96 protein-coding genes and 1 pseudogene are annotated in these 114,322 nt (G+C 72.9%); 55 read left to right on the top strand and 42 right to left on the bottom strand.

The window, feature by feature from the left end:
- Positions 1-1,299 (bottom strand): SWIM zinc finger family protein, encoded by a 1,299-nt coding sequence (locus tag ACIO5E_RS25680; RefSeq protein ID WP_400671946.1) that lies wholly within the window; start codon positions 1,297-1,299, stop codon positions 1-3.
- Between the two features lie 201 nt (positions 1,300-1,500).
- On the opposite strand from ACIO5E_RS25680, the gene ACIO5E_RS25675 reads away from it, so the two are divergent.
- From ACIO5E_RS25675 to sucD, 5 genes are all read left to right on the top strand, one after another.
- Positions 1,501-2,583, top strand: a complete 1,083-nt coding sequence (locus ACIO5E_RS25675) for an AAA family ATPase (protein ID WP_400671943.1) — start codon at positions 1,501-1,503, stop codon at positions 2,581-2,583.
- Between the two features lie 49 nt (positions 2,584-2,632).
- A complete protein-coding gene (locus tag ACIO5E_RS25670; RefSeq protein WP_400671940.1) occupies positions 2,633-5,041 on the top strand; it encodes a DUF5682 family protein in 2,409 nt (802 codons plus the stop codon).
- Between the two features lie 101 nt (positions 5,042-5,142).
- On the top strand, positions 5,143-6,306 hold the full coding sequence (locus tag ACIO5E_RS25665) for a VWA domain-containing protein (protein WP_400671939.1): 1,164 nt from the start codon (positions 5,143-5,145) through the stop codon (positions 6,304-6,306).
- Between the two features lie 305 nt (positions 6,307-6,611).
- Positions 6,612-7,784 carry an ADP-forming succinate--CoA ligase subunit beta gene (gene sucC, locus ACIO5E_RS25660; RefSeq protein ID WP_280675021.1) on the top strand — a complete coding sequence of 391 codons (1,173 nt, stop codon included), beginning with the start codon at positions 6,612-6,614 and terminating at the stop codon, positions 7,782-7,784.
- Between the two features lie 19 nt (positions 7,785-7,803).
- Positions 7,804-8,688 (top strand): succinate--CoA ligase subunit alpha, encoded by an 885-nt coding sequence (sucD, locus tag ACIO5E_RS25655; protein ID WP_400671936.1) that lies wholly within the window; start codon positions 7,804-7,806, stop codon positions 8,686-8,688.
- Positions 8,689-8,758: 70 nt separating this feature from the next.
- Here sucD and ACIO5E_RS25650 read toward each other — a convergent pair whose 3' ends face one another.
- Positions 8,759-10,321: a hypothetical protein gene (locus tag ACIO5E_RS25650; protein ID WP_400671934.1), complete on the bottom strand. Its 1,563-nt coding sequence runs from the start codon at positions 10,319-10,321 to the stop codon at positions 8,759-8,761.
- Between the two features lie 132 nt (positions 10,322-10,453).
- Between ACIO5E_RS25650 and ACIO5E_RS25645 the strand changes: the two genes are divergently transcribed.
- The gene (locus tag ACIO5E_RS25645; RefSeq protein WP_400671931.1) at positions 10,454-11,959 is read left to right on the top strand and encodes a DUF6350 family protein; all 1,506 of its coding nucleotides are present in this window, start codon (positions 10,454-10,456) and stop codon (positions 11,957-11,959) included.
- Positions 11,960-12,078: 119 nt separating this feature from the next.
- Positions 12,079-13,629: a ricin-type beta-trefoil lectin domain protein gene (locus ACIO5E_RS25640; RefSeq protein WP_400671928.1), complete on the top strand. Its 1,551-nt coding sequence runs from the start codon at positions 12,079-12,081 to the stop codon at positions 13,627-13,629.
- Between the two features lie 180 nt (positions 13,630-13,809).
- On the opposite strand, the gene ACIO5E_RS25635 is transcribed toward ACIO5E_RS25640, so the two are convergent.
- Positions 13,810-14,445, bottom strand: coding sequence for a hypothetical protein (locus tag ACIO5E_RS25635; protein WP_400671926.1), 636 nt, complete (start codon positions 14,443-14,445; stop codon positions 13,810-13,812).
- 367 nt (positions 14,446-14,812) lie between these two features.
- On the opposite strand from ACIO5E_RS25635, the gene purN reads away from it, so the two are divergent.
- Both purN and purH read left to right on the top strand, forming a co-directional pair.
- A complete protein-coding gene (purN, locus tag ACIO5E_RS25630) occupies positions 14,813-15,478 on the top strand; it encodes a phosphoribosylglycinamide formyltransferase (RefSeq protein WP_400671923.1) in 666 nt (221 codons plus the stop codon).
- A 69-nt stretch (positions 15,479-15,547) separates the two neighbouring features.
- Entirely contained in the window at positions 15,548-17,125 is a 1,578-nt protein-coding gene (gene purH, locus ACIO5E_RS25625; RefSeq protein ID WP_400671920.1) for a bifunctional phosphoribosylaminoimidazolecarboxamide formyltransferase/IMP cyclohydrolase, read from the top strand.
- Positions 17,126-17,256: 131 nt separating this feature from the next.
- Here purH and ACIO5E_RS25620 read toward each other — a convergent pair whose 3' ends face one another.
- The gene (locus tag ACIO5E_RS25620; protein ID WP_400671917.1) at positions 17,257-17,880 is read right to left on the bottom strand and encodes a hypothetical protein; all 624 of its coding nucleotides are present in this window, start codon (positions 17,878-17,880) and stop codon (positions 17,257-17,259) included.
- Between the two features lie 494 nt (positions 17,881-18,374).
- On the opposite strand from ACIO5E_RS25620, the gene ACIO5E_RS25615 reads away from it, so the two are divergent.
- The 6 genes from ACIO5E_RS25615 (at position 18,375) to ACIO5E_RS25590 (ending at position 23,942) form a co-directional block, all read left to right on the top strand.
- Positions 18,375-19,229: a bifunctional methylenetetrahydrofolate dehydrogenase/methenyltetrahydrofolate cyclohydrolase gene (locus ACIO5E_RS25615; protein WP_280675004.1), complete on the top strand. Its 855-nt coding sequence runs from the start codon at positions 18,375-18,377 to the stop codon at positions 19,227-19,229.
- Positions 19,230-19,264: 35 nt separating this feature from the next.
- Positions 19,265-19,690, top strand: a complete 426-nt coding sequence (locus tag ACIO5E_RS25610; protein WP_400671913.1) for a DUF3017 domain-containing protein — start codon at positions 19,265-19,267, stop codon at positions 19,688-19,690.
- A 204-nt stretch (positions 19,691-19,894) separates the two neighbouring features.
- A complete protein-coding gene (locus ACIO5E_RS25605) occupies positions 19,895-20,887 on the top strand; it encodes a malate dehydrogenase (protein ID WP_400671910.1) in 993 nt (330 codons plus the stop codon).
- A 107-nt stretch (positions 20,888-20,994) separates the two neighbouring features.
- Entirely contained in the window at positions 20,995-22,320 is a 1,326-nt protein-coding gene (locus ACIO5E_RS25600) for a hemolysin family protein (protein ID WP_400671908.1), read from the top strand.
- Positions 22,321-22,395: 75 nt separating this feature from the next.
- The gene (trpS, locus tag ACIO5E_RS25595) at positions 22,396-23,391 is read left to right on the top strand and encodes a tryptophan--tRNA ligase (protein WP_280675756.1); all 996 of its coding nucleotides are present in this window, start codon (positions 22,396-22,398) and stop codon (positions 23,389-23,391) included.
- A gap of 62 nt (positions 23,392-23,453) precedes the next feature.
- On the top strand, positions 23,454-23,942 hold the full coding sequence (locus ACIO5E_RS25590) for a 2'-5' RNA ligase family protein (RefSeq protein WP_400671907.1): 489 nt from the start codon (positions 23,454-23,456) through the stop codon (positions 23,940-23,942).
- Between the two features lie 18 nt (positions 23,943-23,960).
- Here ACIO5E_RS25590 and ACIO5E_RS25585 read toward each other — a convergent pair whose 3' ends face one another.
- On the bottom strand, positions 23,961-26,465 hold the full coding sequence (locus tag ACIO5E_RS25585; RefSeq protein WP_400671905.1) for a CDP-glycerol glycerophosphotransferase family protein: 2,505 nt from the start codon (positions 26,463-26,465) through the stop codon (positions 23,961-23,963).
- Positions 26,466-26,756: 291 nt separating this feature from the next.
- Positions 26,757-30,329, bottom strand: a complete 3,573-nt coding sequence (locus ACIO5E_RS25580) for a CDP-glycerol glycerophosphotransferase family protein (protein ID WP_400671903.1) — start codon at positions 30,327-30,329, stop codon at positions 26,757-26,759.
- 133 nt (positions 30,330-30,462) lie between these two features.
- On the opposite strand from ACIO5E_RS25580, the gene ACIO5E_RS25575 reads away from it, so the two are divergent.
- Positions 30,463-31,461, top strand: coding sequence for a glycosyltransferase family 2 protein (locus ACIO5E_RS25575; RefSeq protein ID WP_400671900.1), 999 nt, complete (start codon positions 30,463-30,465; stop codon positions 31,459-31,461).
- Positions 31,462-31,550: 89 nt separating this feature from the next.
- Positions 31,551-32,498: a YihY/virulence factor BrkB family protein gene (locus tag ACIO5E_RS25570; RefSeq protein WP_400671897.1), complete on the top strand. Its 948-nt coding sequence runs from the start codon at positions 31,551-31,553 to the stop codon at positions 32,496-32,498.
- Positions 32,499-32,523: 25 nt separating this feature from the next.
- Here the strand turns inward: ACIO5E_RS25570 and ACIO5E_RS25565 are convergent, their stop codons facing one another.
- Positions 32,524-33,729, bottom strand: a complete 1,206-nt coding sequence (locus tag ACIO5E_RS25565; RefSeq protein ID WP_400671894.1) for a D-alanyl-D-alanine carboxypeptidase family protein — start codon at positions 33,727-33,729, stop codon at positions 32,524-32,526.
- Positions 33,730-33,869: 140 nt separating this feature from the next.
- On the opposite strand from ACIO5E_RS25565, the gene ACIO5E_RS25560 reads away from it, so the two are divergent.
- Positions 33,870-34,127 (top strand): SCO4848 family membrane protein, encoded by a 258-nt coding sequence (locus ACIO5E_RS25560; protein ID WP_400671891.1) that lies wholly within the window; start codon positions 33,870-33,872, stop codon positions 34,125-34,127.
- Positions 34,128-34,224: 97 nt separating this feature from the next.
- Positions 34,225-35,868: a hypothetical protein gene (locus ACIO5E_RS25555; protein WP_400671888.1), complete on the top strand. Its 1,644-nt coding sequence runs from the start codon at positions 34,225-34,227 to the stop codon at positions 35,866-35,868.
- A gap of 66 nt (positions 35,869-35,934) precedes the next feature.
- Here ACIO5E_RS25555 and ACIO5E_RS25550 read toward each other — a convergent pair whose 3' ends face one another.
- From ACIO5E_RS25550 to sdhC, 4 genes are read right to left on the bottom strand one after another with little or no spacing between them, the layout of a single operon-like run.
- Entirely contained in the window at positions 35,935-36,708 is a 774-nt protein-coding gene (locus ACIO5E_RS25550; protein WP_400671886.1) for a succinate dehydrogenase iron-sulfur subunit, read from the bottom strand.
- The gene (gene sdhA, locus ACIO5E_RS25545) at positions 36,708-38,450 is read right to left on the bottom strand and encodes a succinate dehydrogenase flavoprotein subunit (protein ID WP_280674981.1); all 1,743 of its coding nucleotides are present in this window, start codon (positions 38,448-38,450) and stop codon (positions 36,708-36,710) included. The genes ACIO5E_RS25550 and sdhA overlap by 1 nt, the downstream gene beginning before the upstream one ends.
- 54 nt (positions 38,451-38,504) lie before the next feature.
- Positions 38,505-38,996: a succinate dehydrogenase, hydrophobic membrane anchor protein gene (sdhD, locus tag ACIO5E_RS25540; protein WP_280674980.1), complete on the bottom strand. Its 492-nt coding sequence runs from the start codon at positions 38,994-38,996 to the stop codon at positions 38,505-38,507.
- A gap of 8 nt (positions 38,997-39,004) precedes the next feature.
- Complete coding sequence (gene sdhC, locus ACIO5E_RS25535; protein WP_280674979.1) at positions 39,005-39,385, bottom strand: succinate dehydrogenase, cytochrome b556 subunit; 381 nt, start codon at positions 39,383-39,385, stop codon at positions 39,005-39,007.
- 191 nt (positions 39,386-39,576) lie between these two features.
- Between sdhC and ACIO5E_RS25530 the strand changes: the two genes are divergently transcribed.
- Entirely contained in the window at positions 39,577-40,413 is an 837-nt protein-coding gene (locus ACIO5E_RS25530) for a hypothetical protein (RefSeq protein WP_400671883.1), read from the top strand.
- Positions 40,414-40,429: 16 nt separating this feature from the next.
- Here the strand turns inward: ACIO5E_RS25530 and ACIO5E_RS25525 are convergent, their stop codons facing one another.
- From ACIO5E_RS25525 to ACIO5E_RS25515, 3 genes are all read right to left on the bottom strand, one after another.
- Positions 40,430-40,975 (bottom strand): 2-oxo-4-hydroxy-4-carboxy-5-ureidoimidazoline decarboxylase, encoded by a 546-nt coding sequence (locus ACIO5E_RS25525; RefSeq protein WP_400672320.1) that lies wholly within the window; start codon positions 40,973-40,975, stop codon positions 40,430-40,432.
- A gap of 239 nt (positions 40,976-41,214) precedes the next feature.
- A complete protein-coding gene (locus tag ACIO5E_RS25520) occupies positions 41,215-42,870 on the bottom strand; it encodes an alpha/beta hydrolase (RefSeq protein ID WP_400671881.1) in 1,656 nt (551 codons plus the stop codon).
- A gap of 67 nt (positions 42,871-42,937) precedes the next feature.
- Positions 42,938-43,693, bottom strand: a complete 756-nt coding sequence (locus ACIO5E_RS25515) for an SDR family oxidoreductase (RefSeq protein WP_400671879.1) — start codon at positions 43,691-43,693, stop codon at positions 42,938-42,940.
- A gap of 145 nt (positions 43,694-43,838) precedes the next feature.
- On the opposite strand from ACIO5E_RS25515, the gene ACIO5E_RS25510 reads away from it, so the two are divergent.
- From ACIO5E_RS25510 to ACIO5E_RS25475, 8 genes are all read left to right on the top strand, one after another.
- Positions 43,839-45,446 carry a methylmalonyl-CoA mutase gene (locus tag ACIO5E_RS25510; RefSeq protein WP_400671876.1) on the top strand — a complete coding sequence of 536 codons (1,608 nt, stop codon included), beginning with the start codon at positions 43,839-43,841 and terminating at the stop codon, positions 45,444-45,446.
- A gap of 184 nt (positions 45,447-45,630) precedes the next feature.
- Complete coding sequence (locus tag ACIO5E_RS25505) at positions 45,631-46,974, top strand: amidohydrolase (protein WP_400671874.1); 1,344 nt, start codon at positions 45,631-45,633, stop codon at positions 46,972-46,974.
- Positions 46,975-47,282: 308 nt separating this feature from the next.
- Positions 47,283-48,341, top strand: coding sequence for a BMP family protein (locus ACIO5E_RS25500; RefSeq protein ID WP_400671872.1), 1,059 nt, complete (start codon positions 47,283-47,285; stop codon positions 48,339-48,341).
- 292 nt (positions 48,342-48,633) lie between these two features.
- Complete coding sequence (locus tag ACIO5E_RS25495; RefSeq protein WP_400671870.1) at positions 48,634-50,214, top strand: ABC transporter ATP-binding protein; 1,581 nt, start codon at positions 48,634-48,636, stop codon at positions 50,212-50,214.
- Positions 50,215-50,219: 5 nt separating this feature from the next.
- Complete coding sequence (locus ACIO5E_RS25490) at positions 50,220-51,380, top strand: ABC transporter permease (protein ID WP_280674963.1); 1,161 nt, start codon at positions 50,220-50,222, stop codon at positions 51,378-51,380.
- On the top strand, positions 51,377-52,642 hold the full coding sequence (locus ACIO5E_RS25485; RefSeq protein WP_400671867.1) for an ABC transporter permease: 1,266 nt from the start codon (positions 51,377-51,379) through the stop codon (positions 52,640-52,642). Before ACIO5E_RS25490 ends, ACIO5E_RS25485 begins: the two co-directional genes overlap by 4 nt.
- Complete coding sequence (locus ACIO5E_RS25480; RefSeq protein ID WP_400671864.1) at positions 52,639-53,043, top strand: cytidine deaminase; 405 nt, start codon at positions 52,639-52,641, stop codon at positions 53,041-53,043. Before ACIO5E_RS25485 ends, ACIO5E_RS25480 begins: the two co-directional genes overlap by 4 nt.
- A 96-nt stretch (positions 53,044-53,139) precedes the next feature.
- Entirely contained in the window at positions 53,140-54,417 is a 1,278-nt protein-coding gene (locus ACIO5E_RS25475; protein ID WP_400671862.1) for a thymidine phosphorylase, read from the top strand.
- Positions 54,418-54,444: 27 nt separating this feature from the next.
- On the opposite strand, the gene ACIO5E_RS25470 is transcribed toward ACIO5E_RS25475, so the two are convergent.
- Together ACIO5E_RS25470 and ACIO5E_RS25465 are read right to left on the bottom strand one after the other, a co-directional pair.
- Positions 54,445-54,999, bottom strand: coding sequence for a Uma2 family endonuclease (locus ACIO5E_RS25470; protein WP_400671860.1), 555 nt, complete (start codon positions 54,997-54,999; stop codon positions 54,445-54,447).
- Positions 55,000-55,025: 26 nt separating this feature from the next.
- Positions 55,026-56,303, bottom strand: coding sequence for an MFS transporter (locus tag ACIO5E_RS25465; protein WP_400671858.1), 1,278 nt, complete (start codon positions 56,301-56,303; stop codon positions 55,026-55,028).
- A gap of 92 nt (positions 56,304-56,395) precedes the next feature.
- On the opposite strand from ACIO5E_RS25465, the gene ACIO5E_RS25460 reads away from it, so the two are divergent.
- The 3 genes from ACIO5E_RS25460 to ACIO5E_RS25450 all read left to right on the top strand — a co-directional run bounded on the left by ACIO5E_RS25460 (position 56,396) and on the right by ACIO5E_RS25450 (position 59,211).
- On the top strand, positions 56,396-57,373 hold the full coding sequence (locus ACIO5E_RS25460; RefSeq protein WP_400671857.1) for a LysR family transcriptional regulator: 978 nt from the start codon (positions 56,396-56,398) through the stop codon (positions 57,371-57,373).
- A 108-nt stretch (positions 57,374-57,481) separates the two neighbouring features.
- Positions 57,482-58,639, top strand: coding sequence for an adenosine deaminase (locus tag ACIO5E_RS25455; protein ID WP_400671855.1), 1,158 nt, complete (start codon positions 57,482-57,484; stop codon positions 58,637-58,639).
- 215 nt (positions 58,640-58,854) lie between these two features.
- Positions 58,855-59,211, top strand: coding sequence for an ATP-binding protein (locus tag ACIO5E_RS25450; protein ID WP_400671854.1), 357 nt, complete (start codon positions 58,855-58,857; stop codon positions 59,209-59,211).
- A 123-nt stretch (positions 59,212-59,334) separates the two neighbouring features.
- On the opposite strand, the gene ACIO5E_RS25445 is transcribed toward ACIO5E_RS25450, so the two are convergent.
- Entirely contained in the window at positions 59,335-59,520 is a 186-nt protein-coding gene (locus tag ACIO5E_RS25445; protein WP_063349060.1) for a PspC domain-containing protein, read from the bottom strand.
- 549 nt (positions 59,521-60,069) lie between these two features.
- On the opposite strand from ACIO5E_RS25445, the gene aspS reads away from it, so the two are divergent.
- Positions 60,070-61,347 (top strand): aspartate--tRNA(Asn) ligase, encoded by a 1,278-nt coding sequence (aspS, locus tag ACIO5E_RS25440; protein WP_400671851.1) that lies wholly within the window; start codon positions 60,070-60,072, stop codon positions 61,345-61,347.
- A 207-nt stretch (positions 61,348-61,554) separates the two neighbouring features.
- Positions 61,555-62,241 carry a PhzF family phenazine biosynthesis protein gene (locus ACIO5E_RS25435; protein WP_400671848.1) on the top strand — a complete coding sequence of 229 codons (687 nt, stop codon included), beginning with the start codon at positions 61,555-61,557 and terminating at the stop codon, positions 62,239-62,241.
- Here the strand turns inward: ACIO5E_RS25435 and ACIO5E_RS25430 are convergent.
- From ACIO5E_RS25430 to ACIO5E_RS25415, 4 genes are all read right to left on the bottom strand, one after another.
- Entirely contained in the window at positions 62,211-62,822 is a 612-nt protein-coding gene (locus ACIO5E_RS25430; RefSeq protein ID WP_400671846.1) for a VanZ family protein, read from the bottom strand. The genes ACIO5E_RS25435 and ACIO5E_RS25430 overlap by 31 nt on opposite strands.
- A gap of 93 nt (positions 62,823-62,915) precedes the next feature.
- A complete protein-coding gene (locus ACIO5E_RS25425) occupies positions 62,916-63,245 on the bottom strand; it encodes a hypothetical protein (protein ID WP_400671844.1) in 330 nt (109 codons plus the stop codon).
- A complete protein-coding gene (locus tag ACIO5E_RS25420) occupies positions 63,242-64,786 on the bottom strand; it encodes an ATP-binding protein (protein WP_400671841.1) in 1,545 nt (514 codons plus the stop codon). The genes ACIO5E_RS25425 and ACIO5E_RS25420 overlap by 4 nt, the downstream gene beginning before the upstream one ends.
- A 46-nt stretch (positions 64,787-64,832) precedes the next feature.
- Positions 64,833-65,510, bottom strand: a complete 678-nt coding sequence (locus ACIO5E_RS25415) for a response regulator transcription factor (RefSeq protein WP_030257458.1) — start codon at positions 65,508-65,510, stop codon at positions 64,833-64,835.
- Positions 65,511-66,092: 582 nt separating this feature from the next.
- Between ACIO5E_RS25415 and ACIO5E_RS25410 the strand changes: the two genes are divergently transcribed.
- Complete coding sequence (locus tag ACIO5E_RS25410) at positions 66,093-66,755, top strand: SigE family RNA polymerase sigma factor (RefSeq protein ID WP_400672318.1); 663 nt, start codon at positions 66,093-66,095, stop codon at positions 66,753-66,755.
- A gap of 213 nt (positions 66,756-66,968) precedes the next feature.
- On the opposite strand, the gene ACIO5E_RS25405 is transcribed toward ACIO5E_RS25410, so the two are convergent.
- From ACIO5E_RS25405 to deoC, 4 genes are all read right to left on the bottom strand, one after another.
- Positions 66,969-67,607, bottom strand: coding sequence for an ATP-binding protein (locus ACIO5E_RS25405; RefSeq protein WP_400671838.1), 639 nt, complete (start codon positions 67,605-67,607; stop codon positions 66,969-66,971).
- 265 nt (positions 67,608-67,872) lie between these two features.
- On the bottom strand, positions 67,873-68,778 hold the full coding sequence (locus ACIO5E_RS25400; RefSeq protein ID WP_400671836.1) for an aldehyde dehydrogenase family protein: 906 nt from the start codon (positions 68,776-68,778) through the stop codon (positions 67,873-67,875).
- Positions 68,771-70,252 carry an aldehyde dehydrogenase family protein gene (locus ACIO5E_RS25395; RefSeq protein WP_400671834.1) on the bottom strand — a complete coding sequence of 494 codons (1,482 nt, stop codon included), beginning with the start codon at positions 70,250-70,252 and terminating at the stop codon, positions 68,771-68,773. The genes ACIO5E_RS25400 and ACIO5E_RS25395 overlap by 8 nt, the downstream gene beginning before the upstream one ends.
- A 5-nt stretch (positions 70,253-70,257) precedes the next feature.
- Positions 70,258-71,244: a deoxyribose-phosphate aldolase gene (deoC, locus tag ACIO5E_RS25390; RefSeq protein ID WP_400671831.1), complete on the bottom strand. Its 987-nt coding sequence runs from the start codon at positions 71,242-71,244 to the stop codon at positions 70,258-70,260.
- A gap of 207 nt (positions 71,245-71,451) precedes the next feature.
- Here deoC and ACIO5E_RS25385 point away from each other — a divergent pair, with 207 nt between their 5' ends.
- Positions 71,452-72,126: a PH domain-containing protein gene (locus ACIO5E_RS25385; protein WP_400671829.1), complete on the top strand. Its 675-nt coding sequence runs from the start codon at positions 71,452-71,454 to the stop codon at positions 72,124-72,126.
- 93 nt (positions 72,127-72,219) lie between these two features.
- Here ACIO5E_RS25385 and ACIO5E_RS25380 read toward each other — a convergent pair whose 3' ends face one another.
- The 3 genes from ACIO5E_RS25380 to ACIO5E_RS25370 all read right to left on the bottom strand — a co-directional run bounded on the left by ACIO5E_RS25380 (position 72,220) and on the right by ACIO5E_RS25370 (position 75,525).
- Entirely contained in the window at positions 72,220-73,947 is a 1,728-nt protein-coding gene (locus tag ACIO5E_RS25380; RefSeq protein ID WP_400671828.1) for a phospho-sugar mutase, read from the bottom strand.
- A gap of 171 nt (positions 73,948-74,118) precedes the next feature.
- Positions 74,119-74,940 (bottom strand): purine-nucleoside phosphorylase, encoded by an 822-nt coding sequence (locus tag ACIO5E_RS25375; RefSeq protein WP_400671826.1) that lies wholly within the window; start codon positions 74,938-74,940, stop codon positions 74,119-74,121.
- 147 nt (positions 74,941-75,087) lie between these two features.
- On the bottom strand, positions 75,088-75,525 hold the full coding sequence (locus tag ACIO5E_RS25370; RefSeq protein WP_280674912.1) for a gamma-glutamylcyclotransferase: 438 nt from the start codon (positions 75,523-75,525) through the stop codon (positions 75,088-75,090).
- A gap of 99 nt (positions 75,526-75,624) precedes the next feature.
- Here ACIO5E_RS25370 and ACIO5E_RS25365 point away from each other — a divergent pair, with 99 nt between their 5' ends.
- Both ACIO5E_RS25365 and ACIO5E_RS25360 read left to right on the top strand, forming a co-directional pair.
- Complete coding sequence (locus tag ACIO5E_RS25365; protein ID WP_400671823.1) at positions 75,625-77,073, top strand: NAD(P)H-quinone dehydrogenase; 1,449 nt, start codon at positions 75,625-75,627, stop codon at positions 77,071-77,073.
- Between the two features lie 237 nt (positions 77,074-77,310).
- On the top strand, positions 77,311-78,267 hold the full coding sequence (locus ACIO5E_RS25360; protein ID WP_400672316.1) for a DeoR/GlpR family DNA-binding transcription regulator: 957 nt from the start codon (positions 77,311-77,313) through the stop codon (positions 78,265-78,267).
- A gap of 72 nt (positions 78,268-78,339) precedes the next feature.
- Here ACIO5E_RS25360 and ACIO5E_RS25355 read toward each other — a convergent pair whose 3' ends face one another.
- The 6 genes from ACIO5E_RS25355 to ACIO5E_RS25330 all read right to left on the bottom strand — a co-directional run bounded on the left by ACIO5E_RS25355 (position 78,340) and on the right by ACIO5E_RS25330 (position 84,013).
- Positions 78,340-80,115 (bottom strand): acetyl/propionyl/methylcrotonyl-CoA carboxylase subunit alpha, encoded by a 1,776-nt coding sequence (locus ACIO5E_RS25355; protein ID WP_400671821.1) that lies wholly within the window; start codon positions 80,113-80,115, stop codon positions 78,340-78,342.
- Between the two features lie 236 nt (positions 80,116-80,351).
- The gene (locus ACIO5E_RS25350) at positions 80,352-81,086 is read right to left on the bottom strand and encodes a hypothetical protein (RefSeq protein ID WP_400671818.1); all 735 of its coding nucleotides are present in this window, start codon (positions 81,084-81,086) and stop codon (positions 80,352-80,354) included.
- Positions 81,087-81,228: 142 nt separating this feature from the next.
- A complete protein-coding gene (locus ACIO5E_RS25345) occupies positions 81,229-81,831 on the bottom strand; it encodes a nucleoside triphosphate pyrophosphatase (protein ID WP_280674902.1) in 603 nt (200 codons plus the stop codon).
- Positions 81,832-81,880: 49 nt separating this feature from the next.
- On the bottom strand, positions 81,881-82,006 hold the full coding sequence (mmpB, locus tag ACIO5E_RS25340) for a morphogenic membrane protein MmpB (protein WP_280674900.1): 126 nt from the start codon (positions 82,004-82,006) through the stop codon (positions 81,881-81,883).
- Positions 82,007-82,176: 170 nt separating this feature from the next.
- Complete coding sequence (locus ACIO5E_RS25335; RefSeq protein ID WP_400671815.1) at positions 82,177-82,398, bottom strand: acyl-CoA carboxylase epsilon subunit; 222 nt, start codon at positions 82,396-82,398, stop codon at positions 82,177-82,179.
- A 25-nt stretch (positions 82,399-82,423) separates the two neighbouring features.
- Complete coding sequence (locus ACIO5E_RS25330) at positions 82,424-84,013, bottom strand: acyl-CoA carboxylase subunit beta (RefSeq protein ID WP_400671812.1); 1,590 nt, start codon at positions 84,011-84,013, stop codon at positions 82,424-82,426.
- 340 nt (positions 84,014-84,353) lie between these two features.
- On the opposite strand from ACIO5E_RS25330, the gene ACIO5E_RS25325 reads away from it, so the two are divergent.
- The 3 genes and pseudogenes from ACIO5E_RS25325 to ACIO5E_RS25315 form a co-directional block, all read left to right on the top strand.
- A complete protein-coding gene (locus ACIO5E_RS25325) occupies positions 84,354-85,247 on the top strand; it encodes a biotin--[acetyl-CoA-carboxylase] ligase (protein WP_400671810.1) in 894 nt (297 codons plus the stop codon).
- A 169-nt stretch (positions 85,248-85,416) separates the two neighbouring features.
- Positions 85,417-86,541, top strand: a complete 1,125-nt coding sequence (locus tag ACIO5E_RS25320; RefSeq protein WP_400671808.1) for an adenylate/guanylate cyclase domain-containing protein — start codon at positions 85,417-85,419, stop codon at positions 86,539-86,541.
- Between the two features lie 368 nt (positions 86,542-86,909).
- Positions 86,910-88,043, top strand: a pseudogene (locus ACIO5E_RS25315) (diguanylate cyclase domain-containing protein); the annotation flags it as partial.
- A gap of 716 nt (positions 88,044-88,759) precedes the next feature.
- Here ACIO5E_RS25315 and ACIO5E_RS25310 read toward each other — a convergent pair.
- Positions 88,760-89,380, bottom strand: a complete 621-nt coding sequence (locus ACIO5E_RS25310; RefSeq protein ID WP_400671806.1) for a TetR/AcrR family transcriptional regulator — start codon at positions 89,378-89,380, stop codon at positions 88,760-88,762.
- Between the two features lie 102 nt (positions 89,381-89,482).
- On the opposite strand from ACIO5E_RS25310, the gene ACIO5E_RS25305 reads away from it, so the two are divergent.
- Together ACIO5E_RS25305 and hutH are read left to right on the top strand one after the other, a co-directional pair.
- A complete protein-coding gene (locus tag ACIO5E_RS25305) occupies positions 89,483-90,676 on the top strand; it encodes a macrolide family glycosyltransferase (RefSeq protein ID WP_400671803.1) in 1,194 nt (397 codons plus the stop codon).
- Between the two features lie 274 nt (positions 90,677-90,950).
- Positions 90,951-92,534: a histidine ammonia-lyase gene (gene hutH / locus ACIO5E_RS25300; protein ID WP_400671800.1), complete on the top strand. Its 1,584-nt coding sequence runs from the start codon at positions 90,951-90,953 to the stop codon at positions 92,532-92,534.
- A gap of 26 nt (positions 92,535-92,560) precedes the next feature.
- On the opposite strand, the gene ACIO5E_RS25295 is transcribed toward hutH, so the two are convergent.
- Complete coding sequence (locus tag ACIO5E_RS25295; RefSeq protein WP_400671797.1) at positions 92,561-93,004, bottom strand: hypothetical protein; 444 nt, start codon at positions 93,002-93,004, stop codon at positions 92,561-92,563.
- 272 nt (positions 93,005-93,276) lie between these two features.
- Between ACIO5E_RS25295 and ACIO5E_RS25290 the strand changes: the two genes are divergently transcribed.
- Both ACIO5E_RS25290 and ACIO5E_RS25285 read left to right on the top strand, forming a co-directional pair.
- Complete coding sequence (locus tag ACIO5E_RS25290; protein ID WP_280674881.1) at positions 93,277-94,146, top strand: MurR/RpiR family transcriptional regulator; 870 nt, start codon at positions 93,277-93,279, stop codon at positions 94,144-94,146.
- A gap of 69 nt (positions 94,147-94,215) precedes the next feature.
- Entirely contained in the window at positions 94,216-94,539 is a 324-nt protein-coding gene (locus ACIO5E_RS25285) for a hypothetical protein (protein ID WP_400671795.1), read from the top strand.
- A gap of 1 nt (position 94,540) precedes the next feature.
- On the opposite strand, the gene ACIO5E_RS25280 is transcribed toward ACIO5E_RS25285, so the two are convergent.
- The gene (locus ACIO5E_RS25280) at positions 94,541-95,074 is read right to left on the bottom strand and encodes a Uma2 family endonuclease (RefSeq protein ID WP_400671793.1); all 534 of its coding nucleotides are present in this window, start codon (positions 95,072-95,074) and stop codon (positions 94,541-94,543) included.
- Between the two features lie 221 nt (positions 95,075-95,295).
- Between ACIO5E_RS25280 and hutU the strand changes: the two genes are divergently transcribed.
- The 4 genes from hutU to hutI are packed head-to-tail and all read left to right on the top strand — an operon-like array spanning position 95,296 to position 100,700.
- Positions 95,296-96,951 (top strand): urocanate hydratase, encoded by a 1,656-nt coding sequence (hutU, locus tag ACIO5E_RS25275; protein ID WP_400672313.1) that lies wholly within the window; start codon positions 95,296-95,298, stop codon positions 96,949-96,951.
- Between the two features lie 14 nt (positions 96,952-96,965).
- Complete coding sequence (locus ACIO5E_RS25270; protein WP_400672310.1) at positions 96,966-98,147, top strand: allantoate amidohydrolase; 1,182 nt, start codon at positions 96,966-96,968, stop codon at positions 98,145-98,147.
- Positions 98,138-99,499: a formimidoylglutamate deiminase gene (locus tag ACIO5E_RS25265; RefSeq protein ID WP_400671792.1), complete on the top strand. Its 1,362-nt coding sequence runs from the start codon at positions 98,138-98,140 to the stop codon at positions 99,497-99,499. Before ACIO5E_RS25270 ends, ACIO5E_RS25265 begins: the two co-directional genes overlap by 10 nt.
- A gap of 34 nt (positions 99,500-99,533) precedes the next feature.
- Positions 99,534-100,700 (top strand): imidazolonepropionase, encoded by a 1,167-nt coding sequence (gene hutI, locus ACIO5E_RS25260; protein ID WP_400671790.1) that lies wholly within the window; start codon positions 99,534-99,536, stop codon positions 100,698-100,700.
- Positions 100,701-100,746: 46 nt separating this feature from the next.
- On the opposite strand, the gene ACIO5E_RS25255 is transcribed toward hutI, so the two are convergent.
- Together ACIO5E_RS25255 and ACIO5E_RS25250 are read right to left on the bottom strand one after the other, a co-directional pair.
- On the bottom strand, positions 100,747-102,774 hold the full coding sequence (locus ACIO5E_RS25255) for a prolyl oligopeptidase family serine peptidase (protein ID WP_400671787.1): 2,028 nt from the start codon (positions 102,772-102,774) through the stop codon (positions 100,747-100,749).
- Positions 102,775-102,881: 107 nt separating this feature from the next.
- The gene (locus tag ACIO5E_RS25250; RefSeq protein WP_400671784.1) at positions 102,882-104,390 is read right to left on the bottom strand and encodes a peptide MFS transporter; all 1,509 of its coding nucleotides are present in this window, start codon (positions 104,388-104,390) and stop codon (positions 102,882-102,884) included.
- A 329-nt stretch (positions 104,391-104,719) separates the two neighbouring features.
- On the opposite strand from ACIO5E_RS25250, the gene ACIO5E_RS25245 reads away from it, so the two are divergent.
- Both ACIO5E_RS25245 and ACIO5E_RS25240 read left to right on the top strand, forming a co-directional pair.
- Positions 104,720-105,394 (top strand): response regulator transcription factor, encoded by a 675-nt coding sequence (locus ACIO5E_RS25245; RefSeq protein WP_400671781.1) that lies wholly within the window; start codon positions 104,720-104,722, stop codon positions 105,392-105,394.
- 63 nt (positions 105,395-105,457) lie between these two features.
- On the top strand, positions 105,458-106,702 hold the full coding sequence (locus ACIO5E_RS25240; protein ID WP_280675748.1) for an ATP-binding protein: 1,245 nt from the start codon (positions 105,458-105,460) through the stop codon (positions 106,700-106,702).
- A gap of 84 nt (positions 106,703-106,786) precedes the next feature.
- Here the strand turns inward: ACIO5E_RS25240 and ACIO5E_RS25235 are convergent, their stop codons facing one another.
- A complete protein-coding gene (locus ACIO5E_RS25235) occupies positions 106,787-107,488 on the bottom strand; it encodes an ester cyclase (RefSeq protein ID WP_400671778.1) in 702 nt (233 codons plus the stop codon).
- 133 nt (positions 107,489-107,621) lie between these two features.
- Positions 107,622-108,170 (bottom strand): GtrA family protein, encoded by a 549-nt coding sequence (locus tag ACIO5E_RS25230; protein ID WP_400671775.1) that lies wholly within the window; start codon positions 108,168-108,170, stop codon positions 107,622-107,624.
- Positions 108,171-108,416: 246 nt separating this feature from the next.
- Here ACIO5E_RS25230 and ACIO5E_RS25225 point away from each other — a divergent pair, with 246 nt between their 5' ends.
- The 4 genes from ACIO5E_RS25225 to ACIO5E_RS25210 all read left to right on the top strand — a co-directional run bounded on the left by ACIO5E_RS25225 (position 108,417) and on the right by ACIO5E_RS25210 (position 111,958).
- Positions 108,417-109,556 carry a 5-(carboxyamino)imidazole ribonucleotide synthase gene (locus tag ACIO5E_RS25225; RefSeq protein WP_348534068.1) on the top strand — a complete coding sequence of 380 codons (1,140 nt, stop codon included), beginning with the start codon at positions 108,417-108,419 and terminating at the stop codon, positions 109,554-109,556.
- Complete coding sequence (gene purE, locus ACIO5E_RS25220) at positions 109,553-110,077, top strand: 5-(carboxyamino)imidazole ribonucleotide mutase (RefSeq protein WP_280674865.1); 525 nt, start codon at positions 109,553-109,555, stop codon at positions 110,075-110,077. Before ACIO5E_RS25225 ends, purE begins: the two co-directional genes overlap by 4 nt.
- A 61-nt stretch (positions 110,078-110,138) precedes the next feature.
- A complete protein-coding gene (locus ACIO5E_RS25215) occupies positions 110,139-111,353 on the top strand; it encodes a dipeptidase (protein ID WP_400671772.1) in 1,215 nt (404 codons plus the stop codon).
- Between the two features lie 179 nt (positions 111,354-111,532).
- The gene (locus tag ACIO5E_RS25210; protein WP_400671770.1) at positions 111,533-111,958 is read left to right on the top strand and encodes a CoA-binding protein; all 426 of its coding nucleotides are present in this window, start codon (positions 111,533-111,535) and stop codon (positions 111,956-111,958) included.
- Between the two features lie 44 nt (positions 111,959-112,002).
- Here the strand turns inward: ACIO5E_RS25210 and ACIO5E_RS25205 are convergent, their stop codons facing one another.
- On the bottom strand, positions 112,003-113,340 hold the full coding sequence (locus ACIO5E_RS25205; protein ID WP_400671768.1) for a UDP-glucose dehydrogenase family protein: 1,338 nt from the start codon (positions 113,338-113,340) through the stop codon (positions 112,003-112,005).
- Positions 113,341-113,522: 182 nt separating this feature from the next.
- Here ACIO5E_RS25205 and ACIO5E_RS25200 point away from each other — a divergent pair.
- The coding region (locus tag ACIO5E_RS25200) for an acyl-CoA dehydrogenase family protein (protein ID WP_400671766.1) at positions 113,523-114,322 on the top strand (800 nt) is incomplete at its 3' end.

Raw genomic sequence — 114,322 nt, 5'->3', positions numbered from 1 at the left:
CTAGACGGTGGTGAGGCCGATCGGGCGGTCGTGGCCGGCCCAGGCCGTGACCGGGGCGAAGCCCTGGTGGCCGTACTCGCCGAAGACCGTCAGCGGGCGGCCGGTGGAGACGGCGGCCAGCCGCCACAGCGCCGCCTCCGGAAGAGCCGAGGTGTGCACGGGCAGGGTGTGGTGGCCGTCCGTCAGGTACCAGCCCTCCGGGGTGCGGACCGGTACGGCGCCGGCGAGGACGGTCGGCCAACTCTCCAGCCACGGGTCGTCGGCGACGGCGGTGCCGTAGCCGGCCACCGCCTCGGCGACGGTGAGGCCGGCGGGCGGGCCGGCCGGGCCGGGCTCGGGGGCGCCGTAGCGGGTGCCGAGGGCGGCGCGCAGCGGCCGGGCGCCGGGGTGGAAGGCCAGCTCGGCCTCCAGCAGGTGGCCGGTGGGCAGGGCGAGGTCGGGGGCCTGGCCGGGGCGGCCGAAGGCGAGCAGCAGGGCGGGGCGGCCGGTCTTGGCGCCGCGCAGCCAGACCCGGCGGGTGGTGAGCCGGTCGTCGGACGTGTCCCGGCTGCCGAGCGCCTGCCAGCGGTCGCGGACGGTGGGGCCGGCCAGGATCTCGGCGGTGTCGGTGGGGTAGCCGACCCGGGTGCGGACGGTGGCGGCCAGCTCGGGCGGCAGTTCCTCGACCCGGGTGGCGGCGGTGGCGAGCAGGTGGAGCATCGCGTACTCCTCCAGGAGTCGGTCCTGCGGGGTGGCGTCGAGTTCGCGGACCCGGGTGGCCAGGCCGGGGGCCTGGGCGTCGACCATCCGGGCGGCGACCTCCTCCCAGGGCCCGGCGGTGGACTGGTCGGCCAGGCCGTGCCGGACCCGGTCGGCCAGGCGCAGCCGGAGCTCGGCCGCGCCGGCCGCCACCCGGGCGCCGCGCCGCTCGGCCCGGCGGCGGGCGGCGGCCGGGTCGGCCGGGGCCGCGACGCGCTTCTCGGCACGCTCCTCGCGGGCCTTGAGCCAGTCGGCCGCCCACGCGGCGGGTTCGGCGGCCGGGACGGCCTCCGGGGCGCCGCTCCACAGCAGGAGGAGCCCGAGCGCGTGCTTGCACGGGAACTTCCGGCTGGGGCAGCTGCACTGGTAGGCGGGCGTGGCGAGTTCGATCACGGTGCGGTACGGCGTGCTGCCGCTGCCCTTGCACTCGCCCCAGAGCGCGGTGCCGTCGGTGCCCGCCCCGGACCAGGGCGCGGGTGAGGAGAGCTTGCCGGCCGCCCTCTGCGACGCGGCGTCAGGTGCCAGGGACAGGACGTGTTCGGTGCTCCAGCGTTCCTCCATGCGACCGACCGTAGGCGGCGGCACTGACATCGGCTGACCACCCGTCCGGAGCCGTCGCGGGAACGGGGCGAGGGACCGGCGCGGACTGTCAGTGCCGAGGTGCAGGGTGGTTCCCACAGGCCGGGACGCCGACCTGGCTCCCCCCGATCACCCTGCCGCCGGGGCACCCGTGCGCCCGGCGGCCGACCCGAAGGAGCCCCCATGACCGACGTTCTGCGGCAGCATGCCGAGGACGCCTTCGCCGGTGAACTGGCCGCGCTGGCCGCGCAGGACGACCGTCCGCGCCCGGAGCGCTGGAAGCTTTCGCCGTGGGCCGTGGCGACGTACCTGCTCGGCGGCGAACTGGCCGACGGCACCCCGATCACCCCCAAGTACATCGGCCCGCGCCGGGTGGTGGAAGTCGCCGTCACGACCCTGGCGACGGACCGCGCGCTGCTGCTGCTCGGCGTGCCCGGCACCGCGAAGACCTGGGTGTCCGAGCACCTGGCCGCGGCGATCAGCGGCGACTCCACCCTGCTGGTGCAGGGCACCGCCGGCACCCCGGAGGAGGCCGTCCGGTACGGGTGGAACTACGCCCAGCTGCTCACCCACGGCCCGAGCCGGGACGCCCTGGTGCCCTCGCCGCTGATGCGGGCGATGGCGGACGGCAAACTCGCCCGGATCGAGGAGCTGACCCGGATACCGGCCGACGTGCAGGACAGTCTGATCACCATCCTGTCCGAGAAGACGCTGCCGGTGCCGGAGCTGGGCAGCGAGACGCAGGCGGTGCGCGGCTTCAACGTGATCGCCACCGCGAACGACCGCGACCGCGGCGTCAACGAGCTGTCCAGCGCGCTGCGCCGACGGTTCAACACCGTGGTGCTGCCGCTGCCGGGCTCGCTGGAGGAGGAGGTCGACATCGTCACCCGCCGGGTGAACCAGCTCGGCCGATCCCTGGAGCTGCCCGAACTGCCGGGCGGCGCCGAGGAGATCAGGCGGGTGGTCACCGTCTTCCGCGAGCTGCGGGCCGGGATCACGGCGGACGGCCGGACGAAGGTCAAGAGCCCCAGCGGCACCCTCTCCACGGCGGAGGCGATCTCGGTGGTGACCAACGGCCTGGCCCTGGCCACCCACTTCGGGGACGGCGTGCTGCGGGCCGGGGACGTGACGGCCGGCATCCTCGGTGCCGTCGTCCGCGACCCGGTGGCGGACCACGCGGTGTGGCGCGAGTACGTCGAAGGGGTGGTGCGCGAGCGCGACGGCTGGAAGGACTTCTACCGGGCCGCCCGCGAGGAGGTGCGATGAACGAGCGAAGCGAGCGAGCCATCGGTGCCGGGCGTAGCGAGGTGGGCGCATGACCTCGGACGTCGCGCTGCTCGGCATCCGTCACCACGGCCCGGGCTCGGCCCGGGCGGTGGCCGCCGCGCTGGAGGCGTGGCAGCCGGACGCGGTGCTGATCGAGGGCCCGCCGGAGGCCGACGGCATCGTCCGGCTGGCCGCCGAGAAGGACCTGGTGCCGCCGGTCGCGCTGCTGGCCCACGCGGTGGACGACCCGGCGAAGGCCGCGTTCTGGCCGTACGCCGAGTTCTCCCCGGAGTGGGTGGCGATCCGGTACGGCGTCGAGCGCGAGCTGCCGGTCCGCTTCATCGACCTGCCCGCCGGGTACGGCTTCAGCCCCGCCGATGCCGAGGATCCCGTCGACTCCGAGGAGCCCGCCGAAGCGGTTGAACCCGCCGAGCCGGTCGTCGAGCCGGTCGCCGACCCGCTGGCGGTGCTCGCCGAGGCGGCCGGGCACGACGATCCGGAGCGCTGGTGGGAGGACGTGGTCGAGCACCGCGCGCCCGGCGCGGACGCGCTGGCACCGTTCGCCGCCGTCGCGGAGGCGATGGCGGCGCTGCGCGCGGAGGGCCTCGGCGAGTCCCGGCGGGACCGGCTGCGCGAGGCGTACATGCGCCAGCAGATCCGCGCCGCTCGCCGGGCCGGGCACGGCCGGATCGCCGTGGTGTGCGGGGCCTTCCACGTGCCCGCGCTGGCAGCGATGCCGACGGTCGCGCACGACCGGGCGCTGCTCGCCGAACTGCCGCGGAAGGTGAGGACGGACATCACCTGGGTGCCGTGGACGCACCGCCGGCTCTCCCAGGCCACCGGCTACGGCGCGGGCGTGCAGTCGCCGGGCTGGTACCACCACCTGTTCACCACCGAGGGCGACCCGGTGCCGCGCTGGCTCACCCGGGCCGCCGAACTGCTGCGTGCCGAGGACCACCCGGTCTCCTCCGCCCACGTCATCGAGGCGGTGCGGCTGGCCCGCACGCTGGCGGTGCTGCGCGGCCGTCCGCTGGCCGGGCTGACCGAGACCCTGGACGCCGTCCGCGCGGTGCTCTGCGAGGGATCGGACGTCGCCCTGGAGCTCGTCCGGGACCGCCTGGTGGTCGGCGACGCGCTCGGCGAAGTCCCGGACGCGGCACCGGCGGTGCCGCTCCAGCGGGACCTCGTCCGGCTGCAGCGCTCACTGCGGCTCAAGCCCGAGGCGGCGCCGAAGGACCTCGACCTCGACCTGCGCAAGGACACCGACGCGGCCCGCTCGCGGCTGCTGCACCGGCTGCGGCTGCTCGGCGTCGACTGGGGTGTGCCGGCCCGCTCCTCCGTCAACTCGACCGGGACGTTCCGGGAGAGCTGGCGGCTGTGCTGGCAGCCGGAGTTCGCGGTCCGGATCGCCGAGGCCGCCCAGTGGGGCACCACGGTCGAGGACGCGGCGACCGGCAAGGCCGTCGGCACCGCCCGCGCCGCCGTCGAACTCGCCGAGCTGACCGGCCTGGTGGAGACCTGCCTGCTGGCCGGGCTGGCCGGCGCGCTGCCCGCCGTGATGCGGGTGCTCGCCGACCGCGCCGCCCTGGACACCGACGTCGCGCACCTGGCCGGGGCGCTGCCCGCGCTGGTGCGGGCACTGCGCTACGGCGATGTGCGCGGCACCGACCACGGCGCGCTCGGCGAGGTCGCGTCCGGCCTGGCCGACCGGATCTGCGTCGGACTGCCGCCCGCCTGCGTCGGCTTGGACGCGGAGGGGGCGGCGGCGATGCGCGGCCGGCTCGACGAGGTGCACGGCGCGATCGGCCTGCTCGGCTCGGTGACCCGACCGGGGTCGGGCGACCCGGCTGCCCCGGACGCCCCGGGAGAGTCGGCCGCCGCCGAGAGCCCGGCCGCCGCCGAGAGCCCGGCCGTCGCCGAGGGCCTGGCCGACCGCTGGGCCGCCGCCCTGCGCTCGCTGGCCCGCCGCGAGCCGACCGGCGGCCCGGCCACCGGCGCCCCCGGTCTGCTGCGCGGGCGCGCCGTCCGGCTGCTGCTGGACGACGGCCGGCTCGACTCCGAAGAGGCCGGCCGTCGACTGCGACTGGTCCTGTCCGTCGCCAACGCCCCGGTGGACGCGGCCGGTTGGATCGAGGGCTTCCTCACCGGCGGCGGCGCCCTGCTGCTGCACGACCCGCGCCTGCTCGCCCTGCTCGACGAGTGGCTGACCGGAGTGCCCGGCGAGGTCTTCACCGACGTCCTGCCGCTGCTGCGCCGCACCTTCGCCGGGCTGGAGGCGGGCGTTCGCAGCACCGTCGGCAGCCGGGTCGCGGCCGGCCCGCTCGGCGAGGCCCCGGTGGCCCAGGCCTCGGGCGGTGCCCTCGACCGGGACCGGGCCGACGCCGCGGTCCCGGTGGTGGCCCTGCTGCTCGGCGTCCGGCCCCGGATCCCCCGGCAGGCCGCCGGCCGCGACACCTGACGGCCGCACCGTCTGACGGTCGCACCACCTCACGGCCGCACCGCCTGACAACCGCGACACCCGACGGCCGCAACACCCGACTACCCGTGAAGGAGGACCTGATGGCGACCACGACCGACGAACGGCTGCGCCGCTGGCGGCTGGTGCTCGGCGGCGAGGCCGACGGCACCGGCTGCACCCTGCGCGGCCGCGACGCCGCGATGGACGCCGCCCTCGCCGCGCTCTACCGCGGCGCGCCCGAGGAAGGCGGCCGGGCGGCCCGCGGCGGCCGGCGCAGCGCCGGGCTGGGCGGCTCGGCCCCGCAGGTGGCCCGCTGGCTGGGCGACATCCGCGAGTACTTCCCGTCCACCGTCGTCCAGCTGATGCAGCAGGACGCGATCACCCGGCTCGGCCTGGACCGCCTGCTGCTGGAGCCCGAGATGCTGGAGGCCGTCGAACCGGACGTGCACCTGGTCGGGACCCTGCTGTCGCTCAAGCACGCGCTGCCCGAGACCACCCGGGAGACCGCCCGGGCGGTGGTCGGCAAGGTGGTCGCCGATCTGGAACGCCGGCTCGCCGACCGCACCAGGGCCACCCTGGGCGGCGCCCTCGACCGCAGCGCCAAGGTCAACCGGCCCCGCCACCGCGACATCGACTGGGACCGCACCATCCGGGCCAACCTGAAGAACTACCTGCCCGAGCACGGCACCGTCGTCCCGGAGCGGCTGGTCGGCTACGCCCGTGCCCAGCGCGCGGTGAAGAAGGACGTCATCCTCTGCATCGACCAGTCCGGCTCGATGGCGCCGTCGGTGGTGCACTCGGCGGTGTTCGGCGCGGTGCTCGCATCGATGCGGACGCTGGACACCCGGCTGGTCGTCTTCGACACCTCGGTGGTCGACCTCACCGAACAGCTCACCGACCCGGTCGACGTCCTGTTCGCCACCCAGCTCGGCGGCGGCACCGACATCAACCGCGCGCTCGCCTACTGCCAGTCGAAGATCACCCGGCCGTCCGAGACCGTCGTGGTGCTGGTCAGCGACCTCTACGAGGGCGGCATCCGGGACGGCATGCTCAAGCGCGTCGCCGCGATGAAGGCGGCCGGCGTCCAGTTCATCGCCCTGCTCGCGCTGTCGGACGAGGGGGCGCCCGCCTACGACCACGCCCACGCCGCCGCGCTGGCCGCCCTCGGCGCGCCGGCCTTCGCCTGCACCCCGGACGCCTTTCCGGAGATCATGGCCGCGGCCATCGAGAAGCGCCCGATCCCGGTGCCCGACCAGGGAGCGTGAGGATTCACCCGGACGTGCGAAACCCGCCGACCGGTGGACGGGGGCCCGCCACCCGCCCCCCGCAGGGTGTCTGTGACGGTTCTCACCACGGACGGGCAGGCCCCGGGCGAAACAGTCCCGTCGTACGGGGATAACCTGCCAGACGGACGTGACGCGCGTGTTGATTGACGTGTGCGCCCGTGGCTGTGTGGGCCGCAAGGCCGTACCTCTGCGTACCCGCACCGCCCCGACGACCCGCAGCGAAGATCCTGCCGTGGCACGCTCGTAGAGACACAATCCGCGACCACGAACAAGGACGAACACACGTGGACCTGTTCGAGTACCAGGCGAGGGACCTCTTCGCCAAGCACGGTGTACCCGTGCTTGACGGTGATGTCATCGAGACCCCCGAAGCCGCTCGCGCCATCGCCGAGCGCTTCGGCGGACGCGCCGTCGTCAAGGCTCAGGTGAAGGTCGGCGGCCGTGGCAAGGCCGGTGGCGTCAAGCTCGCCGCCGACCCGGCCGACGCCGTCGCCAAGGCCGAGGCGATCCTCGGTATGGACATCAAGGGCCACACCGTTCACAAGGTGATGCTGGCCCAGACCGCGGACATCAAGGACGAGTACTACGTCTCGTTCCTGCTGGACCGCACCAACCGCACCTTCCTGGCCATGGCCAGCGTCGAGGGCGGCGTGGAGATCGAGGTCGTCGCCGAGGAGAACCCCGACGCGCTCGCCAAGATCCCGGTCGACGCCAACGAGGGCTGCACCCCGGAGAAGGCCGCCGAGATCGTCGCCGCGGCGAAGTTCCCGGCCGAGGTCGCCGACCAGGTCGCCGAGGTCCTGCAGAAGCTGTGGAAGGTCTTCATCGCCGAGGACGCGCTCCTCGTCGAGGTCAACCCGCTGATCAAGTCCGGCGAGGGCAAGATCATCGCGCTTGACGGCAAGGTCTCCCTGGACGAGAACGCCGAGTTCCGCCAGCCCGAGCACGAGGCCCTGGAGGACAAGGCCGCGGCCAACCCGCTGGAGGCCGCCGCCAAGGCCAAGGGTCTGAACTACGTCAAGCTCGACGGCCAGGTCGGCATCATCGGCAACGGCGCGGGCCTCGTCATGAGCACCCTCGACGTGGTCGCCTACGCCGGTGAGAAGCACGGCGGCGTCAAGCCCGCCAACTTCCTCGACATCGGTGGTGGCGCCTCCGCCGAGGTCATGGCCAACGGCCTGGAGATCATCCTGGGCGACGCCGACGTCAAGTCGGTCTTCGTCAACGTCTTCGGCGGCATCACCGCCTGTGACGCGGTCGCCAACGGCATCGTGCAGGCCCTCGCGCTCCTGGAGAGCAAGGGCGAGGCCGTCACCAAGCCGCTCGTCGTCCGTCTGGACGGCAACAACGCCGAGCTGGGTCGCAAGATCCTGACCGACGCCAACCACCCGCTGGTGCAGCAGGTGGACACCATGGACGGCGCCGCGGACCGCGCCGCCGAGCTGGCCAACAAGTAAGGAAGGGGACTTTCACACCATGGCTATCTTCCTTACCAAGGACAGCAAGGTCATCGTCCAGGGCATGACCGGCTCCGAGGGCATGAAGCACACCCGCCGCATGCTCGCCTCCGGCACCCAGATCGTCGGCGGTGTCAACCCGCGCAAGGCCGGTACCACGGTCGACGTCGACGGCACCGAGGTGCCGGTCTTCGGCACCGTCACCGAGGCCATGGAGAAGACCGGTGCCGACGTCACCGTCATCTTCGTGCCGCCGAAGTTCACCAAGGACGCCGTCGTCGAGGCCATCGACGCCGAGATCGGCCTGGCCGTCGTCATCACCGAGGGCGTCCCGGTGCACGACACCGCCGCCTTCTGGGCGCACGCCGGCGCCAAGGGCAACAGGACCCGGATCATCGGCCCGAACTGCCCCGGCCTGATCAGCCCCGGACAGTCGAACGCCGGCATCATCCCGGCCGACATCACCAGCTCCGGCAAGATCGGTCTGGTCTCGAAGTCCGGCACCCTGACCTACCAGCTCATGTACGAGCTGCGCGACATCGGCTTCTCCTCGGCCGTGGGCATCGGCGGTGACCCGGTCATCGGCACCACCCACATCGACGCCCTCAAGGCGTTCCAGGAGGACCCGGAGACCGAGCTCATCGTCATGATCGGTGAGATCGGCGGCGACGCCGAGGAGCGTGCCGCGGCCTACATCGCCGAGCACGTCACCAAGCCGGTCGTCGGCTACGTCGCGGGCTTCACCGCCCCCGAGGGCAAGACCATGGGCCACGCCGGCGCCATCGTCTCCGGTTCCTCGGGCACCGCCCAGGCCAAGAAGGAGGCCCTTGAGGCCGCCGGTGTCAAGGTCGGCAAGACGCCGTCCGAGACCGCCCGCCTGGCGCGCGAGATCATCGCCGGCTGACCTCGTTCGGCTGCGCGTCGAGCGCCCCTGCCCCTCGTGGGCAGGGGCGCTCGCCCGTTTCCGGCCGTCGTCAGTGCGGCGGTGACCCGGTCGTGCACGGCAGCGGCGACCACATCGGACAGGCCTCCGGACCCTGCGGCGGCGGCGGGGCAGCGGGCCCCAGGGTGGCCGCCGGCAGCTCCCACCGCCCGGCGGCCCGCGGCTGCGCCTCCACCATCACCGCCTCCACCCCCGGCGTCGGGCTGCACCACAGACTGCGGACACCGATCGGCGGCCCGCCACGCAGCACGGGCACACCCGGGTTGTCCGGGTTCGGCTCCGGCCGGCACACCGCCGGCTCCGGCGGCTCCGGCGGCCGGAACAGCGTCTCCGGCGGGATCCCCACCAGTGTCGCCAGCGCCGCCCCGCCCACCGCCACCGTCAGCAGCGCCGCCGCCCCCGTCCGGCTCGCGGTCCACAGGCGGTGCCGGGCCTGCAGGGCCGGCACCGGTGGCCGGTGCGGCTCCGGGCAGCCCCGGACCGCCGCCTGGTGCAGCAGCGCGCTCAGCCCGTCCGCGAACCCCGGCGCCGCCGGATCCGGCCCCACCAGATCGGGCGCCCACTGCGCCAGCGCCGTCCGGGCCGTCCACACCCGGCCCTCGGCCGCTGTGCGCGTCGACTCCACCTCCACCGCGACGGCCGCCGCCGGCAGCCCCAGTCCGTCGTGCAGCACCAGCGCCCGCCGCTGCGGTCGGGTCAGCCGCCGCAACGCCGTCAGCAGCGCCCGGTCCCGGTCGGTCAGCCGGTCGTGATCGGGCAGCACCGCCTGCGACTCGTCCGCCGGCCGCACCTTGATCCGCCGGTGCGGCAGCTTCCAGGCGTGCGCCCGCCGGGGCCCGCCCCGGTGCCACGGGGACAGCGCCAGCTCGCAGGCCCGTGCCCGCACCCACCCCTCCGGATCCCCCGTTCCGGACACCCTCCCCCACCCGCGTCGCGCCGCCCCGAACGCCAACCGCACGCAGTGCACCGCCCGGTGCCGGCAGGCGGTCAGCAGGAACACCTGCTGCACCAGCCGGGCGTGCGCCTGCTCGTACAGCTCCTCGAAGGTGCCGGCCGCCGGGACGGCCCGGTCGTGCCGCCCGGTGCCGGTGAGCGGGGCGTCGGGTCGATCCCCGGCTGGGGGCGGGTTGCCACGGGTGTCCGGGGGCGTCGCGACGTGCCCCCCAGGGGTCGCCGGGGTCGGTCGGGCGGGCTGTCCGGCGCCGGCGCCGAGGACGGGTGGGCGCTGCGTGGTGGCGTCGCCCGTCGCGGACGCCGCGGAGGCCGCGGAGGCCGTCGAAGGTGCGGTGTCGGGGGTCTGCGGGGGGGTGGTGAGGGCGACGGCCTCGGCCTCGGTGGCGGCGCCGAGCTTGCGTACGGCCCGCTGGATGTAGCCGCTGGCCGCGGCCGGGGTGACGCCCAGGGCGGCGGCGGTCTGGGGGAGGTCGCGGCCGGCGGCGAGGTGGGCGAGCGCCTCGGCCTCACGGGGTGTCAGTTTCCGCAGGAGGTGGGCCGCGTACTGATCGACGTGGGCGGCCTGGGGTTTGCGGGGGCGGCGCCCGGGTGTGGGGGAGTCGGCGCCGGCGGGGTGATCGGCGGTGGGTGGCGTGGTCATCAGACGCTCCGGGCCGGTGCGCCGGCGGCTTGGGGATAGGGTCTGAAAATGCGCATAAGCCAATAATCTGGGACACGGCGGCGGTTTACCGCTTCACGGGGCATGGCGAGTCGCCTTGGCACCATGAGGCGCATGACGCAGCTGATGGGCCGTCCGATCCTGCAAGTGTCGGGCGAGTTGGGCGGACGCCCTTGGCCGGCCGACCTGTTGGCGGGGGTGCGGACGGCGCTGGTCGGTCTGGCGGTGGTCGGGGTGCCGGTGCTGGGGCTCTGGGTGGCGACGCCGTACGCGGACAACGGGGCGGCCAGTGCCACCCGGTTGGCGGGGGCGCTGTGGCTGCTCGGGCACGGTGCGCCGGTGCTGCGGGGGGACGCGGACGCCCCGCTGACCGTCACTCCGCTGCTGCTGGGCGTGCTGGCGGTGGTTCAGCTGTACCGGGCGGCCGCCGGGGTGGCGGCGCGGCGCGGGCCCCGGCCGCGCTGGGGCGGCCCGGTGGCGGTGTGGACGGGCTACTGCGCGGTGGCGGCGGCGGTGGTGCTGCACTGCGCGGGCGCCGGGCTGTTCCGGACCAGGGTGCTGCCGGACCTGGTGGTGGTGGGGCTGCTGGCCGGGCTGGCGACGGCGGCGGGCGCGCGTTCGGCCCGGGCCGCCGACCCCGCCGCCCCGCCCCGCCTCCCGGGACGGCCGCTGCTGGACCGGCTCCCGGTGTCGCTCCGGCCCGTCGGCGCTGCGGCGGCGGTGCGCGGTTCGGCGCTGGCGGCCGGGGCGGGGCTGGTGGCGGCGGGCGGGATGCTGGTGGCCGTGTCGGCGGTGCTGGACGCGATGGCCGGGGGCGGGCGGGGGATGGCGGTGCTCGGACGCGGGCCGGCGGCCCTGGTCGGGCTGCTGCTGCTCGCGGTGGTGCTGCTGCCGAACGCGGTGCTCTGGGGGACGGCGTACGCGCTGGGGCCGGGGTTCGCGGTGGGCACCGGGACGGTGGTGGCGCCGGGCGGCACGGCGCTGGGCCCGGTGCCGGAGTTCCCGTTGTTCGCCCTGCTGCCGGCGGAGGGCCCGGGCGGCTGGCGGGTGGCGGCGCTGCTGCTGCCGGCGCTCGCGGGGGTGGTGCCGGCGGTGCTGCTGGGCCGGGCGGCGGCGGGCCCGCGCCGACCCGCCGAGGCCGGGGTCGAGGTCGAGGCCGGGGGCAGTGAGGGGGACGGGGGTGGAGACGGAGCTGCGAGCGGGCCGTGGCCGCCTGCGGCGACGGTGCTGGCGGTGCTGGCCGCGGCCCTGCTGACCGGGGCCGCAGTGGCGCTGTCGGGCTGGCTGTCGGGTGGCGCGCTGGCGGGCGGCCGGATGGCCCGGCTGGGACCGGTGCCCTGGTGGACGGGGTCGGCGGCGGCGGGCTGGTTCGCGCTGGTGGCCGTGCCGGGCGCGCTGCTGGTGCGCCATCGGGCACTGCGCCTCGCCGCCCCGGAGGTGGCCCTGGACGCCGTCGAGGAAACAGCGGAGGGAGGCGGAGCGGGAGCCGCCGGGGGCGCTCAGCCCACCGCCCACGCCCGGCTGGCCGGGCAGCTGCGCCGGAGCGCGCTGATGCTGCGCGCCCGCGCGTACGCCGCGGTGCTGCGCCTGGGCGGGCAGCCCCCGGAGTCGGGCGACTGAGGAGCTCGTCCGCACCGAGGTCCGACCCGGACGCTGAACCCCGCGCGTACCTCCGACCGTGTCCGGGGTGGCGCCGCGTCCGCGGTCAGCCGTCCTTCTGCGCGACGGAGTTCGATGTCATGAGCAGGAACACCACCCACGCGAGGCACGGAGGCCCGGGAGTGCGCGCGGCTCTCGCGCGGCGCCGGGTCCCGATCGCGGCCACCGCGATCGCGGTGCTGGCCGGGTCTGTCCTTGCGTTCTCCGCCCGCGCCGCCGGCCCGACGGACTCCGGCCCGGCGGACGCTGCCGCCCCGGCATCCGCCCTCAAGGTCCAACAGTGGGTGTACCCGGGCCCCGCGGGTTCCGCGGTGTGCAGCGCGCCCTCGGAGTACGCCGACGGCAGGCTCGCCAAGGGCGTGCTGAAGCCGGAGTACTACACCATCGACGCCACCGGCGGCGCCGCCCTGTTGCCGGCCTCCGACCCGGACTACGCCTGCAACGGCTACAGCGCCGAGAACGTGGCCGATGTGAAGGCCCACTCGGCGCAGCAGTACATGACGGTCTCGCTGGCGAACCTGGAATCCGAGCGCAAGCTCACCGGTGACCCCGCGAAGACCGCCGCGGCCGTGAAGACGCTCGCCGAGTTCGCCCAGCGAATCGGCTTCACCGGCGTCGACGTCGACTTCGAGAACTACTGGGCGTGGAGCGACCGGGACGCGTCGAACTACAACGCCTTCCTGCGGGCGCTGGCCGAGGGGCTGCACGCGCGCGGCCTCAAGCTCCAGGTGGAGGGCCCGCCGGACACCACCACCAGGTTCGACTACGGGCAGGTGCTGGCGCTCGGCGCCGACCAGGTGGTCATGATGGCCTACGACCAGGAGTACCAGTCCCCGGCCGGTGCCACCTGCCTGCCGTACGCGTCGTTCGACTGGATGCGCGACCTCCTGTCCGGCGCGCTGGCGCAGATCCCGGCGGACCAGCGCTCGCGGTTCGTCGCGGGCCTGCCCTCCGAGGCGTACACGGCGAGCGACCAGTGCCGCAGCATCGCGGGCAACCAGACGGTCGCCGACATGAAGAAGGCCCCGGGCTACTCCGAGGATCCCGCGGTCGTCGCGAAGCGCCGCGACGCGGCGTCGGGTGAGATCAGGTGGAGCTCGGGCGGCCGCTTCTACGACTACGTCGACCAGGTGGCGCTGGACGCCAAGCTGAAGGTCGCGACGGATCTGGGCATCTCCGACGTGTCGGTGTGGGCGCTGGGCGGCGGCAACGCCTGGTTCTCCCCGGGCGCCCTGGGCGGCGGTGGCGCGGTCCACGGCCTGGTGTCGAAGGCGAGCGGTCGGTGCGCGAACGCCCCGGCCCCGGGCAACTTGACGCGCCTGGAGGTCCGGGACTGCGACGGTTCCGCCGGTGAGGCCGTGACGGTGGAGGCGGACGGCACGCTGCGCGTGTACGGCAAGTGCGTGGACGCCTTGGGCCGCAAGACCACGGCCGGTACCCCGGTCATCCTCTACGCCTGCAACGGCGGAACCAACCAGCAGTGGTCCCACGAGCCCGACGGTTCCTTCGTCGGCGGCCAGTCGGGCCTCTGCCTGGACGTGATCGGCGGCGCCGTGCCCGCCCCCGACGGGACCCAGCTGGAGCTGTGGCCGTGCACGGGCCGGACGAACCAGATCTGGACCCTCGTCTGACACCGAGGCCTGACCCGGGCTTCCCCTCGACGGCCCACCGCTACCGGGCGGTGGGCCGTCGGCGCGCCTGCCTCGCCCCGCCTGTCCGGCTCCTCCGTGTCGACCACCTCGGCAGGACCGCTCACGACCGCGCGGACCGTGCACGACATCGGCCGGCCGGTCCGCGATGCGCGTGGAGCCCTACTGGGCGTTCCCGGTGAAGTCGACGTACCACTTGGGCGCGAACCGGTCGCAGTTGTCGGCGCCGACGGAGGTCAGCGAGTCCCGCACGCAGGTGACGTAGTCGTCGTAGTACAGCCCCAGGCCGATCACCGAGGCCGTGACCACGACGGTCATCGCGCCGGTGAGGATGCCGGCGAGCGCGGCCGGGGTGAGCGGGTTCGGGGCGGCGGGCTGCGGGGCGGCGCCGGTGACGGCGGCCGCGGCCGAGGGCTTGGGCGTCCGCAGCGCGCTGACGCCCCACAGGATGCCGAGCGCGCCGACGAACAGGGCGACCCAGTGGAAGCCGGCGAACAGGCAGACCAGCGCGAGCGGCCCGGCCAGGGCGGCGTTGCGGGCCCGGCGCTGGGCGGGGTCGGTGGGGTCGAGCTTGGGCGGCTGCGGGGCCGGGGGGCGGGGCCGGCCGCCGTCCTCGGGCCGGGCTGGGCCCCAGGGGTGCGGCGGGGGGAGCTGCGGGGGTTCGCCGGAGCCCTGGCCGCCGGTGCCGTCCGGGTGCTCACCGGGCCAGGGGTTGCGCGGCTGCCACGGCTGGTCCGGGGCATCCGCCGGCGGCGGCGCGAAGGGGTTGCGCTCGCCGGTGTCGTCACCGCTGCTCATGGTTCAGCCATTCCTTCTCGGTCCGAGGGGCGGTCTCCCGCGCCCCCTATGATCCCGCAGGCGTTCGCCGGGCCCTAGGCGGCCTGCCCGCTGTCCGGATCCCGTGCGGGCCCGCACCCCGCCAACTCCGCCGCGGGGGGCCGGAGGAGATCCCCGTCTCAACTACGCGCGTAGCGCCGCCGGGAGGGTGCGGAGGCCGTCCGACCAGCCGTTATCGTGGTGACGGTCAGCAGCTCTCATAGGTTCCCGGGGCCCGCGTCGCGGCGGGTTTTCCCGGTGTTCCCCCTCGCTCGACCTGCCGTTCGTAGTGGCCCCACCGCCGGTGGACGTACCAGCGGGCGGCGCCCGACCTACGGAGAATCGCGCAGTGGCCGCCGCCCCCGCCCAGCTCTTCCCGCCCCGTACACCCGGACCGGCCCGCCTGGTGGTGCTGGTCTCCGGTTCCGGCACCAACCTGCAGGCGCTGATCGACGCCGCCGCCGATCCGGCGTACGGCGCCGAGATCGTCGCCGTGGGTGCGGACCGCGACGGCATCGCGGGCCTGGAGCGGGCCGAGAAGGCGGGCCTGCCGACCTTCGTCACCCGGGTCAAGGACTTCGCCGACCGGGCCGACTGGGACCGCGCGTTGACCGCCTCCGTCGCCGCCCACGAGCCGGACCTGGTGGTCACGGCGGGCTTCATGAAGATCCTCGGCCCCGCGTTCGTCGCGGCCTTCGCCGGACGGACCGTCAACACCCACCCCGCACTGCTCCCGTCCTTCCCCGGCGCCCACGGCGTCACCGACGCGCTCGCGTACGGGGTGAGGGTCACCGGCTGCACCGTCCACCTGGTCGACGCCGGGGTGGACACCGGGCCGATCATCGCGCAGGGCGTCGTCGAGGTCGTCGACGCCGACCACGCCGATGGCGGCGAAGCGCTGCACGAGCGCATCAAGACTGTCGAGCGCAAGCTGCTCGTCGACGTCGTGGGCCGGCTGGCCCGCGAGGGTCACCGCATCGAGGACCGAAAGGTATGGATTCCGGCACATGAGTGAGCGGAGCGAGCGAATCATCGAGAATGGTGCCTGGCGCGCAGCGCCCGCCGAGCGCAGCGAGGTGGGAGCATGAGTGCCAGCTCCACCACCCCCCCCGTCTCCGAGAACATCCGTCCGATCCGTCGCGCGCTGATCAGCGTGTACGACAAGACCGGTCTGGAGGAGCTGGCCCAGGGCCTGCACGCCGCCGGGGTCGCCATCGTCTCCACCGGCTCCACCGCCGGCCGGATCGCCGCCGCGGGTGTCCCGGTGACCGAGGTCTCCGAGCTGACCGGCTTCCCGGAGTGCCTGGACGGGCGCGTGAAGACGCTGCACCCCCGCGTGCACGCCGGCGTGCTCGCCGACCTGCGGCTGGAGTCGCACCGCGCGCAGCTGGCCGAGCTGGGCGTCGAGCCCTTCGACCTGGTCGTGGTGAACCTCTACCCGTTCAAGGCCACCGTCGCCTCGGGCGCCACCCCGGACGAGTGCGTCGAGCAGATCGACATCGGCGGCCCGAGCATGGTCCGCGCCGCCGCCAAGAACCACCCGTCGGTGGCGGTGGTGGTCGACCCGGCCCGTTACGGCGACGTGCTGCAGGCCGTCCAGGGCGGCGGCTTCGACCTGGCTACCCGCAAGCGCCTGGCCGGTGCGGCGTTCGCGCACACCGCCGCGTACGACGTCGCGGTCGCCTCCTGGTTCGAGGCCGGCTACGCGCCGAGCGACGAGCGCTTCCCGGAGTTCCTGGGCGCCACCTGGGAGCGGCAGAACGTGCTGCGCTACGGCGAGAACCCGCACCAGGGCGCCGCGCTGTACAGCGACGGCACCGGCGGCCTGGCCGGCGCGAAGCAGTTGCACGGCAAGGAGATGTCGTACAACAACTACGTCGACACCGACGCTGCCCGCCACGCCGCGTACGACCACGCCGAGCCGGCCGTCGCGATCATCAAGCACGCCAACCCGTGCGGCATCGCGACCGGCGCGGACGTCGCCGAGGCACACCGCAAGGCGCACGAGTGCGACCCGGTCTCGGCGTACGGCGGTGTGATCGCGGTCAACCGCCCGGTCACCGTCGAGCTGGCCGAGCAGATCGCGCCGATCTTCACCGAGGTCGTCGTCGCCCCGGCGTACGAGGACGGCGCCGTCGAGGTGCTGGCCCGCAAGAAGAACCTCCGGGTGCTGGTCGCCCCCGAGGCCCCGGCCAACCGCCAGGAGGTCCGCCCGGTCTCCGGCGGCGTGCTGCTGCAGGACGCCGACCGGGTGCACGCCGAGGGTGACGACCCGGCGAACTGGACGCTGGCCACCGGCGAGGCGTTGTCCGGGGCGGAGCTGGCCGAGCTGGCCTTCGCCTGGCGGGCCTGCCGGGCCGTCAAGTCCAACGCGATCCTGCTGGCCAAGGGCGGCGCCTCGGTGGGCGTCGGCATGGGCCAGGTCAACCGGGTCGACTCCTGCAAGCTCGCGGTCGAGCGGGCCGGGGAGCGGGCCAAGGGCGCGTACGCGGCCTCGGACGCGTTCTTCCCGTTCGCGGACGGTCCGGCGATCCTGATCGCGGCCGGCGTCCGGGCGATCGTGCAGCCGGGCGGTTCGATCCGGGACGAGGAGGTCGTCGCGGCGGCCGCCGAGGCCGGGGTGACCATGTACTTCACCGGTGCCCGGCACTTCTTCCACTGACCGCGGCCACCGAGCGCCCGGCGCCGCGGTGACCGGGTGACGGCATGACGGAACGGCCCGGCTCCCCTCGCGAGGGGAGCCGGGCCGTTCCGTTCGAGCGCTCGGGCCGGATCGGCCGGTAGCGCGGCCGGTCAGTAGCGCGGCCGGGCGAACCAGGCGACGCCGTCCTTGACGCTCATCCCGACGATCATGGTGATCGAGACCGCGAGCCACATCAGCGTGAAGACGATGCCGATCGGGTTGGCGTTGTTGGCGAACGAGCCGGCCAGGCCCAGCAGGCCGAGCAGCGCGCCGAAAGAGCCGTACACCAGAGCGGTGATGCGGACCGCGGGGCCGCCCTTGCCGAACTTCACGCCCAGCGTGATGGAGAACGCCGCGAACAGCACGCACACGATGCCGACCACCACCAGCACACCGGCCGCCGCGTTGCCGAACCCGTTGAACGGGTCGCTGCCGTCGATCTCCTGGGCCCGGTTGGTGACCTCCTTGGCCGCCGCGGCGGCTATCAGGTAGATGCCCGCACCGATGATCTGCACGGCGCCGATGATGAACAGCAGCACCCGGGTGGTGACCACCAGGCCCGGCATGGACTGCGGGACGGCCGGCGCGAAGCCGTAGCCCGGCGTGGCACCGTAGCCCGGGGCGGCCTGCGGGTAGCCGTACCCGGCGGCCGGCGGGGCCTGCTGGGGGTAGCCGTAGCCCGGCGCCTGCGGCGGCTGGCCGTAGGGGTTGTTCGGGTCGGGCGGGTAACTCATCGATGCCTCCGGGCAGTTACGGGGACGTGGGGACGGGACGGAGGGCCCGGTTCCGGTTGGCGAGTCGGGTCGCCGACTGGACGGGACGCTAACGGAGAGGGGTGACAGCCCGGATCGGCACCGGGCACGGTCGGCTCAGACGCGTGGTGAGCGCGAAGAGAGCGGTGCGAGCGGAGTCGTCGACGGGCACGCCACGGGCGGGACGGCGCCGCGCTGGTCGGGCTGCTCGGTCTGAAGTGGTCGGCTCACGTGCTCTTTCCCCCGGGTACGCCCCACCGGGTGTCCGTCGGCCCGTCACCGGGCCGGGTCGCGGCAGGGAATGCCCGCATATCGTCAACCGGACGGCAGGGCCGTGTCCAGCCGGTTCCGCGCGCCGGACCGAGACTGTGGCGCAACCGCAACGTGGTCCGGACCTTCCGTACCCGTCCCATGGTGAAGACGGGCCCCCAGGGCCCGTGGTACGGCGCCGTGCCGCGATCCGGGAGAATGGGGTCATGACTGCCCAGATTCTCGATGGCAAGGCCACCGCCGCCGCGATCAAGTCCGAACTCGCCGCCCGTGTGGCGGTCCTCAAGGCGAAGGGCGTCACGCCCGGCCTCGGCACCGTCCTGGTCGGCGACGACCCGGGCAGCCGCTGGTACGTCAACGGGAAGCACAAGGACTGCGCCGAGGTCGGCATCGCCTCGATCCAGCGCGAGCTGCCCGCCACCGCCAGCCAGGAGGACGTCGAGAACGTCGTCCGAGAGCTCAACGCCGACCCGTCCTGCACCGGCTACATCGTCCAGCTGCCGCTGCCCAAGGGCCTGGACCAGAACCCGGTCCTGGAGCTGATGGACCCGGACAAGGACGCGGACGGCCTGCACCCGACCTCGCTCGGCCGGCTCGCCCTGGGCATCGAGGGGCCGCTGCCCTGCACCCCGCTGGGCATCGTCGAACTGCTGCGCCGGCACGGCGTCGAGATCAACGGCGCCGAGGTGGTCGTGATCGGCCGCGGCGTGACCGTCGGCCGCTCGATCGGGCTGCTGCTGACCCGCCGCTCCGAGAACGCCACCGTGACCCTGTGCCACACCGGCACCCGGGACCTCGCCTACCACCTGCGCAAGGCCGACATCATCGTGGCCGCCGCGGGCGTGCCGCACCTGGTCAAGCCGGAGGACGTCAAGCCGGGCGCGGCGGTGCTGGACGTGGGCGTCAGCCGCAGCGAGGGCAAGATCGTCGGCGACGTCCACCCGGGCGTGGCCGAGGTGGCAGGCTGGATCTCCCCGAACCCCGGCGGCGTGGGCCCGATGACCCGCGCGATGCTGCTCAACAACATCGTCGAGGCGGCCGAGCGCCGCGCCGGCCTCTGACCCCGCGACCGACACCACCACGAGGGACGGCGAGCATGACGGAACCGCGACCGGCACGGACCCGGCGCAGGCCGGTCAAGACCACCGGAACCCTGCCGCCCGAGGGCTCGTCCGCGGCCCTCGGACGCGACCACGCCCTGCCGGTCCGGCAGTGGCCGATAACGCTGGTCCTGTCGGTGGTCGGGGCCGGCCTCGCGGTCACCTGGTTCGCCGACTTCAAGGACGGTTTCAAGTACGGGCTGCTGATCCTCGGCTGCGGCGTACTGCTCGGCGCCGTCCTGCGGCTGGTGCTGCCCGAGGTCGGGATGCTGGCGGTGCGCAGCCGCTTCACCGACGTGATCGTGCTGGTCTTCCTGGGCGCGTCGATCGTGCTGCTGACCCTGGTCGCGCAGCCGAACCCGTGGCTGGAGATCCCGCTGCTCGACAACATCGGCCAGCTGATCGGCCGGCCCAAGCACTGACGCCGGGACACCCGCGACGGCCCCCGACCCGGAAGCCCCGGGCGGGGGCCGCCGTCCGTTGTGACGCATCAGCCAGGCCCGAGCCCGCGGCGTGGGCTCCCTTTGCGATAACCTGACGCCGGTCTCTCGATGTCGAGAGATCATCCTCGGCTCCAGTGCGCCGGTGTGCCTGGGGCACCTGGCGATCTGCTGGAGAAGGTAGAAATGACCCGCACCCCCGTCAACGTCACCATCACCGGAGCGGCCGGCCAGATCGGCTACGCGCTGCTCTTCCGCATCGCCTCGGGCCACCTGCTCGGTGCAGACGTGCCGGTGAACCTGCGCCTCCTGGAGATCCCGCAGGGCCTCAAGGCCGCCGAGGGCACCGCCATGGAGCTCGTCGACTGCGCCTTCCCGCTGCTGCGCGACATCACCATCAGCGACAACCCGAACGAGGCCTTCGACGGCGCCAACGTCGCGCTGCTGGTCGGCGCCCGTCCGCGCACCGCGGGCATGGAGCGCGGCGACCTGCTGCAGGCCAACGGCGGCATCTTCGGCCCGCAGGGCAAGGCCATCAACGACCACGCCGCGGACGACATCAAGGTCCTGGTGGTCGGCAACCCGGCCAACACCAACGCCCTGATCGCCCAGCGCAACGCCCCGGACGTCCCGGCCGAGCGCTTCACCGCGATGACCCGTCTGGACCACAACCGCGCGGTCGGCCAGCTCTCCATCAAGACCGGCGCGCTGGTCTCCGACATCAAGCGCGTCACCATCTGGGGCAACCACTCCGCCACCCAGTACCCGGACGTCTTCCAGGCCGAGATCGCCGGCAAGCCGGCCTTCGAGGCCGTCGGCAGCGACCTGGCCTGGCTGGAGAACGACTTCATCCCGACCGTGGCCAAGCGCGGCGCGGCCATCATCGAGGCCCGTGGCGCCTCCTCGGCCGCCTCGGCCGCCAACGCCGCCATCGACCACGTCCACACCTGGGTCAACGGCACCGCCGAGGGCGACTGGACCTCCATGGGCGTCGTCTCGGACGGCTCCTACGGCGTTCCGGCGGGCCTGATCTCCTCCTTCCCCGTCACCACCAAGGACGGCAAGTTCGAGATCGTCCAGGGCCTGGAGATCTCCGACTTCTCGCGCGCCCGCATCGACGCCTCGGTCAAGGAGCTGACCGAGGAGCGCGACGCGGTCCAGGAGCTGGGCCTCATCTGAGCCCCGCCGCAGCGGCTTTCCGACGGCCCGCCGCCTCCCTTCCCGGAGGCGGCGGGCCGTCGCCGTGTCCGTGTCCGGGCCGGTCCGGCGGCCTACACTGGCCCGCTGTGAACGAAACCCTCGGGGACGCCGCGCTCGTCCTCGTCTTCATCCTGCTGGGCGGGCTGTTCAACGTCGCCGAGATCTCGCTGATCTCGCTGCGCGAGGGCCAGATCCGGACACTGGAGTCGCTCGGCACCCGGCGCTCGGCCCGGGCCGCGCACCTGGCCGCCGACCCCAACCGCTTCCTGGCCGCCGTCCAGGTCGGCGTGACCTGCATGGGCTTCCTGTCCGCCGCCTTCGGTGCGGACACCCTGGCCGGCAAGGTCGCCCCGCTGTTCGTCCGGGCCGGGCTCACCGAGGGCGTCGCCGACGCGGTCGCCCTGGTCGGCCTCACCCTGGTGATCAGCTACGTCTCGCTGGTGCTCGGCGAACTCACCCCCAAGCGGATCGGCCTGCAGCGGGCCGAGTCCATCGCGGTGATCGCGGCGCCGGTGGTGGACGTGATGTCGGTGGCGCTGCGCCCGGTGATCTGGCTGCTCGGCCACTCCACCAACCTGATGGTCCGCCTGTTGGGCGGCGACCCGGCCGCCGGCCGCGGTTCGATGAGCTCCGAGGAACTGCGTGGCCTGGTCGCCGCCAACACCGAACTCGGCAGCGACGAACGGGCGTTGATCGCGGACGTGTTCTCCGCCGGGGAGCGGCAGCTGCGCGAGGTGATGGTCCCGCGCACCGAGGTGACCTTCCTGGACGCCGAGCGCCCGCTGGCCGCCGTCCGGCACCAGGCGGACACCTCGCCGCACTCGCGCTACCCGGTGGTCGAGGGCAGCGCCGACGCCGTGGTCGGCTTCGTCCACGTCCGCGACCTGTACGGCGCGCGCGGCGAGCAGGCGGTCAAGGCCCGCGACCTGGCCCGCCCGGTCAAGCTGCTGCCCGGCACCAAACGGGTGCTGGAGGCGATGGGCGAGATGCGCCGTGAGGGACATCACCTCGCCATCGTGGTGGACGAGTACGGCGGCACCGCCGGGATCGTCACCCTGGAGGACCTGGTCGAGGAGGTGATCGGCGAGATCCGGGACGAGTACGACCGGCCGGAGACCGCCACCACCCGCCGGCTGGCCGGCGGCGGCATGGAGCTGGACGGCCTGCTCAACCTCGGCGACTTCACCGAGGAGACCGGCGTCACCCTGTCCGAGGGCCCGTACGAGACGGTGGCCGGCTGCCTGGTCGCCTCGCTCGGCCGGCTGCCCCGGGACGGCGACCAGGTGCGCGTCCCGGTCGAGGGCGGGGGCGGCGTGCTGCTGACGGTGGCCAAGCTGGAGGGCCGCCGGATCGCCCGGGTGAGGGTGAGTGCGGTCACACCGGCGGAGCCTCCAGGGGCGGACGTTTCCTGAGCGACCGGTGGAACTGGAACAATGGCCCGCATGGTCAACGCAGCGGTCACTGGTCCGGTCAAGGACCGTCCCCGGGTGCTCTCCGGGATCCAGCCCACCTCCGGCTCGTTCCACCTCGGCAACTACCTGGGCGCGGTGCGCCAGTGGGTCGATCTGCAGAAGGAGAACGACGCCTTCTACATGGTCGTCGACCTGCACGCGATCACCGTCGAGCAGGACCCGGCGACGCTGCGCCAGAACACCCGGATCTCCGCCGCCCAGCTGCTCGGCGCCGGCCTGGACCCGGAGCACTGCACCCTGTTCGTCCAGTCGCACGTGCCCGAGCACGCGCAGCTCGCCTGGGTGATGAACTGCCTCACCGGCTTCGGCGAGGCCTCCCGGATGACCCAGTTCAAGGACAAGTCGGCCAAGCAGGGTGCCGCCGGCACCTCGGTCGGCCTGTTCACCTACCCGATCCTCCAGGTCGCCGACATCCTGCTCTACCAGGCGGACGCCGTCCCGGTCGGCGAGGACCAGCGCCAGCACGTGGAGCTCACCCGCGACCTCGCGGAGCGCTTCAACACCCGCTTCCAGCCGACCTTCGTGGTGCCGAAGCCGTACATCCTCAAGGAGACGGCGAAGATCATGGACCTGCAGGACCCGGGCGCCAAGATGAGCAAGTCGGCCTCCTCGACCAAGGGCCTGGTGAGCCTGCTGGACGACCCGAAGGTGAGCGCCAAGAAGTTCAAGAGCGCCATCACCGACACCGGCACCGTCGTCTCCTACGACGAGGACGGCAAGCCCGGCGTCTCCAACCTGCTGCGCATCCACTCCGCGCTCAGCGGCCAGTCGATCGACCAGCTGGTCGCGCACTTCGAGGGCCGGATGTACGGCGCCCTGAAGACCGAGCTGGCCGAGCTGTTCGCCGAGTGGGTCACCCCGTTCCAGGAGCGCACCCGGGTCTACCTGGACGACCCGGCCGAGCTGGACCGGGTGCTGGCGATCGGCGGCGAGAAGGCCCGCGAGGTCTCCGCGCAGACCCTGGAGACGGTGTACGACCGGATCGGCTTCCTCCCGGCCGCCAAGCGGTGACTCCGCTGACAGGCCTGCCCGATGGTGACGACCTCCCCGAGGTCGTCACCATCGGCGTGTCCGTGAGCGTTCCGGACCCGTACGGTGCGGAGATCCAGGACGCCCGGGCCGGGCACGGGGATCCGCTGGCGCGGTCGATACCGACGCACGTCACCCTGCTGCCGCCGACCGAGGTGCCGGCCGCGGCGCTGCCGAAGATCGAGGAGCACCTGGCGGCGGTGGCGGCCGCGCACCGGCCGTTCCGGATGCTGCTGAGCGGCGCCGGCACCTTCCGTCCGGTCTCCCCGGTGGTGTTCGTCAGGGTCGAGGAGGGCGCGCAGGAGTGCCGCCTGCTGGAGGCGGACGTCCGCTCCGGCCCGCTGGCCCGCGAGTTGGCCTTCCCGTACCACCCGCACGTGACGGTCGCGCACGGTCTGCCGGACGACGTGCTGGACCAGGCGTACGCGCAGGCGCGCGGCTTCCGGGCGGCCTTCGCGGTGCCGGGCTTCGGCCTCTCCCGCTTCGACACGGACGAGGTCTGGCGGCCCTGGCGGAGCTACCCGTTCTCCTGAACCGCCACTTCCCCTGAACTACCGCGTAGCCCGCCCGACTTCGAGCATCCGGTCGACCACCCGGCGGGCCGCGTCGCCGTCGTCCAGGACGCAGTGCTCGGCCCGGAAGCGCCGGTGGCGCTCGGCGTAGCCGGGTGGCAGGTCCGCGCCGGTGTCGGCGAGTTCGCGCAGCGTGCCGAGCAGTTCGGCCGAGGTGGGGACGAGCGGGCCGGGGGCCTGCGGCTCGAAGTCGAAGGAGAAGCCGCGCAGGGTGTCGCGGTAGTGCTCCAGGTCGTAGGTGAAGAAGAGCACCGGGCGGCCGGTGATCGCGAAGTCGAACATGATCGACGAGTAGTCGGTCACCAGGACGTCCGCGATCAGCAGCAGTTCCTGCGGGTCGGGGTAGTCGCCGCAGTCGTACAGGAAGCCGTCCCCGGAGCCCGGCAGCGGCTCGCGGACGTGCGCGTGCGGGCGGACCAGCAGCACGTGGTCCGGGCCGAGCAGGCGCCGGGCGTGGTCGAGGTCCAGCCGCAGGTCGAGCCGGAAGCCGTCGCCGCGCTGCTGGTCCTCCCGCCAGGTCGGTGCGTACAGCACGATCCGCTTGCCGTCCGGGACGCCGAGCCGGCGGCGGACGGCCGCTGCGGTGTCCGCGTCGGGGCGGGCGAGCACGTCGTTGCGCGGGTAGCCGGCCTCCAGGATCTCGCCGTCGTAGCGGAACGCGCGGCGCAGGATCGGGGTGGCGAAGGGGCTGGGGGAGAGCAGCAGGCTCCACTGCGGGGTCTCCCGGTCGAGCGCCTCCAGGTAGCCGTGGTCGGCCAGCCAGGGGTTGTCGACGTCGTGGGCGATCCGCTTCAGCAGGGAGCCGTGCCAGGTCTGCAGCACCACCTGGCCGGGGCGGCGCTCCAGGAAGTCCGGGAAGTGCGTGTTGCCGACCAGGTACCGGCAGGTGGCCAGCGCGCGGTACCACTCCGGGCTCCAGATCCGGACGGCCCGGACCCCGGGCGGCAGCTCGGCCTGGGCGTCGTCGACCACCCAGAGGTGCTCCAACGGCACGCCGCGGCGGGCGAGTTCGGCGTGCACCGCGCGCGGCGAGTCGGCGTAGCCGTGGCCGCCGAACACGTCGTACAGCACGGCCTCGCGCAGCGGTTCGCGGCGGGCGGCGGGGTAGTGGACGGAGCGCTGGCGGCTCTGCGTCCAGGCGCTGCGCTCGGCGGGGGTGAGCACCGGCGTGGAGTCCACCAGCAGGGTGTCGTGCCAGCGGCGCTGGAGCAGGATCAGCTTGCCGCCGACCGAGGCGGCGGCGGGCAGGGCGGGCAGCGCGGCGGGTGCGGCGAGCAGCGGGCGGCTCGGGCCGGGCCGCCCGGCGGGCGCCAGCGCCGCCTCCCAGATGCCCTTGCGCAGCGGCAGGGCGGCGCCGTCCGAGCCGGTGCGGGTGGCGGGCAGGCGGGCCCGGAACCGGCCGTCCGGGCCGGCCTCGACCGGTGTGCGGACCTCGCTCGCGGTGTCGGTGTGCCGCAGCACCAGCTCCAGTCGGTCCGCGGACCGGTCCGGGCAGTGGCCGGTGAGCTCGAAGCCGCCGGCCCGGACGGCGATCCGCTCGACCAGGCCGGCCGCCGGCTGGACGCAGAGCTGGAGCCGGCCGTCGGCGAGGTGCTTGAGGTAGAGCGCGCGGTCCGGGGTGTCGGGCAGCGGGTGCTGGCCGGCCACCGGGCCGCCGCGCTCGTCCGGGCAGAGCTGTTCGGCGCTGCCGTCGGGGCGCAGCAACTCGGCGTCCCAGTGCTCCAGTTCACCGCCGCCGCGCCCGTCGGCGGTGAACGGTCGGTACGGCACGTGGACGGCGAAGGTGTTGCCGGTGCGGGCGACCGGCCGCTCGATCACGGCGTCGCTCTGGCGGTGGCGCAGCCGCAGCACGGTGCCGGCCGGGCAGGAGTCCGCGGCGCCGCGCAGGTCGAGGCCGTCGGCGGCGGGGGTGGCGTGGGTGAGCCGGAGGCCGGGGCGTTCGAGCAGCAGCCGCAGCCGTCCGTCGGCGAAGTGCGGCTGGAGGCGGACGTCGTGGTCCACCCAGCGGGCCGGCGGGTACTCGCCGGAGCCGCACCAGTGCGGGGCGAGGGCGCCGTACTGGCGGCGCAGCCGGGTGGGGCGCGGGCGGGTGAACAGGGTGGTCTCGATCCGCCAGTCGCCGAGCTGCCAGTCGGTGCCGTGGCGCAGCCGGCCGGGTTCGATCAGGGCGGTGAAGCCGGACCAGTCGTGGTTGAACTCGGGCTGGGCGCTGTCGTCGGTGACCTCGGGCAGCCGACGGGGCCTGGACCGCAGGTGGACGGGCGGCCGGGACCCGTCGGGGTGGCGCAGGGTCAGCCAGGTCCAGGCGGAGCCGGGGCGGCCGGTGTCGAGGTCGTGCGGGCGGGCGAAGCCGGTGAGCTCCAGGCCGCGGCCGGTCCAGCGGGCGCGCAGCAGGCCGAAGGCGACGTCCTCGTCGGGGGTGGGCTGGTCGGTGCTCACGCGGGGGGCGGCGTGCGGAAGGACGAACCGTGTGAGCACAGGCATGGGAAGGCCCTTCGGGACGGGGCCGGTCCATGGCGGTGGACCGGGGCCGCCGGGCCGATTCCGATTGCACCGGGGCCGAATTGATATCCCATACCGGGATGCCATCCGGGGTCAACTGTGCAGACCGGGGAATATCCCGTGAAATTCGTCAACGAAACATGAGTTCGAATGCAATGTAAGCATAAAGAGTGAAGTGCTCTCAGGGAATTCCCAGGAAAGCGTCGAGGCGCCCGACGCGGTTCGCGTCGGGCGCCTCGGCTGGGGCTCGCGGGGCTCTGGGGCCTTCCCCGGCTACTCGGTGCGGAGCATCGCGTCGACCACCCGGGCGGAGGCCTTGCCGTCGTCCAGGTCGCAGTACGCCTCGCGGAACGCGGCGGCCTTGTCGGCGTACTCGGCCGCCACCTCGTCCACCCGCCCGAGCGCGTCGACCAGTTCCCCGGAGGTGGCCAGCAGCGGGCCGGGCACCTCAGCCTCGAAGTCCAGGCTGAAGCCGCGCAGGTTGTCGCGGTAGTGCTCCAGGTCGTAGGTGAAGAACAGGACCGGCTTGCCGGTCGCGGCGAAGTCGAACACGCTCGCCGAGTAGTCGGTGACCAGCACGTCCGCGATCAGCAGCAGCTCCGCCATGTCGGGGTAGCTGCCGACGTCCCAGATGTAGCCGTTGCCGGCGCCCGGGATCTGACCGCACATCACGCTGTGCCGGCGCACCAGCAGCACCTGGTCGTCGCCGAGTGCGGCCTTGGCCGCGTCGAGGTCGAGTCGCAGGTCCATCTGGTACCCGCCGTTCGGCCGGCGCCGGTCCTCGCGCCAGGTCGGCGCGTACAGCACGACCTTCTTGCCCTCGGGCAGGCCGAGGCGTTCGCGGACCTGCTCGGCGGTCTTCTCCCGGTCGACCGCGAACAGCAGGTCGTTCCGGGGGGAGCCGCTTTCCAGAATCTCGCCCTTGAAATCGAACGCACGCCGCAGCACCGGGGCCGACCAGCTGTTTCCGGCGACCAGCAGGCTCCAGTTCGGCACCTCCCGGGCGAGGCCCTTCAGGTAGTTCGAATCGGTGAACCAGACCTTCTCGAAGTCGAGGCCGATCTGCTTCAGCGGGCTGCCGAGCCAGGTCTGCACGACCACCTGGCCGGGGCGGCGGACGAAGAAGTCGGGCAGGTGGGTGCTGGTGACGATGTACTTGGCGGTGGCCAGCGCCTCGAACCACTCCGGGCTCCAGAGCCGGACCGCGCTCGCCGTCTGCGGCAGCTCGGCCTGCAGGTCGTCGCTGCCCCACAGGTGCTCCAGCGGCAGGCCGCGGCGGACCAGCTCCTCGTGGATCGCCCGCGGCGAGTCGGCGTACAGGCCGCCGAGCCCGACGTTGTAGAGCACGGTGTCGCGCACCGGGTGGCGACGGGCGTTCGGGTAGTCGACCGACCGGAGCTGGCGCTGGCGGTAGCCGCTGCGCTCCTCGGGCAGCAGCGCCGAGTGCGACTCCAGGGAGAGGCCGTCGTGGTGGCGGCGCTCCAGCACTATGCGCTTCCCACGGGACTCCACCTCCAGCGGCAGGGCGGCGAAGCAGTCCGGCGTGATCAGCGCGTACGAGGTCGCGACCTCGTCGACGGGCGCGCCGACCGGGCGGAAGAAGACGTCCCAGGTGCCCTGGGCGAGCGGCACCCGGCCGGCGAAGGAGGCCGTCGGCACGGTGGGCAGCGCGGTCCGGAACCGGCCGTCCGCGATCTCCACCGGGTAGACGTGCTCCTCCTCGCGCCAGTTGTGCCGGACCACCAGCTCCCAGCGGTGCGCGCCGGACAGCGGGAACGAGCCGCTGAGCAGGAAGCCGTCCGCGCCGCGCGCGGAGACCTCGTCCACCAGCGGCTGCAGCAGCTGGTCGGAGAACTGCAGGTAGCCGCCGGGGGAGGGCTTGGAGTAGAGCGCCCGGCGCTGGTCGACCGGGGCGTCCGGGTTGAGCGGCAGGTGCAGCTGCCCGGGGGCGTTGCGGTCGTCCCAGGTCACCGGCACGGTGCTGCCGTCGGCGAGCACCAGGACGGTGTCCCAGCGGTCGCGGGCGCGTTCGGCGGCCACCGGGTCCAGCTCGGCCCAGGCCTCGCGGACGGCGGTCAGCTCGGCCACCGGGAAGGAGGCGGCGAACGGCTGCAGGGTGCCGACCGGCGCGCCCAGCTCCAGCGGGAAGGCCAGCTCGCGGTCGGACTCGACGTGGGTGAGCCGCAGCCGGGCCCCGGCGAAGCTCGAGCCGGAGCGCGCCGCGCCCGAGACCTCCACCCGGCCGCCGTGCGCGGCCAGGCCGGTCACCCGGGCCTTGACCGTCTCCACCCGCAGGTAGACGAAGCCGTCCCGGACCCACGGCACGATCCGCACGTCCGGCTCGACCCAGTGCGCCGGGATGTACTGCGCGGTGTCGCTCCACCCGGCCGAGATCCGGCCCTTGTAGACGCCGCCCTTGCCCGCGCCGGCCACCAGGACGCGCCAGTTGCCGTCCTTCCACTGGCCGCGGTGCTTGAGCTTCTTCGGGTCGATGCCGACGGTGAAGCCGGCCCAGTCGCAGTTGTACAGGTCGTGGTTGCAGCTGGCGGTGGCCTCGGGGCTGTACTGGGTCTTCATCGGCACCGCGATCACCCGCCGGCCCTTGGCCTCGCGCAGCACCAGGGTGCGGACCATGTCGTGCCTGTTGGCCGCGCCCAGCTGCTCCGGGTAGGCGTGCCCGGTCAGCTGCAGCCGTCCGCCGGTCCAGGCCGTCTCGTACAGCCGGCTGCGCATGACCAGCGAGTTGTCCAGCTTGAGCACGCCGGACGGCACGCTCTTGCGCCCGCCGCGCAGGAACGGGTAGTCGGCGTACGGGCGCAGCAGGCCGCGGGCCTGGACACCGCCGTTGCTCTCGCCCTCGTACTTGATCTGCTCGACGAACTCGTCGATCCGGCCCTGCAGGGTCAGGTGGTACTTCAGCCGCAGCGGCGCCCGCAGCTTGCGGACCTGCTCGGGGCCGATCGCCCGCAGCAGCCGGCTGACGTTCGTGGCGTAGGCGTCCCGGTACTCCTTGTCGCCGTCCACGACGGACCAGAAGAACATCGGGATCTCCTCGACGAGGGTGTTCTCGTCGTAGGAGCGCAGGTACTGGGCGAAGCGCGGCTCGGTCTGCTTCTTCAGCCAGCCGCGGACCAGCTCGACCGAGGCGACGCGGTCGATCAGGCCCTTGGGGTTGGTGCGCATCTGTGTGATCGACATCTCGCCGACCTCGCGCTCGCGCCAGTGGTAGATCGGCTCGGAGAGGACGTCCACGCTCTTGGCGAGGTAGTGGTGCGGCACGCTGACCGGCGCGTCCTCGTACAGGATGCCCTCGGGGTAGAGGATGCCGGCCGCGTCGAAGAAGGAGCGGCGGTACACCTTGTTCCACGCGGTGCGGTCGGTGACCAGCGCCGGGATCTCGGTGATGTGCGTCTTGAGCCTGGTCTCCTTGAACGGCCTCGAGTGCCCGCCGGACTGGTAGTAGCCCACCGCGCGGAACCGCAGCACGTTGCCGGTGGCGAAGTCCGAGCCGGTCTCGTCCAGGGTGTTGATCATCAGCTCGTACGCACTCGGCGGCATCGAGTCGTCGCTGTCGACGAAGCACAGGAACTCGGCGTCCGGGTCGATGTGCCGGATGCCGGTGTTGCGGGCCGCGCCGAGGCCCTTGTTCACCTGGCGGACCAGCCGGAACCGGGAGTCCTTGGCCGCGTACGCCTCGGCGAGGGCCGCGCTGTCGTCCTTCGAACCGTCGTCGACCATGACGCACTCGAAGTCCGTGAAGGTCTGTGCGGCGATCGAGTCGAGGCACTCGACCAGGTAACGCTCGACGTTGTAGATCGGAACGACGATGGAGAGGCGGGGAGCCATCGGCTACGCAGGCCTTTCTCGGGAAGGAGCGTGCCAGCCCGGTGGGGCCTGACCGCACTGTGAATCGGTGCGTACGTGCGCCCCGATCCTACCTCCGGGCCAAGGGGCCCTTCGGGGCCACTACGCTGGCCCCGTGCCCCGCTTCAGCGTGATCGTCCCCGTGTACCAGGTTCAGGACTACCTCGCCGAGTGCCTCGATTCGGTGCTCGGCCAGGGCGGCCCCGACCTCGAACTGATCGCGGTGGACGACCGCTCCCCGGACCGCTGCGGCGCGATGCTCGACGAGGCCGCCGCCGACGACCCGCGGATCCGGGTGCTGCACCTGCCGGAGAACGTCGGCCTCGGCCGGGCCCGCAACGCCGGCCTGGAGGTCGCCACCGGGGACTACGTGATCTTCCTCGACAGCGACGACACGCTCACCCCCGACCTGCTGAAGCACGTCGACGACCGGCTCACCGCCACCGGCGACCCGGACGTCCTGGTCTACGACTACGCCCGCACCTACGCCGACGGCCGGATCACCCGGGCCGCCTCCGCGCACGTGTTCGGCGCCGCCTCCCCGGACGTCTTCGACCTCGCCGCCCGCCCGGACCTGCTCGACCTGCTCCAGGTCGTCTGGAACAAGGCCTACCGCCGCGACTTCGTCACCGCGCAGCGGCTGGTCTTCCCGGCCGGCTACTACGAGGACACCCCCTGGACGTACCCGGCGCTGCTCGCCGCCGCCCGGATCACCCTGCTCGACGAGGTCGGCGTGCACTACCGCCAGCGGCAGGAGGGCGGCAACATCCTGGCCACCGCCAGCCGCAAGCACTTCGACGTCTTCGCCCAGTACGACCTGGTCTTCGCCTTCCTGGACGGCCGCCCCGACCTCGACCGGTGGCGCCCGGTGGTCTACGGCCGGATGCTGCACCACCTCAACACCGTGGTCTCCAAGCCCGGCCGGATCCCGCCCGGCGACCGCCGCGAGTACTTCCGCCGCGCCGCCGCGCACTGCGCCCGGCTGCGCCCGGCCGGCTACCGGCCGCCGGCCGGCGTGGACGGCGTGCGCACCGAACTGCTCAGCCACGGCCGCTACGGCTCCTACCAGGCCGTCCGCGCCCTCGCCCGGGCCCGCCGACTGGTCCGCCGCTGAGCCGGGGCCGCCGTCCCCGCCGCCACACCGGCCCCGGTCCGCGTCGAGCCTGACGGCCATTCGGGGGACGGACCGGTATAACCGGTCGGGTGGACTTCCTGACCCGTCTTCCGGTCGTCGGCCCGCTCGTGGCGTGGGTGCTGCGCAGCCGCCCGTACCGGGTGTACGAGTACTTCTCCGCGGCCCGGGGCAACCGCCTGGCCGGCGCGGTCACCTTCTTCGGCTTCCTCGCCCTGTTCCCGCTGCTCACGGTCGGCCTGGCGATCGCCGTCTCGACGCTCGACAGCGGACAGGTGGCGAACCTGCAGAAGCACATCTCCGACCAGCTGCCGGGCATCTCGGAGGCGCTCAACCTGCCGTCCCTGGTGGCCAACGCGGGCGCCGTCGGGCTGGTCGGCGGGGCGCTGCTGCTGGTCTCCGGCCTCGGCTGGGTGAACACCATGCGCACCTCGATCCGGGACGTCTGGCAGCTGCCCGACGACGACGCCAACCTGGTGCTGCGCAAGGCCTGGGACTGCGTGGTGCTGGCCGGCCTCGGCGTGGTGTCGCTGGTCTCGCTGGCCGCCTCCACCGCCGGAACGACGCTGGCCGGGCGGATCGCCGACTGGATCGGGCTGCGCAGCGGCTACCTGCTGACCGGGGTCGGCGTGCTCATCGCCATAGCGTGCGACACGCTGCTCTTCGCCTACCTGCTGGCGCCGTTCCCCGGGATCGGCGGCCAGCGCCGCCGGGACGTGCTGCAGGGCGCGCTGATCGGCGCGGTCGGCTTCGAGCTGCTGAAGGTCCTGCTCGCCTCCTACCTCGGCTCGGTCGCCGGCAAGAGCCTGTACGGCGCCTTCGGCGTGCCGGTGGCGCTGCTGCTGTGGATCAACTTCGTCTCCCGGCTGCTGATGTACTGCGTGGCCTGGACGGCGCTGGCCGATCCGGTGGCCGCCCGGGAGCGCACCCGGGAGCACGGCCGGGCACTGCTGGCGGCGGCCGACGAGGCCGAGGCGGACGCGGCCGGGAACACGACGAAGGCCCGGCCTCGGGAGTGAGGCCGGGCCGTTCGTCCGACGGATGTCAGCCGCCCGTCCTGCGGTGGCGGCGCAGGACCAGCGCGCCGTAGCCGGCCGCGGCCAGCACCAGCGCGACGGCCAGCCAGCCGCCGAGGCCGAGCCCGTCGTCCTCGGCGGTGATGGTGGGTGCGGCGGCGGGCCCGGTGGTGGCGGCCGGGTGCGGCGGGGGCTCGGGGGCGCCGGCGGTGCCGCCGGCCTGGCCGGTCGGCGTACCCGAGGGCGGGAGCTCGTCGACCAGCCTGCCGACCGGCTGGACCTTGCCGGCCGCCGCGAAGCCCCAGTCCAGCAGGGCGGCCGTCTCGTCGTAGACCTTCTGGTAGGTGGTCGGGTGCATCACGGTCACCAGCAGGGTGCGGCCGTTGCGTTCGGCGGCGCCCACGAAGGTCGAGCCGGCGTTGGTGGTGAAGCCGTTCTTCACGCCGATCAGGCCGGGGTACTTGCCCAGCAGGCGGTCCGTGTTGGCGATCCCGAAGCTGCCGCGCTGGCCGGTGTTGCGGTCCACCGCACCCGGGAACATCGCGTCCCTGGTGGCGCAGTACATCCGGAAGTCGGGATTGCGCAGGCCGGCCCGGGCGAACAGCGACAGGTCGTAGGCCGAGGAGACCTGCCCGTCCATGTCGTAGCCGTCCGGGGAGACCACCCGGGTGTCCCGGGCCTGCAGGGCGTCGGCGCGGGCCTGCATCTCGGTGACGGTCTGCGGCACGCCGCCGTTCATGTGCGCCAGGACGTGCACGGCGTCGTTGCCCGAGCTCAGGAACACCCCGCGCCACAGGTCCTCGACCCGGTACTCCAGGTTCTCCTTGATGCCGACCAGGCTGCTGCCGGCGCCGATCCCGGTGATCTCCTCGTCGGTGACCTTGTGCACCGCGTTGCGGTCGAACTTGGGCAGCACGGTGTCGGCGAAGAGGATCTTCAGGGTGCTGGCCGGGGCCAGCCGCAGATGCGGGTTGCTGGCGGCCAGCACGTCACCGGTCGTGGCGTCGGAGACTATCCAGGACTGGCCGGTGAGATCCCCCGGCAGCGCCGGGGCGCCGGCCAGCGGGGAGACCTGGACCCCGGAGAGCCCGAGCCGCTCGCCGCCGATCGCGGCGGTCGTCTGCGGGGGCGGCTGCCCCGGGGCCGCGACCGCCCCCGGGGCGGCGAGCAGGACCGGGAGGACCGCGGCGACCGCGGCGAACAGGTGCGCGAACTTCTGACGGCGTGTGGGCACCCGCAGACCGTACCCACTCCGGTTCCCCGTCGTCCGCCACACCGGTCCCGTCCTCCGCATGAGGGGCCCGCAGTAGGCCGATCGGCGGCCCGCGCATACTGGGGGACGCACACCGCCTTCACACCCCGCCGAGGACCCCCATGAAGCTCAGCCGCCGCACCTCCTGGTTCCTGACCGCCTTCGGCGTCTGGTCGATCATCATCTGGACGACCTTCGTCAAGAACCTCTGGAAGGACTCCGGCGGCCAGGCCTTCACCAACGGCGACCACTCCCAGCCCACCGCCTTCTTCTGGATCCACCTCCTCCTCGCCGTCACCTCCTTCCTCCTCGGCATCGCCGTCGGCGCCATCGGCCTGCGCGGCCTCCGCGCCACCCGCCGCACCCCGGCCGCCGACTGACCGGTCAATTCCGTTGCCGCTGTCAGACCCCGCTGGCAAGATCCTCACGGCTTGAACACGCACCGAACAGATCTGCTGACCAGGGGTGGGGATTCTGATGAAGCCCGTGCATGTCCATCGACTCGGCGGGGCGGCCGCAGTGGCCCTGGCCGCCGGGCTGCTCGCGGCACCGACCGCGACCGCAGCCGACCCCGGGCCCGTGGTGCTCGGGATGACGGCGTCGCCGCAGCCGGGGCACGCGTCCACCGGGGAGCGCACCGACGCCTGCGACGAGGCCACCGACCCGGGCTGGGTCGGGCGGACCATCGGCGGTCCGACCCTCAGGGCCCAGATCACCGGCGACGCCGCGCGGTTCGGTGTCTGGGACAGGACGACGGGTGCCGAGCAGCCGGTGTTCACCGGCGAGGCCCAGGCCGTCGCCCAGCACGCGAGCGTCGCTGTACCGGGCCTGCAGGACGGGCACAGCTACGCCTGGCACGCCTGGGCCCTGAAGTCCGGGGAAGCCTCGGCGCCATCGGTGGACTGTCACTTCAAGGTGGACACCACGTCGCCCGCCGCTGTGATCTCCTCCCCTGACTTCCCGGCAAGCGGCGCGGGCGGGACGGCCACCAAGTACGCCGGACAGAAGGGCACCTTCGTCCTCAACGGCACCGACCCGGCACCGGCGGGAGGGGAGGCCTCGGGCGTCGCCTGCTTCCGGTACGGCTTCGGCACCCTCGGGGTGGGCGACTGCACCTCGTCGGACGCCGTCAAGCCGGACGCCACCGGCACGCTGACCGTCAACCTGAAGGTCCTGAACTGGGGCACCAACAACCTCAACGTGCAGGTGGTCGACGAAGCGGGCAACGTCGGGCAAGCCTCGTACAGCTTCTACGCACCCTCCAACCCGAAGCCGCCGACGACCCTCGGCGACGTCGACGGCGACGGCGTCGCGGACACCCTGCTCCCCGATGCACAGGGCAACCTGCAGTCCTTCGGGGTCAACGCGGGCGACACCACGCCGAATGCCGTCATCGCTGCCAACCGGGCACCGAGCGATGGCAGTTGGGCACAGTTCCAGGTGGCGCACCGGGGCTGGGCGAAGAGCCACGCGCCGTCCTCGGACGACCTCTTCGTCCACCAGCCGGGTGACGCCTATCTCTACCAGTACCGAAACTTCGACTACGGCTCGTTCACCCAGAGCTGGACGGGCGCCGTGCGCTCCGACCGCTGCCTGAACGATGCCGGGGCGGCAGCGCCGTGCCCAGTCGACTACGCCTCCGACTGGTCGAAGGCCGACCAGCTCGTGGCGCTCGGCCCGGTGGCCGGCGGGTTCGCCCCGTCGCTGCTCACTCTTGAGGACGGCAACCTCTGGCTGCACGCGGGCGGCGACTTCAGCTTCGGTGCCCAGAAGGTCCGCAAGCTCACCACCAGCGGTGCCTGGGCGGGCTACGACCTGATCGCCCCGGGCCCGGACGCGGCCGGGGACCTCGCCCTGTGGGCGCGCGAGCGGGCCACGGGCGTGCTGCACGCCTACCCGATCCCGAAGAAGGCCGACGGCACCTTCGACTTCTCCGCCCTCGCCGACCCGGCGTCCGGTGTCGTCGCCACCGGTTTCACCACGGCCGCCTACCCGACGCTGGGCAGCTCGGGAGACGGTGACGGGGACGGCAAGCCGGACCTGTGGGCCGTCACGGCCGACCGGCACCTGGTGACGTTCAGCGGCTGGACCGGCCCGAAGGATCTCGGCGTCCTGAAGTGACCAACGGCCGAGGCCCCGTCCGATCGGGAGGATCGGACGGGGCCTCGGCCGGCTGTCGGGCGGGGGTCAGAAGCGGCGGGTGACCAGGGCCCGCTTCACTTCCTGGATCGCCTTGGTGACCTCGATGCCACGCGGGCAGGCCTCGGAGCAGTTGAAGGTGGTGCGGCAGCGCCACACGCCCTCACGGTCGTTGAGGATCTCCAGCCGCTGCTCGGCGCCCTCGTCGCGGGAGTCGAAGATGAAGCGGTGCGCGTTCACGATCGCGGCCGGGCCGAAGTACTGGCCGTCGTTCCAGAACACCGGGCAGGACGACGTGCACGCGGCGCACAGGATGCACTTGGTGGTGTCGTCGAAGCGCTCGCGGTCCTCGGCGGACTGCAGGCGCTCGCGGGTCGGGTCGTTCCCCTTGGTGATGAGGAACGGCATGACGTCCTTGTACGCCTGGAAGAACGGGTCCATGTCCACGACCAGGTCCTTGAGGACCGTGAGGCCCTTGATGGCCTCGATCGTGATCGGCTTCTCCGGGTCGACGTCCTTGATCAGGGTCTTGCACGCCAGCCGGTTGCGGCCGTTGATCCGCATGGCGTCGGAGCCGCAGATGCCGTGCGCGCAGGAACGGCGGTAGGTGAGGGTGCCGTCCTGCTCCCACTTGATCTTGTTGAGCGCGTCCAGGACGCGCTCCTTCGGGTCCATCGTCAGCTGGTAGTCCACCCACACCGGGTCCGGGTGCTCCTCCGGGTTGAACCGGCGGATCCGGAAGGTGACGGTGATCAGCTCGACGCCGCCCGCCTCGACCGCGTCCAGAGCGGCCGAGTGCTTCTCCACGGTAGGAGTGCTCATCAGTACTTACGCTCCATCGGCTGGTAGCGGGTCGTGACGACCGGCTTGTAGTCGAGGCGGATGGAGGTGCTGCCGTCGGCGGCCACCTCCTGGTACGCCATGGTGTGCTGCATGAACTTCACGTCGTCACGGGTCGGGAAGTCCTCGCGGTAGTGGCCGCCGCGCGACTCCTCGCGGGCCAGCGCGGAGACGGCCAGCACCTCGGCCAGGTCGAGCAGGTTGCCCAGCTCGACGGCCTCCAGCAGGTCCGTGTTGTACCGGAAGCCCTTGTCCTGGATGGAGACGTGCTTGTAGCGCTCCTTCAGCGCGGCGATGTCCTCGACCGCCTGCTTCAGGGTGGCGCCGGTGCGGTACACCATCGCGTTGGCGTCCATGGTCTCCTGCAGCTCCTTGCGGATCTGCGCCACGGACTCGGTGCCGGTGGACTCGCGCAGGCCGTCGACCAGCGCCTGGACCTTCTCGGCCGGGTTCTCGGGCAGCTCGACGAACTCGTGCTCGTTGGCGTAGTCGGCGGCGGCGATGCCCGCGCGACGGCCGAACACGTTGATGTCCAGCAGCGAGTTGGTGCCCAGGCGGTTGGCGCCGTGCACGGACACGCAGGCGACCTCGCCGGCCGCGTACAGGCCCGGGACGATGTCGGTGTTGTTGCGCAGCACCTCACCCTCGACGTTGGTCGGGATGCCGCCCATGGCGTAGTGCGCGGTGGGCTGGATCGGGATCGGGTCCGTGTAGGGCTCGATGCCGAGGTAGGTGCGGGCGAACTCGGTGATGTCCGGGAGCTTGGCGTCCAGCTGCTCCGGCGGCAGGTGGGTCAGGTCCAGGTAGACGTGGTCGCCCTCGGGACCGCAGCCGCGGCCCTCGCGGATCTCGGTGTAGATCGCGCGGGAGCAGACGTCACGGGACGCGAGGTCCTTCATGACGGGGGCGTAGCGCTCCATGAAGCGCTCGCCGTCCTTGTTGCGCAGGATGCCGCCCTCGCCGCGGGCGCCCTCGGTGAGCAGGATGCCCATGCGCCAGATGCCCGTCGGGTGGAACTGGAAGAACTCCATGTCCTCCAGCGGCAGGCCGCGGCGGTACACCAGGGCCTGGCCGTCACCGGTGAGGGTGTGGGCGTTGGAGGAGACCTTGAAGAACTTGCCGGTGCCGCCGGAGGCGAACACGACCGACTTGGCCTGGAAGACGTGGATCTCGCCGGTGGCCAGCTCGTAGGCGACGACGCCGGACGTCTTGCCGTCGTTGATCAGCAGGTCGAGGACGTAGAACTCGTTGAAGAACTCGACGCCGTGCTTGACGCAGTTCTGGAACAGCGTCTGGAGGATCATGTGGCCGGTGCGGTCGGCCGCGTAGCACGAGCGGCGGACCGGGGCCTCGCCGTGGTTGCGGGAGTGACCGCCGAAGCGGCGCTGGTCGATCCGGCCCTGCTCGGTGCGGGAGAAGGGCAGGCCCATCTTCTCCAGGTCGAGGACGGCGTCGATGGCCTCCTTGCACATGATCTCGGCGGCGTCCTGGTCGACCAGGTAGTCACCACCCTTGACCGTGTCGAAGGTGTGCCACTCCCAGTTGTCCTCCTCGACGTTGGCGAGGGCGGCGCACATGCCGCCCTGGGCCGCGCCGGTGTGGGACCGGGTGGGGTAGAGCTTGGTCAGGACGGCGGTGCGGGTGCGCTGCGTCGACTCGATGGCCGCGCGCATGCCGGCGCCGCCGGCGCCGACGATGACGGTGTCGTACTGGTGAATCTGCATGGGGGTTCTAACTCGCCTCTGGCCTCTGCCGATTGCCGATTAGATGCTGCGTCGTCAGATGTTGGGGTCGAAGGTGAAGATCACCAGGGTGCCCAGCAGCACGGTGAAGACCGTGGCGGTACCCATGAGCCCCTTCAGCCAGAGCCGGGTCGAGTCCTTCTCGGCGTAGTCGTTGATGACCTGCCGCATGCCGTTGGCGCCGTGGAGCATGGCGAGCCAGAGCATCGCGAGGTCCCAGACCTGCCAGAACGGCGAGGCCCAACGGCCGGCCACGAAGGCGAAGCCGATCTTGGAGACGCCGCCGTCGAGCACCAGCATGATGAGCAGGTGGCCGAGGATCAGCACCACCAGGACGATGCCGGACAGGCGCATGAAGAGCCAGGCCAGCATCTCGAAGTTGGTGCGGGTGCGGCGCGGGGTCTTCTCGGTCCGCTTGCGCGGCGGCTCGATGACGAACGCGTCGGCCGGGTTGCCGGTGCCGAGGCCCTTGCCGGTGTGCGCCTGCGCGGAGGGGACCACCAGGGCGTCGGAGATTTCCGTGGACATGTGTCAGCTCACTTCCCGAACCAGGAGATCAGCGTGTGCTGCAGGATCCCGTAGAAGGAGCCGGCCATCAGCACGACCCAGACCCCGACCACGGTCCAGAGCATCTGCTTCTGGTACTTCGGGCCCTTGGACCAGAAGTCCACGGCGACGACCCGCAGGCCGTTCAGGGCGTGGAACAGGATGGCGGCCACCAGGCCGTACTCCATCAGGTTCACGAGAGGAGTCTTGTACGTCTGAATGACGGTGTCGTACGCCTCGGGAGACACTCGCACCAGAGCGGTGTCCAGGACATGGGCGAACAGGAAGAAGAAAATGAGGACGCCGGTGACTCGATGAGCCACCCAGCTCCACATACCTTCCCGGCCGCGGTACAGCGTTCCAGCCGGCACGGAAAAACCCTCCGGAAGCGATTGGGGGCTCGGCCGGCTTCGGTGTCGGTCAGCCCGGCCGGGTACGGTCCACCGGCCGCCAGCATCCTATCGACGCCTTCTCGGGAACCGCCTCCGGGGGCCTCAGGTGTGATCAATCAGGCACGTCTGGCCTAGCCGGGCGGGAACCAAGGCCGCTTTGGTCGCCCTGGGTGACGATTCGACTGCGCTACGGTGGCGGCCCGCTCCGCCGCCGACACCCTGCCGAGGCCCCCGTGCCGCTTCGCCCCGCCCGACCGTCCGCCGCCGTCCTCACCGGCCTGCTGCTGTTCGCCGCGGGCTGCACCACGGTGGGCGGCTCCTCCGTGGACCGGGCCGGACCCGGCCGCGAACTGTCCGCGGCGGAGCTGCGGGCGGCCGCAGTGGCCGGCGCCGACCTCGGGGCGGGATACACCGTGACGGTGATGACGCCCGGTCACGGAGAGACCGGGGCGGGCGCCGGGCGGGAGGTCGCGGACGTCCCGGCCTGCCAGCCGCTGCTGGACACGGTGACCCCGGCCGCCTCGACCGGCGCCGCCTCGGCCTCGCCGGCCCCGGGCTACCCGTACGCGGAGACGGATCTGAGCGTGGCCCGGGCCGCCGACCCCAAGGGCGGCGTGTACGGAGGACTGCTCGGCTACCGGGCGGGGCGGGCGGCCGCGCTGCAGGCGGAGCTGGAGAAGCTGTTCGGCCCCTGCGCCGCGTTCACCTCGGCGGCGCCGGCGCCGCCGGCCGAGAAGCCGGGGAAGAAGGCGCCGATCCGGACCAGGCACCGGCTGAACCGGGAGGACACGCCCACCCCCGGGGGAGCGGACGGGGCGCTCGGATTCACCCTGACGAATGAATCGGGGAACGCGGTGCTCTCACAGCGTGCGGTGCTGGCCCGGGTCGGACCGGCGCTGATGGTGTTCACCACCTTCGGCGTGGCCACCGAGCCGGCCGCCGCGCCGGACGAGCTGATCGTCCGGCAGCAGGTGGCCAAGCTGCGGGCCGCGCAGGCGAGGAAGTAGGGAGGGCGGAGCCGGCTCAGCGGGCCCCGGCCTCCGAGTGGGTGGCGACCAGGTGCTCCAGGCGGGTGAGGGCGATCCGGCGGAGCTCGTCCGACGCGATCAGCCGCTCCTCGTCCGGATCGTTGGCCAGTCGGGTGCGGATCGAGGAGAGCACGGTGTCGAGCATCTCCTCCGGGGCCACGCTCTCCAGGCACACCACGAAGACGTGGCCGAACCTGGCCTCGTACGCGGCGTGGGCGGCCCGCAGCGCGGTGTGCGCGGCCTGGCTGCCCGGTGCCCGCATGCCGAGCAGCGGTTGCGGCATCCAGCTCTCGTCGGCGAGCGCCTCGGCCAGGTCGGCCGGGCGGAGGTCGTAGGAGGCCTCGCTGGCGGCGGCCAGTAGGGACTCTATGTCGGGGTAGGGCCGGTGCGCGGTGAGCCGAAGGGCCCACCGGTGGCTGCCGCAGCAGGCCAGGAGGGCCTCCTCGGCGGCGCCGGCGTCGGCCTCGTTGAAGCGGTGCAGCCCGAGGAGGGTCGGCTCGGAACTGGGATCGAGCCGCTGTGGCGGGATGTCGCTGGCCAGCGGGTCCTCCTCGTGAGGGCGGGAAGGTGCCGGTGAAGGGGGGTGGGTGAAGCAGCTGAAGTATGGAGGCTGCGGGGCGGCGCACGGCGCCGGTCGGGTAGCGCCTCAACGGTAGTTGAGCCGTCATCAGTTGGGGAGGGCGCACGCGGAATTCATCCGGACGAGCTATCAAGTTGTGACGTTGACACCTTCGTGTCAGCGCCCTCCCCGCATTCATCTGTTAATCCGGCGCTCCAGCCTCAGGAACACCGGGTTCCCTCGGCCGGCATCGTGCCCTCGGTCAGGTAGGCCTCCATGGCCTGGTCGATGCAGGCGTTGCCCCTGCCGAACGCGCCGTGCCCCTCGCCCACCCGGGTCAGCAGGGTGGCCTTGGCGAAGCCCTTGGCCAGCGCCTCGGCGGCGGCGTACGGGGTGGCCGGGTCGCCGGTGCTGCCGACCACCAGGATCGGGTCGGCGCCCTCGGCGCGGATGGTGTGCGGCTTCTCGGGGGACTGGAACGGCCAGTGGGCGCAGCCGGCCTCGGTGTAGTCGTCCACCGACACGCCCTTGGACATCAGCGGAGCCTCGGCCTTGAGCTTGGCCACCACCTCCTGGGCCTTCTCCGGCGTCGGGGCGGGGCGGGACATGTCGGCGCAGCGGATCGCGCCCATTGCCTCCTGCCTGGCGTCGTAGTGACCGTTCCGGTCGCGGCCGTCGTAGTCGTCGGCGAAGGCCAGCAGGAGGTCGCCCTTGTCACGCTTCATCGCCCAGCCGAGCGCGTTGCGCAGGTACTGCCAGTCGGTCTTCTCGTCGCCGTACAGCATCCGGACGACGCCGGTCCAGGCGAGGCCGCTGCCGAGCTTGCGGCCGTCCTTGGCGGTCAGCGGGTGGTCGCGCAGGCCGTCCAGGAAGTCGGCGGCCTTCTGAGCGGCCTTGTCCGGGTTGCTGCCGAGCGAGCACTCCTCGGCGTGGTTGTCGACGCAGTCGGCGGCGAAGCGCTCGAAGGACTTCTCGAAGCCGATCTGCTGGTCGACGCCCTCGTCGAGGCTGTCGGCGGCCGGGTCGACGGCGCCGTCCAGGATGAGCCGGCCGGAGTTCTTCGGGAACTCCTCGGCGTAGAGCGCACCGAGGTAGGTGCCGTAGGAGACGCCCAGGTAGTTGAGCTTCCGGTCGCCGACGGCGGCGCGCAGCACGTCCATGTCCCTGGCGGAGTTGCGGGTGCCGACGAAGGGCAGCAGCTTGCCCGACTTGGCCTGGCAGGCGGCGATGTACTGGGCCTCCTTCTGGTCGGAGGCGGTCTTGCGGGCGGCCGGGTCCAGCGGCTCGTCCACCTGGCTCTGCTCGTCCCGCTGCTTGTCGTCGAGGCAGGTGATCGGCGAGCTGCCGCCGGTGCCGCGGGGGTCGAAGCCGATCACGTCGAAGCGGTCGTGCAGCGCACCGGAGAAGTCCTTGGCGCCGTACTCGACCATCTCGACGCCGGACTCGCCCGGGCCGCCCGGGTTGACCATCAGCGAGCCGATCCTCTGGTCCGGCTTGGCGGCCGGCAGCTTGACCAGCGCGAGGTCGAGGGCGTCGGTGGCGGGGTTGGCGTAGTCCAGCGGGACGTGCAGCCGGCCGCACTGCATGCCGGATATGTCGATCTTGGCCTGCTCGGCCTTGGGGTCGGCCGGGCAGGCGGCCCAGGCGATCTGCTGACCGTAGAAGGGCTTGAGCGCAGGGTCGGCCTCGCCGGTGGGCTTGGGCGTCGGGGTCGGCGTCTGGGTGGCCGTGGGGCTCGCGGCGGTGGCCGGGACCGCGCCGGCGGCCTGGTCCTGGGACGGCTTGGCGGTGTCGTTGCACGCGGAGGTGAGGAGCAGGGTGCCTGCCGCCAGGGCGGTCAGCAGGACCCGTGGGCGGGCGGCCCGGAAGGTTCTCATCGCACGTATGTACCACTGGAGGGTGACGCGTTCGATCACCGGGCCCGGCCGCCCGCCCCCGCTGTGATCAGGCGCGATGCACCTTGTGGTTGGCCGCCTGGGCGCGGGGCCGGACCACCAGCAGGTCGATGTTGACGTGCGAGGGCCGGGTGACCGCCCACGCCACGGTGTCCGCGATGTCCTCCGAGGTCAGCGGTTCCGCCACTCCGGCGTACACGGCCGCGGCCTTGTCCTCGTCGCCGCGGAAGCGGGTGACCGCGAAGCCCTCGGACTTCACCATGCCGGGGGCGATCTCGATCACCCGGATCGGCTCCCCGCACAGCTCCAGGCGCAGCGTCGCCGCGATGGTGTGCGCGGCGTGCTTGGCCGCGACGTACCCGCCGCCGCCCTCGTACGCGGCCAGTGCGGCGGTCGAGGAGAGCACCAGCACGGTGCCGTCGCCGGTGGCCCGCAGCGCCGGAAGCAGCGCCTGGGTCACGTGCAGCACGCCGAGCACGTTCACCTCGTACATCGCCCGCCAGTCGGCCGGGTCGCCGTGCTCCACGGTCTCGGCGCCGATCGCCCCGCCGGCGTTGTTCACCAGTACGTCCACCCGGCCGACCTCGGCCGCGAAGACGTTCACGGCGGCCCGGTCGGTGACGTCCAGCGTGACCGCCCGGGCCGAACCGCCGCGGTCGCCGATCTCCTTGGCCAGCGCCTCGATCCGCTCGGTCCGCCGGGCGGTCAGCACCACGTCGAAGCCCTCGGCCGCCAGCCGGCGGGCGGTCGCCGCGCCGATTCCGCTGCTGGCACCGGTGACCACGGCCACCTTCTGCTCGGTCATTGCCACTCCCTGGGCTCGTTGGCGGGGGTACGCGCATTCGGTCGTTCACCCGATCATCTCAACCGCGTCGGCACCCCGGCGGACCGGCCACGTCCTACATTGCGAACAACCAGTGCCCCGCCCGCCGATCCCGTGGAGAGACCCCATGGCAGCCGAGCCGCGCCGCGCCGAGTCCGCCCGCCCTGCGGAATCGGGTTTCCCGATCGAGCCGCTGTACGGCCCCGAGGCGCTCGCCGGCTGGGAACCGGCGAGCAGGCTGGGCCGGCCGGGGGAGTACCCGTACACCCGGGGTGTCTACCCGACGATGTACACCGGCCGGCCGTGGACGATGCGCCAGTACGCGGGCTTCGGCACCGCCGCCGAGTCCAACGCCCGTTACCGGCAGCTGATCGCGGGCGGCGGCACCGGCCTGTCGGTGGCCTTCGACCTGCCCACCCAGATGGGCTACGACTCGGACGCGCCGGTCGCCGCCGGGGAGGTCGGCAAGGTGGGCGTGGCCGTCGACAGCGTCGAGGACATGGCCGTGCTGTTCGACGGCATCCCGCTGGGCGGGGTGTCCACCTCGATGACCATCAACGCGCCCGCCGCCCTGCTCCTGCTGCTCTACCAACTGGTCGGCGAGGCTCAGGGGGTGGCGCCGGCCCGGCTCACCGGCACGGTCCAGAACGACGTGCTGAAGGAGTACATCGCCCGCGGCACGTACATCTTCCCGCCGCAGCCCTCGCTGCGGCTGGTCGCGGACGTCTTCCGGTACTGCCGGGCCGAGATCCCGCGCTGGAACACCATCTCCATCTCCGGCTACCACATGGCCGAGGCCGGGGCGGATCCGGCGCAGGAGATCGCCTTCACACTGGCCAACGGCATCGCCTACGTCCGCACCGCGATCGCCGCCGGGATGCCGGTGGACGACTTCGCCCCCCGGCTCTCGTTCTTCTTCGTGGCCCGGGTCACGCTGCTGGAGGAGGTGGCCAAGTTCCGTGCCGCGCGCCGGATCTGGGCCAGGGTGATGCGCGAGGAGTTCGGCGCGAAGGACCCGCGGTCGCAGATGCTGCGCTTCCACACCCAGACCGCCGGGGTACAGCTCACCGCCCAGCAGCCCGAGGTGAACCTGGTCCGGGTCTCGGTGCAGGCGCTCGCGGCGGTGCTCGGCGGCACCCAGTCGCTGCACACCAACGGCTTCGACGAGGCGATCGCGCTGCCCACCGAGAAAGCCGCCCGGCTGGCCCTGCGCACCCAGCAGGTGCTCGCCCACGAGACCGACGTGACCGCCACCGTCGACCCGTTCGCCGGCTCGTACGCGGTCGAGTCGCTGACCGATGAGGTGGAGGCGGCCGCGCTGGCGCTGATGGCCGGGGTCGAGGAGATGGGCGGCGCGGTGGCCGCGATCGAGCAGGGCTTCCAGAAGGCGGAGATCGAGCGCACCGCCTACCGGATCCAGCAGGAGACCGACTCCGGCGAGCGGACCGTGGTCGGCGTCAACCGCTTCCGGCTGGACGCCGAGGAGCCGTACCAGCCGCTGCGGGTGGATCCGGCGATCGAGCGGCGGCAGGCCGAGCGGCTGGCCGGGCTGCGCGCCGGGCGCGACCGCTCGGCCGTCACCCGGGCACTGGACGGGCTGCGCCGCACCGCGGAGGGGGAGGGGAACGTGCTGTACCCGATGAAGGAGGCGCTGGCCGCCCGGGCCACCGTCGGCGAGGTCTGCGACGCGCTGCGGGGGGTGTGGGGGGTGTACCGCCCGGTGGAGCGCTTCTGAGGAGACGTCAAGAAGGGTGCGGCCGTGACCACCGTCCCGGGTGATCGTTGCACAGGGCAAGCAAACCGGGGAAGGCGGCTGAAACGAGATGTCATACCCACCTGTTCGGCCGGTATGCACCCATCCGGGGACTAGTTTTCCGGAAGTCGGGCCAAATCCCCCCAACAGGCCTACCCTTGTTGAGATGAACCGTCCTGAGCCCGCTCAGCCGGGCGCCACTCTCGCCACCGCACGCCCCGTCGCCGAACTGCGCGCCCGGGTCCGGGGGCTGGAGTCCGAGCTGATCGCCTTCCGCCGTGACCTGCACCGGCACCCGGAGCTCGGCCGCCAGGAGTTCCGCACCACCGGCTTGCTCCGCGACCGACTGGTGGCGGCGGGCCTGAACCCCCGGGTGCTGCCCGGCGGCACCGGCCTGATCGTCGACGTCGTCCCGGCCGGTACTGCCCCCGGCGCCGAGTTCCTGGCCTTCCGCGCCGACATCGACGCGCTGCCGATCGACGACGCCAAGACCGAGGTGCCGTACCGCTCGACCGTCCCCGGCCGGGCCCACGCCTGCGGTCACGACGTGCACACCGCGGTGGTGCTCGGCACCGCCCTGGTGCTGGCCGAGGCCGCCCGCAACGGCGAACTGCGCCGCCCGGTCCGGCTGGTGTTCCAGCCGGCCGAGGAGGTCATGCCGGGCGGTGCGCTGGACGTCGTCAAGGCCGGGGGGATGGACGGCGTCGGCCGGATCTTCGCGGTGCACTGCGACCCCAAGGTGGAGGTGGGCCGGATCGCCCTGCGCACCGGGGCGATCACCTCGGCCTGCGACCGCCTGGTGCTGCACCTGGACGGCCCGGGCGGCCACACCGCCCGCCCGCACCTGACCACCGATCTGGTGACCGCGGTCGCCCGGACGGCCGCCGACCTGCCGGGCGCGCTGGCCCGCCGGATGGACCCGCGTTGGGGGGTCAGCCTGGTCTGGGGCCGGATCGCCTCCGGCTCCGCGCCCAACGTCATCCCGCAGCACGCCGAACTGGAGGGCACCGTCCGCTGCCTGGAACTGGACGGCTGGCGCGAGGCGCCCGACCTGCTGCACGAGCTGATCGCCAAGCTCGCCGAGACCTACCGGGCGAAGTGGACGCTGGACTACCACCGAGGGGTGCCGCCGGTGGTCAACGAGGCGGTCTCGGTCGCCATGCTGGAGGCGGCGATGACCGCCCGGTTCGGCCACGGAGCCGAAGGGCGCGGCGACGCCGGAAGCGTGAGCCCCTCCTGCCCGTCGGTGTCGGGTCAGGAGCGCCCGGAGCCGTCCGGTCCGGCCGTCGGCGCGCAGGTGGTGGAGAGCACCGAACAGAGCCTGGGCGGCGAGGACTTCTCCTGGTACCTGGAGCACGCCCCGGGCGCACTGGCCCGGCTGGGCGTCCGTGCCCCGGGTGACAGCACCGTCCGCGACCTGCACCAGGGGCGTTTCGACGTCGACGAGCGGGCGATCGGGATCGGTGTGGAGCTGTTCGCGGCGCTCGCCCTGGACGAGCCGCAGACCTGAGCGGCAGGCGCCCGGCTCGAACGGCCCCGGGCGCCCCACCCGAACGGCCTCGGGAGACCGGTCGGCACCCCGCCTCGGTGGCCGGCCGGTTTACCGTCCTCCGGGCTCTTCGAGCGGTTCCGTAGACTGGTCCGCATTCAGCCTCGGATCACCGTCCGCGCACGGGAATAGGGCCTCGGGAAGACCGTGAGACCACGGTTTGATAACAACCCGAATGGTCCGGCACCCCGTAACCCAACCGTGTTCTACGCGCGTTACGGTGGCGTCCGACCACGCTAATCAGGTGCGTGTGAGAAGGAGATACTCCCTTGCGCCGTTCAATGAAGCTCGCTGCGGTTGTGCTCTCGGGTTCCCTGGGCATGGCCTCGCTCGCCGCTTGCGGCGCAAAGAGCACTGACAACACCTCCTCCGGGGCGGCCGACGGCGCGCTCAAGGTCGGTATGGCCTACGACATCGGCGGCCGTGGCGACCAGTCGTTCAACGACTCCGCCGCCCGCGGTCTCGACAAGGCCAAGGCCGAGCTCGGCGTCTCGGTCACCGAGGCCGACGCCAAGGCCGGCGAGGCCGAGGCTGACAAGGAGACCCGCCTCAAGAACCTGGTCGACGGCGGTTACAAGACGATCGTCGCGGTCGGCTTCGTCTACCAGGACGCGGTCGACAAGGTCGCCAAGGACAACCCGAACGTCAAGTTCGCGATCATCGACTCGAACAAGACGGACCAGCCGTCCAACGTCACCTCGCTGCTCTTCGCCGAGCAGGAGGGCTCGTACCTCGCCGGTGTCGCCGCCGCGAACAAGTCGAAGGCCAAGCACGTCGGCTTCATCGGTGGTGTGCAGACCGAGCTGATCAAGAAGTTCGAGGCCGGTTACAAGGCGGGTGTGAAGTCCGTCGACCCGAACATCGTGGTCGAGACCACCTACCTGACCACGCCGCCGGACTTCACCGGCTTCGGCTCGCCCGACAAGGGCAAGGAGGCCGCGCAGGGCCAGCTCGACAAGGGCGCGGACGTCATCTACACCGCCGCCGGCTCCTCCGGCAACGGCGCCATCGAGGCCGTCGCCAACAAGCCGGGCGCCCTGGCCATCGGCGTCGACTCCGACCAGGCCGCCCAGCCGGCCCTGGCGAAGTACAAGAACAGCATCCTGACCTCGATGGTGAAGAACGTCGACAACGCCGTCTTCTCCTACATCGACTCGGTCAAGAAGGGTCAGCCGTTCACCGGCATCAAGAACTTCGACCTGAAGGCCGAGGGTGTCTCGCTCGCCACCACCGGCGGCAAGATCGATGACATCCAGGACAAGCTGAAGGCCGCCGCCACGGCGATCACCTCCGGCGCCACCACCGTCCCGACCGCGCCGGCCCAGTAAGGCCCACGCGTCCCGGACGCCACAGCGACTGCCGCCTGTCCGGCAGCGCGACGATCGACACAGCAGCACGGGAGGGGCCCGGCAGGGTGCGCTCAACGCGTACCCCCGGGCCCCGTCCCGTCCCCCCGTCTTCCCTTGGCCCTCCCAGCGCAACGACGCGCCTCCAGACCACCAGGAGATCGCCATCACCGCATCCGACCCCGTCCCCCCGCGCACGGACGGCACCCCCAGCGCGGGGACGGCGACATCGGCCGTCGAACTGCGCGGAATCACCAAGCGCTTTCCCGGCGTCGTGGCCAACCACGACATCAACCTCACCGTCCGCAGGGGCACCGTGCACGCCCTGATGGGTGAGAACGGCGCCGGCAAGTCGACGCTGATGAAGATCCTCTACGGCATGCAGAAGCCGGACGAGGGCACCATCGCGATCAACGGCGAGCTGTGCGAGTTCAACACCCCGGGGGACGCCATCTCCCGCGGCATCGGCATGGTGCACCAGCACTTCATGCTCGCCGACAACCTCACCGTCTGGGAGAACGTCGTCCTCGGCGGCGAGAAGATCCACGGCATCGGCGCCAAGGCGAAGGCGAAGATCAAGGAGATCTCCGACCAGTACGGCCTGGGCGTGCGCCCGGACGCCCTGGTCGAGGACCTCGGCGTCGCCGACCGCCAGCGGGTCGAGATCCTCAAGGTGCTCTACCGCGGCGCCAAGATCCTGATCCTCGACGAGCCGACGGCCGTGCTCGTCCCGCAGGAGGTCGACGCGCTGTTCGACAACCTGCGTGAGCTCAAGGCCGAGGGCGTCACCGTCATCTTCATCTCGCACAAGCTGCACGAGGTGCTGGCGGTGGCCGACGCGATCAGCGTGATCCGGCGCGGCACCACGGTCGGCGACGCCGACCCGAAGGCCGTCACCGCCCGCCAGCTGGCCGAGATGATGGTCGGCGCCGAGCTGCCCTCCCCGGAGAGCCGCGAGTCGACCGTCACCACCACCGAGATGCTCGACGTCAAGGGCCTGCGGATCGCCAAGGCCGATGCCGAGGGCATCGAGCGCGTCGTCCTCGACGACATCTCGCTGCGCATCCACAAGGGCGAGATCCTCGGTATCGCCGGTGTCGAGGGCAACGGTCAGGCCGAACTGGTCGAGGCCATCATGGGCATGCTGCCGCTGGACGCCGGCACCGTCACCCTCGACGGCAAGGACCTCTCCGGAGAGCTCACCCGGGCCCGCCGCGAGGCCGGCATCGGCTACATCCCCGAGGACCGCCACAAGCACGGCCTGCTGCTGGAGGCCCCGCTCTGGGAGAACCGGATCCTCGGCCACGTCACCGAGGCGCCCAACTCCAAGGGCGTCCTGCTCGACCCGGCCGCGGCCCGCAAGGACACCTGGCGGATCGTCGAGCAGTACGACGTCCGCACCCCCGGCATCGAGGTCACCGCGGCCTCCCTCTCCGGCGGCAACCAGCAGAAGCTGATCATCGGCCGCGAGATGAGCCACCAGCCCAAGCTGCTGATCGCCGCGCACCCCACCCGCGGGGTGGACGTCGGCGCGCAGGCGCAGATCTGGGAGCACATCCGGGTCGCCCAGCGGGCCGGCCTGGCCGTCCTGCTGATCTCGGCCGACCTGGACGAGCTGATCGGGCTGTCCGACACCATCCGGGTCATCTACCGCGGCCGCCTGGTCGCGGACGCCGACCCGGCCACCGTCACCGCCGAGGACCTCGGCACCGCGATGACGGGTGCGGCCAGCGGCCACCTCGAGTCCGATGCGGAGGCCGTCGAGAAGTTCCACGAGATCCTCGTGGAGGGCACCGAGGCCGAGTCCGACGCCGGCCCCACCGACACCGCCGGCGACCCGCAGGCGGGGGAGTAACCCACATGACCAGTCCCAACACCGCCGCCAAGCGCAGCCTGGCGCAGCGGATCAGTGGTGAGCGGATCGTGTTCGCACTGGCAGCGCCGGTGCTCGCGGTCGTGCTCTCCGTCGCGATCTGTTCCGTCCTGCTGGCGACCTCGGGCAAGAACCCGTTCGACGCGTGGAACGTGATGCTCACGTACGCCACCAAGTCGGACGGCCAGGTGGCGATCCTCAACCGGTCCACCACGTACTACCTGGCCGCCGCGGCCGCCGCCTTCGGTTTCCGGATGAACCTGTTCAACATCGGCGTCGAGGGCCAGTACAAGGTCGCGGCGCTGTTCGCGGCCTTCGTCGGTGCCAAGGTCGACCTGCCGGCGATCATCCAGATCCCGCTGCTGCTGATCACCGCCATGCTGGTCGGTGGGCTGTACGCCAGCATCGCCGGTCTGCTGAAGGTCTACCGAGGGGTCAGCGAGGTCATCTCGACCATCATGCTGAACTCGATCTCGATCGCGGTCGTCGGTCTGCTGCTCGTCCCCGGCATCTTCGCGCCGGAGAAGGGCGCCACCAGCAACTCGATCCAGACCGACCCGATCTCGCAGTCCAGCCACTTCTTCTCGCTCGACACGGCCGGTGGGCCGCTGTGGGGCTTCATCGTCATCGCCGCCCTGGTCGGCGTGGTGTTCCAGTTCACCCTGACCCGCACCCGCTTCGGCTTCGACCTGCGCGCCACCGGCCGCTCGGAGTCCGCCGCGACCGCGTCCGGCGTGAACGTCAAGCGCATGGTGATCATCTCGATGGCGGTCTCCGGTGGAATCGCCGGTCTGATCGGCCTGCCCGAGCTGCTCCAGAATTCGTTCTACTTCGGCCAGAGCTTCCAGCCCGGCCTGGGCTTCCTCGGCATCTCGATCGCCCTGCTGGGCCGCAACAGCCCGATCGGCATGGCCTTCGCGGCCCTGCTGTTCGCCTTCCTGGACTCCACCGGCAACCAGCTGCCGCTGCCCCAGAACGGGGCCTTCCCGTTCGAGATCGTCCAGGTCATGCAGGGCACCATCGTCATCTGCGTCGTCGTCGCGTACGAGCTGGTGCGCCGCTACGGCCTGAAGCGCCAGCAGCAGAAGGTCGGCGCCGAGCTCGCCGCCCAGCTCGCGACCACTGAGAAGAAGGAGGTGTCGGCATGAGTACGGCCACCGCTGCCCGTCCCAAGGCGTCGGGCGCGCCCGCGAAGAAGCGCGGGCTGTCCTGGCCGGTGGTGCTGCTGCTGATCGCGGGCGCCCTGGTTCTGTTCTCCGCCGTGGGCATGGCCACCGGCAACCACTCGCTGACCTCCTCCGGTCAGGTCACCGCCGCGCTCAGCGCCGCCGTGCCGATCGGCATGGCCGGTCTGGGCGGTCTCTGGTCCGAGCGGGCCGGAGTGGTCAACATCGGTCTCGAGGGCATGATGGTCGCCGGCACCTTCTGCGGTGCCTGGGCGGGCTACCTGTACAACCCGTGGGTCGGTCTGCTGGCCGGCATGCTCGGCGGCGCGCTCGGCGGTCTGCTGCACGCCGTCGTCACCGTCACCTTCGGCGTCGACCACATCGTCTCCGGCGTCGGCATCAACCTGCTGATCCCCGGCATCTGCGGGTACGTCAACCGGATCTACTACAAGGACTACATCGCGGTCGGCGCGGGTGCGAACCAGTCGCCGCCGGCGGATCCGCTGCCGTACATCACCATCCCCGGGCTGTCGTCCGGGCTGAAGGACATCGAGAAGCACCACTGGTTCTTCGTCTCCGACGTGGCCGGCGTGCTCGGCGGCCTGGTCACCAACATCTCGGTGGTCGTGCTGCTGGCCGGCGTGATGATCGTGGTCAGCTACTTCGTGCTCTGGCGCACGGTGTTCGGCCTGCGGCTGCGCTCCTGCGGTGAGAACCCGACCGCCGCCGAGTCGCTGGGCGTCAACGTCTACAAGTACAAGTACCTCGCGGTCATCGCCTCCGGCGCCTTCGCCGGTCTCGGCGGTGCGTACCTCTCGCTGGTCGCGGCGCACTTCTACAAGGACGGCCAGACCCTCGGCCGCGGCTTCATCGGCCTCGCGGCGATGATCTTCGGCAACTGGATGCCGGGCGGCCTCGCCATGGGCGCCGGCCTGTTCGGCTTCACCGACAGCCTCCAGCTGCGCGACCCGGAGTCGGTGCACGTGCTGATCCTGGTCGTCGCCATCGCGATGGCGCTGTTCGCGCTCTGGCAGCTGTACCGGCGCAAGTTCACCGGTGCGGCGATCTCCTTCGTGGTCGCCGGCGGTCTCGGCGCCTGGTACGCGCTCACCGACGAGGTGCAGCGCCCGCTGATCGTCGCCACGCCGTACGTGATCACCCTGGTGGTGCTCTCGCTGGCCTCGCAGCGCCTGCGGATGCCGAAGGCGGACGGCCAGATCTACCGCAAGGGCCAGGGCAAGTGACGACACCGGCGGAGTCCCCCGCGATCGACTGGGAGCGGCTGCGCGCGGCCGCGCGCGAGGCGATGAGCCACGCGTACGCCCCGTACAGCAAGTTCCCGGTCGGCGCGGCCGCGCTGGTGGACGACGGGCGGCTGGTCACCGGCTGCAACGTCGAGAACGCCTCGTACGGGCTCGGGCTGTGCGCCGAGTGCGGGCTGGTGTCCGCGCTGCACGCCACCGGCGGCGGCCGGCTGACCGCTTTCACCTGCGTCGACGGTGCGGGCGACCTGCTGATGCCGTGCGGGCGCTGTCGCCAGCTGCTGTACGAGCACGGTGGGCCGGGTCTGCTGATCGAGCTGCCCTCCGGGATCCGCCCGATGAGCGAGGTCCTGCCTGACGCGTTCGGGCCGGAGCGGCTCTAGCTTCCCTTTCAGTTACGCGCGTAGAGTGTCGCGAGTGGGCCGGAACCGGTCATCTCGCGACACTCTTCGCTTTTGAAACCCCCTCTTGGAGCACGCATGGACGCCATCTCCGTCATCAGGACCAAGCGCGACCGCGGAGAGCTGAGCGACGCTCAGATCGACTGGGTCATCGACGCGTACACCCGCGGCGAGGTCGCCGATGAGCAGATGTCCGCCCTGGCCATGGCGATCCTGCTGAACGGCATGAAGCCGCACGAGATCAGCCGCTGGACCGACGCCATGATCCGCTCCGGCGTCCGGATGGACTTCTCCTCGCTGCCGCTGCCCACCAGCGACAAGCACTCCACCGGCGGCGTCGGCGACAAGATCACCCTCCCGCTCGCCCCGCTCGTCGCCGCCTGCGGCGCCGCCGTCCCGCAGCTCTCCGGCCGCGGCCTCGGCCACACCGGCGGCACCCTCGACAAGCTGGAGGCCATCCCCGGCTGGCGCGCCCTGCTCTCCAACGAGGAGATGCTGGACGTGCTGCGCTCCACCGGCGCGGTCATCTGCGCCGCCGGCGACGGCCTCGCGCCCGCCGACAAGAAGCTGTACGCGCTGCGCGACGTCACCGGGACCGTCGAGGCCATCCCGCTGATCGCCTCCTCGATCATGTCCAAGAAGATCGCCGAAGGCACCGGCGCGCTGGTCCTGGACGTCAAGGTCGGCTCCGGCGCCTTCATGAAGAACATCGACGACGCCCGCGAACTCGCCCGCACCATGGTCGGCCTGGGCACCAGCGCCGGCGTCAACACCGTCGCCCTGCTCACCGACATGTCCACCCCGCTCGGCCTCACCGCCGGCAACGCGCTGGAGGTCCGCGAGTCGATCGAGGTGCTGGCCGGCGGCGGCCCCGCCGACGTCGTCGAGCTGACCCTGGCCCTCGCCCGCGAGATGCTCGCCGCGGCCGGCGTGCAGGGCAAGGACCCGGCCGACGCGCTGCGCGACGGCTCCGCGATGGACCACTGGCGCCGCATGATCGCCGCCCAGGGCGGCGACGTCGACGCCGCGCTCCCGGTCGCCCGCGAGCAGCACGTCATCCCGGCGCCCGCCTCCGGCGTCCTCACCACGCTCGACGCCTACGCCGTCGGCGTCTGCGCCTGGCGCCTGGGCGCCGGCCGCGCCCGCAAGGAGGACCCGGTCCAGGCCGGCGCCGGTGTCGAGATGCACGCCAAGCCCGGCGACACCGTCGTGGCCGGCCAGCCCCTGCTGACCCTGCACACCGACACCCCGGAGCGCTACGACTACGCCATCGAGGCCCTCGAAGGCGGCATCGAGGTCTCCCCGGCCGGCACGGCCTTCACCCCGAACCCGATCGTGCTCGACCGCATCGCCTGAGCCGGACGCCGTCCTGCGGACGTGCGCTCAGGCGTACGTCCGCAGGACGCCGGTGTCGAGCGTCCAGGGGCCGACAGTGATCGTGTCGCCGAAAGCGAAGTCCGTGCGGCGGGTGTAGCCGGGCTCGTCGTGGATGATGCCGGTGCCCTTGCGGGGATCGACCAGGAGATAGAGCGGGATGCCCATGGCCGAGTAGTCGTGGACCTTGTTGTGGTAGTCGTTCTCGGGGTTGGACTTCGAGACGATCTCCACGACGAGAAGGATCTCGTGGGGAAGGAACGCCGGGCTGTCGTCGTCCAGAGCCGCGTCGGGGAACACCATCAAGTCGGGGCTTCGGAGTCGACCGAGGCCGACGTCCTCCAAGTCGGCGCCACCGTGGGCGATGTAGCCGGGGTGGGTCTGGGGCAGCTGGGCGTTGAGCTGTTGTGCCAGGCGGATGACGGCAAGCTCGTGACGCTTCACGGGCGACATCATCATGACGATCTCGCCGTCGGCGATCTCGATCTTCCCTATCCCCGGCACCTTCGGCAGCTGATCCGCGATCTCGCGCAGTCGGGCGTACACGGCAGGATCGATGCTCATGCCCGGGAGTGTATCGGCGGCGGCCGTCAAGCGTCCGCGATCGCTCGCCGGGCCGCGTGGGCCTGGTGGGTGGCGTAGAGGGTGACGGCGGCGGCGAGGGCCATGGCGGCGAGGCCCACGGTGGCGGCGCCGGGCCAGCCGGTGGCGTGGTAGGCGTCGGCGCCGACGGTGCCGCCGAGGCTGTTGCCGAGGTAGTAGGCGATCAGGTAGAGGGCGGAGGCCTGGGCGCGGCCCTCGGTGGCGGTGCGACCGACGGCGGCGGAGGCGGTGGCGTGGCCGGCGAAGAAGCCGGCGGTGATCAGGACCAGGCCGAGCAGGGCGCAGGCCAGGGACTCGGTGAGCGAGAGCAGCAGCCCGGCTGCGGTCACGCCGATGGAGACGTAGAGGGCGCCGCGGCGGCCGAGCCGGTCGGAGAGGCGGCCGGCGGCGGCGGAGGTGCCGGTGCCGACCAGGTAGACGACGAAGATCGAGGCGGCGACCGACTCCGGCAGGTGGAAGGGGGCGGCGATCAGCCGGTAGCCGACGGTGTTGTAGACCGCGCCGAACACGGCCATGAACAGCAGTCCGAGCGCGTACAGCCGGACCAGCAGCGGGTTGCGCAGGTGCCGTCCGACGGTGCGGGCGAGGGCGCGGGCGTCCACCGGGGCCGGGGTGAAGTGCCGGGCGGTGGGGATCAGCAGCCGGAAGGCGAGCGCGGCGAGCAGGGCGAGGGCGGCGGAGGCGGCGAGGCCCCAGCGCCAGCCGAGTGCGGCGGCGGTCCAGCCGGAGAGCAGCCGGCCGCCCATGCCGCCGATGCTGTTGCCGGCCACGTACAGGCCCATCGCGGAGGCCAGGGCGCTGGGGTGGATCTCCTCGGCGAGGTACGCCATGGCGGTGGCGGGCAGTCCGGCGAGCGCGGCGCCCTGGAGGACGCGCAGCACGACCAGGGTGGTGAGGTCGGGTGCGAACGGCAGGGCGAGGGCGAACGCGGTGGCGGCGAGGGTGGAGGCCGTCATCACGGCGGTGCGGCCGTACCGGTCGGACAGGGCGCTGGCGGGGAGCAGGCCGATGGCGAGCCCGAGGGTGGCGGCGGAGGCCGTCCAGCTGGCCTGGCCGGGGGTGAGGTCGAGGTCGGCCGAGAGGATCGGCAGCAGGCCCTGGGTGGAGTAGAGCAGGACGAAGGTCGCGACCCCGGCGGCGAACAGGGCGAGGTTGGCGCGGCGGAAGGCGCGCTGGCCGGGGCGGTGGCGGTCGTCGGCTGCGGGCATGGCGGTGGCGGGGGCATCCGGGACGGTCGCGGATGCCCTGGTATCGGCGGGCTGCATGGCATCGACCGTAGGCGTGGCGCGGCTGATGCGTCCAATGCATGAAGAGTGGAGAATCGATGCGTTGGCGCATGAGTCGAGGTGGTGGCGGGATGTCCCGGACGGACGCGACGGACGTGACGGACGGCACGGAGCCGCGGTACCGGGCGGCGGAGTTGGGGCCGGACGAGCCGGCGGTGCTGCTGGCGCCCCGGCTGGCGCAGTTCGCCGCGGTCGCCCGGTTGGAGCACGTGACGCAGGCGGCCGCGCTGCTCGGGGTGCCGCAGCCGACGCTGTCGCGTGCGGTGGCCCGGCTGGAGGAGGAGCTGGGCGTGGACCTGCTGGCCCGTCAGGGCCGCACGGTCCGGCTGACCAGGGCCGGCCGGCTGCTGCTGGCCTCGGTGGAGCGGGCGCTGGCGGAGGTCGAGCGCGGGGCGGAGGCGGCCCGGGCGGAGGCCGATCCGGAGGTCGGGCGGGTGGCGTTCGGCTTTCTGCACACGATGGGGACGGATGCGGTGCCGGCGCTGCTGAGCGGGTTCCGGGCGGGGCACCCGCAGGTCCGCTTCCAGCTGGTGCAGGACTACGTCGGGGCGATGCTGGAGCGGTTGCGCGAGGGGGAGTTGGACCTCTGCCTGGTCGCGCCGCTGCCGGACGACCCGGCCTTCACGGCCCGCCCGCTGGACGAGCAGCGGCTGCACCTGGTCGTCCCGGCGGACCACCGGCTGGCGGGTCGGCGGCGGATCCGGCTGGCGGAGGTGGCCGAGGAGCCGTTCGTCGGGCTGGAGCGGGGGTACGGGCTGCGCGCGATCACGGACGGCTTCTGCGCGCAGGCCGGGTTCGTGCCGCGGCTCGCCTTCGAGGGGGAGGAGACCGAGACGCTGCGCGGGCTGGTCGCGGCCGGGCTGGGGGTGGCGCTGCTGCCGCCGGCCCTGGTGCCGCGGCCGGGGGTGGTGGAGCTGGAGGTGACGGCGCCGCGCACCCGGCGGGCGATCGGGCTGGCCTGGGCGGCGGGGCGGCCGCCGACCCCGCCGGTGGCGGCGTTCCGGGACTTCGTGCTGTCGCGGCGGGGGCGATTGCTGCAACACGATTGAGCCGAATGTGCCGCGGCTGGCCCGGGCGGTGGAATTCCCGATGGACTTTGGCCGAACCGGCCGTGTTGGCGGTGGTGGGTCTACGCGCGTAGGGGCTATATTTCCGCAATGGAGAAGCAGATCCCTGTCACCGCCGCGGGCACCGGCCCGCGCATCCCCACGCCCGACCAGATCCGCCGCGCGCCGAAGGTGCTGCTGCACGACCACCTCGACGGCGGGCTGCGCCCCGAGACCGTCGTCGAGCTGGCCGCCGCGGTCGGCTACGAGGGCCTTCCGACCACCGACGCCAAGGAACTCGGCGAGTGGTTCCGCGCGGCTGCCGACTCCGGCTCGCTGGTCCGCTACCTGGAGACCTTCGCGCACACCTGCGCCGTGATGCAGACCCGCGAGGCCCTGATCAAGGTCGCCGCCGACTGCGCCGAGGACCTGGCCGCCGACGGCGTCGTGTACGCCGAGGTCCGCTACGCCCCCGAGCAGCACCTGGAGGCCGGCCTCTCCCTGGACGAGGTCGTCCAGGCCGTGAACGAGGGCTTCCGTCTCGGCGAGGCCAACGCCCGCGCGGCCGGCCACCGGATCCGGGTCGGCACCCTGCTGACCGCGATGCGGCACGCCGCCCGCTCCACCGAGATCGCCGAACTGGCCAACCGCTACCGGGACCAGGGCGTCGTCGGCTTCGACATCGCCGGCGCCGAGGCGGGCCACCCGCCCACCCGCCACCAGGCCGCCTTCGACTACCTCAAGGGCGAGAACAACCACTTCACCATCCACGCGGGCGAGGCCTTCGGCCTGCCGTCGATCTGGGAGGCCCTGCAGTGCTGCGGCGCCGACCGGCTCGGCCACGGCGTGCGGATCGTCGACGACATCACGGTGAAGGAGGACGGCGGCGTCGAGCTCGGCCGACTGGCCGCGTACGTCCGCGACAAGCGCATCCCGCTGGAGATGTGCCCGACCTCCAACCTCCAGACCGCGGCGGCGACTTCGTACGCCGAGCACCCGATCGGGCTGCTCAGCCGGCTGAAGTTCCGGGTCACCGTCAACACCGACAACCGGCTGATGAGCGGCACCAGCATGAGCCAGGAGTTCGGGCACCTGGTGGAGGCCTTCGGCTACACGCTGGGGGACATGGAGTGGTTCACGGTGAACGCGATGAAGTCCGCGTTCCTGCCGTTCGACGAGCGGCTGGCGATGATCAACGACGTGATCAAGCCCGGGTACGCCGAGCTGAAGGCGGAGTGGCTGTTCAGCGCGGGTGCCGGCGAGCTCTGAGCGGTCCGGCCCGTTCGAGTGGTCGGGTGAACTCCGTTGTCCCCAACGGGATTTGGCGTTCATCCGACTACTCACTCGACTGAGTGAACGCCCTTTGGCTCTCGCGTGTCCCACTCACTACGGTGTGCCAGTCAATGCTGACAGGCCGTGGCGGCGGTAGGGCCCGTCCGCCCCGCCGCGATGTCGGCCACCGACGAGGACCCAAGGGACGAACCATGAAGCAGGCTCTCAAGGCCGCCGGTACCGCGGCGCTCGGCATCGCCATCGCAGCGGTGGGCGCCGGTAGCGCGTCCGCCGCCGCCCCGGCCCCCGGCGGTGTCGGGCTGCCCACCAGCACCCTGACGAACCCCGCGGTGACCGGCGCGGTCGCCGACACCGCCAACAAGCTGCCCGGCGGCGACAAGGTCACCGGCACGCTCGGCACCCTCGCCCCGACCGCCGGCCAGGCCGCGCCGACCGCCGAGGCGCCTGCTGCCGCGACCCGCGGTGCCATCCCGACCATCCCCGGCGTCGACAAGACCCCCATCGGCGGGCTGACCCACGCCCTGCCGCTGCCGGGCCTGGCCGGCTGATCGAGCCGCCGGCACGGCGACGGGCCGTCCGCCCCGGTGATCCCGGGATCGGGCGGCCCGTCGTCGTGTCCGGCCGTGCGTGCGGCGGGAGTTGTCGGGCAAGCCCGGAGCCGGCTCCGGGGCCTACGGCTCCTGGGGGAGCAGCACCCAGAGGGCGAGGTAGACCAGGCACTGGAGCCCGGGCAGGATGATCGAGATCAGGAAGATCAGTCGTACGGTCCACGGCGTCACGCCGTAGCGCTCGGCGAGCCCGGCGCAGACGCCGGCGATGACGCGGTTGTGGCGAGGACGGGCGAGACGGGCGCTCATGGTCTTCTCCGTGTCGTGGAGCCCGGTCCGGCCGGTCCGGCGGGCTGAGACCGGCCGGCACATGGTGGGCGGCGTTACGACGCCCACCATGTGCCGGCCGGTCGTATGACAACTCTCCGCGACCGCGGGCCCGGAAACGTCCGCCTGGCGGTCGATTCGCCACCCCGCCGAGTCGTCGGTGAGGCGTAGCCGGACGTCGGGGTCCGGCTCAGGGTCCACCCGGAGCGCGGGTGCCCGCCAGGACGGCCGGAAAGCCCGTTGCGGGTGGCGGTGGCCTGATCTAGCCTCTCCGGCAACACGTCGAGGGAGACGAGTACCTCCGGGCCCCGCAGGCCGAGAGAGCCGCCGGCAGCTGTGAAGGCGGTCCTGCGCACCGGAGCGAAGACACTCCTGAGTGCGGGGAGGAAATGCCCCGCCGGCCGGCCCCCGTCAACGGGCCGTAACGAGGCCGCCGCCCGCGCGGGCGGCGGCGAAAGTGCGGTGGCACCGCGAGTTGCCCTTCTCGCCCGCACTCCGAAGGGATCACCACGAAGCCCCTGGAGGGCCGCGATGATCCACCCGACGACCCGTGTCCTGGCCGCCGAACTAACCGGCCACGTCGGCGAATCCGTCGAGATCAGCGGCTGGCTGCACCGCCGCCGCGCACTCAAGTCCGTCACCTTCCTGGTGATCCGGGACCGCTCCGGACTGGCCCAGGTGGTCACCACCGGTGCCGGCCCCAACCTGCCGGAGGAGACCGTGCTGCGGATCCGCGGCACGGTCACCGCCAACCCGCAGGCGCCGGCCGGCGTCGAACTGACCGCCCCGACCGTCGAGGTGCTGTCCAGCCTCGCCGAGGCGCCGCCGTTCAGCCTGTTCCGGCCCACCGTCGAGGCCGCGCTGCCGGTCGTCCTGGACGGCGCGCCGGTCGCCCTGCGCCACCCCCGGCTGTCCGCGCCGCACCGCGTCTCGGCGGCCTCCGTCGCCGGGTTCCGCGCCACCCTGGACGGGCTCGGCTTCACCGAGATCCACACGCCCAAGGTGGTCTCCTCGGCCACCGAGTCCGGCGCGGACGTCTTCGCGCTGGACTGGTTCGGGCGGGAGGCGTACCTGGCGCAGTCCCCGCAGTTCTTCAAGCAGGCGATGGTCGGGGTGTTCGAGCGGGTCTACGAGACCGGGCCGGTGTTCCGGGCCGAACCGCACGACACCGCGCGGCATCTGGCGCAGTACACCAGCCTCGACGCGGAACTCGGCTTCATCGCCGACCACCGCGAGGTGATGGCCGTGCTGCGCGAGGTGGTCGCCGGGATGGTCGCCTCGGTGGCCGGGCGGGCCGGCGCCGCCGCCGACCTGCTGGAGGTGAAGCTGCCCGACGTCCCGGCGGAGATCCCACAGCTCCACTTCGCCGAGGCGATGCGGCTGTTGGGCGTCGACGAGCCGGACCTCGCCCCGGCGCACGAGCGGTGGCTCAGCGAGTGGGCACTGCGCGAGCACGGCAGCGAGTTCCTGTTCGTGGTCGGCTACCCGATGCGCAAGCGGCCGTTCTACACCCACCCGGAGCCGGGGCGGCCGGAGTACTCCAACAGCTTCGACCTGCTCTTCCGCGGGCTCGAACTGGTCACCGGCGGCCAGCGGTTGCACCGGTACGAGGACTACCTGGCCGCGCTGGCGGCCCGGGGCGAGCCGGTCGGCCCGTACGAGGGGTACCTGCGGTCCTTCGCGCACGGCATGCCTCCGCACGGCGGGTTCGCGCTCGGACTGGAGCGCTGGACGGCGCGGCTCACCGGCACCGACAACATCCGCCGGACCACGCTCTTCCCGCGTGACCTGCACCGCCTGACCCCCTGACGGCGGTGGGGGCACCGGTCCGGTCGGTGCCCCCACCCCCCGTGCGGCGGATCAGCCGGCCGGGTACGGCGGCTGCGGCTGCCCGGGCTGGGCCGGCTGCCCGGGCTGCGCGTAGGGGTTGTTCGGGACGGCCTGCGCCGGCGGGGCGTACAGCGCGGCCTGCGGAGTCGTTGCGCTCCGCCGAAAGGGCAATTGACGAGGTGGGAAATGACTGATTATGAGGTGCTGCGGGTCTTTTGCGGGCCCGATGGCGGGTACGGGAACGAACTCGGCGTGGTGCGGGCGGGCGCCGCGCTGCCGGACCGGGCGGACCGTCAGGCGTTCGCGCGGGAACTCGGCTTCAGCGAGACGGTGTTCGTCGACGACCCGGAGCGCGGCGAGATCGACATCTACACCCCGACGCTGCGCCTGCCCTTCGCCGGCCACCCGTGCGTGGGCGCCGCCTGGCTGCTCGGGGTGGACCGGCTGGTCACGGCCGCCGGGGAGGTGGACGTCCGGCGCGACGGCGGACTGACCCTGGTCGCGGCGCGCCCCGCGTGGGCGCCGCCGCGGACACTGCGGCGCTACGCCTCGGCGGCCGAGGTGGACGCCCTGGAGGTGCCGCCGCCGGGGGAGTGGATCTACGCCTGGGCCTGGCAGGACGAGGCGGCCGGCACCGTCCGGGCGCGGGCCTTCCCGGGGCGGGGCGACGGGATCGACGAGGACGAGGCGACCGGCGCGGCGGCCCTGCTGCTCACCGCGCACCTCGGACGGGCGCTGACCGTCACCCAGGGCCGGGGTTCGCAGCTGCTGACCGGGTCGCGCCCGGGCGGGCTGATCGAGGTCGGCGGCCGGGTGCGGCGGACCCTGCCGGAGGGCGGGCCTCAGCGGGCGGGCGGCGTGGGCTCGGCGTAGGCGCGGGCGTGGGCACGGGCGCGGGGGACGGGTGCGACGGCGGCCACCGGCGGGCTGACCCGTACGGTCACCTTCGGCGCCCGCACCCCCGGCCGCCGGTCCCGCAGCAGCCGCCGCAGACCGGGGACGAGGGCCAGGTGGGTGACGGCCACGCCGATCACGGCGAGCAGTATGTGGTCGACGTTGAGGACGTGCCCGGGCGTCCAGGAGGAGAGGAACTCCAGGCCGGTCGCCAGCAGGGCGGAGACCCCGGTGGTGCGCAGGAAGGACGGCAGCCAGGGGGCCCGCGGCCGGCCGCCGGCCAGCGGGAGCAGCACGCCGAGCGGGGCCAGCAGGAGGAACTCGCCGACCACCTGCCAGCCGGTGGAGGAGCGGAGCGACGCCAGCGGCGTCAGGTTGGCGTCGTAGACCCAGGCCACCGGCAGCGGCCTCAGCACCACCAGCCAGAGCACCAGCGCCAGGTAGCAGGTCAGGCCCGCCAGTCCGGCCGATCGGAGGGGACGGTGGACGGCCGCCGCCGGCCGGTTCTCGGTCCGTGCGCCGGAACGCTCGTCGCGTGTCCTGGTGCCATCTCGCTGCACGGGGGGAAGGACGTGGGCCGGTGGCGCGGTGGTTCCACCCGGGCGTGAACATTCCCGGCCGCGCCCCGGGCCCCCGGGGCGCGGCCGGGTGCACTACCGGCAGGGCGCCGCCGTCGGCACCGCGCTGAACACGTTGTCGGGCGGCGGAGTGCCGGGCGCCACCACGGTGGGCGTCGGGCTCGGGCTCGGGCTCGCGCCCGCCTTGGCGGCGCCGCGGGTCGGCGGCGTGCTCGGTGCGGGCGGGGACGGCGTGGCCGCCAGGGCGGCCGGTATGTGCGGGGAGGTCGGGCAGGCCGTCCGGCTGGCCGGGGCGCCCGCGTCCACCGGGACGGCGGTCGGCCGGATGCCGCAGCCGGAGGCCAGCGCGAGCAGCAGCAGGGCGCCGGCGGTGCGGCGCAGGGCGGTGCGGGTGGGGGAGGTCACGTGGCGTCCTTGTCCTGGGCGGCGTCGCCGGCGGGGCCGCCACCGGTCTCGCCCTCGGCCGGCGGGGGCGGCGGGGCCAGCGGCAGCGTCAGCGTGAACACCGCTCCGACCTCCCCGTTCGCCGCCGTGATCGTCCCCCCGTGGATCTGTGCGTTGGCCATCGCGATCGACAGTCCGAGGCCGCTGCCCTCCGAGCGGGCCCGTCCCCGGTCCGCCTTGTAGAACCGGTCGAAGACGTGTGGCAGCACGTCCTCGGGGATGCCCGGGCCGCTGTCGGAGACCTCGACCACGACCGAGCCCGCGCTCTCCCGGACCCTGACCCGCACCGGCGAGCCGCCGTGCTTGAGCGCGTTGCCGATCAGGTTGGCGAAGACCACGTCGAGCCGGCGCGGGTCGACCACGGCCAGGATGCCGCGCGGGGCGTCCAGCTCGACCGCGTCGTACCAGGCCCGGCCGTCGATGCAGGACATGATCAGGTCGGCCATGTCCACCTCGTCGGCGACCAGCCTGGCGGTGCCGGCGTCGAAGCGGGTCACCTCCATCAGGTTCTCCACCAGGTCGGACAGCCGCCGCGTCTCGCTGACCACGAGCCGTACGGCCGGCTCGATCATCGGGTCCAGCGACTCGGCCTCGTCCTCCAGGATGTCGGTGACGGCGGTCATCGCGGTGAGTGGAGTGCGCAGCTCGTGCGACATGTCGGCGACGAACCGCCGGCTCTGCGCCTCGCGCGCGCTCAGCTCCTCGACCTGTTCGTGCAGCGATTCCGCGGCCCGGTTGAACGTCCGCGCCAGGTCGGCGAGTTCGTCCCCGCCCTCGACCTCCAGCCGGGTGTCCAGGTGTCCCTCGCCGAGCCGCCGGGCGGCGTCGCCGAGCCGCTTGACCGGCCGCAGCACCGTCGACGAGGCGGCCTGGGCGAGCAGCGCCGAGCCGATCAGCGCGAGCAGGGTGGCGATGGCCAGCGACCAGCCCAGCGTGTTGAGGTCGGCCCGCTCGTTCTCCAGCGACTTGAACATGTACGCCGTCGGGCCGGTCGGCACCACCTTGGTGCCGCCGATCACGAACGGCCGGCCCGCCAGGTTCTGCCGCTGCCAGTACAGGTGGTACGGGTAGGGGTTGGTCTCGGTGACCTCGCGCTGCCTGGCGACGGTGGACTGCAGCGCCGCCGGGACGTCGGCCAGCGTGAACTGCCCCGGGTCGGAGGAGGCCGTGCACTCCGGGTGCGCCGGGTCGACCACCACCACGTCGTAGCTCAGTCCGGAACTGGCGACGGTGGACGCGAGCGCGGTCAGGTCCGGGCAACTCGCGTTCAGCGGCAGCGCGGAGACGTTGCGGCTGAGCGAGACCCGGAAGTCGTTGAGCGCGGTGTCCTGGGCGCGCTTGAGCACCGCGTCGCGGTTCAGCCAGTAGGCGATGCCGGAGGCCGAGACGGCGGCGAGCAGCGCGACCGCCGCGAACACCGCGATCAGCCGTACCCGCAGGGAGCGCAGCCTGCGCCACGGGCCTGCGGCGAAGCGTCGGGGCGTCGTCTGTTGGTCAGTCACAAGAGCCTGTCGTCGTACGGAAGTTCAGGGCGGAGGGGAGGGCCGGTCAGGCCGGCGGGTCCAGCCGGTAGCCCACCCCGCGTACGGTGCGGATCAGGGTCGGCGCGGACGGCACGTCCTCGACCTTCGCCCGCAGCCGCTGCACGCAGGCGTCCACCAGGCGGGAGTCGCCCAGGTAGTCGTGCTCCCAGACCAGCCGCAGCAGTTGCTGGCGGGAGAGCGCCTGGCCGGGGCGGCGGCTGAGTTCCAGGAGCAGCCGCAGCTCGGTCGGGGTGAGCTGGAGGTCCTGTCCGTCCTTGGTGACGGTCATCGCCGCCCGGTCGATCACCACGCTGCCGTACGCGGAGGAGTCCGAGCTCTCCCGCTCGCCGCGCCGCAGCACGGCCCGGATCCGGGCGTCCAGCACCCGCGGCTGCACCGGCTTCACCACGTAGTCGTCGGCGCCGGACTCCAGGCCGACCACCACGTCGATGTCGTCCGAGCGGGCGGTCAGCAGGATGATCGGCAGCTGGTCGGTGCGGCGGATGCGGCGGCAGACCTCGAAGCCGTCGATTCCGGGCAGCATCACGTCCAGCACGATGAGGTCCGGCCGCTGCTCCTTGAAGAGCCTCAGACCGTCCTCGCCGGAGGCGGCGGTGGCCACGCGGTGGCCCTGGCGGGTGAGGGCGAGTTCGAGGCCGGTCCGGATGGCGTCGTCGTCCTCGATCAGAAGGAGGAAAGGCACGGCCCCATTTTGGCCCACTCGAAGCGTCGAATCACCCCCCGGACCGGTCGGCACCCGTATGGGAACCGGAAGGAGAGGTACCGGCGTCCGCTACGGAGGGAGGCGGACCGGGACGAACGGCCCGCCCCTGTGACACCCCTGTGACAGTCGGCGGACAGCGCCATCACAACCGCCGGGCAGGATTTTCCATGTCGCCGCAGGACAGCGGGCCAACCCGGCCGGCTGGAAGGCGGCAACAGGAACCGCTCGTACCGACCCAGGGGGCGCACGATGAACGCCATGCTTCAGACCCGGACCAACCCGGCTGTCCGCACCGCGCGTTCGTCAGCGACCACCACGCGGACCCGGTACGAGGTCAGGACCGACGAGAACTCCGGTGCCGTGACCGTACGGGGGTGCGCGCACAGCACCGGTGGAAACCCTGTCGCCCGTCGGGTGAGCGGCGGCGCCAGGGCTGGGGAGCTGTACGGGATCGGCCGGGTGGGGAACGCGGCCGATTCCGCCGGCACCCTCACGCTGCGGGGGATCCTCCCCGTCCGCGTCGAGGGCAAGGACGCCCCGGGGGGAAGCAGGGGAAGCGGTCTGCGGACGGTCGGCTCGGGGGAGTCGGCCGGTCGTGAGGCCGCCGGTGCGACGCTGCTGCGGCTGAACCCCGCCGCGGCCCGCACCACCGAGGCGGGACAGGGAGACGCGCAGGGGGAGCACCCGGCCGTCGCGGAGGACCACATCACGGAGTTCACCGCGTACGTGCGCGAGCGCCGCGCCTCCCTGTACGCCACGGCGTACCACCTCACCGGTGACCGCTACGAGGCCGAGGACCTGCTGCAGAGCGCGCTCTTCAGCACCTACCGGGCCTGGGGCCGGATCACCGACAAGGCCGCGGTCGGCGGGTACCTCCGCCGCACCATGACCAACCTGCACATCTCCGCCTGGCGGCGCCGCAAGGTCAACGAGTACCCGACCGAGGAGCTGCCGGAGACGGCCGGCGACACCGACGCGATGGGCGGCACCGAGCTGCGCACCGTGCTCTGGCAGGCGCTGGCGAAGCTGCCGGAGAACCAGCGGACCATGCTGGTGCTGCGGTACTACGAGGGCAAGACCGACCCGGAGATCGCCGACGTGCTGGGGATCAGCGTCGGCACGGTCAAGAGCAGCATCTGGCGGGCGCTGCGCCGGCTGCGCGAGGACGAGCACCTGAACAAGTCGGGCGACACCGTCCGGGCGTTCGGCGAGCTGGTCGCGTAACGCGCAGGGGCGCGCGGGACGCGCAGGAGTGGGACTCCCGTCGGGGGACGGGTAGCGGACGGTCGCGGTCCGTGGACGCCGGCTCGGGGGAGCGGTGACCACGGGGAGCCCGGGGATCGTTCGGGGAAGGCGACGGGCCCGGTGCGGGGGAGACGCACCGGGCCCGTCGTTTTCCGTTCTCCCGCGGCCGCTCCTCGTCCGCTCGCGCCGTGCTCAGACGGACGAGAGCTGCCGCGGCCCGGCGGCGGCGCGGATCCGGCGCTCGGCCTCCGCACCGGCGCACGGGTGCGAGCCCAGGGTGACCTGCCGCCCGACGATGGAGCGCTCGGCGCGCATCAGCCGCCAGCCGCGGCGCAGCAGCACGGGCAGCGACTTGCGGCCCTCCCGGACGTCCCGGCGCAGCCGGCGCCAAGCCGTGGTGAGCGCGCCGTTGCGCAGGCACAGGGCGTCGCCGAGCAGGCCCTCGGCAGCGCACTCGGCGGTGATCTCGGCGGCGAAGATGCCCTCGGCGATGAACGCGGGGGCACCGGCCAGGTCCAGGGTGCGGGTGGCGATCCGGCCGTTGTCCGGGATCGAGTACACCGGGACGTCGGTGCGGCCGGTCTCGTGGAGGCTGCGGATCGCGGCGACGGCCTGGTCGCGGTGCCAGGCCAGGGGGGAGTCCCAGTCGACCGCGCCGTCCGGCAGCAGCGGCAGGGTGGGGTCGTCCCCGTCCTTGTAGAAGTCGTCCAGCTGCAGCACGGGCAGGCCGCTGCGCTCGGCGAGCGAGGACTTCCCGGAGCCGGAGGGGCCGGACAGCAGGACCACCAGGGCGCGGGTCGTCGGCGCAGGATTCAGCGGGTCGTCACTCACGGGACACCAGTCTGACGCATCGGGGCCCGATGCCGAAACCGGTCGGATCACACCTTCTGCCGGGCCCGTGGGTCGGCGAGCGCGACGTGGACCATCGGCAGCCGCCGGAGTGGCGACGGTGAGCGGCGGCGACAGGCGGCGAAAGGCGACGGACCCGCGCCAGGGGGGGAGAGGCGCGGGTCCGTCCAATGACCGTCCGGGCCCTGGGGGGGAGAGGGCACGGGGGACGGCCAGTCTGTGGAGTTGTTACTCGGTGACGGGGAGGTCAGATCCCCATCGGGTGCCAGACCGTCTTGGTCTCCAGGAAGGAGAGTAGCCGGTCCGTACCGGGCGCATTGGTCCAGTCCTGGGCGAACGGGTCCAGCTCCGGACGGACTACCCGCTTCAGGGTATCCGCGGCGGCCGCTTCCAGCGCCTGCGCCGCGCCGGGGCCGTCGGCGGCGATCGCCCCGGTGAGGTCCAGCGCGTTGACGTCCTGGTGCGAGGCCAGCGTGGGCGCGATGTCGGCCGTGCGGCCCGAGACGATGTTGACCACGCCGCCCGGGACGTCCGAGGTGGCGAGCACCTCGCCCAGCGACAGGGCCGGCAGCGGGGCGTCCGCGGCGGCCGCGACCACGACCGTGTTCCCGGTGGCGATCGCCGGGGCGATCACCGAGACCAGGCCGAGCAGCGAGTGCCCGTACCCGGCCTGCGGGGCGACGATCCCGACCACGCCGGTCGGCTCCGGGGTGGAGAGGTTGAAGAAGGGGCCGGCGACCGGGTTGGCGCCGCCCGCGATCTGGGCGACCTTGTCCGTCCAGCCCGCGTACCAGATCCAGCGGTCGATCGCGGCGTCCACCAGCGCGGCGGCCTTCTTCGGGCCGATGCCCTCGGCGGCGGACACCTCGGCGGCGAACTGCTCGCGGCGGCCCTGCAGCATCTCGGCCACCCGGTACAGCACCTGGCCGCGGTTGTACGCGGTGGTGCCGGACCAACCCTTGACCGCCGCGCGGGCGGCCACGACGGCGTCGCGGGCGTCCTTGCGGGTGCCCAGCGGGGCGTTGGCGAGCCACTCGCCCTTCGTGTCCGTCACCTCGTACACCCGCCCGCTCTCGGAGCGCGGGAACTTCCCGCCGACGTACAGCTTGTAGGTCTTGAGGACGTCAAGACGCGCGTAGGTCGTGTCAGACATCGAGGTAGGCCTCCAGACCGTGGCGGCCACCCTCGCGGCCGTAGCCCGACTCCTTGTAGCCGCCGAACGGCGAGGTCGGGTCGAACTTGTTGAAGGTGTTGGCCCAGACCACGCCGGCCTTGAGTCGGCTCGCCGTCCACAGGATGCGCGAGCCCTTCTCCGTCCAGATGCCGGCGGAGAGGCCGTACGGGGTGTTGTTGGCCTTGTCGACCGCCTCGGCGGGGGTGCGGAAGGTCAGCACCGACAGTACCGGGCCGAAGATCTCCTCCTGGGCGATCCGGTGGGCCTGGCTGACGCCGGTGAACAGGGTCGGCTTGAACCAGAAGCCGGTGCCCGGGAGTTCGCAGTCGGGCGACCAGCGCTCGGCGCCCTCGGCCTCGCCGGCGTCGGTCAGCTCGGTGATCCGGGCCAGCTGGGCGGCCGAGTTGATGGCGCCGATGTCGGTGTTCTTGTCCAGCGGGTCGCCGACCCGCAGGGTGGCCATCCGGCGCTTCAGGGCGTCCAGCAGCTCGTCCTGGATCGACTCCTGGACCAGCAGGCGCGAGCCCGCGCAGCAGACGTGGCCCTGGTTGAAGAAGATGCCGTTCACGATGCCCTCGACCGCCTGGTCGATCGGCGCGTCGTCGAAGACGATGTTCGCGGCCTTGCCGCCCAGCTCCAGCGACAGCTTCTTGCGGCTGCCGGCCAGCTGCTTGGCGATCGCCCGGCCGACCGGGGTGGAGCCGGTGAAGGCGACCTTGTTGACGTCCGGGTGCGCGGTCAGCGCGGCGCCCGTGCGGCCGTCACCGGTGACGATGTTGACGACGCCCTTCGGCAGACCGGCCTGGCGGCAGATCTCGGCGAAGCGCAGGGCCGTCAGCGGGGTGGTCTCGGCCGGCTTGAGGACGACCGTGTTGCCGGTCGCCAGGGCGGGCGCGATCTTCCACGCCAGCATCATCAGCGGGAAGTTCCACGGGATGACCTGGCCGGCCACGCCCAGCGGGCGCGGGTTCGGGCCGAAGCCCGCGTAGTCCAGCTTGTCCGCCCAGCCCGCGTAGTAGAAGAACCACGCGGCGACGGTCGGGATGTCGAAGTCGCGGGTCTCGCGGATCGGCTTGCCGTTGTCGATCGACTCCAGCACGGCCAGCTCGCGGCTGCGCTCCTGGATGATCCGGGCGATCCGGAACAGGTACTTGCCGCGCTCGCTGCCCGGCAGCGCCGACCAGTCGGCGAAGGCCTTGCGGGCGGCGGCGACCGCGCGGTCCACGTCCTCGTCGGTGCCCTGGGCGAACTCGGCGAGCACCTGCTCGGTGGCCGGGTTGACCGTCTTCAGGGCCTCGCTGCCGGAGGAGTCGACGAACTCGCCGCCGATGAAGTGGCCGTAGGAGGTGGCGATGTCGCCCGCGGCGGCGGGGGACTCGGGGGCCGGGGCGTAGGCGAAGAGGCCTCCGGCCGGCTTGGCCGCGGGCTCCTCGGTGTTCTTCTTCTTGGCCATGGTGATCAGTCCACCGTCACGTAGTCGGGGCCGGAGTAGCGTCCGGTGGTGAGCTTCTGGCGCTGCATCAGCAGGTCGTTGAGCAGGCTGGAGGCACCGAAGCGGAACCAGTGCGGGGTCAGCCAGTCGTCGCCGAGGGTCTCGTTGACCATCACCAGGTACTTCATCGCGTCCTTGGTGGTCTTGATGCCACCGGCCGGCTTCACGCCGACCTGGACGCCGGTCTGCGCCTTGAAGTCGCGGACCGCCTCCAGCATCAGCAGGGTGACCGGCGGGGTCGCGTTGACGGCGACCTTGCCGGTGGAGGTCTTGATGAAGTCGGCGCCGGCCAGCATCGCCAGCCAGGAGACGCGGCGCACGTTGTCGTACGTCTGCAGCTCGCCGGTCTCGAAGATCACCTTGAGGTGGGCGGAGGTGCCGTCCGGGCGCTTGCACGCCTCCTTGACGGCGACGATCTCGTTGAAGACGTCGAAGTAGCGGCCGGAGAGGAAGGCCCCGCGGTCGATCACCATGTCGATCTCGTCGGCGCCCGCGGCGACCGCGTCGGCGGTGTCGGCGAGCTTCACCGGGAGGGCGGCGCGGCCGGCCGGGAACGCGGTGGCCACCGAGGCGACCTGGATGTCGGTGCCCCGCAGGGCGGCCTTCGCGGTGGCGACCATGTCCGGATAGACGCAGATGGCGGCGACGCGGGGGGTGGTCGGGTCGGTCGGGTCGGGGGTCCTGCCCTTGGCGCAGAGGGCGCGCACCTTGCCGACCGTGTCCGCGCCTTCCAGCGTGGTCAGGTCGATCATCGAGATCGCCAGGTCGATGGCGTAGGCCTTCGCCGTGGTCTTGATCGAGCGGGTACCGAGGGCGGCGGCACGCGCCTCCAGGCCGACCTGGTCGACGCCGGGCAGGCCGTGCAGAAAGCGGCGGAGCGAGGCCTCGGACGCCGCAACGTCCTGAAGGCCGCTGCCCGCAACGCCGGGGGCATTGGCTGCAACAGTGGACATAGTCACCAGAGCAGCATATCTACGCGCGTAGTCGACCGCTAGACCCCCCACTTTTCGTGGCCGGACCGAGACATCCGGGGCCGTGGCGGGGCGGCGGCGGGGATGCGTGGGCCGGGCGAGCGGAGGAGGGTGACCGGGTGGTCCGGGGACGGCATTCGATGCCGGACCGAGACCTCTCGGTGGGGGGCATGGGGCAGAATCGACGGCATGACCGATTCCGACGGCAAGCCCCACCGGGGTTCCGCCGCCCCCGACGGGGAGCCCGCGTACGCGGACCGCGTGTACCGCTCTGTCCCCGGTGTGATCTCCGGAGTGCTGCTGTTGGCCGTCGCCGCCTGGCTGATCGGCGACGCGGTGCTGAACGGGACCGGGAAGACGCCGTACGTCGCGCTCGCGTCGGTGCCGGTGTTCGCCTTCCCGGTGATCGCCTACACGCTGCGCCCGGAGGTGCGGGCCGGCAGCAGCCGGCTGGTGGTGCGCAACCCGTGGCGGACCATCACCGCGCCGTGGGCCGCGGTGGACACCCTGCGCGCGGGGTACTCGGTCGAGCTGCTCGCGGGGGGCAAGAAGTACCAGGTGTGGGCGGTGCCGGTGTCGCTGCGACAGCGCAAGCGGGCGACCCGGGCCCAGGAGCGCGGCGGCGCCGAGCACGCCTCCCGGATGGGGATGGTGTTCGGCCGCCAGTCCAACCCGGTGGTACAGGGCTCCCCCGACCCGACCCGAGCCTGGTCCGACCAGGTGACCACCGTGCTGCAGGAGATGGCCGAGCGCAACGCCGCCCGCCCCGACGCGGCCGGTCCGGTCGTGGTGTCCTGGTGCTGGTGGGTGATCGCGCCGACGCTGGTGGGCCTGGCCGCGCTGATCACGGCGATCGCGGTCTGAGCGGAACGCGCTCCGAGCAGAAGCGCAGCGGACACACGGAAGGGGCCCGCCGGTACGCGACCGGCGGGCCCCTTCCGTGTGGGCGGGCGGGCGTCAGGCGGCGATGCCCGCGGCCTCGGCCAGGTCGCGCTTGACGGCGTCGAGCAGCTCGGCGGCCCGCTCGCGGGTGGCGGTGAGGTCGGCGGCGGTGGCGACCGGCAGGACGACCTCCAGGTAGCACTTGAGCTTGGGCTCGGTGCCGGACGGGCGCACCACGATGCGGGCCGAGCGGACGGCCTCGCCGGCCAGGTAGTAGCGCAGGCCGTCGGTGGGCGGCAGGTCGGCGGAGCCGGCCGACAGGTCGTCGGCGCGGGTGACCTGGAGGCCGGCCAGGACGGTCGGCGGCTGCTCGCGCAGGCGGCGCATGGCGTCGGCGATCAGCGAGAGGTCGTGCACGCGGACGGACAGCTGGTCGGTGGCGTGCAGGCCGTGCTCCAGCGCCAGGTCGTCCAGCAGGTCGTTCAGGGTGCGGCCGGACTTCTTGAGGGTGGCGGCCAGTTCGGCGACCAGCAGGGCGGCGGTGATGCCGTCCTTGTCCCGGACGCCCTGCGGGTCGACGCAGTAGCCGAGCGCCTCCTCGTAGCCGTAGCGCAGGCCGTCGGCGCGGGCGATCCACTTGAAGCCGGTCAGCGTCTCGGCGTAGCCCAGGCCGGCGGCCTCGGCGATCCGGCCGAGCAGGGTGGCGGAGACGATGGTGGTGGCGAAGACGCCCTCGGCCTTCTTGGCGACCAGGGCCGCGCCGAGCAGCGCGCCGACCTCGTCGCCGCGCAGCATCCGCCAGCCGGCGGCGCCGCTGCCACCGCCGGCCGCGTCGCCGTTGGTGGGGACGGCCACCGCGCAGCGGTCGGCGTCCGGGTCGTTGGCGATCACGATGTCCGGGCCGACCGAGGCGGCGGTGCGGAAGGCGAGGTCCATCGCCCCCGGCTCCTCCGGGTTGGGGAAGGCCACGGTCGGGAAGTCCGGGTCGGGCTCGGCCTGCTCGGCGACGACGGTGGGCGCCGGGAAGCCGGCCCGGCGGAAGGCGGCGACCAGGGTGTCGCGGCCGACGCCGTGCATCGGGGTGTAGACGACGTCGAGCTCGCGCGGGCTGTGCGCGTCGACGATCGAGACGGCCCGGGCCAGGTAGGCCTCGATGACGTCCTCGCCGAGCACCTCCCAGCCCTCCTCGGCGCGCGGGACGTCGTGGAGCGAGTCGATCGCGTCGATCTCGGCGGCGATCCCGGCGTCGGCCGGCGGGACGATCTGCGAGCCGTCGCCCAGGTAGACCTTGTAGCCGTTGTCCTGCGGCGGGTTGTGGCTGGCGGTGACGGTGACGCCGGCGGCCGCGCCCAGGTGGCGGACGGCGAAGGCGAGCACCGGGGTCGGCAGCGGGCGCGGCAGCAGCGCGGCGCGCAGACCGGCGCCGACCACCACGGCGGCGGTGTCCCGGGCGAAGTCGTAGGACTTGTGGCGGGCGTCGTAGCCGATCACGACCAGGTCGCCCAGGTTCTGCTGCTTGACGTAGGCGACCAGGCCGGCGGCGGCCCGGATCACCACGGCGCGGTTCATCCGCATCGGGCCCGCGCCCAGTTCGCCGCGCAGGCCGGCGGTGCCGAACTGGAGTCGGCCGGAGAAGCGCTCGGCGAGGTCCGACCAGGCGAGCTTGCTGTCCGTCTCGGCCTCGGGGCCCTCGGCCAGGGCCAGCAGGGCGGTGAGCTCCTCGCGGGTCTGCGGGTCGGGGTCCTCGGCCAGCCAGGTGCGGGCCCGGGCGAGGAGGTCGGTGGTGGTGGGTGCCTGCGTCATGGCTGCCAGCTCCATCGGGAAGTGCGTCGGTTCGTCGGCCGGAGGGTTCCGTAAAGACCGGAGGGTTCCGTAGAGGGGTGTGCACATGCGGACGGGGCCCGCGGGCGGGTGTGATCAGCGGATCACGCCGCCCGTGGGCCCCGTCGTTCACGATTGTGCGCCTGGTGGGCGTCAGATCCGGTCAAGGACCTTCGCCAGCAGCTCGCCCATGCGCTCGGCCGAGGCCTTGCCGGCCTCCAGGACCTCCGCGTGGTTGAGCGGCTCGCCGGTGATGCCGGCGGCCAGGTTGGTGACCAGCGAGATGCCGAGCACCTCGGCGCCGGCCTCACGGGCGGCGATGGCCTCCAGGGTGGTGGACATGCCGACCAGCTCGCCGCCGATCACCCGGGCCATGTTGACCTCGGCCGGGGTCTCGTAGTGCGGGCCGCGGAACTGGACGTAGACGGCCTCGTCGAGGGTCGGGTCCACCTCGCGGCAGAGCGCGCGCAGCCGCTTGGAGTACAGGTCCGTGAGGTCGACGAAGTTGGCGCCGACGATCGGGGAGTCCGCGGTGAGGTTGATGTGGTCGCTGATCAGGACCGGCTGGCCGGGGACCCAGCCCTCGCGCAGACCGCCGCAGCCGTTGGTCAGCACGATGATGCCGCAGCCGGCCGCGGCGGCGGTGCGCACGCCGTGGACGACGGTGGCCACGCCGTGGCCCTCGTAGTAGTGGTTGCGGCCGAGGAAGATCAGGGCGCGCTTGTCGCCGATCTTCACCGAGCGGATCGTGCCGGCGTGGCCGGCGACGGCGGGGGCGGGGAAGCCCGGGAGGTCGGTGACCGGGAACTCGGCCACGGTCTCGCCCAGGGCGTCGGCGGCCGGCACCCAGCCGGAGCCCATCACCAGGGCGACGTCGTGCCGCTCGGCACCGGTCAGCTCGCGCAGGCGCTCGGCGGCGGCCTGGGCGGCGGCGTAGGGGTCGGCGGAGACGACCGACTGAGGGGTTGCGTTCACGGGTCCGAGGATAGACGGGATTTGGCTACGCGCGTAGAAAATCCGGCGCGGCATGTCGGATCGTTACCCGGTTGACCCGAAAACACAGCTTGGTGGCGCCTTTCGGGTGACGGTTCTCGTCGGTACGTCCAAAGGGCCCGGCTCCGGTCAGCAGGGGCGGCGGCGCAGGTCCATCACGTAGTCGTGCGGGGCGCCGGCGCTCTCCGCGGCGTCGGCGATCAGGCCGAGGTAGCGGGCGGCGGGCAGGCCGCCCTCGTAGTCGTTGAGCACGTACGTCCAGACCGGGATGTCGCCGTCCAGGGTCTGGGCGCGCAGTTTGATCTTGCGGTAGATGCCGAGCTGGACGCCCTCCCAGCGGTCCAGGCCCTCCTCGTCCATCGGCGCGACGTCGTACAGCGTGACGAAGACCTGGTCCTTCCCGTCCTCGACGACGGTGGCCAACGAGCCCTCCCAGCCGAGCTGTTCGCCGCCGAAGGTGAGTCGCCAGCCGTCCAGCCACCCGGAACCGCGCAGGGGGGAGTGCGGGGCGCGGCGGGTCATCTGCCGGGCATCGAGGTTGGTGGCATACGCGGCGTAAAGGGGCATGGGGGGAAGACTAGCCCGGCGGATGGACGGTCCGGGGCGACTGGGCGATCGCACAGGAGCGCGGACCCCGGCGTGGCGGCGATCCCGGCGTGCGGGACAATGGTGCACGTGACTCGGATCGTGATCATCGGTGGCGGACCCGGCGGCTACGAGGCGGCGCTGGTGGCCGCTCAGCTCGGCGCGGAGGTGACCGTCGTCGACCGCGACGGTCTGGGCGGATCGGCGGTGCTCACCGACTGCGTGCCGTCGAAGACCCTGATCGCGACCGCGGAGGTGATGACCACCTTCGACACCTCGTACGAGGAGCTGGGCATCACCGTCGCCCAGGACGGGGGCGCGGACGCGGCCAAGGTCATCGGCGTGGACCTGGGCAAGGTCAACCGCCGCGTGAAGCGCCTGGCGATCGCGCAGTCCCACGACATCACCCAGTCGGTCACCCGGGCCGGGGTCACCGTGCTGCGCGGCCGGGGCCGGCTCGGCTCCGGCGGGCAGGCGGTGGACGGCTCCCGCGAGGTGCTGGTGGACGCGCCGGACGGCACCGTCCAGTCGCTGCGCGCCGACGCGGTGCTGATCGCCACCGGCGCCCACCCGCGCGTGGTGCCGGACGCCCAGCCGGACGGCGAGCGGATCCTCACCTGGACCCAGGTGTACGACCTGGAGGAGCTGCCGCGCGAGCTGATCGTGGTCGGCTCCGGTGTGACCGGTGCCGAGTTCGCCGGCGCCTACCAGGCGCTCGGCTCGAAGGTCACGCTCGTGTCGAGCCGCGACCGGGTGCTGCCGGGCGAGGACCCGGACGCCGCCGAGGTGTTGGAGGACGTCTTCCGCCGCCGCGGCATGAACGTGATGAGCCGGACCCGGGCCGAGGGCGCCAAGCGGGTCGGTGACGAGGTCGAGGTGACCCTGTCCAACGGCCAGGTGGTCACCGGCACGCACTGTCTGATGGCGGTCGGCTCGATCCCCAACACCGCGGAGATGGGCCTGGAGGAGGCCGGGGTCAAGCTCAACGACTGGGGCCAGATCCAGGTCGACCGGGTCTCCCGCACCAGCGCCCCGGGCGTGTACGCGGCCGGCGACTGCACCGGCGTCTTCATGCTCGCCTCGGTGGCGGCCATGCAGGGCCGGATCGCGATGTACCACGCGCTCGGCGACGCGGTGCAGCCGCTGAACCTGAAGACCGTCGCCTCCAACGTCTTCACCGACCCGGAGATCGCCACCGTCGGCTACACCGCGGCCGACGTGGAGTGCGGCAAGATGGACGCGGTCGTGGTCAAGCTGCCGCTGCGCGGCAACCCGCGGGCGAAGATGCAGGGCATCCGGGACGGCTTCGTGAAGCTGTTCTGCCGCCCGGGCACCGGCATCGTGGTCGGCGGCGTGGTCGTCGCCCCGCGTGCCAGCGAGCTGATCCACCCGATCGCGCTCGCGGTGGACGCCAATCTGACCGTCGAACAGGTGGCCAGCGCCTTCACCGTCTACCCGTCCGTCTCCGGCTCGACCGCCGAGGCCGCCCGGCAGCTGCACATCCGCAAGCGGGCCGACGGCGAATCCTGAGCGTCCGGCGCACAGTTGAGGGCGGCTGCCGATCGGCGGCCGCCCTTTTGCGCAGGAGTGATCGTCACCCGGACGGCGGGCGCAGCCCCGGGATGCTGACGGCGCGTATTGTACGGTCACGCGCCGCTCTTGCGCGAGCAATTCCCGCTACTAGCTGCAAACGCCTGAAAGCAGACGGTCACGCAGGTTACCGTCGGTTCTGTGTTTGCAGCAGAACGTCGCCAGTTGATCCTCGAAATGGTGCGCGCCAACGGAGCGGTCTCGCTCCGGGAGTTGGCCCGCGTCGTCCAGACCTCCGAAGTCACCGTGCGCCGCGACGTACGGGCGCTGGAGGCAGAAGGGCTCCTCGACCGCCGGCACGGCGGCGCGGTGCTCCCCGGCGGCTTCAGCCGCGAACCCGGCTACCCGCAGAAGACCCACCTCTCCGCGGCGGAGAAGAGCGCCATCGCGGACCTCGCCGCCGGCCTGGTGGAGGAGGGCGACGCGGTGGTGGTCGGCGCCGGCACGACCACCCAGGAGCTGGCCCGCAGGCTGGCCAGGGTGCCCGGCCTCACCGTGGTCACCAACTCGCTGCTGGTCGCCCAGGCGCTGGCGCACGCCAACCGGGTGGAGGTGGTGATGACCGGCGGCACCCTGCGGGGCTCCAACTACGCGCTGGTCGGCAGCGGTGCCGAGCAGTCGTTGCACGGGCTGAGGGTGTCCAAGGCCTTCATCTCCGGCAGCGGGCTGACCGCCGAGCGGGGCCTGTCCACCACCAACATGCTGTCCGCGAGCGTGGACCGGGCGCTGGTGCAGTCGGCCGCCGAGGTCATCGTCCTCGCCGACCACACCAAGCTCGGCGCGGACACCATGTTCCAGACCGTCCCCACCGAGACCATCACCCGGCTGGTCACGGACGAGCAGGCGACGGCGGACGACGCCACCGCCCGCGAACTGGACGCGCTCGCCGACTGCGGGGTCCAGATCGACCTGGCGCCGCTCGGCGCCGCCCCCAGCGGCGACGCCCCGGTGCACGGCACCGGCAGCGGACCCGTCCACCAGACCCAGCCCGGCCCGATGCCGCGCCGGGCCGTCTCCCCGCCCCCCGGCGCCGCCCCGCTGCCCGGCCAGCGCCGCCCCGGCACGCACGGCGGACCGGCCGGCCCCGGCATGCCCGTCCGGCTGGCCGAACTGGGACTCCCGCGCGGGCGCTGACCCGGGCCGGAAACGCGGCCGGTCCGCACACCCCGAGGGGCGTACGGACCGGCTGCTGCCGCAGGGGCGGTGTCAGTCCTTGATCTCGCACAGCGCGGCGCCGCTGCTGACGCTCGCGCCCACCTCGGCCTTGAGGCCGACCACGGTGCCCGCCTTGTGCGCGTTCAGCGGCTGCTCCATCTTCATCGCCTCCAGGACCACGATCAGCTCGCCCTCGGCGACGACCTGGCCCTCCTCGACGGCGACCTTGACGATGGTGCCCTGCATCGGCGAGGCCAGGGTGTCGCCGCTGACGGCCGAACCGGCCTTCTTGGCACCCACCCGGCGCTTGGCCTTCGTGGCACCCGCCGCACCGGCCGCCGGAGCCGCCGAGACGCCCAGCGAGGACGGCAGCGAGACCTCGATCCGCTTGCCGCCGACCTCGACCACGACGGTCTCGCGGCCCTCGGCCTCCTCGCCGTCACCGGCCGCGCCGGCGAACGGCGGGATGGTGTTGTCGAACTCGGTCTCGATCCACCGGGTGTAGACCGTGAACGGCCCCTCGCCGCCGTGCACCTCGGGCGCGAACGCCGGGTCGGTGACGACCGCCTGGTGGAACGGGATGGCGGTGGCCATGCCCTCCACCTTGAACTCGTTCAGCGCGCGGCGGGCCCGCTCCAGGGCCTGCTTGCGGTCACGGCCGGAGACGACCAGCTTGGCCAGCAGGGAGTCCCAGGCCGGGCCGATGACCGAGCCGCTCTCCACGCCGGAGTCCAGCCGGACGCCCGGGCCGGACGGCGGCGCGAACAGCGTCACGGTGCCGGGCGCGGGCAGGAAGCCCCGGCCCGGGTCCTCGCCGTTGATGCGGAACTCGAAGGAGTGGCCGCGCACCTCCGGGTCGTCGTAGCCCAGCTCCTCGCCGTCGGCGATCCGGAACATCTCGCGGACCAGGTCGATCCCGGTGACCTCCTCGGTGACCGGGTGCTCGACCTGCAGACGGGTGTTGACCTCCAGGAAGGAGATCGTGCCGTCCAGCGCCACCAGGAACTCGCAGGTCCCGGCGCCCTCGTAGCCGGCCTCCTTCAGGATGGCCTTGGACGCCCGGTACAGCTCGGCGTTCTGCTCGGGGGTCAGGAACGGCGCGGGCGCCTCCTCGACCAGCTTCTGGTGCCGGCGCTGCAGCGAGCAGTCACGGGTGGAGACGACCACCACGTTGCCGTGCTTGTCGGCCAGGCACTGGGTCTCCACGTGCCGCGGATTGTCCAGGTAGCGCTCGACGAAGCACTCGCCGCGACCGAAGGCGGCGACCGCCTCGCGGACCGCCGACTCGTACAGCTCCGGGATCTCCTCCAGCGTGCGGGCGACCTTGAGGCCGCGGCCGCCGCCGCCGAACGCCGCCTTGATGGCGACCGGAAGGCCGTGCTCCCGGGCGAACACGACCACCTCGTGGGCACCCGTGACCGGGTCCGGGGTACCGGCCACCAGCGGCGCGCCGGCGCGCTGCGCCACGTGCCGGGCGGTCACCTTGTCACCGAGGTCGCGGATGGCCTGCGGGGGCGGGCCGATCCAGGTCAGACCCGCGTCGAGGACGGCCTGGGCGAAGTCGGCGTTCTCCGACAGGAACCCGTAGCCGGGGTGGACGGCATCGGCACCGGAGTCCGCGGCGGCCTTCAGGACCTTCGCGATGTCCAGGTAACTGGTGCCGGGGGTGTCGCCACCCAGCGCGTAAGCCTCGTCGGCCGCGCGGACGTGCAGCGCATCCCGGTCCGGCTCGGCGTAGACGGCGACGCTGGCGATACCGGCGTCCGAGCAGGCCCGGGCGACGCGGACGGCGATTTCCCCGCGATTGGCGATGAGCACCTTGCGCACTGTGGCTCCCTTCTTGAACCTGGTCGAGTTTATGGATTCCTGGGCGGTACCGGCGAGTAGCCCCAGGTTGTGAACTATCCCACACGGACGGTGATGAATTCCGGGGGCCTGTCGTCCGTCCTTCCGATGACGTCGCAGGTCGCGGTCGGTGGGGTCGAGCCGGCCGGATCCACAGCGGGTCACCGGACGGTGGTTCGGGGCCCCGGTGGCATCGGACACACTCTCCCGCGGTCGGCTCAAACGGCGGTGGAACGGGCGGCGGGTCGCTGCGACGCCTCGGCCGTGACGTCGGCGGCCACCTCCACCATGTCGGGCCCGTACGCCTCCGGATTGACCACCCGCAGGACGAGCGCGAAGGTGCCGTCGCGGCCGTACCGGCGGGCGAGCTCGCGGTGGTGGGCGACCAGGTACCGGACGCCCGCCTGGTTGGCGGTGCCGGTCTGGCCGGAGACCAGGAACACCGGGCGTCCGCCGTCCGGGGTGGCGATCCGGGCCAGCAGGGTGTGTGCCCGGTCCTGGTCGGCGGTGAAGTCGTGCTCGCCCACCACGATCACGTTGCTGCCCGGGCCCGGCCCGGAGGTGACCAGCACGCCCGGCAGGCCCCAGGCCAGGTGGGCGGCCATCCGCTCGTTGCTGACCGGGCCGCCCAGGCAGAGCTCGGTCTTGACGCCCAGGCCCCGGTGCGCCGCGTCGTGCGCGACCAGTTCCGGCCGCGCCCCGCACTCCTCGACCAGCCCGGCCAGCCACATCAGCGCGTAGGCGTCCCGGCGGGTCACGGTGGTGGCGTGCGAGCCCGTCCCGATGCTGCGGGGTACCACGATCAGGCACTCGCTGCCGGCCGGCAACCCGAAGAACTCCCGCACCCGCTCGACCTTGCGGCGCCGCCGCAGGGCCTGCGCCAGCCAGCCGAGCGCGGCGCTGATGGCGCTGGCCACCAGCCCCAGCAGCACGTTGAGCACGCTGTCGGTCATCCCCGCGTTCCCTCCCCCGTTCGAACGCCGGTCAGTCTAGGGCGTGTCTGACAATTCCCGCCGGGCGTGCGGATTGTCGGACACGCCCCAGGGCTGGTAACGCGGCAGGGCCGTGAGTGGCAGAACAGCCGGATGCCGTCGGTTACTTGACCCAGAGGTCGGTGATCCGGACGTCCAGGTCGGCGAGCAGGGTGCGCAGCAGCGGCAGCGAGAGGCCGATGACGTTGCCCGGGTCGCCGTCGATGCCCTCGACGAACGGTGCCGAGCGCCCGTCCAGGGTGAACGCCCCGGCGACGTGCAGGGGTTCGCCGGAGGCCACGTAGGCGGCGATCTCGGCGTCGTCCGGGGTGCCGAAGCGGACCGTGGTGGAGGCGGTCGCCGAGGACTGCCGGCCGGTCGCGGTGTCGATGACGCAGTGGCCGGTGCGCAGGATTCCGGCGCGGCCGCGCATCGACCGCCAGCGGGCGAGCGCCTCGGTGGCGTCGGCGGGCTTGCCGAGGGCCTGGCCGTCCAGCTCCAGGACGGAGTCGCAGCCGATCACCAGCTCGCCGCCGGTGAGTTCGGCGGCGACGGCCTTCGCCTTGGCCTCGGCCAGCACCAGGGCGAGTTCGGCCGGCGTGGCGGCGCTGAGCGCGTCCTCGTCCACGCCGCTGACCACCACGCGCGGGTCGAGGCCCGCCTGGCGCAGCAGCCCGAGGCGGGCGGGGGAGGCGGAGGCGAGGACGAGGGTGCGCTGGTCGGTCATGCCCACCAGGGTAGGGGGTGCCGGTGTCCGCCATTCGGGTGAACGGCGGTCACAGCGGGAGCAGGATGGCGGCCACCAGTGCGAGGACGGCGAGCACCCGGGCCGCCCGGCGCAGCCGCTCCTGCATCCGGCGGGCCTCCAGGGAGGGCTCGTCACGGGGGTCTGACCACAGCACCCGTCCAGGGTGCGCCGCGCCCGGCCCCGGGCGCCTGAGTATCCGTACTCAGCTTTCGGGCAATCCGGGCGGACGGGCCGGAACGGGTGCGGAGCGGGTGTGGCAGGCGACGCGGAACGGGTGCGGAACGGGACGTCGACCGGGCCGACGTCCCGCTCCGCACCGGTGGTTCAGCGCGCCCAGCCGGACGTCCGCCAGGCGTTGACGCCCGGGTGGACCTCCGGGCGGAGCAGGCGGGAGCGGTCGTTCCAGGGGGAGGCCGGGCCGACACCGGCCAGACGCGCCGCCTCGGCGGCGGCCTGCGCGGCGGCGGCCCGGGCCTGGACCACCGCCAGGACGGTGGCGAGCTCCTCGGGGGTCGGCTGCCCGTGCAGCACGTGGATCGCGGCCATGGCTCAATTCTCTCCCGACGAGGGACTACAGGGGGATGTTGCCGTGCTTCTTCGGCGGCAGCACCTCGCGCTTGCCGTGCAGCGCCCGCAGACCCCGGACGACCTGCCGGCGGGTCTCGCTCGGCGGGATCACCGCGTCCACGTAGCCGCGCTCGGCCGCCAGGTACGGGTTCAGCAGGGTCTCCTCGTACGAGGCGAGCAGCTCGGCCCGCTTCTCCTCGGCGTGCCCGGCCGCGTCGGCCGCGGCGATCTCCCGCCGGTGCAGGATGTTGACCGCGCCCTGCGCGCCCATCACCGCGATCTGCGCGGTCGGCCAGGCCAGGTTGAGGTCGGCGCCCAGGTGCTTGGAGCCCATGACGTCGTACGCGCCGCCGAAGGCCTTGCGGGTGATCACGGTGATCAGCGGGACGGTCGCCTCGGCGTAGGCGTAGATCAGCTTGGCGCCGCGCCGGATGATGCCGTCCCACTCCTGGCCGGTGCCGGGCAGGAAGCCGGGCACGTCGACGAAGGTCAGCACCGGGATGTTGAAGCTGTCGCAGGTCCGCACGAAGCGGGCGGCCTTCTCGCTGGCGGCGATGTCCAGGCAGCCGGCCAGGTCCATCGGCTGGTTGCCGACCACGCCGACCGGGCGGCCCTCGATCCGGCCGAAGCCGGTGATGATGTTGCCCGCGTACAGCGGCTGGGTCTCCAGGAACTCGCCGTCGTCGACGACGTGCTCGATCACCTTGTGCATGTCGTACGGCTGGTTCGCCGAGTCCGGCACGATGGTGTCGAGTTCGAGGTCCTCGTCGGTGATCGTGAGGTCCGCCTGCTCCGGGTAGGACGGCGGGTCCGAGAGGTTGTTGGAGGGCAGGTACGACAGCAGGCTCTTGACGTACTCGATCGCCTCCTTCTCGTCGGCGGCCAGGTAGTGCGCGTTGCCGGACTTGCTGTTGTGGGTGCGCGCGCCGCCCAGCTCCTCCATGCCGACGTCCTCGCCGGTCACGGTCTTGATCACGTCCGGGCCGGTGATGAACATGTGCGAGGTCTGGTCGGCCATCACCACGAAGTCGGTGATCGCGGGGGAGTACACCGCGCCGCCCGCGCACGGGCCCATGATCAGCGAGATCTGCGGGATCACCCCGGAGGCGTGCACGTTGCGGCGGAAGATCTCGCCGTACAGGCCGAGCGAGACCACGCCCTCCTGGATCCGGGCGCCGCCGGAGTCGTTGATGCCGATGACCGGGCAGCCGGTCTTCAGCGCGAAGTCCATCACCTTGACGATCTTCTCGCCGAACACCTCGCCGAGGGAGCCGCCGAACACGGTGAAGTCCTGGGCGAAGACGGCGACCTGACGGCCGTCCACGGTGCCGTAGCCGGTCACCACGCCGTCGCCGTACGGGCGGTTCTTCTCCTGCCCGAAGTTGGTCGAGCGGTGCCGGGCGAACTCGTCGAACTCGACGAAGGAGTCCTCGTCCAGCAGCTCGGCGACCCGCTCGCGGGCCGTCAGCTTGCCCTTGGCGTGCTGCTTCTCCACGGCGGCGGCGGAGCCGGAGTGCACCGCCGCGTCGAGCCTGCGCCGCAGGTCGGCGAGCTTGCCGGCGGTGGTGTGGGGGTCGTACGGCGCCTCGGTCATCCGGTGGCTCTCCCTGATCCTGGGCCGCGACCTGTTCGAGTACGCGCGGGCCGGAGTGGTGGCCCGCGCATGAGGGCAGGGCGGCGCTGCGAACTACCGTTGGGTAGCGTAGCCAGCGCGCGGGGCCGGACGTCATGTCCCGGCGTTATGGCCATCGACACAGTGTGTCAACGCGCGTTCTGCGAGACGATGGGGCGGCCTACGCCCCCGGATCACCGCACGGACCCTCCCCCGGCCTTCGGCCGGGAGGTGCCCCCACCCTCCGCCTTGCGATGCACGCACCCGGACGCCGCACGCTGATCCGACGCGAATTGTCGGACACGCCCTAGTGTTCTCAACCATGACCTCACCCGACACCCCCCGCCGCAGTGGACTGCGCGGTTTCGGCCACGCCGGGCCGTCGCCGTGGACCGACCTGGACCGGCCGCCGCTGGACGAGGCGGCGCTGCGCCGCGACCTGGTGGTCCCGGGCGGGCTCTGGACCTCCGTGGACGTCGTCGCCGACACCGGATCCACCAACAGCGACCTCGCCGCCCGCGCCCGGGCCGGCGCCCCGCAGGGGGCGGTGCTGGTCGCCGAGGTGCAGAACGCCGGGCGCGGGCGGCTGGAACGGCAGTGGAGCGCCCCGGCCCGCTCCGGGCTGTTCCTGTCCGTCCTGCTGCGCCCCGAGGAGGTGCCGGTCGAACGGTACGGTTGGCTGCCGATCCTGGTCGGGGTGGCCGCCGCCAGCACGCTGGGCCGGGTCGCCGGGGTCGAGGTCGGGCTGAAGTGGCCCAACGACCTCCAGGTGGAGATCGACGGCGCGGAGCGCAAGCTCGGCGGCATCCTCACCGAGCTGAGCGGTGGTGCCGTGGTGGCCGGAATGGGCCTCAACGTCTCGCTGCGCGAGGAGGAGCTGCCCGTCCCCACCGCGGCCTCGCTCGCGCTGGCCGGCGCCGCGGTCACCGACCGGTCCACCCTGCTGCGCGCCCTGCTGCGCGAGTTCGCCGAGCTGTACCGGACCTGGACGGCCGCCGCCGGCGATCCGCACGCCAGCGAGCTGCTCCGCGCCTACGCGGACCGCTGCACCACGCTGGGCCGCCGGGTGAAGGTACATCTGCCGGGCGGTCACGAGCTGGTCGGCGAGGCGGTGGCGATCGACGGCGACGGGCGCCTGGTGGTCAGCACCCCCGACGGCGCACGCCGGGCGGTCGGCGCGGGGGACGTCGTCCACGTGCGCCCCGAACCCCGCTGAACGGCACTCTTCACCTCTCCTTGACCCGGGCTGATGCCCCGGATCACGCGATTCCGTGCGAACATTCCACCTGGCAGCGGTGTGAGGCGCGCCACTGCCCGCCGGGTGGCGGGCGCGCCCGGACAGGCAGGACACGAGGCAAGTGCGGCGACCGCACGGGGACGGACCGGTGGCAGAGGACGGCAGCAGCGGCGCGACGGCGGGCTCCCACGACCCCACGGTCGCGCTCGAACTGGAACGCCTGATCCTGGACGCGCCACGCCGCTACACCCCGTACCAGGCCGCGCGCGCCGCCGACGTCCCGATGGAGCTGGCCACCCGCTTCTGGCGGGCGATGGGCTTCCCCGACATCGGCCAGTCCCGGGCCCTCACCGACGGCGACGTGATCGCCCTGCGCCGGCTCGCCGGCCTGGTCGAGTCCGGCCTGCTCAGCGAGTCGATGGCGATCCAGGTGGCGCGCTCCACCGGGCAGACCACCGCGCGGCTGGCCGGATGGCAGATGGACACCTTCCTGGAGAACCTCACCCAGGCCGTCGAACCCGGGCTGACCCGCGCCGACGTCGCGTACCCGCTGGTCGAGCTGCTGCTGCCGGAGCTGGAGCAGTTCCTGGTGTACGTCTGGCGCCGCCAGCTCGCCGCCGTCACCGGCCGGGTCGTCCAGGCCGCCGAGGACCACGAGATCACCAGCGGCCGGCTCGCGGTGGGCTTCGCCGACCTGGTCGGCTTCACCCGGCTGTCGCGACGGCTGGAGGAGGAGGAACTCGGCGAGCTCGTCGAGACCTTCGAGAACACCTGCTCGGACCTGATCGCCGGCCAGGGCGGCCGGGTCATCAAGACCCTCGGCGACGAGATCCTCTACGTCTCCGAGGACCCGGTCACCGCCGCCGAGATCGCGCTCAGCCTGATCGAGGCCCTCGCCGAGGACGACAGCATCCCCGCGCTGCGGGTCGGCATGGCCTTCGGCACCGTCACCTCGCGGATGGGCGACGTCTTCGGCACCACCGTCAACCTGGCCAGCCGGCTCACCTCGATCGCGCCCAAGGACGCGGTGCTGATCGACGGTGAGTTCGCCGCCGCGCTGGAGCAGCACGGCAGTGTCGCCCCGGCCGACGCGGACGGCCCCGGCCTCGCCGAGGCGCTGTCGGCCGCCGCCGGGATGCCCGCCTCCGGCCTGCCGGTGCCGGGCCTGGACGCCGGGCACCGGTTCCACCTGCAGCCGATGTGGCGCCGGCCGGTGCGCGGGCTCGGGCTGGTCGAGCCGTGGCTGTTGTCGCGGCGGCCGAAGCCGGAGTAGGGGCCTTCCGGAGCCCTGCGGGGTCTTCCCGGGGCCCTTCCGGGCTGCTCCCGAGGCGTGGTTCCCGGGCTGGTTCCGGGGGCGATCCCGCTGCTCGGGGTGGCGAACGGTTGAAACCCGTACGGCCCGTTGCGGGTCCGTCCCGGCAAACGGGGCATAACCGAGCGAAATCGCCATAGTCTGGGTGCAAGCGGCCGGGCGGGTGCGGCTGCTACCGGGGGTCCGGCAGGACCGAGCACAGGGAGCGAGGCGAGCCGGTGAGCAGTGAGGCGATCATTACGGACCGCGGCTGCGACTGCGGCGGCCCGCGGCGCCCCGACCCGCTGCCCGACCTGCGGCTGCAGTCCGCGGTCGAGCTGGCCCAGGACATGGCCGGCGCGCTCACCCCGCTGGAGGCCGTCCGGGCCGCCGCCGCCCGCGCCACCGAGGCGCTCGGGGCCACCATGGCGGCCGTCTCGGTCTGGGACCGCGAATCCGGCCGACTGCGGGTCCTCGTCAACCACGGCGAGCTCGCGCCCGGCGAGGAGGAACTGCCCGAGGACGAGTCGTACCCCGTCGCCGACTTCCCCGAGATCGTCACCTACCTCGAAGAGCGCTGGACCACCGGGCGGCTGCCGCGCGCCTGGGTGCAGACCGCCGAGAGCACCGAACCGCACGCCGGGCACAGCCACCCGACCGCCGGCGCGTACTGCCAGGAACGCGCCGCGGCGCTGCGCCGGCGCGGGCGGGCCTGCTGCGTGGTCGCCCCGATCGTTCTGCACGGGCAGGCCTGGGGCGAGCTGTACCTCGCCCGCAGCGTCGGACTGCCCGAGTTCACCGACGCCGACGCCGACTACGCCACCCTGCTCGCCGCCCAGATCTCGGCCGGCCTCGCCCAGACCGAACGCCTCGCCGACCTGCGCAAACTCGCCTTCTCCGACCCGCTCACCGGCCTCGCCAACCGGCGTGCCGTCGACGCCCGGCTGGAGAGCGCCCTGGCGGCGCACAACCGGGACAACACCGTGGTCTCGCTCGTCGTCTGCGACGTCAACGGGCTCAAGCGGGTCAACGACCAACTCGGCCACGAAATGGGCGACCGGCTGCTGGAGCGGTTCGCCCACCAGCTCTCGCTCGCCGCGGCCAAACTGCCCGGCAGCCTGGCCGCCCGGCTCGGCGGCGACGAGTTCTGCCTGCTGACGGAAGGGCAGAAGGCCGACGAGGTCGTCGCCGTCGCCGAGGAACTCTGCGCCCGCGCCCTGGCCCTCTCGGAGGGGGAGGGCGTCGCCTGCGGTGTCGCCTCCACCGGCGACTCCATCGGGCCCGTCACCACCCCCGACCGGCTCTTCCGGCTCGCCGACGCCGCCCAGTACCGGGCCAAGGCCGCCCGCGCCGCCCACCCCGTGGTCGCCGGACGCAGCCACGGCCCCGGCTTCGCACCCGACCCCACCGTGCTGCTCGCCGACGCCGCCGACCCGCGCCACCGGGCCGACGGGCGCCCGCGCCCCGGCCGGTCCGGGGCGGGCGACCGGCGGCGCTTCCGCGGCGCCGCGCACAGCGCCGACCCGGGCCAGCTGCTCACCACCGTCCTCGCCGCCCTCGACCAGGCCGCCGCGGCCCGGGCCGTCCACCCCGCGGACACCCTGGGCAAACTCGTCGTCGTCGCCGAGACCTCGGCCCGGCTGCTCGACGCCGTCGGCTGGTGGGTCTCCTACGTGCCGCCCGGCTCGCACTTCATGCACACCGCCCAGCACGCCGTCTACCGGATGACCAGGGGCCCCAGCAGCACCCGCGCCGAGACCCAGCGCGCCCAGATCGAGGCCCCGGACGCCGTCTTCGACCTGCGCCACTACCCGATGACCCGCCGCGCCGTCCGCGGCGGCGCCTTCGCCCTGCGCGCCGGCGCCGCCGGCAACGACCCGGCCGAGGAGGCCATGCTCGTCGTCTCGGGCTACCGCGGCATGGTCGCCGCCGGTGGCCAGAACCCGGCCGGCGGCTGGCTCATCGAGCTCTTCGCCGACGACGCCACCCTGCCCCTCGGCCAGGCCGCCTGCGCCATGCGCGCCCTGCTCGCCGTCGCCCTGGCGGGTGCGGCCTCGCCTCCGGTGGTGTGAGGGGCGGAGTCGCCTCGGTGGGAAGGGGGTTGCGGCCCCGCTGGGGGTGGGGCCCGGCGGCGTCCTCGGGTGGTTCGCCGTGGCCCTGCTGATCGTCCTGCTGGCCACGGTCCTGGTCGTCCTCTGGGTCAGGCGCGGGAACCGCCGTCGGCCGTGGGCGGGTTGAGGGCGCGCAGGGCGGCGTCGACCAGGCGGTCCGCGTGGGCGTGGCTGAGCGGGCCGAGCCGGTACTGCCAGCGGTAGTGGAGCGGGCCGTAGACGAGTTCGACGGCCAGGTCGAGGTCGGTGTCGGGGGCGATCTGGCCGGCCTCGCGGGCGCTGCGGAGACGGTCGCGGGTGATCTCCAGCAGCGGGTCCAGCAGGCGGGTGCGGTACTCGGCGTGCAGCGCGGGGTCGTTGAGGATCTCGGCGCTGAGGGCGCGGTAGGTGCGGTCGGCGGACGGGTCGGTGAGCTCGTCGGAGCTGGCGCGCAGGACGGTCCGCAGGTCGGTGGCGAGGTTTCCGGTGTCGGGGAGGGCGAGGCCGCCCTCGTGCCGGCCGGCGACCAGGAAGGCGTCGAAGACGACCGCGCCCTTCGACGGCCACCACCGGTAGATGGTCTGCTTGCCGACCCCGGCGCGGGCGGCGATCGCCTCGATGGTGAGCTTGCCGTAGCCGACCTCGGCGACGAGTTCGGTGGCGGCGGTGAGGACGGCGGCGCGCGAGCGTTCGCTGCGGCGGGCGGGGTCGGGGGCGGTTCTGGACGTCATGGGGAAAATTCTATGCACCGAGACGAGACGGGACGTATCGTCTTCTCGCAAGACGTCGCGAGACGGTACGTCTCGTCTCAGCCGCTATCCCCGGAGGTGCCCATGAACCGCCCCGCACACATCCTGATGGTTTCCGTTCCGGCCCATGGGCACGTCAACCCCAGCCTCGCCGTGATCGCCGAGCTGGTCGCCCGGGGCCACCGGGTCAGCTACGTCAACGACGCCTCCTTCGCCGAGGTCGTCGAGTCGACCGGCGCCGGCTTCATCCCGTACCCGACGAGGCTGCCGCTCGCCGACGACCCGAACGGATGGCTGCTGGAGGACCCGGTGGCGCTCCAGGAGCTGTTCCTGGACGACGCGCTCGCGATGTGGCCCGTCCTGCTGGAGGCCTTCGCCGACGACCGTCCCGACCTGGTGCTCTGCGACATCGCGGGCTTCGCGGGCCGGGCGCTCGGCGAGCGGCTGGGCGTACCGGTGGTGCAGCTGTCGCCCACCTACGTCGGCTGGGAGGGCATCGAGCAGGACCTGGCGGAGGTGTTCGACGCGATCCGCAACGGGCCGGGCGGCGCCGAGCACTACCGGCGGTTCGCCGACTGGCTGGCCGAGGCCGGCGCGGCGGAGCGCGACGTGGACGCCTTCCGGAGCGTCCCGGCGCGGGCCGTCGCCCTGATCCCGCGCGCCCTGCAGCCCAACGCGGACCGGGTCGACGAGCGGCGCGTCACCTTCGTCGGGCCGTGCTTCGGCGACCGCGCCCACCAAGGGGAGTGGCGCCGGCCGGCCGGTGCCGAGAAGGTGCTGCTGGTCTCGCTCGGCTCGGCCTTCACCCATCAGCCCGCGTTCTACCGGGCCTGCGTCCAGGCCTTCGGCGACCTGCCCGGCTGGCACACGGTGCTGCAGGTCGGCGCGCACACCGACCTGGCCGAACTGGGCGAGGTGCCGGACACCGTCGAGGTGCACCGGTGGGTGCCGCAGCTGACGGTGCTCGCCCAGGCGGACGCCTTCGTCACCCACGCGGGCATGGGCGGCTCCAGCGAGGGCCTGTTCCACGGCGTGCCGATGATCGTCGTGCCGCAGGCCGCCGACCAGTTCGCCAACGCGGACGCGCTGGTGGCCCTCGGCGTCGCCCGCCGTCTGGACACCGGGGAGGCCACCCCGGAGGCGCTGCGCGGCGCCCTGCTGGCGCTGGTCGGCGACCCGGCGGTGGTCGGGCGGCTGAAGGCGCTGGCCGCCGCCGGCCGGGCCGAGGGCGGCACCGCCCGCGCGGCGGACCTGGTCGAGGCCGAGCTCGGGGGGTGAGCGCGGTGGCGGGGGAGGGCGCTGAGCCGGTCGCGCGCTCCCCCCGCCCGCGTCGGTGCCGGTGTCCGCGCCCGCACCGCACGCCTGGGGGCGGGTCCGGGTTCGCCGGTGTGCGGTGCGGGGCGGGCCGGGTGAGAATCCTGCTGGCCGGGCCGTTTGGGGTCCGTGGTCGTCGCGGTTCCGTGGCCGTTGCGGATCCGCGGCCGGATCCGCGGTCGTTTCGGATGGCGACCACCTGTTGTCATATCTCCATTCAACTGATGTGATGGTGTATATGGATATGCACAGTGCTGTGGCCCCCGACGCTCCGCTGGTCCAGGTCGGCAAGGCCGACGTCAGCGCCGAGGACGTGCTGGCCGTCGCCCGGGGGAACGCCCGGGTCGAGATCGGCCCGGACGCGCTGGCCGAGATGGCGACGGCGCGGGCCCGGATCGACGCCCTCGCGGCCGAGCCGCGCCCCGTCTACGGCGTGTCGACCGGCTTCGGCGCGCTCGCCGTCCGGCACATCAGCCCCGAGCTGCGGGCCCAGCTGCAGCGGTCGCTGGTGCGCTCGCACGCGGCCGGGATGGGCCCGGTGGTCGAGCGCGAGGTGGTCCGGGCGCTGATGTTCCTGCGGATGAAGACGCTGGCCTCCGGCCGGACCGGGGTGCGCCCGCTGGTCGCGCAGACCATGGCCGCCCTGCTCAACGCGGGCATCACCCCGGTGGTACGGGAGTTCGGCTCGCTCGGCTGCTCCGGCGACCTCGCGCCGCTGTCGCACTGCGCGCTGGTCCTGATGGGCGAAGGCGTGGCCACCGGCCCGGACGGCGTCGAGAAGCCCGTCGACGAACTGCTCGCCGCCGCCGGCATCGAGCCGGTCGAGCTGCTGGAGAAGGAGGGCCTGGCCCTCATCAACGGCACCGACGGCATGCTCGGCATGCTGGTGATGGCCATCGCCGACCTCCAGCGGCTGTTCACCACCGCCGACATCACCGCCGCGATGACCCTGGAGGCGCTGCTCGGCACCGACAAGGTGCTCGCCCCCGAGCTGCACGCCCCGATCCGCCCGCACCCGGGCCAGGCGCTGAGCGCCGCCAACATGCTGGCCGTCCTCAAGGACTCCGGCCTCACCGGCCACCACCAGGACGACGCGCCGCGGGTCCAGGACGCCTACTCGATCCGCTGCGCCCCGCAGGTGGCCGGCGCCGGCCGGGACACCCTCGCCCACGCCCGGCTGGTCGCCTCCCGCGAGCTGGCCGCCTCGGTCGACAACCCGGTGGTGCTGCCGGACGGCCGGGTGGAGTCCAACGGCAACTTCCACGGCGCCCCGGTCGCGTACGTGCTGGACTTCCTCGCGATCGCCGCCGCCGACCTGGGCTCGATCTCCGAGCGCCGCACCGACCGGCTGCTCGACAAGGCCCGCTCGCACGGCCTGCCGGCCTTCCTGGCGGACGACCCGGGCGTGGACTCCGGCCTGATGATCGCCCAGTACACCCAGGCGGCGCTGGTCAGCGAGAACAAGCGGCTCGCCGTCCCGGCCTCGGTCGACTCGATCCCGTCCTCCGCGATGCAGGAGGACCACGTGTCGATGGGCTGGTCCGCCGCCCGCAAGCTGCGCCAGGCCGTCGACAATCTCGGCCGGATCCTCGCCGTCGAACTCACCGCCGCCGCCCGTGCGCTGGAGATCCGTCAGCAGGCCGACGCCAGCGGCCGGGTGGCTCCGGCCACCGCCGCAGCGATGGCCGCCGCCCGGGAGGCGGGGGTCGGCGGCGCCGGCCGCGACCGCTTCCTCTCGCCGGACCTGGAGGCCGCCGCCGCGCTGGTCGCCTCCGGGGACCTGCTGCGGGCGGTGGAGAAGGTCACCGGCCCGCTGGCCTGACGCTCCGGTGGCGGGGCGACCGGGGCTCAGTCCCAGTCGCCCCGCGGCCGTCGGTCCTCGTGGTCCCGGCGGTCCGCACGACCCCGGCGGTCGGCGAACGCGGCGGCGAAGTTGACCCCGGTGATGCCGGCCCAGCAGGCCAGCAGGCCGGTGAGGCCGCCGCCCGTGGGGTTGCTCGCGATCGCGGTCAGCGGGATGGCGAAGGCCAGCGAGATCACCGCCAGCCGGCTGCCGGGGCGGCCTGAACCCCACCCCGGGCGGTGCGGGCGGTGCCGGTGTTCCGGCTCGTAGTCGTCCATCCGCTCGGAGACCTGGCGCTTGACCCGGGCGTCCAGACGGGCGTCCATCCGGGACTCCAGCCGGGTCAGGAAGGAGTCGACCAGCTCCGACTCGTACTCCTTGCCGAGTTCCTTGCGGGCCTGCAGGGTGGCGTCGAGGTCGCGGCGCAGTTCGTCCTGGCGAGTGTCCATGGGGACAGCCTGGGGCCGGCGCCGGGGCGCGGTCCATCCGGTGGCGGGGGAATCCGGGAGGGTTCAGGGAGAATTCAGGGTTACCCCGACTCGCGGGGGACGCCCCGGGCTCCCGGGGTACCCGGACTCCCGGGCCGTCCCGGGGCAGCCCGGGGCACATCCGCCCCTCGGGACGTCTCACCCGGCGTTCCGCCGTACGAGACGTCTTTGCCAGGCGCGGCGCGCTCCTGCACAGTCGTCGTCCGAATCGCTCGCATCCGGAGGTACCGCTGATGACCGCCACCGACGAGGCCGGCACGGTCGGCCCCTCCGCCCGGCTGCTCCAGCTGTTCGAAGGCCACCGGCTCACCCCGACCCAGCGGCGGATCGCGCACTCCCTGGTCCGGCACGCCACCGAGGCGCCGTTCCTCTCCAGCGTCGAGGTCGCCGAACTCGCCGGGGTGAGCCAGCCCTCCGTCACCCGCTTCGCGGTCGCCCTCGGGTACGACGGCTACCCGGCACTGCGCAAGCAGCTGCGCGAGCTCGGCGGGGGCGAGCCGGCCGCACCGGAGACCCCGGACGACGCGGTGCGCAACGAACACCAGCAGGCCGTGCTCGCCGAGATCGAGCACCTGCGCCACCTCGCCGAACTCCTCGCCGACCCCGAGCCGATCCTCCGGGCCGCCCGGCTGCTCGCCGCCTCCCGCCCGCTGCCGGTGCTCGGCCTGCGGGCCGCCTCCGCGCAGGCGCGCGGCTTCGCCTACTTCGCAGCCAAGGTGCACCCGGACATCCGGCTGCTCGACGAGGGCGGCAGCATGCTCGCCGACCGGCTGGAGCAGGCCGCCGCCGCCGGGGCCACCGCGCTGCTCTGCTTCGCGCTGCCGCGCTACCCGCGGGAGCTGATGGACGCGCTCGCGGTGGCGCGCGAGTGCGGGCTGACGGTGCTGACCGTCGCCGACAGCGCCTTCGCGCCGGTCGCCAAGCTCTCCGACCTGATGCTGCCGGCCGCCGTCGGCACCGGGCTGGTCTTCGACACCGCGTGCGCGCCGATGATGCTCGGCCGGGTGCTGCTGCAGAGCATGTGCGACGAACTCCCGGGCGCGGAAGCCCGGTTGGAGGCCATCGAGCACTCCGCCGCGGCCCGCGGGCTCTTCCTGGAATAGGCACGGTCCGGGGAACGCGGGAGTACCCGCCACAAACCCGGGCATCCCCTACAGCAGGGGGTGCCGCCCATGCGCGTGATCCACGAGATGAAGTTCGTCGCCCGGTTGGCCTCGGGAGCCGACGAATGGTCCTGCCCCGCCTGCGGACGCCGCGTCACCCTGCGGCGCCTACCCGAACCCGAACTGACCGTCCTCGACCCGGGCGACGAGTCCGCCGTCCACGTCGGCGTCATCGAACCCGACGCCGAGCGCGCCGCCGCGGCCGTCGAGAAGTACGGCCTCGGCCCGATCCAGGAGATCCCCCGCCCACCGTCCCCGCCCGCCCCCGACGACGCCGACCGCCGCTGGCTCGCCGAGATCGGCATCGACTGGGACGGCGACGCCGCGGCCTGACTCAGCCGCGGGGGCCGTAGAGCGGCAGCCGGGACGTGTCCAGCTCGGCCGGCAGCGGCGCGGGCAGCGGGACCGGCTCGCCGTACTTGCCGTGCAGGACGCCCTGGTACTCGCCATCGCGAGGGTGGGTGCGGAGCGTCCAGGCTCCCTTGCGGGGGTCGACCGCAAGGAGTACCGGCACGCCTGCGATCGCGTACCGGCTGGTCTTGGTCGCGATGTGGCTGACTCGTTCGGAGGTGGAGATGACCTCCACAGCCAGCTCGACATCGTGCGGGTCCGCCAGCCAGTCGTCGTCGTCCTCCCAGCCGGACGGCAGGACGACGAGGTCGGGTGTCGCGTCGTCCTCCGCGTTGTCGGGCATGTTGATCGACGAGACCTCGTACGCGCCGAGATCGGCGGGGAGCTTGTCGTCGAGCTGGCGGGACAGGCACTTGACGGTCCCCGCGTGCTTGCCGCGGGGAGTCGGGGACGTCACCAGGATTCCTCCGATGATCTGAACGCGAAGGCCGGTGCTCCGCTCGATCTCCTCCGCCACATCCCGGAGCCTGCCGGGCCTCGCGGTGATCGTGCCCTCCGCTCTCGTCGCTGGGCCGAGTGGCTGGTGTTCGCCGGCTCGGGTCAGCGCGCCGAGGCGGTCGGCGGCGTGGCTGATCGGATGGGTTCAGGGTCTGGTCGCGAGTTGATTGTTTGGATATATTCAGCCGGACCGAGTCTGAATGAATTCATCCGCAGGGAGGTCGGGGCATGGTGCAGCAGGTGAGCGGGCCGCGTGAGGTCAGGGCAGCGCGTGGGACGGGGCTGACGACGCAGGGGTGGCAGCAGGAGGCGGCCCTGCGGATGCTGATGAACAACCTCGACCCGGAGGTGGCCGAGCACCCCTCGAAGCTGGTGGTGTACGGCGGCACCGGCAAGGCGGCGCGGGACTGGCGTTCGTTCGACGCCATGGTGCGGACGCTGCAGGGGCTGAAGCAGGACGAGACCATGCTGGTCCAGTCCGGGCGGCCGGTCGGCGTCATGCAGACCCACGAGTGGGCTCCGCGCGTGCTGATCGCCAACTCCAACCTGGTCGGCGACTGGGCCAACTGGGAGGAGTTCCGCCGGCTGGAAAGCCTCGGGCTCACCATGTACGGGCAGATGACCGCCGGTTCGTGGATCTACATCGGCACCCAGGGCATCCTGCAGGGTACCTACGAGACCTTCGCGGCCGTCGCCAACAAGCGCTTCAACGGGTCGCTGGAGGGCACCATCACCCTCACCGCCGGCCTCGGCGGGATGGGCGGCGCCCAGCCGCTGGCCGTCACCATGAACGGCGGCGTGGCGATCTGTATCGACTGCGACCCGTCCCGGATCGCCCGCCGGATCGAGCACCGCTACCTGGACGTCGAGGCCAAGGACCTCGCGCACGCGCTGGAGCTGGCCACCGCCGCCCGCGACAAGCGGCAGCCGCTCTCCATCGGCGTGCTGGGCAACGCCGCCGAGCTCGTCCCGCAGCTGCTCGCGATGGACGCGCCGATCGACGTCGTCACCGACCAGACCAGCGCCCACGACCCGCTCAGCTACCTGCCGGTGGGCGTCGACTTCGACGACATGGCGGACTACGCGGCGGCCAAGCCCGCCGAGTTCACCCAGCGGGCCCGCGAGTCGATGGCCCGGCACGTCGAGGCGATGGTCGGCTTCCAGGACCGCGGCGCCGAGGTCTTCGACTACGGCAACTCGATCCGCGGCGAGGCCCAACTGGCCGGTTACGACCGCGCGTTCGCCTTCCCCGGCTTCGTCCCCGCGTACATCCGCCCGCTGTTCTGCGAGGGCAAGGGCCCGTTCCGCTGGGCGGCGCTGTCCGGCGACCCGCAGGACATCCACAAGACCGACAAGGCCGTCCTCGACCTCTTCCCGGAGAACGAGTCGCTGGCCCGCTGGATCAGGCTGGCCCAGGAGAAGGTGCACTTCCAGGGCCTGCCCGCGCGGATCTGCTGGCTCGGCTACGGCGAGCGCGACAAGGCCGGCGAGCGCTTCAACGACATGGTCGCCTCCGGCGAGCTGTCCGCGCCGATCGTGATCGGCCGCGACCACCTGGACTGCGGCTCGGTGGCCTCCCCGTACCGGGAGACCGAGGCGATGCTGGACGGCTCGGACGCGATCGCCGACTGGCCGCTGCTCAACGCCATGGTCAACGTGGCCTCCGGCGCCTCCTGGGTCTCCATCCACCACGGCGGCGGCGTCGGCATCGGCCGCTCGATCCACGCCGGACAGGTCACCGTCGCCGACGGCACCGCGCTGGCCGGCGAGAAGATCCGCCGGGTGCTCACCAACGACCCGGGCATGGGCGTGATCCGGCACGTGGACGCCGGCTACGACCGGGCCACCGAGGTCGCCGCCGAGCGCGGCGTTCGCGTCCCGATGGGTGAGCTGTGAGCTCCTTCGAAGAGATGTGGGCGGAGCTGCTCCCGGTGGGCCGCTCCGCCTCCTCCGGCGGCTACCGCCGGTTCGCCTGGAACTCCGCCGACGCCGAGTGTCGGGCCTGGTTCGAGCAGCAGGCCCGCAGCCGCGGCCTGGCGTACGAGCTGGACCGCAACGGCAACCAGTGGGCCTGGCTGGGCGACCCGAACGCGGGCGGGGCGGTCGTCACCGGCTCGCACCTGGACTCCGTCCCGGACGGCGGCGCCTTCGACGGCCCGCTCGGCGTGGTCTCCTCCTTCGCGGCGCTGGACGAACTTCGCGGGAGGGGAACGGAGTTCACCCGCCCGCTGGCGATCGTCAACTTCGGCGACGAGGAGGGCGCCCGGTTCGGTGTGGCCTGCATCGGCTCCCGCCTCTCCGCCGGCGTGCTCTCCCGCGAGCAGGCCTACGAGCTGCGCGACGCCGACGGCCTCCGGCTGCCCGACGCGATGGAGCGGGCGGGGTACGACCCGACCGCGATCGGCGCCGACGACGACCGGCTGGCCCGGATCGGCGCCTTCGTCGAACTCCACGTCGAGCAGGGCCGCCACCTCGCCGAGGACCGGCCGGTCGGCGTGGCCGGCGCGATCTGGCCGCACGGCCGCTGGCGCTTCGACTTCCACGGCGAGGCCAACCACGCCGGCACCACCCGGATCGAGGACCGCCGCGACCCGATGCTGACCTACGCCAACACCGTGCTCGCCGCCCGGAAGAAGGCGCGGCAGGCGGGCGCGCTGGCCACCTTCGGCAAGGTCGCGGTCGAGCCCAACGGCACCAACGCGATCGCCTCGCTGGTGCGCGGCTGGCTGGACTCCCGGGCCGCCGACGAGCGCACCCTGGGCGCACTGGTCGCCGAGATCGAGCAGGCCGCCGCCGAGCGCGGCGAGCGCGACGGCGTCCGGGTCGAGCTGACCCGCGAGTCCTACACCCCGGTGGTGGACTTCGACGGCCCGCTGCGCGACCGGCTCGCCAAGCTGCTGGACGCCCCGGTGCTGCCCACCGGCGCCGGACACGACGCCGGAATCCTGGCGTCCGCCGTCCCGACCGCCATGCTGTTCGTGCGCAACCCCAGCGGGGTCTCGCACTCCCCGGCCGAGCACGCCGAGGAGGCCGACTGCCTGGCCGGGGTCACCGCCCTCGCCGACGTACTGGAGGACCTGGCGTGTCAGTGACCGACCCGGTGACGTACTGGGCGCAGTACGCCTGGCTGCCGCACCCCAACGGGCCGGCGGTCGAGCGGAACGTGCTGATCACCGCCGGCCCCGGCGGTCGGATCACCGCGGTGGCCCCGGACAGCGGGCCCTGCCCGCCCGGCGCCGTCCGCCTCGACGGGCTGCTGCTGCCCGGTCAGGCGAACGCCCACTCGCACGCCTTCCACCGGGCGCTGCGCGGCCACGTCCAGGTCGGCTCCGGCACCTTCTGGACCTGGCGCGACACCATGTACCGGTTCGCCGGGGAGCTCGACCCGGACGGCTACCTGGCGCTCGCCACCGCCGTCTACGCCGAGATGGCGCTGGCCGGGATCACCGCCGTCGGCGAGTTCCACTACCTGCACCACGCCCCCGGCGGCGCCCGCTACGACGACCCCAACGCGATGGGCGAGGCGCTGATCGAGGCCGCCGCCCGGGCCGGCATCCGGATCACCCTGCTCGACACCTGCTACCTCTCCGCCGGTTTCGGCGCCGAGCCGACGAAGCCACAGCTGCGGTTCAGCGACGGCGACGCCGACGCCTGGGCCGAGCGGGCGGACGCGCTCAAGCCCCGCGAGCACGCCCGGATCGGCGCCGCCATCCACTCGGTGCGGGCCGTCCCGGCCGAACAGCTGGGCACCGTCGCGCAGTGGGCGGCGCTGCGCGAGGCGCCGCTGCACGTCCACCTGTCCGAGCAGACCGCCGAGAACGACGCCTGCCTCGCCGCGCACGGCGTCACCCCGACCCGGCTGCTCGCCGATCACGGCGCGCTCGGCCCGCGCACCTCGGCCGTGCACGCCACCCACCTCACCGACGAGGACATCAGGCTCCTCACCGACACCTCCACCACCATCTGCATGTGCCCCACCACCGAGCGGGACCTCGCGGACGGCATCGGCCCGGCCCGCCGGCTCGCCACGGCGGGCTGCCCGGTCACCCTGGGCAGCGACAGCCACGCCGTCATCGACCCGTTCGAGGAGGCCCGCGCCCTGGAGCTGGACGAGCGGCTGCGCACCCGCACCCGCGGGCACTGGACGGCGAACGGGCTGCTGCGGGCCGGTACCGAGGACGGGCACGCCTCGCTCGGCTGGTCCGAGGCCGGGCGGATCGAGGCCGGCGCGCTCGCCGACTTCACCGTGATCGCCCTGGACTCGGTGCGCACCGCGGGCCCGCCGCCCCGCCTCGGCGCCGAGATCGCCGTCTTCGCGGCCTCGGCGGCGGACGTGCGGCACGTGGTGGTCGGCGGCCGGCAGATCGTCCGGGACGGCGTGCACCAGCTCGTCGCGGACGTGCCGGGCGCGCTGCGGGCCTCCATCGGCGCGCTGGGCTGCTGACCTGATTCCCCGACCCCCTTCGGAAGGCGTTGTCTTGAGCACCTTGATCACGGGCATCGGCAGCCTGGTCACCAACGACCCCGGGCTCGGCGCCGGGCCGCTCGGCCTGCTGACCGACGCGGCCGTGGTGCTGGACGGCGCCACCGTCGCCTGGGTCGGCCCGGCGGACCGGGCGCCGGCCGCCGACGAGCGGTTCGACGCGGACGGCCGGGCGCTGCTGCCCGGCTTCGTCGACTCGCACGCCCACCTGGTGTTCGCGGGCGACCGCACCGCCGAGTTCAACGCCCGGATGTCCGGGCAGTCCTACACGGCGGGCGGCATCCGGACGACGGTGGCGGCCACCCGGGCCGCGAGCGACGCCGAACTCGACGCCAACCTGGCCCGGTTCGTCCGGGAGGCGCTGCGGCAGGGCACCACGACGATCGAGTGCAAGTCCGGCTACGGGCTGACCGTCGCCGACGAGGCCCGGGCGCTGCGGATCGCCGCGCAGCACACCCCGGAGACCACCTACCTGGGCGCGCACGTGGTCGCGCCCGAGTACGCCGACGACCCGGCCGGGTACGTCGACCTGGTCACCGGGGAGATGCTGGAGGCCTGTGCCCCGCACGCCCGCTGGGTGGACGTCTTCTGCGAGCGGGGCGCCTTCGACGGCGACCAGGCGCGGGCGGTCCTGACCGCCGGGATCGACCGCGGCCTCACCCCCCGGGTGCACGCCAACCAGCTCTCGTACGGGCCGGGCGTGCAGCTCGCCGTCGAACTCGGCGCCGCCTCGGCGGACCACTGCACCCACCTCACCGACGAGGACGTGGCGGCGCTGGCCGGCTCGGGGACGGTCGCGACGCTGCTGCCGGGGGCGGAGTTCTCCACCCGCGCCGAGTACCCGAGCGGGCGCCGCCTGCTGGACGCGGGCGCGGTGGTGGCGCTGTCCACCGACTGCAACCCGGGCTCCAGCTTCACCAGTTCGATGGCGTTCTGCATCGCGGTCGCGGTCCGGGAGATGGGCATGACGCCGGACGAGGCGGTCTGGGCGGCGACGGCGGGCGGCGCGCACGCGCTGCGGCGCAGCGACGTCGGGACGATCGCGGTCGGCTCGCGCGCGGACCTGCTGCTGCTGGACGCGCCCTCGCACGTCCACCTGGCCTACCGGCCGGGCGTGCCGCTGACGGCGGCGGTGTGGCGGGCGGGGATCCGCGAGGTCTGAGGGTCGGGAGGCCCGCCCCGGTCGTGCGACCGGGGCGGGCCTTCGGTCATTTCAGGCCCAACGACCTCCGCAGGAAGTCCAGTTCGTGCCACAGGAGGTTCTCCACCACCGCCTCGTCGGTCGGCCGATGGCCGGTGGCCCGGAGCGGCAGCACCTCGTGGGGGCGGCCGGCCGCGAGGAGGGCGTGGGAGAGCCGCAGGGTGTGGGCGGGGTGGACGTTGTCGTCGGCGAGGCCCTGGATCAGCAGCAGCGGGCGGCTCAGCTTCGGTGCCTCGGCGATGAGCGAGCCGTCGTCGTAGTGCGCGGGGTGCTCGTCGGGGTGGCCGAGGAAGCGCTCCTGCCAGTGGGTGTCGTAGAACCGCCAGTCGACGGGGGCGGCCCCGGCCGAGGCGGCGTGGAAGACGTCCGGCCGGCGCAGTACGGCGAGGGCGGCGAGGTAGCCCCCGTAGGACCAGCCGCGGATGCCGACCCGGTCGAGGTCGAACAGCCCGGGCCGCAGCCGGGCGGTCTCGTGCAGGCCCTCGACCTGGTCCGCCAGCGGGGGCCCGGCCTTGTCGCCGTGGATCGTCTTGTCCCAGCGCGGCCCGCGCCCGGGGGTGCCACGGCCGTCCACGACGAGCACCGCGAAGCCCTGGTCGGCGAACCACTGCGAGACGTGGTCCCACCACAGGCCGCCGGTGGTGGCCTTCTGCGTCGCGGGCCCGCCGTACGGGTCGAGCAGGACGGGCAGCGGGCCGTCGCCGGGGCGGTGGCCGTCCGGCAGGAAGAGCGCGGCGCTCAGCTCACGCGGGCCCAGCCGGAGCAGTTCGGGCCGCGCGGCGAGGACGGGCGGCTCGGCGTACGAGACGAGCGGGAGCGCCGGGCGGCCGTCCCGCAGGACGGCGCTGCGGCCGGCGGGGTGGCCCTGGGCCCGGGTGGTGAGCACCAGCGTGCCGCCGCACCGGGTGCCGGTGTGCAGGCCGGGGCCGCTGCTCAGCCTCCGCAGGCCGCCGTCCGGTCCGTACTGCCACAGGTGGGTCTCGGTCGGCTCCTCCGAGGCGGTGAACAGCACCTGCTCACCCTCCGTGCCGAGCAGCTCCCGCAGCTGCAGCCCGGCCGGGGTGACGGGCTCGCCGTCGACGGTCAGGTGCCGGGTGTCGCCGAGATCGGTGGTGTCGACCAGCGCGCCCTCCTCGGTGCGCACCGGCAGACCGGGGAGCAACTCGACCCAGTGCGCGTCCTGCCGTTCGGCGAGCACCCGGGTGGCGCCGTCCGGGCCGATCGCCAGGGTGCGGACGGTGCGCTGGTCGCGGCTCTGCACGGCGGCGTACGGGCCGTGGCGGTCCCAGCCGGCGGCGGTGAGGTACTCGAAGGCGGCGCGGTCCCAGCGGACCTCGGTACGGCCGCCGTCGAGGCCGACCAGGTGGAGCGAGACGTCCGCGTTGGCGGTGCCCGCCAGCGGGTAGCGGATCGCGCGCGGCGGGCGCTGCGGGTCGGTGGGGTCGGCCAGGAAGAGCCGGGTGACCGGGCGGTGGTCGACCCGGGCGACGAGCAGCGCGGTGCCGTCGGGGGACCACCAGTGGCCGCGGTCGCGGTACATCTCCTCGGCGGCGACGTACTCGGCGAGCCCGTACGCGACGTCCTCGGCCTCGGGCTCGGCGAGCGCCCGGTCGTCCGTCCCGTCGACGCCGACCACCCGCAGGGCACCGCCGCTGACGTAGGCGATCCGGCGGCCGGTCGGGTCGGGGCGCGGGTCCTCCGGCGCATCGGGGACGGGGACGGAACGGACGGTGCCCTCGGCGGTGTCGGCGAGCCACAGCGCGCCGTCCAGCGCGAAGGCGGCGAGTCGGCCGCCGGCGTCGGTGCCGTACCCGGTGATGCCGGCGGTGGCGCCGAGGGCGATCGGGTCGGCGATCAGCCGTTCCTCGCCGGTCGCGGTGTCGAGCGTCCAGAGGCAGGCCAGCGGGGCGGCGCCGCCCCGGCTGCGCAGGAACAGCACGGTGGCGCCGTCGGCGGTGACGGTAGGTCGGGCGGGGGCGCCGAGGGTGAACCGCCGGGTGCGGGCGAGCCGGCGCGGTAAGGAGTCGGTCGTCATGCCGGGCACCATAGGCACAGCCGGATCGGCCCGGTCCAGCGAAAAACGTCCGGGGCCGCCGTGGATCTCGGGAATCCACGGCGGCCCCGGGCCGGATCAGGCGAGCGTCAGTGGACGTCGCCCATGAGGGTGACGACCCGCTTGCGGTACATGGCCAGCGCGATGCCGGCGACGATCGCCATGGCGCCCTGGACCGCGAAGTACCAGGTGCTGCCGACCACCTTGTCGCCCAGCACCAGCTGGAAGATGGCGGCGACGCAGTCGCCCGCGGTGACGGCGAGGAACCAGACGCCCATCATCTGGCTGGCGTACTTGGTGGGCGCCAGCTTGGTGGTGACGGACAGGCCGACCGGGGAGAGGGTGAGCTCGCCCACGGTCTGGATCAGGTAGACCATGGCCAGCCACAGCGGGGTGACCTTGGCGTCGCCCGAGGCGGCGGCCATCGCCAGCATCATGACCAGGAAGGAGGCGCCGATCATCAGCAGACCGAAGGCGAACTTCACGGTGGTGCTGGGGTTCTTCGCCCGGCGGGCCAGCGAGACCCAGAGCCAGGCGAAGACCGGGGCCAGCGCCATGATGTACAGCGGGTTGAGCGACTGGAACCAGCTGGACGGGAAGTCGATCCCGAACAGTGCCGAGGCGGTGTGGTCCTGGGCGAAGATGTTCAGCGTCGAGCCGGACTGGTCGTAGATCATCCAGAACACGGCGGCGGCGACGAAGAACCAGATGTAGCCGCTCATCTTGGACTGCTCGTTGGCGTCCAGGTCCTTGTCGCGCTTCACCTTGGCGAACACGAAGACCGGGATGGCCAGGCCGGCGATGGACAGCGGCCAGATCGCCCAGTTGATCGTGAAGTGGCCGGTGGCCCCGACGATCGCGTAGAAGACGGCCGCCGCGGCCAGCCAGAGGCCGGCCTTGGTGAAGATCTTCCGCTTCTCGTCGGCGCTGATCGGCGAGGTGACGACGTTGCTCTTCGGGCTCAGGTGGCGGGTGCCCAGCAGGAACTGGAACAGGCCGAGGGCCATGCCGATGCCGGCCAGCGCGAAGCCGAGGTGCCAGTTGACGTTCTGGCCGACGGTGCCGACGACCAGCGGAGCTATGAAGGCGCCGAGGTTGATCCCCATGTAGAAGATCGTGAAGCCGCCGTCACGGCGCGGGTCGTTCGGGCCGTCGTAGAGGTGGCCGACCATCGTGGAGATGTTGGCCTTGAGCAGGCCCGAGCCGAGCGCGATGAAGACCAGGCCGGCGAAGAACGAGCCGCTGAACGGCACGGCCAGCAGGAAGTGGCCGATCATGATGATCGTGCCGCCGACCGCGACGGTCTTGCGGGCGCCGAGGAAACGGTCGGCGATCCAGCCGCCCGGAAGGGCCAGCAGGTAGACCATGGCCGTGTAGACGCTGTACACGGCGGCGGCGGTCGCCGTCTTCATGCCGAGGCCGCCGTCCGTGAGGGAGGCGGTCATGTACAGCACCAGCAGGGCGCGCATGCCGTAGTAGCTGAAGCGCTCCCACATCTCGCTCATGAAGAGAGTGGCGAGACCTCGGGGGTGGCCGAGGAAGGTCTTGCCGCCGGGAGAGGCCGACGTGAGGCCGGCTTCCAGGGTCGTAGACGCCATGAGTAGTGGTTCCTTGCCTGACAGCGTCCGCCTAGGGGGGTGGCGGCGGACGTGGACGGAACCACTCTACGTGGCGATATTTAGCGTTATCGGATGACAAAAGCCATGAATCAGGTATGGGAATGGCAAAGTCCGCGACAGATCTTCCCGGTCTATCCATGGTAGACGGGCAAATTCCCCTTCGGTTTCAAGTCTGAGGGCGAGATTCTTCGCCGAACAAGCGGTCGACAACGGCGTGTTGAGCGCTCCAGGGCCCCAAGGTAACGATCACGCTCTGTGAACTACCTCACAAGGCAGTCGGGCATACCCCGGCGGACTACCATCACCACATGACCTGTGTGCTGCTCGCCGAGGACGATCCGGCGATCTCCGAACCGCTCGCCCGAGCCCTGCGACGTGAGGGCTACGAGGTGCTCGTCCGCGAGGACGGTCCGACCGCACTGACCACCGGCCTGACCGAGGAGGTCGACCTCGTCGTCCTCGACCTCGGCCTGCCCGAGATGGACGGCCTGGAGGTCTGCCGCCGCCTGCGCGCCGACGGCAAGAGCTGCCCCGTCCTGGTGCTCACCGCCCGCGCGGACGAGGTGGACACCGTGGTGGGCCTCGACGCCGGTGCCGACGACTACGTCACCAAGCCCTTCCGCCTGGCCGAACTGCTCGCCCGCGTCCGGGCCCTGCTCCGGCGCGGCAACGTCGACCAGCTCACCACCGGCGCGCACGGGGTGAAGATCGACATCGAGTCCCACCGCGCCTGGCTCGGCGAGGAGGAGCTCACCCTCTCCGCCAAGGAGTTCGAGCTGCTGCGCGTCCTCGTCCGGGACGCCGGCCGGGTGGTCACCCGCGAGGAGATCATGCGGCAGGTCTGGGACACCACCTGGTGGACCTCCACCAAGACGCTGGACATGCACATCTCCTGGCTCCGCAAGAAGCTCGGCGACGACGCGGCGAACCCGCGCTACATCGCCACCGTGCGCGGCGTGGGGTTCCGGTTCGAGAAGAATTAGCCCCGTACGGAGATCGCGGCCGGGCGTCGGTCGATGAAGCGGAACACCTCGGGGAGCGGCAGCGTGAAACGCCGGATGATCAACTCGCTGCTGGGCGTCGTCCTGGTGGTGGTCGTGGTGTTCTGCGTGCCGCTCGCCCTGGTCGAGAAACGCACCATCGTCAACTCGGCCCAGGACCGGGTGGACGCGGCGGCCGTCCGGGTGCTCGCCCTGGTCGAGAACCGGCTCGCCGCGGGCGAGGGGGTCACCGGCCGGGCCTTCGACAACCAGGTCACCGAAGGCAGCTACGTCGAGGTGCAGATCCCCGGCCAGAACGTCGTCTCCAGCGGCGAACGCCCGGCTGGGGACCACCTGCTGAAGGCCGTCGAACGCGGCAACAGCGGCGAGGTCGTCACCGTCGAGCAGTCCCGCGCGGACGTCGACCACGAGATCGCCAACATGCTGCTGCTGCTCGGAGTGGTCGCCCTGCTGGCCGTCCAGGCCGCCGTGGCGCTCGCCGTCTGGCAGGCCAAACGGCTCGCCCGGCCGCTCACCGACCTGGCCGAGACCGCCGAGCGGCTCGGATCCGGCGACCCGCGCCCCCGCGACCGCCGCTACGGGGTGCCCGAACTCGACCGGGTCGCCGAAGTGCTGGACACCAGCGCCGAGCGGATCGCCCGGATGCTCACCGCCGAACGCCGGCTCGCCGCCGACGCCTCGCACCAGCTGCGCACCCCGCTCACCGCGCTCTCCATGCGGCTGGAGGAGATCACCGCCCTCGCCGAGGAGCCGGAGACCGTCAAGGAGGAGGCGACCATCGCCCTCCAGCAGGTCGAGCGGCTCACCGACGTCGTCCAGCGGCTGCTCACCACCCAGCGCGACCCGCGCAGCCCCACCGCGGTGGCCTTCGACCTGGACGAGGTGATCAAGCAGCAGGTGGAGGAGTGGGGCCCGTCACTGCGCGAGACCGGCCGGGTGCTGTCCCTGGAGGGCCTGCACGGGATCACCGCCGTCGGCACCCCGGGCACCGTCGCCCAGGTGCTGGCCACCCTGATCGAGAACTCGCTGATGCACGGCGCCGGGACGATCACCCTGCGGGTGCGCCCCTCCGGCACCTCGGTGGTGGTCGAGGTGCAGGACCAGGGCGCCGGCGTGCCGCCGGACCTCGGGAACCGGGTGTTCGAGCGCGCGGTCAGTGGCCGCAACTCCACCGGCATCGGCCTGGCCGTCGCCCGGGACCTCGCGGAGGCGGACGGCGGCCGGCTCGAACTGCTCTCGCTGAAGCCGGCGGTGTTCGCGCTCTTCCTCGGCCGCAGCCACGAGGACTGAGGCCGCTCGGGCGCCGGTGGCTGAGGTGCCGGTGGCTGAGGTGCCGGCCGGCTCGGACGCCGTCCGATTCGGGCACCGGTCGGCTCATGCGCCGCTCGGCAGCCGCATCCCGAGCCGGCGCATCAGGCCCGGGACGTCCCACTGCCACCAGCCCTCGGTGATCTTCCCGTCCTTGAAGCGGAAGGTGGTCGTGCCGCGGCCCACGGCCGACCTGCCGGTGGGCGGCATGCCCCGGAAGTCGGCCTTCTGCGTGGCGTGACAGGTCCACCGGACGGCGACCTCGTCGCCCTCGGCGATCTGGCTCTCGATCACGAAGTCGAAGTCGAAGGCGTCGAGGTAGCCGGCGCAGCGCTCGCGGAACGCCGGGATGCCGACCGCGTCGCCCGCGCTGCCGTAGTCGTGGTCGCGGTAGTCGGTGGCCATGCACGCGTCGATCACGTTGAGGTCGCCCTTGGCGATCCCTTCGAGCACCCGGGTCGCGGTGGCTTTGTCGAACGTGGCGTCGTGGATCACGTCGAGGTCGGTGAAGGTCGGCGGTGCGTCGCACAGCGCCACCATCTCGCGGAAGATCCGGTCCGTCTCGGGCAGGCCGGAGTTCCTCATCGCCTCCTCGTACGAGGCGAACTCGACGATCTCCACCACGTGCGTGGTGTCGGCGCGGTCGGTGGCGACCATCGCGTGGCCCGCCGTCCGCCGGCCCCGGGTCTGCTCGGCCCAGGTGTCCATGAGCCGGTTGAGGTCGTCGAGCCTGTCGGTCTTGCAGTCGATGATCTGGACGAACGCCATGGCGAGCCTCCTGGACCCCCCTCGGCCTCGATCGTCCGCCGGCCGTGCCCGTCCTCGGTCACCACTGTCCTCCGGTGGAGGCGGGCCGGGCAAGGGGAGGGGCTTCCGGTCGGCTGCTCGATCCCGGGCCCGGCTACTCGGCCTTGGCGTAGCGGATCTGCTCGGCGGCCAGCATCAGCTCGGCCTGCGCCGCCAGTTCCTGGCCGGTGGCGGCCGGCACCGGCTCCGCGGCCGGCTCGGGCAGCGCCTTGAACACCCAGGTCCGGTACGAGACGAAGCGGAACACGGTGGCCACCGCGAGGCCGATCACCTTGGCGCCCAGCTGCTCGTAGTGCGAGTCCATGCCCAGCACGTACCTGAAGAAGCCGAGCACGCCGGTCTCGATCAGCATGCCGATGCCGCTGAACACCAGGAACAGCGTGATCTCCCGCTTGCGGGAGGCGGCGTCGCGGTCCCGGTACAGCCAGTAGCGGTAGCCGAGGTAGTTGGTGGCGATCGCGATCACCGTCGCCACGATGTTGGAGCGCAGCGAGGCCAGGCCCAGGCTGTTGATGCAGACCCAGAACACGGCGAAGTTGACCACCACGCCGCTCAGGCCGACGATGCCGAACTTCACGACTTCGCCCTTGAGCCCGCGCATTCTCTGCACGAGCGAAGGGCTCGAAGCTGCGGTCGTCGCCATACCGGGCTGCCTCCATGTACCTGCGGGACGAAGAGCGGATCGCGTGGACGCGTCCACCCCTTGAGCCCTGCGTGCACGCACATGATCGGACTGCGTATCCCAGGACCTAGCCGTCCAGGCTACCCGCTTCCACCGAACGGCTCAGCCCCCCGGCTCCCGGGTCGACCGGGACGCCCAGCCCGCTCCGGCGGTTCCACCGCCCCCGACCGGCCCGGATATCCTGGCGGGGTGACTTCCCCGGGCAATGTGAATTTTCCAGTGGTGGGCATGATCGGCGGTGGGCAACTGGCCCGCATGGCACACCAGGCGGGCATCCCGCTCGGGGTCAGGTTCAAACTCCTCGCCGACACGCCCCAGGACTCCGCCGCGCAGGTGGTCTCCGACGTCGTCCTCGGTGACTACCGCGACCTCGACACGCTGCGCCGCTTCGCGGCCGGCTGCGACGTGATCACCTTCGACCACGAGCACGTCCCCACCGAGCACCTGCGGGCCCTGGAGGCCGACGGCATCGCCGTCCGGCCCGGCCCGGACGCGCTGGTCAACGCCCAGGACAAGGGCGTGATGCGGGCCAGGCTCGACGCCATCGGCGTGCCCTGCCCCCGGCACCGGATCGTCGCCGACCCGGCCGACGTCACCGCCTTCGCGAACGAGGGCTCCGGCTACCCGGTCGTGCTGAAGACCGTGCGCGGCGGCTACGACGGCAAGGGCGTCTGGGTCGTCGACGGGGAGGAGGACGCGCAGGCGCCGTTCCTGGCCGGCGTCCCGGTGCTCGCCGAGGAGAAGGTCGACTTCGTCCGCGAGCTCGCCGCCAACGTCGTCCGCTCGCCCAGCGGCCAGGCCGTCGCCTACCCGGTGGTGGAGAGCGTCCAGGAGAACGGCGTCTGCGCCGAGGTCACCGCCCCCGCGCCGGACCTCGACCCCGCCCTCTCCGACGAGGCCCAGCAGTTGGCCCTGCGCATCGCCGGCGACCTCGGCATCACCGGTCACCTCGCCGTCGAACTGTTCCAGACCAGGGACGGCCGGATCCTCGTCAACGAACTGGCCATGCGCCCGCACAACTCCGGGCACTGGACCCAGGACGGCGCCGTCACCTCGCAGTTCGAGAACCACCTGCGGGCCGTCCTCGACCTCCCGCTCGGCGACCCCCGGCCGCGCGCCAAGTGGACCGTGATGGTCAACGTCCTGGGCGGCGACTACCCGGACATGTACCACGCCTTCCTGCACTGCATGGCCCGCGACCCCGGCCTGCGGATCCACATGTACGGGAAGGACGTGAAGCCCGGCCGCAAGGTCGGCCACGTCAACGTCTTCGGGGACGACCTCGACGACGTCCGCGAGCGCGCCCGCCACGCGGCCGCCTACCTGCGAGGAACGATCACCGAATGACTGCACCTCTTGTCGGCATCGTCATGGGCTCGGACTCCGACTGGCCCGTCATGGAGGCCGCCGCCCAGGCCCTCGACGAGTTCGAGATCCCCTACGAGGTCGACGTCGTCTCGGCGCACCGGATGCCCCGCGAGATGGTCGCGTACGGCGAGAACGCCCACCGGCGCGGCCTGAAGGCCATCATCGCCGGCGCCGGCGGTGCCGCCCACCTGCCGGGCATGCTCGCCTCCGTCACCCCGCTGCCCGTCATCGGCGTGCCGGTGCCGCTGCGTTACCTGGACGGCATGGACAGCCTGCTGTCGATCGTCCAGATGCCGGCCGGCGTCCCGGTCGCGACCGTCTCGGTGGCCGGCGCGCGCAACGCCGGCCTGCTCGCGGTGCGGATGCTCGCCGCGTTCGACCCCGAACTGACCGAGCGGATGGCCGAGTTCCAGACCGAGCTGAACAACCAGGCCACCGAGAAGGGCAAGAAGCTCCGGGCCAAGGTGGCCGGCTCGACCTCCTTCGGCTTCGGCAAGTAGCCCGGCGGTCGGCTTCGGCCGATCGTTCGTATCGCCTGGCGGTTCGGGTAGAACAGCTCGTATGACTTCTGAGCTGGACTCCCTCGCCCCGCTGGAACGAGCCCGCGCCCTGCTGCGCACCGCCCCCGTGGTGGACGGCCACAACGACCTCCCGTGGGCCATGCGTGAGCAGGTCGGGTACGACCTCGGCGCGCTCGACCTCGCCGCCGACCAGAGCGACCGCCTGCACACCGACCTCGCCCGCCTCACGGAGGGCGGGGTCGGTGCGCAGTTCTGGTCCGTCTACGTGGCGACCCGGCTGGCCGGCGACCACGCGGTCAGCGCCACCCTGGAACAGATCGACTTCGTCCACGCCCTGGTCGAGCGCTACCCCGACCGGCTCCGGCTCGCCCGCACCGCCGACGACATGGAGGCCGCCCGCGCCGAGGGCCGGATCGCCTCCCTGATGGGCGCCGAGGGCGGTCACTCCATCGACTGCTCGCTCGCCACCCTGCGTGCCTTCCACGAGCTCGGCGTGCGCTACCTGACGCTGACCCACAACGACAACACCCCGTGGGCCGACTCCGCCACCGACAAGCCGGTGGCCGGCGGGCTGACCCGCTTCGGCGAGGAGGTCGTCCGGGAGATGAACCGGCTCGGCATGCTCGTCGACCTCTCGCACGTCTCCGCCGACACCATGCGCGACGCCCTGCGGGTCACCGAGGCGCCGGTCGTCTTCTCGCACTCCTCCGCCCGCGCCGTCTGCGACCACCCGCGCAACATCCCGGACGACGTGCTCGCCCAGCTGCCCGCCAACGGTGGTGTGGCGATGGCCACCTTCGTGCCCAAGTTCATCCTGCCCGCCGCCGTCGAGTGGACCCTGGCCGCCGACGAGAACATGCGCGCCCACGGCCTCCACCCGCTCGACACCACCCCGCCCGCGATGGAACGCCAGCGCGCCTTCGAGGCGGCCAACCCGCGCCCGACCGCCACCCCGGCCACCGTCGCCGACCACCTCGACCACATGCGCGAGGTCGCCGGCATCGACCACATCGGCATCGGCGGCGACTTCGACGGCACCGCCTTCCTGCCCGACGGCCTGGACTCGGTGGCCGGCTACCCCAACCTGATCGCCGAACTCCTGCGCCGCCACTGGTCCGAGGCCGACCTCGCCAAGCTCACCTGGCACAACGCCGTCCGCGTCCTGCGCGACGCCGAGTCGGTCGCCGCCGGGCTGCGGGCGAGCCGCCGCCCATCCATCGCCACCATCGCGCAGCTGGACGGCACCGAGGCCTGAGGCGCTCAGCCCAGCAGCGGGATCTCGATGGCCGGGCACGGGTCATCACCACGGTGCGCCCGGCCGTCCTGGTCCGCGCAGATCCCGGCCGTTCCCGGCAGATCCCGGGAACGGCCGGGAATGGCCGGGGGAGCGGTGGCGCTGGCCGTGGTGAGTTCTCGTCCACGAGGAGGCAGGACATGTACGGAGACCCGGAGACGGTCCGCAGGATCCTTACCGAGCCGGGTGACACCTGGGCCGTCGTGGGCCTCTCGTCCAACCGGCGGCGTGCGGCCTACGGCGTGGCCGAGGTGCTCCAGCGCTTCGGTAAGCGGATCGTGCCCGTGCACCCGAAGGCGGAGACGGTGCACGGCGAGAAGGGGTACGCGTCCCTCGCGGACATCCCCTTCGCCGTCGACGTCGTGGACGTCTTCGTCCGCTCCGACCTGGCCGGCGAGGTCGCCGACGAGGCCGCCGCCATCGGCGCCAAGGCCGTCTGGTTCCAACTCGGCGTGGTCGACGAGGCCGCCTACGAGCGCACCCGGGCCGCCGGCCTCGCCATGGTGATGGACAAGTGCCCCGCCATCGAGATCCCCCGACTAGGCCTCGCCGACCGCTTCAGCTAGCTCCCGGGCCGCCGTCGGGCCGTCGTGGAGGGTGGAACGGGGCGTCAGCTGGGGCGGCCGAGGGCGCGGTAGGTCCAGCCGGCGGAGCGCCAGGCTTCGGCGTCGAGGACGTTGCGGCCGTCGAGGAGGCGGCGTTCGGCGACCACGGCGCCGAGTTCGGCCGGGTCCAGCCGGCGGAACTCGGCCCACTCGGTGAGGTGCAGGACGACGTGGGCGCCCTCGGCGGCTTCCAGGGCGGAGCCGGCGTAGGTGAGGGAGGGGAACATCTTGCGGGCGTTGTCGACGGCCTTCGGGTCGTAGACGGTGACCTGGGCGCCCTGGAGCTGGATCTGGGCGGCGACGTTGAGGGCGGGGGAGTCGCGGATGTCGTCCGAGTTGGGCTTGAACGCGGCGCCGAGGACGGCGACCCGGCGGCCCAGGAAGCCGCCGCCGCACTGCTCGCGGGCCAGCTCGACCATCCGGGAACGGCGGCGCATGTTGATCGAGTCGACCTCGCGCAGGAAGGTCAGCGCCTGGTCGGCGCCGAGTTCGCCCGCCCGGGCCATGAACGCCCGGATGTCCTTGGGCAGGCAGCCGCCGCCGAAGCCCAGGCCCGAGTTGAGGAACTTGCCGCCGATCCGCTCGTCGTAGGCGAGTGCGGTGCTGAGCTGGGTGACGTCGGCACCGGCCGCCTCGCAGACCTCGGCCATCGCGTTGATGAAGGAGATCTTGGTGGCCAGGAAGGAGTTGGCGGCGGCCTTCACCAGCTCGGCGGTCGCGAAGTCGGTGACCATGAACGGCACCCCGGCGGAGATCGGCTCCGCGTACACCTCGCGCAGCAGCCGCTCGGCGCGCTCGCTGTGGGCGCCGACCACGATCCGGTCCGGGCGCAGGGTGTCCTGGACGGCGAAGCCCTCGCGCAGGAACTCCGGGTTCCAGGCGAGTTCGGCGCCCGCGCCGACCGGCGCCAGCGCGGCCAGTCGCTCGGCCAGCCGGCTCGCCGAGCCGACCGGCACGGTGGACTTGCCGACCACCAGGGCCGGGCGGGTCAGGTACGGCGCGAGGCCGTCGATCGCGGCGTCGACGTACGACATGTCGGCGGCGAACTCGCCCTTGCGCTGCGGCGTGTTGACGCACACGAAGTGCACGTCGCCGAACTCCGCGGCCTCCTGGACGGAGGTGGTGAAGCGCAGCCGGCCGGTCGAGCCCTCGTGCCCGGCGACGTGCTTGAGCAGCAGCTCGGACAGCCCCGGCTCGTACATCGGGACGCGCCCGGCGGTCAGCGTGGCGATCTTGTCGGGGTCGATGTCCAGACCCAGCACCTCGAAGCCGAACTCGGCCATCGCGGCCGCATGCGTGGCGCCGAGATAGCCGGTGCCGATCACGGAGATGCGGAGGGTCACGGGTTCCCCTTTTGTGCGGACTCGACCTGTACGGGTGCTCCTGATGCTATCCGCCCCGCCGTGATCGGCCGAGATCACCCGCACGCGGGGAACGCTGGGCAGCCGGAGGTCGGAGCCCTAGGATCCCTACTGAACGGTAGTTAACACCGGATTGACTTCGATCACTGGACGAGGCGGGCATCATGGCGGGCAGCGCAGGGGCGGCTGACTTCGATCTCTTCCGTATCTCCGAGGAGCACGAGATGCTCCGTGAGGCGGTGCGTTCGCTGGCCGAGGCGAAGATCGCTCCGTTCGCGGCGGAGGTGGATGAGCAGGGGCGGTTCCCGCAGGAGGCGTTGGACGCGTTGCAGGGCAATGACCTGCATGCGGTGCACGTGCCGGAGGAGTACGGCGGTGCGGGGGCGGATGCTTTGGCGACGGTGATCGTGATCGAGGAGGTGGCGCGGGTGTGTGCGTCGTCCTCGTTGATTCCGGCGGTGAACAAGCTGGGGTCGTTGCCGGTGCAGCTGTCGGGTTCGGAGGAGTTGAAGGCGCGGTATCTGGGGGCGCTGGCGCGGGGTGAGGGGATGTTCTCGTACTGCCTGTCGGAGCCGGAGGCGGGTTCGGACGCGGCGGGGATGCGGACGAGGGCGGTGCGGGACGGGGACTTCTGGGTGCTGAACGGGGTGAAGCGCTGGATCACCAATGCGGGGGTGTCGGAGTTCTACACGGTGATGGCGGTGACGGATCCGGAGTTGCGGTCGAAGGGCATCTCGGCGTTCGTGGTGGAGAAGGGCGACGAGGGGGTGTCGTTCGGTGCGCCGGAGAAGAAGTTGGGGATCAAGGGTTCGCCGACGCGTGAGGTGTACTTCGACGATGTGCGGATTCCGGCGGATCGGATGATCGGTGCGGAGGGGACGGGGTTCGCGACGGCGATGCGGACGTTGGACCACACGCGGGTGACGATCGCGGCGCAGGCGATCGGGATCGCGCAGGGGGCGTT

Source organism: Kitasatospora sp. NPDC087314 (genome assembly GCF_044744365.1).
In the GTDB taxonomy this organism is placed as follows: domain Bacteria; phylum Actinomycetota; class Actinomycetes; order Streptomycetales; family Streptomycetaceae; genus Kitasatospora.
The sequence above is the reverse complement of the archived record's forward strand: the minus strand, read 5'-3'. Positions and strand labels throughout refer to the sequence as shown.

Excerpts from the sequence above, each read along its gene's own strand:
- ACIO5E_RS25670 (WP_400671940.1), top strand. The coding sequence starts at position 2,633 with ATGACCTCGGACGTCGCGCTGCTCGGCATCCGTCACCACGGCCCGGGC.
- ACIO5E_RS25490 (WP_280674963.1), top strand. The coding sequence starts at position 50,220 with ATGACCAGTCCCAACACCGCCGCCAAGCGCAGCCTGGCGCAGCGGATC.
- ACIO5E_RS25635 (WP_400671926.1), bottom strand. The coding sequence starts at position 14,445 with ATGAGCAGCGGTGACGACACCGGCGAGCGCAACCCCTTCGCGCCGCCG.
- ACIO5E_RS25370 (WP_280674912.1), bottom strand. The coding sequence starts at position 75,525 with ATGCCCCTTTACGCCGCGTATGCCACCAACCTCGATGCCCGGCAGATG.
- ACIO5E_RS25365 (WP_400671823.1), top strand. The coding sequence starts at position 75,625 with ATGGTGCACGTGACTCGGATCGTGATCATCGGTGGCGGACCCGGCGGC.
- ACIO5E_RS25350 (WP_400671818.1), bottom strand. The coding sequence starts at position 81,086 with ATGACCGACAGCGTGCTCAACGTGCTGCTGGGGCTGGTGGCCAGCGCC.
- ACIO5E_RS25305 (WP_400671803.1), top strand. The coding sequence starts at position 89,483 with ATGAACCGCCCCGCACACATCCTGATGGTTTCCGTTCCGGCCCATGGG.
- ACIO5E_RS25310 (WP_400671806.1), bottom strand. The coding sequence starts at position 89,380 with ATGACGTCCAGAACCGCCCCCGACCCCGCCCGCCGCAGCGAACGCTCG.
- ACIO5E_RS25465 (WP_400671858.1), bottom strand. The coding sequence starts at position 56,303 with ATGCAGCCCGCCGATACCAGGGCATCCGCGACCGTCCCGGATGCCCCC.
- ACIO5E_RS25580 (WP_400671903.1), bottom strand. The coding sequence starts at position 30,329 with ATGGCTCCCCGCCTCTCCATCGTCGTTCCGATCTACAACGTCGAGCGT.
- ACIO5E_RS25615 (WP_280675004.1), top strand. The coding sequence starts at position 18,375 with ATGACTGCCCAGATTCTCGATGGCAAGGCCACCGCCGCCGCGATCAAG.
- ACIO5E_RS25515 (WP_400671879.1), bottom strand. The coding sequence starts at position 43,693 with ATGACCGAGCAGAAGGTGGCCGTGGTCACCGGTGCCAGCAGCGGAATC.
- ACIO5E_RS25255 (WP_400671787.1), bottom strand. The coding sequence starts at position 102,774 with ATGACGACCGACTCCTTACCGCGCCGGCTCGCCCGCACCCGGCGGTTC.
- ACIO5E_RS25675 (WP_400671943.1), top strand. The coding sequence starts at position 1,501 with ATGACCGACGTTCTGCGGCAGCATGCCGAGGACGCCTTCGCCGGTGAA.
- ACIO5E_RS25385 (WP_400671829.1), top strand. The coding sequence starts at position 71,452 with ATGACCGATTCCGACGGCAAGCCCCACCGGGGTTCCGCCGCCCCCGAC.
- ACIO5E_RS25380 (WP_400671828.1), bottom strand. The coding sequence starts at position 73,947 with ATGACGCAGGCACCCACCACCACCGACCTCCTCGCCCGGGCCCGCACC.
- ACIO5E_RS25285 (WP_400671795.1), top strand. The coding sequence starts at position 94,216 with ATGCGCGTGATCCACGAGATGAAGTTCGTCGCCCGGTTGGCCTCGGGA.
- ACIO5E_RS25520 (WP_400671881.1), bottom strand. The coding sequence starts at position 42,870 with ATGAGAACCTTCCGGGCCGCCCGCCCACGGGTCCTGCTGACCGCCCTG.
- aspS (WP_400671851.1), top strand. The coding sequence starts at position 60,070 with ATGATCCACCCGACGACCCGTGTCCTGGCCGCCGAACTAACCGGCCAC.
- ACIO5E_RS25400 (WP_400671836.1), bottom strand. The coding sequence starts at position 68,778 with ATGTCTGACACGACCTACGCGCGTCTTGACGTCCTCAAGACCTACAAG.
- ACIO5E_RS25210 (WP_400671770.1), top strand. The coding sequence starts at position 111,533 with ATGTACGGAGACCCGGAGACGGTCCGCAGGATCCTTACCGAGCCGGGT.
- ACIO5E_RS25445 (WP_063349060.1), bottom strand. The coding sequence starts at position 59,520 with ATGAGCGCCCGTCTCGCCCGTCCTCGCCACAACCGCGTCATCGCCGGC.
- ACIO5E_RS25605 (WP_400671910.1), top strand. The coding sequence starts at position 19,895 with ATGACCCGCACCCCCGTCAACGTCACCATCACCGGAGCGGCCGGCCAG.
- ACIO5E_RS25245 (WP_400671781.1), top strand. The coding sequence starts at position 104,720 with ATGACCTGTGTGCTGCTCGCCGAGGACGATCCGGCGATCTCCGAACCG.
- ACIO5E_RS25335 (WP_400671815.1), bottom strand. The coding sequence starts at position 82,398 with ATGGCCGCGATCCACGTGCTGCACGGGCAGCCGACCCCCGAGGAGCTC.
- ACIO5E_RS25585 (WP_400671905.1), bottom strand. The coding sequence starts at position 26,465 with ATGCCTGTGCTCACACGGTTCGTCCTTCCGCACGCCGCCCCCCGCGTG.
- ACIO5E_RS25325 (WP_400671810.1), top strand. The coding sequence starts at position 84,354 with ATGACCTCACCCGACACCCCCCGCCGCAGTGGACTGCGCGGTTTCGGC.
- ACIO5E_RS25450 (WP_400671854.1), top strand. The coding sequence starts at position 58,855 with ATGAAGCAGGCTCTCAAGGCCGCCGGTACCGCGGCGCTCGGCATCGCC.
- ACIO5E_RS25470 (WP_400671860.1), bottom strand. The coding sequence starts at position 54,999 with ATGAGCATCGATCCTGCCGTGTACGCCCGACTGCGCGAGATCGCGGAT.
- ACIO5E_RS25650 (WP_400671934.1), bottom strand. The coding sequence starts at position 10,321 with ATGACCACGCCACCCACCGCCGATCACCCCGCCGGCGCCGACTCCCCC.
- ACIO5E_RS25250 (WP_400671784.1), bottom strand. The coding sequence starts at position 104,390 with ATGGCGTCTACGACCCTGGAAGCCGGCCTCACGTCGGCCTCTCCCGGC.
- ACIO5E_RS25360 (WP_400672316.1), top strand. The coding sequence starts at position 77,311 with ATGGTGCGCGCCAACGGAGCGGTCTCGCTCCGGGAGTTGGCCCGCGTC.
- ACIO5E_RS25505 (WP_400671874.1), top strand. The coding sequence starts at position 45,631 with ATGAACCGTCCTGAGCCCGCTCAGCCGGGCGCCACTCTCGCCACCGCA.
- ACIO5E_RS25270 (WP_400672310.1), top strand. The coding sequence starts at position 96,966 with ATGTGGGCGGAGCTGCTCCCGGTGGGCCGCTCCGCCTCCTCCGGCGGC.
- ACIO5E_RS25455 (WP_400671855.1), top strand. The coding sequence starts at position 57,482 with ATGGAGAAGCAGATCCCTGTCACCGCCGCGGGCACCGGCCCGCGCATC.
- ACIO5E_RS25510 (WP_400671876.1), top strand. The coding sequence starts at position 43,839 with ATGGCAGCCGAGCCGCGCCGCGCCGAGTCCGCCCGCCCTGCGGAATCG.
- hutH (WP_400671800.1), top strand. The coding sequence starts at position 90,951 with ATGGATATGCACAGTGCTGTGGCCCCCGACGCTCCGCTGGTCCAGGTC.
- purE (WP_280674865.1), top strand. The coding sequence starts at position 109,553 with ATGACTGCACCTCTTGTCGGCATCGTCATGGGCTCGGACTCCGACTGG.
- deoC (WP_400671831.1), bottom strand. The coding sequence starts at position 71,244 with ATGTCCACTGTTGCAGCCAATGCCCCCGGCGTTGCGGGCAGCGGCCTT.
- sucD (WP_400671936.1), top strand. The coding sequence starts at position 7,804 with ATGGCTATCTTCCTTACCAAGGACAGCAAGGTCATCGTCCAGGGCATG.
- ACIO5E_RS25460 (WP_400671857.1), top strand. The coding sequence starts at position 56,396 with ATGTCCCGGACGGACGCGACGGACGTGACGGACGGCACGGAGCCGCGG.
- ACIO5E_RS25665 (WP_400671939.1), top strand. The coding sequence starts at position 5,143 with ATGGCGACCACGACCGACGAACGGCTGCGCCGCTGGCGGCTGGTGCTC.
- ACIO5E_RS25475 (WP_400671862.1), top strand. The coding sequence starts at position 53,140 with ATGGACGCCATCTCCGTCATCAGGACCAAGCGCGACCGCGGAGAGCTG.
- ACIO5E_RS25215 (WP_400671772.1), top strand. The coding sequence starts at position 110,139 with ATGACTTCTGAGCTGGACTCCCTCGCCCCGCTGGAACGAGCCCGCGCC.
- ACIO5E_RS25555 (WP_400671888.1), top strand. The coding sequence starts at position 34,225 with ATGAAGCCCGTGCATGTCCATCGACTCGGCGGGGCGGCCGCAGTGGCC.
- ACIO5E_RS25550 (WP_400671886.1), bottom strand. The coding sequence starts at position 36,708 with ATGAGCACTCCTACCGTGGAGAAGCACTCGGCCGCTCTGGACGCGGTC.
- ACIO5E_RS25645 (WP_400671931.1), top strand. The coding sequence starts at position 10,454 with ATGACGCAGCTGATGGGCCGTCCGATCCTGCAAGTGTCGGGCGAGTTG.
- ACIO5E_RS25330 (WP_400671812.1), bottom strand. The coding sequence starts at position 84,013 with ATGACCGAGGCGCCGTACGACCCCCACACCACCGCCGGCAAGCTCGCC.
- ACIO5E_RS25345 (WP_280674902.1), bottom strand. The coding sequence starts at position 81,831 with ATGACCGACCAGCGCACCCTCGTCCTCGCCTCCGCCTCCCCCGCCCGC.
- ACIO5E_RS25295 (WP_400671797.1), bottom strand. The coding sequence starts at position 93,004 with ATGGACACTCGCCAGGACGAACTGCGCCGCGACCTCGACGCCACCCTG.
- ACIO5E_RS25620 (WP_400671917.1), bottom strand. The coding sequence starts at position 17,880 with ATGAGTTACCCGCCCGACCCGAACAACCCCTACGGCCAGCCGCCGCAG.
- purH (WP_400671920.1), top strand. The coding sequence starts at position 15,548 with ATGAGTGCCAGCTCCACCACCCCCCCCGTCTCCGAGAACATCCGTCCG.
- ACIO5E_RS25395 (WP_400671834.1), bottom strand. The coding sequence starts at position 70,252 with ATGGCCAAGAAGAAGAACACCGAGGAGCCCGCGGCCAAGCCGGCCGGA.
- ACIO5E_RS25640 (WP_400671928.1), top strand. The coding sequence starts at position 12,079 with ATGAGCAGGAACACCACCCACGCGAGGCACGGAGGCCCGGGAGTGCGC.
- sdhA (WP_280674981.1), bottom strand. The coding sequence starts at position 38,450 with ATGCAGATTCACCAGTACGACACCGTCATCGTCGGCGCCGGCGGCGCC.
- ACIO5E_RS25680 (WP_400671946.1), bottom strand. The coding sequence starts at position 1,299 with ATGGAGGAACGCTGGAGCACCGAACACGTCCTGTCCCTGGCACCTGAC.
- ACIO5E_RS25290 (WP_280674881.1), top strand. The coding sequence starts at position 93,277 with ATGACCGCCACCGACGAGGCCGGCACGGTCGGCCCCTCCGCCCGGCTG.
- ACIO5E_RS25485 (WP_400671867.1), top strand. The coding sequence starts at position 51,377 with ATGAGTACGGCCACCGCTGCCCGTCCCAAGGCGTCGGGCGCGCCCGCG.
- ACIO5E_RS25560 (WP_400671891.1), top strand. The coding sequence starts at position 33,870 with ATGAAGCTCAGCCGCCGCACCTCCTGGTTCCTGACCGCCTTCGGCGTC.
- ACIO5E_RS25235 (WP_400671778.1), bottom strand. The coding sequence starts at position 107,488 with ATGGCGTTCGTCCAGATCATCGACTGCAAGACCGACAGGCTCGACGAC.
- ACIO5E_RS25230 (WP_400671775.1), bottom strand. The coding sequence starts at position 108,170 with ATGGCGACGACCGCAGCTTCGAGCCCTTCGCTCGTGCAGAGAATGCGC.
- ACIO5E_RS25435 (WP_400671848.1), top strand. The coding sequence starts at position 61,555 with ATGACTGATTATGAGGTGCTGCGGGTCTTTTGCGGGCCCGATGGCGGG.
- ACIO5E_RS25610 (WP_400671913.1), top strand. The coding sequence starts at position 19,265 with ATGACGGAACCGCGACCGGCACGGACCCGGCGCAGGCCGGTCAAGACC.
- sdhD (WP_280674980.1), bottom strand. The coding sequence starts at position 38,996 with ATGTCCACGGAAATCTCCGACGCCCTGGTGGTCCCCTCCGCGCAGGCG.